We start from the raw sequence: 114,212 nt of genomic DNA on the forward strand, positions 1-114,212 counted from the left end.
GATACCCCACGCGCAACGCACTGCTCAGGGTCTTGGAGAAACTCGCGACATAGATCACCCGGTCATCATGGGGCAATGCCGCGAGCCGTATGCAACTGGCATGTTGCAGATCGCCGTAGACGTCTTCTTCAATGATCAGGAAGTTTTCGCGGTGCGCCAGTTCCAGCAAACGCTCGGCCACCTCGCGGCACAGACTAGTCCCGGTGGGGTTGTGATAAAGGCTGTGGATGAACAGGCATTTTGGCCGATGGTCTTGTAGTAACGCTTCCAGGGCCAGGAGGTCGGGGCCGCCTCGGGTACGCGGCACCTCCAGCAGTTGCACACCCTGGAACGCCAATTGTTGATAGAGGTTGCCGTACCCCGGGGTTTCGACCACCACGCAATCGCCGGCCTTGAGCAGCGTGCGTATCAGCAGGTCCTGGGCATGGCCAGCGCCCGCGGTAGTGAGGATGCAGTCCACGCTGGAGGGGATATGAATCTGAGTCAGGCGCTTGGCCAGTTGCTCGCGCAACGCGGGTAAACCTAAGGGCGTGCTGTAGTTGAACAGTGCTGCAGTGTCGGTGCGGGTAACTTCACGGATTGCGTAACTGATGTCATCGCTTTCGCGCCAGGCGTCTGGCAACCAGCCGCAGCCCAGTTTCAACTCGCCCAGCGGATTATCGGCAAAGGCCCCCCATTCGCGCTCCGCCCCTTCATACCAATTGCCTTCGTGGGAGACGGCTGGCTGGGCCACTACAAATCCCGAGCCTTGCCGGGGGGCCAGCACTCCCTGGGCGACCATCCGTTCGAATGCTTCGATCACGCTGGATTGGCTGAGCAGATTATCCCGAGCCAGTTGGCGGATGGAGGGCAAGCGTGTGCCGGGGCTTACCTCGTCCTTGCGAATCCATTGCGCCACTGCACTGACAATTTGCTGCACCACCGGTACAAGGGCTTGTCGATCAATCCTTAAATCCATGAGCCACTCACTTCAACTGTCTGTTATCAACCCGAAGAGTTAAGCACAGAAGCCGTTGACTGCCGGTCACACAAATTTATTAAAGTATTGATTTAATTGAGTTATTTACCTACTGACACATATTCGGTCGCGGCGTTTTGCCAGCTCTGGAAAAGCCCCACATCCCCCCAAGACGTTTTCGAATAGAGGGCGACGCGAGGTCCTAGATCGCCGTCGCGCCACCGTCCACCGCCAAGGCGTGCCCGGTGGTGAATGCGGCGCCATCGCTGCATAGGTAAAGCACGGCGCTGGCGATTTCTTCTACTTTGCCGATACGCCCAACCGGGTGCATGGCGGCGGCGAATTCAGCCTTGCGTGGGTCGGCCTCATAGGCACGGCGGAACATATCGGTGTCGATCACCGCCGGGCAAACGGCGTTAACGCGAACTTTCTTCTTGGCGTACTCAATGGCCGCCGATTTGGTCAGGCCGATCACTGCATGCTTGGAGGCCGCGTAGATGCTCATCTTCGGCGCCGCCCCCAGGCCCGCGACCGAAGCGGTGTTGACAATGGCCCCGCCGCCTTGGGCCAGCAACAGTGGCAATTGGTACTTCATGCACAGCCACACGCCTTTGACGTTGACGCCCATGATGGCGTCGAACTCATCCAGGCTGCCGTCCGCCAGCTTGCCCTTCTCGATCTCGATGCCGGCGTTATTAAAGGCGTAGTCCAAGCGGCCATAAGCGCTGATGGTCTGCGCCATCAATTGCTGCACATCCGCCTCCTGTGTGACGTTGCAGCGCACAAACAACGCCTCGCCACCGGCCTGATGGATCAGCGCGACAGTGCCCTCGCCGCCCTCCACATCCAGGTCGGCAACCACGACCTTCAAACCTTCGGCGGCGAACGCCAGCGCGGTGGCGCGGCCAATACCGGCGGCGGCGCCGGTCACCAGGGCGACTTGGCCGGAAAACGTCATGCTCATGGGGGAGTGTCCTATGGGAGAAATAGCCGTGGGCCGAGTCTAGCCAACACTGACACTGGCGCGTCAGCACTATCAAACGCCCGGTTAGGGCTGCATGAGTACCAGTGATAAGGACACCCTGCGCACTATCAACGCAGCCTATCGGCCAGCATTCGCGCCTTCAGCCGGCCTTGCCCCCGACCCGCTCAAGGTCTATCACTCATGCTCCACTTCTTAAGAGTCTCTGCCATGACTGCCCAGACCAACCGCCAATTCCTGCTCGCCAAACGCCCGGTCGGCGCGGCGACGCGGGAAACCTTCACGTACCAGGAAGTACCGGTGGGCACACCCCAGGACGGGCAAGTGCTGGTACGCAATGAATACTTGTCCCTCGACCCGGCCATGCGTGGCTGGATGAATGAAGGCAAGTCCTACATTCCGCCCGTCGGTATCGGCGAGGTGATGCGCGCGCTTGGCGTGGGCAAGGTGATTGCCTCGAACAACCCGAAATTCGCGGTCGGCGACTACGTGAATGGTGCCTTGGGCGTGCAGGATTATTTCCTCGGCGAGCCGCGCGGCTTCTACACCGTCAACCCAAAGCTCGCCCCTCTGCCCCGCTACCTTTCTGCACTGGGCATGACCGGCATGACCGCCTACTTCGCGCTCCTGGACACCGGCGCACCCAAGGAAGGTGAAACCGTGGTCATTTCCGGTGCAGCCGGCGCCGTGGGCAGTATTGCCGGGCAGATCGCCAAGCTGAAAGGTTGCCGCGTGGTCGGCATCGCCGGTGGCGCTGACAAGTGCAAGTTTCTGGTAGACGAATTGGGCTTTGATGCAGCCATCGACTACAAGAACGAAGACGTACCCGCCGCCCTCAAGCGCGAATGCCCGAAGGGCGTGGATGTGTATTTCGATAACGTCGGCGGCGACATTCTTGACGCAGTACTTAGCCGCCTGGCGCTGAAGGCGCGGGTGGTGATTTGCGGCGCCATCAGCCAATACAACAATAAGGAAGCTGTGAAAGGCCCGGCCAACTACCTGTCGCTGCTGGTCAATCGCGCGCGGATGGAAGGCTTTGTGGTGATGGATCACGCGGCGAATTTTGCCGCCGCCGGGCAGGAAATGGCCGGCTGGATGGCGCAGGGCAAGCTCAAGAGCAAAGAGGATATTGTCGAGGGCCTGGAGACGTTCCCGGAGACGTTGATGAAGTTATTCAACGGCGAGAACTTTGGGAAATTGGTGCTTAAGGTCAGCTGACACACTGCATAGCAAATGTGAGAAGGGGCTCGCTGCAGCAAGCCCCTTCCCCATTCGGATCAGGCGATCTCGGCAACGACCGCCGCCAACGCCTTGGCCGGATCCGCCGCTTGGCTGATCGGGCGACCGATCACCAGGTAGTCAGAACCTGCATCGAGTGCCTGACGCGGGGTCAGGATACGGCGCTGGTCATCCTGGGCGCTGCCCGCCGGGCGGATCCCCGGGGTCACCAATTGCAACGACGGATGGGCGGTCTTCAAGGCCTGGGCCTCCAGCGCCGAGCACACCAAGCCATCAAGGCCGGCTTTCTGGGCCAGGGCTGCCAGGCGCAGTACCTGCTCCTGAGGCTCGATGTCCAGGCCGATACCGGCCAGGTCTTCGCGCTCCATGCTGGTCAGCACGGTCACACCGATCAGCAGGGGTTTAGGGCCGCTGCGCTGTTCCAGCACTTCGCGGCAGGCGGTCATCATGCGCAGGCCGCCGGAGCAGTGCACGTTGACCATCCACACGCCCATTTCGGCGGCGGCCTTGACCGCCATGGCGGTGGTATTCGGGATATCGTGGAATTTCAGATCGAGGAACACTTCGAAGCCTTTGTCACGCAGGGTGCCGACGATTTCTGCGGCACAGCTGGTGAACAGTTCCTTGCCAACCTTGACCCTGCAAAGCTTGGGGTCCAACTGGTCAGCCAGCTTCAGTGCGGCGTCACGGGTGGGGTAATCCAGGGCGACGATGATAGGAGTCTGGCAGACGGACATTGGAATGGGCTCTCAGGCAAGTCGAAATCGGCGCGGATTGTAGCGCAAGCAGCGGCGTTGCGGGATCCGATGATCGGTAAATACTGACCAACCGGCATTTGGCGGGCCTTTCGGGCAAATATTTCAAAGCTGATACATTCACGACATGCCCCCAACACGCCCCACCGCTAGCCTCGCCCGCACGACCCAACGACCAGCACTTCCAGCCATGGGGCTGGGCGCCTATGCTGACCGCAACAACCAGGCAGATGATCGCACTATGCAGACCCCTTTTGTCCCAGTGAACGACGAACAAAAAGGCGCGGTGACCGCCGATGACAAGCGCTGGAATACCCGCGCGCTGATCGTCGACGACGATGTGCCGATTCGCGAACTGCTGATCGACTACCTGGCACGCTTCAATATCCTCGCCACCGGCGTCACCGACGGCGCCGCGATGCGCCTGGCCATGCAAGCCGAAACCTTCGACGTGGTGGTGCTCGACCTGATGCTGCCAGGTGAGGACGGCCTTTCGCTGTGCCGCTGGCTGCGCTCGGAGTCGGATATACCGATCCTGATGCTTACCGCCCGCTGCGAACCCACCGACCGCATTATCGGTCTGGAACTGGGCGCCGACGACTACATGTCCAAGCCTTTCGAGCCGCGCGAACTGGTGGCACGTATCCAGACTATCCTGCGCCGAGTGCGTGATGACCGCACCGAACAGCGCGCCAATATCCGTTTCGACAACTGGCGCCTCAATAGCGTGTTGCGCCAACTGGTAGCGGACGATGGCCTCGTGGTGCCGCTGTCCAACGCCGAGTTTCGTCTGTTGTGGGTGTTTATCGAGCGCCCGCGGCGGGTGTTGAGCCGTGAGCAATTGCTGGATGCCGCTCGTGGGCGATCCATCGAAGCGTTTGATCGCAGCATCGACTTGCTGGTGTCGCGCCTGCGTCAGAAACTGGGGGATGACCCCAAGGCACCACAGTTGATCAAAACTGTGCGGGGCGAAGGCTACCTGTTTGACGCGCGGGATATCGGTTGATGCGTGCCGCCTTCAATACGCTGTTTGGTCGGCTGTTCGGCGTGTTGCTGGTGGCGATTGTGCTGGCCCATGTGCTGGCGATCTGTTGGTTTCGTTATTACGGTCCTCCCCCGCCACCGCCTCAGGAAGCCTTTGTCGAACAGCCTGATGGCACTATGACGCAACGGCATAAGGAACATCGCCGCCCGTGGTTTGGCGGCCCGCTGGTCCCGCTGACGTTCCAGTTCATCTGCCTGATCATTGCCGCCTGGTACGGCGCCAAGCTGCTGAGCCGGCCGATCCAGCGTCTGAGCGAAGCGGCCGAGCGCCTGAGCCTGGACCTCGACAGCCCGCCGCTGGATGAGTCCGGTCCGCAGGAAGCGCGCAAAGCAGCATCGACCTTCAACCTGATGCAACGGCGTATCCGCGAACAGGTCAGCCAACGCGCACGTATGCTCGGCGCCGTCTCACATGACCTTCGCACTCCGCTGTCACGCCTCAAGCTACGCCTGGAACAGATCGACGACACGAAGTTGCAGGGCCAGATGCGCCAGGATCTGGACGACATGATCAACATGCTCGACGCCACCCTGAGCTACCTGCATGAACAACGCACCAGCGAAACACGGCATTGGCTGGATGTGCAGGCGTTGGTGGAATCACTGAGTGAAAACGCCCAGGACCAGGGCTCCGATGTGCAATTCGCCGGCACTTGCGTTCCGTTGCAGGTGCAACCGATGGCCCTGCGCTCCTGCTTGAACAACCTGATCGACAATGCCTTGCGCTATGCCGGCACGGTGCGTGTTGAACTTGAAGACAGCCGCGAAGCCCTGATCATCCGCGTGATCGACCACGGCCCTGGGATTGCCGCCGATATGCGCGAGGCGGTGTTTGAGCCCTTCTTCCGCCTGGAAGGTTCACGCAACCGCAATTCCGGTGGCGTAGGCCTGGGGATGACGATTTCCAAGGATGCCGCTGAGCGCCTGGGCGGCCGCCTGAGCCTGGAGGAGACCCCAGGCGGCGGTTTAACTGCAGTGATGTGGTTGCCCAGGGCTTAAAGAGGCTTGTCTTCGCGTCGCCCTTGAGCTTGTGTCGCGCTCCAATCCATCAACAGGCTGTAAGCCACGGCCAACAAGGTCGGGCCAATAAACAGGCCGATAAAACCAAATGCGATCAAGCCGCCGAACACCCCGAGCAACACGATCACCAACGGCAGATTGCCGCCACGGCTGATCAGGTACGGCTTGAGCACGTTGTCCACGCCGCTGATGATGAACGTACCCCACACGCCCAGGAACACCGCGTAGGTGTAATCGCCCTTCCAGGCCAGCCACGCCGTGGCCGGGATCCACACCAGCGGCGGGCCCATTGGGATCAGGCTGAGCAGGAAGGTCACGATCCCCAGCACCAGGGCGCCCGGCACGCCGGCAATCCAGAAACCGATCAGCGCCAGCAATGCCTGGGCAGCAGCGGTGCCGATCACACCGTTGACGACACGTTGCACGGTACCTGCAACCAATTCGATGTAATAACCGGCACGATCACCGATCAAGCGCTCCAACAGGCGATGCACGAACATCGCCAACCGTGGCCCATCGCGATAGAAAAAGAACACGAACACCAGGCTCAGTGTCAGCTCAAGGATACCGCCGCCGATCTGTGCACTGCGCGCCAGCAGCCAGTTCCCCACTTGGCCCAGGTACGGCTTGATGCTGACCATCAGCGCCGCACCCTGCTCGTCAATGCTGTTCCACATCCCGACCAATCGCTCACCCACAAAGGGAATTGAGCCCAGCCAGTTCGGTGCCTCGGGCAGCCCGTCTACCTGGATATCCTTGATCAACGCCACCGCATCGCGCACATGGTCCGCCAGGTTGAATCCCAGCCACACCAGCGGCACCGCCACCAACAGCATCCAGCCCAGCGTCAGGATGCCGGCAGCCAGGGATTCACGGCCACCCAACCATCGCGTCAGCAGCACCATCAGTGGCCAACTGGCGAACGCCAGAACGGCGCCCCAGAACAGCGCCGACCAGAACGGCGCCATCACCCAGAAACTGGCACCAAAGAGCACCAGCAGCAGGATTTGCACCAGCAGGCGATCGTTATTGAGCATGGGGTATCTCGGAAAAAGGCTGTAGGAAGAAAGCTTAGGCGAACGGCTCGGGTCCGTTCGCCTTATATGGGTCAGCGTATCAGATGCAGGTGCAAACCTTTGGTTTCAGCGGTTCCGGTTTCAAGGCGCGCAGCGCGCACGCCTTTTTCGACCAAAGCCTGGCGCCAGGCTTCGGCGTGGGTGCCGGTCAAGCTGACGCGCAGGGTGGTATCGAGGTTCAAGCCACGGGAGATAAGGGTCAACCAGGTGTCGTCAGGCTCGGCGCCCAGCGCTGGGAAATCCAGTTCGCCGGTGCTTTTCAATTCGCGCAAGAGGGTCGCGGAGGTGGGCAGCAGGTCACCCAGCGGTGCGCTGGCGTCCAGTTGTTCCACATGCAGATAGGCACGGCGGTTGCCTCGGGTGATGCCGTACAACGCCACCAAGGAATTGTCCTGCGGTGCGGCCAGACGCAACAGCAGGTATTCCTGCTGGCCATCGGCGCCGACCAGCTTGGCGTTGCCGAACACCTCATTGGCCCACAGGCTGCTCTCGCCGCAGTCGCGGGCCTTACACCAGAACAACAGCTGTGCACCCTTTGCCTGCAACGCTTCGCGGGTCGCGGTGAACGCGGCGCTGGAGCTGTGTTCAGCGGGCAGTTCATAGGTGATGGCTGTGGTTTGGCCCCGGGCGGTGGCCTGGCCTTCATAGCGCAGTTGGCCACTGATCTTGCGGATCGCACCCATGGGATAGATGCGTTCTTTTTCTTCGGCGGGACGGTAATCGACAATTTGTGTGTCGACCTGTCGGGCCACGGTGGGCAGGTCCTGGCTGCCCGGCAGGTCGGCGGCGAATACCATTGGGCTGAGCAGGCTCAGCCCCAGGATACGGATACATCCGTTACGCACGCTCATAAGCTCAAAAAGCCCTGGCCATTGGAGGTCGTAGCGGTGTTGAAAACATTCATGGTTGACTCCCTTTCAATCTGCCCAGCCTCGGCAGTTGACCGCCCCAAGTCAAGGCGCGGAGAAGAACCGATTGAAACAGTCTGCAACAAGGACTGCGCCGGGCTCATCATTCAGGTGCAAATGATGGCCACCTGGCAGCGTGGTTACCGCAAAGGGCAGCTGGGAAAGCAAGTCAGGATGTTTCGCCAACATACCGTCGGCGGCAACCACCAACTGCGTAGGGCAACCCACTCGCCGCACGAAGGCCATTGCCTGCTCATCGGTCAGACGCATCGGCGAAGCCAGGGTGAGACGACTGTCCGTACGCCAGGTGTAACCACCCGGAACCGGCATCAAACCGCGCTGGGCCAGTAGCTCTGCGGCTTCACGGCTGACGGCGACCAAGCCTTTCATGCGCGCTTCGACCGCTAGATCCAGGGTGCTGTAGACCGGTTTGCGCTTGCCCTGCAGGTTCAATTGCGCCTGCAATGCCATGCCCAAACGTTCCGCAGCGTTCTCACCACTGGCGGTGGGTGGGATCACGCCGTCGATCAAACCCAAGTGCGTTACCCGCTCCGGCAACGCGCCGGCCAGTACCAGGGAAACGATGGCTCCGAGGGAGTGGCCAAGTAATGCAAAACGTTTCCAACCCAGTTGCTCGGCGACTTGCAGTACATCGTGGACGTAATCCCACAAGGCATATCCGGCACCCGTAGGACGATGCGCGGAATGCCCATGGCCCGCCATGTCCAGGGCCACGATACGCAACCCTGAAAGCTTGGGCGCCAGACGCGCAAAGCTGTTGGCATTGTCCAGCCAGCCATGTAGGGCAATCACTGGCAAGCCATCCTCGGGGCCAAATAGATGGGCCGCCAATTCGATATGAGGCAGGCTCAGGCGCACTTCTTCGACCGGCGTGCTCATGCGCAACTGCGCTCACGGGCTTCCCAGCGAGTGAACAGGGTTTTGATCAAGGTCGCGGTGTCCTGAGGGCGTTCGAGTGGGAACATATGGCCACCGGGCATGGTGAGCATTTCACCCATGGGCAGACGGTCGACCCCGCTGGCGTGGTGACGCATCACTACCCGGCTCTGGCGGCCACGCACCACTGCCAGCGGCACCTTCAGTTGGCGCACCTGGCCGGGGCTGGTGTGGGGTACGCCACGGTAGATGCTGATTTCGGTGGCTGGGTCGAAGCGCAGGCGCAGGCGATCACCCGCCTGGTAAAGCCCGTGTTGCAAGTACGCGTCGAAACATTCCGGGTCGAAGCCACGGAACAGGGTCTTGCCAGCGAAGTAACTACGCGCGGCGTCGATGTCGCTGAACTCTTCACGACGGCCCAGCGTGCGGCCGGCCGGGGTCAGGCGATCGATAAAGCCGAAACGCTTGGCGGCGCGGATCACCCAGCGGTCCGCGCGGGTCAGCACTGGCGAATCGAGCATCACCACGCCGCGATAGAACTGTGGGCAACGCATGGCGGCGTGCAAATGCAACACACCGCCCAGAGAGTGGCCCACACCCCATACCGGCTCCGGCTGCTGCTCCAGATGGTGGATCAACTCGTCCACCAGATTCTGCCAGTTATCGTCCACCGGGAACCTGGGGTCGTGACCGTGCTGCGGCAGGTGAGCCACTGCGTACTCCGGCGCCAAGGCGGCAAACAGCTTGCCGTAGGTGGCCGAAGGGAAGCCATTGGCGTGAGTAAAAAACACATGCTGCGACATACCGGACCCATCTACAAAAACAGAAATTGATTGTCACCATGCCTGGGCAGTACAGCAATGACTGTAACTGCCAGGAATGATGACACTCACGCCACGCCTATCGTGCCGGCGGGTTCTCGCCCAGCGGAACCACGGCCATGGTCAGACGTGAAACGCAGCTGGCCTTGCCATCTTCCGTGGTCAGGCGGATATCCCACACCTGGGTGGTGCGCCCGATATGGATCGCCCTGGCCACCGCAGTCACTCGCCCACTGCGCACGCCACGCAGGTGATTGGCGTTGACCTCCAGGCCCACGCAATAGAACTTGCTGGCGTCGACGCACAGGTAAGCCGCCATAGAGCCAACGCTTTCGGCCAGCACCACCGAAGCGCCGCCGTGCAGCAGGCCGTAAGGTTGATGGGTGCGGTGATCAACCACCATGCTGGCGGTCAGGGATTCGTCGTCGAAGCTTTCAAAGCGAATATCCAGCAGTTCACCGATGGTGTTTTTCTGGATGGCGTTGAGTTGTTCGATATTCGGTTGGGTACGCCACAGGCTCATGCGGTTGTCCTTGTTGGTTTTATGATGACCCTAATCCTGCCACACAACCGCCTCGGAACGCTCGCTCCAGTCCTGAAACTGTGGACCGTAAGTCGATTCGATCACGTTGCGCTTGATCTTCAAGGTCGGGGTCAGAAAGCCGTTCTCCACTACCCAGTTGTCCTTGACCACCACCAAACGGCGCAAACGCTCATGTTTATCCAGCGTCTGGTTGACCTGCTCCAGCCAGCGTTCGAGGCTGGCGCCAAGCGCTTGCCGGTCCTGGTCCTGCGCTGACAGCACACACAAACCGATTGGCGCGCCAAGGCCATCGCCCACCACGCAGACTTGTTCGATGCGCGCGTGCTCCGCCAGACGGTTCTCAATCGGCGCCGGAGCCACGTATTTGCCCTTGCTGGTCTTGAAGATCTCCTTGAGGCGTCCGGTCAAGCGCAGGCGACCCTCAGCGTCCTGCTCACCTTTATCGCCCGTGCGCAGGAAGCCGTCCCCAGTAAGGGTTTCAGCGGTTTTTCCAGGATCCTTGAAATAGCCGAGCATGGTCGCGCCGCTGCGCACCTGCACCTCACCCGACGCATCGATGCGCACTTCCACACCGGGGCACGGCAGGCCGATCCAGCCGATTGTCTGCTGGCCGGGACGACACACATGGGAATAGCCGCAGCTCTCGGTCATGCCATACACCTCCAGCACATCCAGGCCCAGGCGTTGATACCATCGCAGCAACGCCTCGGGAACCGGCGCGGCACCGGACAACGCAATTCGCAGTGCATCCAATCCGAGGCCGGCGAGCACCTTGCGGCCTACGCGCTTGCCGATAAACGGCAGCCGCAGCAGGGTGTCCAGGCGTTTTTCAGGGATTTTGCTGTAAACACCCAGCTGGAATTTGGTCCAGATACGCGGCACACCAAACAGCGCTGTAGGCCTCGCCCTGCGCAAATCCGTCAGAAAGGTATCCAGGCTCTCGGCGAAAAATACCGTTTGCCCGGTGTAGATTGAGGCCATCTCTACAAACATCCGCTCAGCCACATGGCACAGCGGCAGGTACGACAGCAGCCGGTCGCCCTCCCCCAGGCCAAACAACTCAGTACCGTGTGTGGCGGCAAACCCCAGGGTGCCGAAGCTGTGCATCACGCCCTTGGGCAAGCCCGTGGTGCCAGACGTGTAGATGACAGTAGCCAGTTCAGAGGCAACGGGTGTGGGGCTGTCCTGGATCGGTGAGCAGGTTTGCAGGTCTGCCCACGTGAAGTCGAACTCGCCGGGTGGGCACAGCGGCAGGCTGATGGTCGCAACACCGTCCGGAACGCCGGGGGCCATGGTAGGCCAATCATCGAGCTTGCCGACAAACACCAGCGCCGCCTCGGAATGAGTGAGTACGTGACCAACGGAATCGGCGGTGAGATTGGGGTAAAGAGGGACCGAAACATGCCCCGCCATCCAGATTGCCAGATCAGCGATGATCCAGTGGGCGCAGTTTTTCGAGATCAGGGCAATGTGCGAGCCCTGAGGAAGCTCCCTGGCGCGCAGCCAGTGCGCAGCGCGACGAGCCTGTTGGCCAACGTCGCCCCAGGTGAGGGTCTGCACCTCGCCCCCGCCAACGGGTTGAACCAGATAAGCCTGGCGCGGGTGTCGCGCTTCACGTTCGAAGAAGAGCTGCAACGGCATACGAACAGCGACGGGCATGGGACGCGCTCCTTTGTGGTCCGACCATAGCCAACCAAGCACTTGCTTGGTTGACTGTATAGCACACACAAAGCAGCGGTATTGCCTACGGGTTCTTCACACTTACCAGACTCATCAGCCCGGCCAGCGGGAAGTCACCCTCCAATTCCGCCAGGCTGGCGGTGTACATCGGCTCTGGCTGGCGCTGATGGCCGTGCTGCAAAAAGCTGATCAAGCTGCCGACCAAGGGCTGATGACTGACCAGCAGCACATTGTCATCCGTGTCGAGCTTTTCCAGCACCTGCAGTGGGTTGCCCTCCGGTGTCAGCCAAGACACGGTGCGGACTTCTGGCTCGAACCCCAACACGTCGCGTACCAATTGCGCGGTTTGCTGCGCCCGCACATAGGGGCTGGCAATAATGGCGCTGAGCGGTTGGCCAATCAGATGCGCGGCACTGCGCAACACTTCGCCACGGCCATGCTCAGTAAGGTTACGTTCGGCGTCGGTGCGGGCATGCCCTTCTGCCTCGCCGTGGCGCAAAATCCACAGTTTCACAGTTTCGGCTCTTCATCGCGCACAGGGTGCGGCGCCGGCGGTACGCTGTGAGCGGCTTCGCCCTCGGGCGCGCGCGGGGTTGGCCAGTCGGCGAACGGCCAAGGCTTCTGCTCGCTATGGAAGCTGCCGAAACGGCCGATCTGCGCCAGGAACTGGCTGAGGCTGTCGCCAAAATTCATCAGGCCCAGGTTCGGCGCGCCGTAGATCAGTCGATAGATCAGTTGCACCACGACCAACGCGCCGAGAATGAATTGCGCCACTTGCCACACCAGGGCAAACACCAGCATCCACAGGATGCGCAGGACAATGGATTCGTACTTGGGGGCTGCTTTCGGATCGTTCATGACGCGTTCCTCAGTTGAAACCACTGGTGGAAATAAAGTCGACATCGGTTTTCGGCTCGGCGCGCATCAGCAACTCGATAACCTGGTTCAAAGTGCGCCCTTCAAACAGGATCGCGTGCAACCCCGCGACCAGCGGCATGTACACGCCCACTTCCTGGGCCTTGGCTTTCAGTACCTTGAGAGTGTTGACGCCTTCGGCCACTTCCCCCAGACGCGTCACCGCGTCTTCGAGGCTCAGCCCCTGGCCTAGGGCGAAACCCACCTGGTAGTTGCGACTTTTCGGCGACGAACACGTAACGATCAGGTCGCCGACGCCTGCAAGGCCGAGGAATGTCATCGGGTTGGCGCCTTGGTTCACCGCAAAGCGCGTCATTTCCGCCAGTGCGCGGGTGATCAGCATGCTCTTGGTGTTTTCGCCCATGCCCAGCGCCACTGCCATACCGGCGATGATGGCGTAGACGTTCTTGAGCGCACCGCCCAACTCGACGCCGAAACGATCACTACTGGCATACACGCGGAAAGTACGGCCATGCAGCACCGCCTGGACACGTTCGCACAGGGCTTCGTCTTCGCTGGCGACCACAGTGGCGGTCAGCGCGTGCTCGGCGACTTCCCGCGCGAGATTCGGCCCGGACAACACGCCAATACGCGCCTGGGGCGCGATTTCTTCAAGGATTTCGCTCATCAACTTGAAGGTTTGCGCCTCGATGCCCTTGGTCAGGCTGACCAGCATCTTGCCTGCCAGACGTTCGGCATGGGGCGCCAACACCGAGCGCAAGGCGCTGGAGGGCAGCGCGACAAAGCACAGATCGCAGTCCGTCAGGGTAGCCAACAGATCGGTGACCGGCTGGACCGCCGGATGAATCTTGATGCCTTTGAGGTAACGAGGGTTTTCCCGATGCACGCGGATGGCCTCGGCCTGCTCGGGATCGCGCATCCACTGACGCACCGCGTGACCGTTCTCGGCCAGCAGGTTAGCCACGGCGGTACCAAAACTCCCGCCTCCCAGGACCGCAATAGGGCGCTGCTCAGTCATATGCAATCCGTTAATCCATACCAGTGGCGATGGCGGCATTATACGGAGCGACCCGCTTGCGGCCAGCCCCCGTTTCAATTCGTGCGTCTGTGGGAAAATGCCCTACTCGTGTGACGTAATTGCAAAGGCACTGACTGGCAAATACCCCAGCCTCAGTTAACATGGGCGGCTATCCGTCATTATCAAGGCCGTGTCGTGTATTTGGGCCCTTCTTCCCATTCGTCTCTACTGCTATTGCTGTTGTGCAGTACATCAGTGCTGGCTGACGATCTGTTCCTCGACAGCCAGCCGCTGCCGCAGGTATTGACCGCCACACGCCTCAAGCAATCGGCCGCCGCCGTACCCGGCAGCATGACCGTGATCGATAGCGAGCTGATCAAAGCCAGCGGCGCACGGGACATCAGCGAACTGCTGCGCCTGGTGCCGGGAATGATGGTCGGCTACACCACCGGCAATCAGGCTGCAGTGAACTACCACGGCACCAGTGCCAACGATGCGCGGCGCATGCAGGTGTTGATCGACGGGCGTTCGGTATACCGCGCCGGCCTCGCCACGGTGGACTGGAGCGATATTCCTGTGGCCATGGAGGATATCGAGCGTATCGAAGTCTTCCGGGGCCCGAACACCGTCAGCTACGGCGCCAATGCGTTGATGGCGGTGGTCAATATCCTTACGCGGTCACCGGCTAACAGCCACGGCTCACGGGTAAAGGTGATTCGGGGCGAACGTGGGATCAACGACTTCTATGCCAGCCAGGGCGTGGGCTGGGAAACCGGTGATTTGCGCCTGTCCCTGTCCGGGCAGCAGGACGATGGCTTCGACAGCGATGCCGCCGGTGCTGATCGCCGCGACAGTCGCCGCCTCAACCGCTTCAGCCTGGCAATGAGCCAGACGTTGAACGCGCAGCAGAGCATCGACTGGCAACTGGATGCCAAGGAAGGCACCAATCAGCGTCCGTATACCTACACCCCAGTATTTGCCGGGATTACCGAAGGCGGTAACAACTCCGACGTCGCGGCCAAGGACTACGCCGGCTCCCTGCGCTGGAACATCGACTTAAATCCCGAGCACAGCCTGTATATCCAAGGCTCGGCCCAGCAATGGAATCGCCGGCAAATTTGGAAGGCCTGCGACGCCAAAGTCTCGTTCAGCCCCGAGCTGACCCAGTTGTGGCAATTGAACCCAAATTACGCCGAACTGCTGGCCCGGCACATGGACACCTACAGCCAAGGCACCGCACCGCCGGGCAGTGCCGCCGAGCAAGCCCTGGCCAATCAGGTGCTGGACCAATGGCGTAACGGCGCGAACCAGAGTGTGTGCGGTGACATCGACCAGAGCACTCGCGAAAGCCGTTACGACCTGGAGATTCAAGACACCCTCAGCCTGTCCGACAGCCTGCGCCTGGTCAGCGGCATGAACTACCGCTACGACCGCGCCGATTCCGACACCTACTTCAACGGCACCCTGGACGACACCACTTGGCGCCTGTTCGGCCAGTTGGAATGGCGCGCCAGCGAGCATTGGCTGCTCCAAGGCGGCGCCATGTTCGAAGACACACAACTGAGTGGCCACTCACTCACGCCAAGAGTGGCGGTCAACTATTTGATCAACCCGCGCCACGGCCTGCGCGCGGTGTATTCCGAAGCCATCCGTTCACCGGACATGTTCGAGAACAACGTCAACTGGAGCTATCGCGTCACCAACCTCAGCTCCCCGGCCTACGGGCAGAACTCCGGGCAGTACTTCGTGAAGACCCGGGGCCCGGGCAATTTGGACAAGGAACTGATGCGCTCGCGGGAACTGGGATACAACGGGTTCTTTGCCGATCTCGGGCTGACCATGGACGTGAAACTGTTCTATGACGAAATCACCGACATGATCAGCTCGCCCCTGCGCAACAACCAGTACATCGCCAGCAACGCCAACAGTTCGCGGTTTACCGGGGCCGAGTCGCAATTCGATTGGCGGGTGAGCAGCGCCGATCGCCTGCGGCTGACCTATGCTTACGTCGACGCCGCCACCAGCAACCCTCTGGACAAAGCCCAGACGGCGCGCAACAGTGGCTCCGCCGGCTGGTTGCGCGAATGGGGCCGCGGCTGGTCCAGCGCGCTGTTCTACTATGGCGATGACGCACTCAACCAATATCGCTTCGAACGGGTCGACCTGCGGGTGGCCAAGCGCATTGCCCTGGGCAACGCCAACGTGGAGCTGGCCGGCATGCTGCAAGAACGCCTCGATAACCAGCCCACCACTTGGGCCGACAACACTTACGACCATCGCCACGTCCTATACTTCAGCGCGGAGCTAGAGTTCTGACATGGGCGACTCGTCACGGATGACCCGCTTCTTTATCTATAAGTGCTGCCGACGCGCCGTGCTGCTGGCCTGCCTGTTGCTGGCCGCACCGGCGTGGAGCGCCGAAATCCTGCTGACCGCAGACGAAGACGGTGCAGGCGTGCAAGCCTTTGCCCGGGCCCTGGCCCAGCAACGCCCCGAAGACCACGTTACTTTCACCCCTCTCAAGGACTTGCCCGCGCCCAGCCGCTTGCCCTCCAGTACGCGCTTGATCCTGCTGGACCTGCCTGGCCTGGACTGGCGTCTGCAGGACCTACAAGGCCCGCCGACCCTGGTGATGCGCATCAGTCGGCTACAAGCCCACCAACGTCCGGAGGCCTCGCGGCACGCGCGGATCAGCCTGTTGTGGAGCGACCCACCGCTGGAACGCCAACTGCGCCTGATCACCAGCATCCTGCCCCAGGCGCAGCGCATCGGTGTGCTCTACAGCACCGAGAGCGAATTCCTGCTGCCCGAGCTACGCCGCTATGCAGAGGCGCTGGAGCTGGCCATCGAACCTCAGCGCTGGGACAACACAAACGACAGCCGCCCACTGCAAAACCTGTTCAGGAGCAGCCACGTACTGCTGGGCCTCGACGACCCGCAACTGTACAACCCAAAGACCGTGAAAAACCTGCTGTTGAGCAGCTACGCCCAGCAATTACCGCTGGTGGGCCCGAATGCCGGGTTTGTGCGCGCCGGCAGCCTGGCCAGCACCTACAGCGACCAGGCCGACTGGCTGGCGGTACTCGACCGCTTGCTGGACCAGCCGCCGGCCAGTTGGCCACGATCACTGTATCCAGAACATTTCAAAGTCTTGGGCAACCCGCAAGTCGCGCGCTCACTGGGCATTGAACAGGTGGACGAAGCCAGAGTCGCCGCCCGATTGGCAGAAGGAGAAAAACGCCCATGACCTTGCGTCGTCGTTGGGACATCAACACACGCACCCAGCTCATCACCCTGGGTCCGGCACTGTTGCTGACGTTGCTGCTGATCAGCTTTTTCACTTTCGTGCGTATCCAGGACCTGCGCCAGGAACTGGACCACACGGGCCAACTGATCGCCAACCAGCTCGCGCCCGCCACCGAATACGGCGTGATCTCAGGCAACAACGATGTGCTTGATAGCCTGCTGCGCGCGACATTGGCCACGCCCCATGTGCGCTTCCTGGAGATTCAGGACAGCAACGAAAACATTCTGGTGTACGTCGAGCAGCCGTCGGAGAAACACGACCGCTCGCTGTCGGTGAAAGTCTTCCAGGCGCCGATCCGCCTGCAACATATCCAGCTGGGCAACGACTTTTTCGAGGACAACCTCAACGAATCCAAGGCGCCGCGCGCGGATTACCTGGGACGGGTGATTGTCGGCATGTCCAATGACGCCTTCAGCCAGCGCCAACAGGAGATTCTGTTCAAGGCGGGCATCCTGGCGTTGTTCGCCCTGCTGTTTACCTTCTTGCTCGCCAGGCGCCTGGCCGCCAGCCTGTCGCAACCGATCAGCGCCATGGGTAATGCCGTCAAGGCGATCCAGCAAGGCGACTACAAGACGCCACTGCCGATTGTGGATGATTCAGAGCTGGGCGACCTTTCGAGGCACATCAACAATTTGGCCGAAGGCCTCAACCAGGCCAGTCGTGAACAGCAGCAGGCCATGGCGCAACTGATCCAGACCCGCGAAGAAGCCGAGCGTGCCAACAATGCGAAGTCAGACTTCCTGGCGATGATGAGCCACGAACTGCGCACGCCGATGAACGGCGTACTGGGCATGCTGCAACTGCTGGAAACCACCGAGATGACCGAGGAGCAGACTGAATACGCGGCGCTGGCCTCCGAGTCCACCGAGCATCTGCTCAAAGTGATCAACGATATCCTCGACTTCTCGCGCATCGAACGCGAGGCCCTGGAGCTGGAACATATTTCGTTCAACCTGGCCGACCTGATCAACAGTTGCGCCCAGGCCTTCCAGCACAGCGCGCAGCAGCGTGGGCTGGTGCTCAAGCTGCCGATCCCGCCGGGCATGGATGCACTCCGAGTGCGGGGGGATCCGACGCGGATCCGCCAGATTCTGGTGAACCTGATCGGCAATGCCTTGAAGTTCACCGAGCACGGCAGCGTCAGCGTCGAACCCCATTGGCAAACCCTCGACCATGAGCTTGTGTGGTTCACCTGCACCGTGCGTGACAGTGGCATCGGAATTTCCACGGAACGCCTGGAATTGATGTTCGATGCGTTCCAGCAGGCCGACAGTTCCATTTCAAGACGTTACGGCGGCACCGGGCTGGGACTTCCCATCGCCCGCACCCTGGCCGAGCGCATGGGCGGCACCCTCCGCGCTCAGAGCGAAGAAGGCCGTGGCTCGGTGTTTACCCTGGAAATTCCACTGGCGCTGGATCAACAAAGCCTGCCCGCGGTGGCCCAGAATGCTGAGGGCAAACACAGTGCTGGTGATGGCCGCCATGTGTTGCTGGTGGAGGACAATCCGGTCAACCGCACCGTGGTGGAAGCGATGCTGCGCAGCCTGGGGTTCGAAGTGAGCCTGGCCACTGACGGTGCCGAAGCGATCCGCAGTGCCGAGAGCCTAATTTTCACGGCGATCCTGATGGATTGCCGACTGCCGCTGATTGATGGCTACGAAGCCACCCGGCAGATTCGCCAGTTGCCAGGGTGTGCCGACCTGCCAATCATCGCTCTCACCGCCAACGCCTTGCAGGGCGACCGCGAAGCCTGCCTGGCGGCGGGCATGAACGATTACCTGGCCAAGCCGTTCAAACGTACGGATTTACAGCAAATCCTGCAGCGTTGGGTGCAATAGCGGTGCGCCATCAACCAAGTCCGACTGGCGTGAAAGACGAAAGTGCGGCAGTCTTAGGCACCCGAACGGGCCCCTCAAACGGGCCCGGTTTAAAATTTCAGTGAACAAGTGTACATTCAGTGCCTAACGCTGTGACTTTCACTACAACGCAATAGTCTATGTGTAGGCTGCCGACATGAGGCATGAACGCTTCATTCGGTTCGGGAAGATTTGCCCTACCCTGCCGCATGGGATTATTGAGGAGCTCGCATGACCAAACAAAACGCCTTTACTCGGGAAGACCTGCTGCGCTGCAGTCGCGGTGAGCTGTTCGGCCCAGGTAACGCGCAACTGCCCGCCCCGAACATGCTGATGGTGGATCGCATCACCCATATCAGTGAAGAGGGTGGCAAGTACGGCAAAGGTGAATTGGTCGCCGAGCTGGATATCACCCCGGACCTGTGGTTCTTCGCCTGCCATTTCGAAGGCGACCCTGTGATGCCAGGTTGCCTGGGCCTCGACGCCATGTGGCAACTGGTCGGCTTCTTCCTCGGCTGGCAGGGTTTGCCAGGCCGCGGCCGCGCCCTGGGTTCGGGCGAAGTGAAGTTCTTTGGCCAGGTCCTGCCGACCGCCAAGAAAGTCACCTACAACATTCAGATCAAGCGCGTCCTCAAGGGCAAGCTGAACCTGGCCATCGCCGATGGTTCGGTGAGCGTCGACGGTCGCGAGATCTATACTGCCGAAGGCCTTCGGGTCGGCGTATTCACTTCCACTGACAACTTTTAAGGGTTATCCGCATGCGCCGCGTCGTTATCACTGGTCTGGGCATCGTTTCTTGCCTGGGCAATGACAAAGAGACCGTCACCGCTAACCTGCGTGCAAGTCGCCCTGGCATCCGCTTCAACCCGGAATATGCCGAAATGGGTCTGCGTAGCCAGGTTTCCGGCTCCATCGACCTGCCCCTCGAAGAACTGATCGATCGCAAGATCTATCGCTTCGTTGGCCACGCTGCCGCCTACGCCTATCTGGCCATGAAAGATGCCATCGCCGACTCCGGCCTGAGCGAAGACCAGGTATCGAACGTACGCACCGGCCTGATCGCCGGTTCGGGCGGCGCATCCACCCTGAACCAGATGGAAGCGCTGGACATCCTGCGCGAGAAAGGCGTGAAGCGCGTTGGCCCGTACCGTGTAACGCGGACCATGGGCAGCACCGTTTCGGCCTGCCTGGCCACACCGTTCGCCATCAAGGGCGTGAACTACTCGATCTCCTCCGCCTGCGCCACCAGTGCTCACTGCATCGGTACTGCGGTAGAGCAGATCCAGCTGGGCAAGCAGGACATCGTGTTCGCCGGCGGCGGTGAAGAAGAACATTGGAGCCAGTCGTTCCTGTTCGACGCCATGGGCGCGCTGTCCACCCAGTACAACGAAACCCCGGAAAAGGCCTCCCGCGCCTACGACGCCAAGCGTGACGGCTTCGTCATCGCCGGCGGTGGCGGCATGGTGGTGGTCGAGGAGCTGGAACACGCTCTGGCCCGTGGTGCCAAGATCTACGCGGAAATCGTTGGCTACGGCGCGACGTCCGACGGCTACGACATGGTTGCCCCGAGCGGTGAAGGCGCTATCCGTTGCATGCAGATGGCCATGTCCACTGTAGATACCCCAATCGACTACCTGAACACCCACGGCACCTCGACTCCGGTCGGCGACGCCAAGGAAATGGAAGGTGTACGTGCGGTATTCGGCGACAAGGCTCCGGCCATCAGCTCCACCAAGAGCCTGTCGGGTCACTCCCTGGGCGCCGCTGGCGTTCACGAAGCGATCTACTGCCTGCTGATGATGGAAGGCAACTTCATGGCCGGTTCGGCCAACATCGACGAGATCGACCCGGTCGTCGCCGATATGCCGATCCTGACCAAGACCGTTGAAAACGCCAAGATCGACACAGTGATGAGCAACAGCTTCGGCTTCGGTGGCACTAACGCCACCTTGGTACTGAAGCGCTGGCAGGGTAAGTAAGACCTGTAGCTTGATCCACTGAAAAAGCCCCGACTGGTTCGGGGCTTTTTTATGGAAGACTGGAGTTGACCGGGTATACATCCGTTACCTGAACAACGGACATACACCCAACCTGCGCACTACACCGAAAACCGCGCCACCATCGAATTCAAATCCACCGCCAACCGCGACAACTCCTGACTCGCCGCACTGGTCTGATTAGCTCCGGCGGACGTCTGATGCGCCAGGTCGCGGATATTCATCAAGTTGCGATCCACCTCCCTCGCCACCGCCGCCTGCTGTTCAGACGCACTGGCAATCACCAGGTTGCGCTCATTGATCAGCGTGAACGCCGATGCAATTGCCTCCAGCGCCGTCCCCGCCGACTTGGCGATGTCCAAGGTGGAACGCGCCCGGGTGTTGCTCTGCTGCATTGAACTGACGGCTTGCTCCGTACCTTGCTGAATCCCACCGATCATCTGCTCGATTTCCTGCGTCGACTGCTGAGTGCGATGAGCCAACGCGCGCACCTCGTCGGCGACCACCGCAAAGCCGCGCCCCGCATCACCTGCCCGCGCAGCCTCAATGGCAGCATTCAGCGCCAACAGATTGGTCTGCTCGGCAATCGAACGAATCACATCCAGCACCTTGCTAATGCCATAGACCTTCTGAGCCAAGTCCTCGACCTGGGTCGCATTGGCGGTCACATCCGAGGCCAGTGCCTCAATCGACACTACCGTTTGATGCACCTGCTCACGCCCTTGCTGGGCGATACGGTCAGACTCGCGAGATGCCTGTGACGTGGCCACAGCATTGCTCGCCACCTCCTCCACCGCGGCCGTCATCTGGTTGACCGCCGTTGCGGCCTGTTCGATTTCCTGGCTTTGCTGGTGCAAACCACGGGTGGCATCCTCGGTAACGCAGCTGAGCTCCTCGGACGCCGACGCAAGTTGGCTCGAAGACTCCGAGATACGCCGGATGGTGTCACGCAAGGTGTCCTGCATACCCTTGAGCGCCCGCTGCAAACGCGCGGGTTCATCCTTGCCACTGAGGATGATTTCCCCAGTCAGATCGCCGCTGGCAACGTTCTGGGCAACTTTGAGCGACTGAGCCAGTGGCAACACGATACTGCGGGTCAGCCAGACCGCCAGGCCGATGGTGACCAGCGCGGCCAGGGCAACCATGGCGATCACCCAAGTTCGCGACTGGCTGAATACATGCTGTGCCTGCTTTGCCGCTTCGTTGGCACTGGCCTTGTTTAGATTAACCAGGGATCGCAAGGTCAGTGCCATTTCGTCAGCCAGCTGATTCATCTCACCGTTGACCACCTGAATCGCTTCCTCCAGCCGGTTAGCCTTGGACAGCGCCACCACCTGCTCCTGGCGCTGCAGGTAGCGCTGTTCCTCGACCTTGAGTCGATCAAACAACACACGCTCCTCGGGCAATACGATCAACGCTTCGTACAGCCCTTCGGCGTTATGCAGCGCGGCTTTGATCTCGGTGATTTTCTGCTCGTTCTGCGCCACGGCCTGGGGATCGCGGGTGACCAGCAAGCGCAAGGTCAGCGCGCGAATGCGCAACACGTCCTGGCTCATCTCCCCCACTGCCATCACGCTGGGCAGCCAGTTGTTTTCCACCTGATCCGACTGCTGGCGCATGTTGGCCATCTGCAGCAGCGCAAAGCCGCCCAGAGCAAACACCATCACCGCCAGCACGCCAAAGCCCAAACCGGCGCGCGGGGCAATATTCAAACTACGGATATTCATTGCCTGGATCCTTCCAAAAGCGCTGCATTCACCTGCAGCCGGTCTCCTGGAAGTTATCGGCGCTCTACTGTATTTGCGTAAGACGAAAACGCGATATCAACGTGCGCCACCATCGCGAGGTGGTTTAGGCAGAATGGCCAGGAAGTTATCCCGTGCAACCTTGTGGGCGACGTCTTCGGGCAATGCATCGAGGAAGGGATCAAAGCGGCGCATTTCCTTACCCAGCTTATTGAAACGCCCTACGACGTCCGAGCCCAGCATAAAACGCTCCGGGAAGCGCTCCACCAGCTTTACCCACTCCGGCCGAGGCTGACCCGCATCGTCCAGCAAATACGGCGTGAGCATGCTCCAGGACAGGTCGATATACAGATGGGGATAAGCCTCCAGCATCCGGCTTAACGTGGGCAGCAGGAAGTCCATCTGGACCTGATGACGGTGAATTTCCTTGCTGGTACCGGCATGGGCCCAGATAAAACGGGTGTGCGGGTGGTTGCGCAACGGCTCTTCGATCTCAGCCAAATACAGCGGGTTACGCTCGCGCTTGGAGGTGATGTTCGAGTGCAGCATTACCGGCAGGTCGTTTTCGGCGGCCAGGTGGTATATCCGCGTCATTGCCTCGTTATTGGCACGCGGGGTATCGCCTGAGGTAAGCGCGGTGAGGTCATCGTGACGGGTGAACACCTCTCCAATGCCCTGCCAGAGCCCTGGATTAAGGTCGAGCATGCGTTGGATATGGGCATCAGAGTTCTTGTCGTTGGGATTGAAGCCGCTTAGAAACGGATGAAAACGCTGGCGCTGTTCTGGGGTGAGCTTGTTCACGGCCGCAGCGACGATGACGTCAGTGGCGCTGTACCAATAGGCATCGGCGTCATCACCGGCGTAGTAGCGCGGGCGTTTGGGCTCGTCTTCGTGCCATTTCTTCGCAACGGGAATGCCGGAAATCATCACATGCTCGATGTGATTCTCGGCCATGGCCTTGAGCAATTTATCCATGCCGGCAGTTTCCTGGAAAAAATCCACGTAATGCAGGTGGGCGTCGCTGTAGGCATAGTCACGCGCCTGCACAGCGAGACTACCGGCGGCGAGCAATAGGGCAAGACTCAGGCGGATCCAGGGCACGGTACAACCTCAATGGGGGCCAATACGGGTAGACCTTGTGCCCTGTGCCGAGGTTCATCGTGGAAAAACGCGGAACACTGAAGTGCCAGCATGCTCTATAACTGCATGACCTTCATCCTGCCACCCTGTGAGGTTTGCCATGCCTGTTACCGTGAACACATTGAACGCTGAAAACTTCCGCCACAGCGTCAACATCAGCAACCACGAGCTGTTTACCGACCTGCCCAAGAGCCTGGGTGGCGACGACTCGGCGCCCTCCCCCCACGATTACTTCGATGCCGCACTGGCGTCGTGCAAGGCCTTGACCGTCAGGCTCTATGCCCAGAAGAAAGATATCCCGCTGACCGGCGTGACCGTGGAAGTCACCCACGACGCCGCCGAAGAGCCAAAAGGCAAATACACACTCAACGTCAAATTGACCCTCAAGGGCGTACTCACAGACGCGCAGCGCGATGAACTGCATCGCGTGGCGGACAAGTGCCCGGTGCACAAGCTGATGACCACTGCCGAAATCAATATCGAGACCCAGCTGTCCGAAGGCGCATTCAGCCAATAGCGGCAACCTCTCGTCGAGCGGGTTATGCTCAATTACACCTAACCCGCTCAGACTGGGACGCACCATGCCCCCCTCACCGTGATCCGCCCTCGCCCCGAAGACGTCGAAGGCCAGCCGATCCTGCGCCCCTTGCCCTCACGGGAATGCCGTAGCGTCGGGCCCTTTGTGTTCTTTGATCACATGTTGCCCACCCAGTACCCAGCGGGCAGCGGCATGAATATCCGTCAGCATCCGCATATCGGCCTATCCACTCTCACCTATCTGTTCGACGGTGCGCTGCAGCATAAGGACAGCTTGGGTTCTGACCAGGAGGTGCAAGCGGGTGATGTCAGCTGGATGACTGCCGGCAGCGCGATTGCCCATGTGGAGCGCACACCCGAAGCACTCAAGGCCAGTGGCTTCAGCCTGCATGGGTTGCAAGTGTGGCTTGCGTCACCCAAGGATCATGAAACCGGGCCCGGCCATTACAGCCACCACCCGGCGGCGAGCCTGCCGATCAGCGACAACTTGGGCGTGCAGATTCGCATGATCGCCGGCAATGGGTTTTGCCTGAAATCGCCAGTGCCAGTGCTGTCGCCCACGCTGTATGCCGAGGTGCGGATGCAGACGGCCACTACCCTGCTGATCCCTGACGAGCATGAGCAACGGGCGGTGTACGTGCTGGAGGGTGAAGCACATTTGGAGGGCGAGGCGCTTGAGGTGCAGAGTCTGGTGGTCTTGCCGGCAGGACAGGAGATGACGCTGTGCGCCGGGAGCGATTGCCACCTGGTGGTGTTTGGCGGTGCACCGCTGGATGGGCCACGGCGGATCAATTGGAATTTTGTCGCGAGCGATCCGTTGAAGATCGAGCAGGCCAGGCAGCGCTGGGCCGCTGGGGATTGGCCGACGGTGCCGGGTGAAACTGAAAGAATTGAGTTGCCTCTGAGATAGCTAACGGGGGCAAGTCGAATCTTCGCACCGCCCCTCCCACACTTGATCGGATTCACACGGTCAACATGTGGGAGGGACTTGCCCTCGATGAGGCCGGAACAAGCGCTTAAGCGTTAGCCCTTGAACACTTCATCCAACAAGTTATGCATCGACTGGAAGGCCCGTGCTGCGGTCTTCGCGTCGTACATCATCTTGCCCGGCACATTGGCCTCCGGGTCAGTGAAGGAATGCACCGCACCGCCGTAGCTCAGCAATTGCCAGTCCACGCCGGCCGCGTTCATTTCATCTTCGAACGCCGGCAGTTGCTCTTTTGGCACCAACGGGTCGGAAGCACCGTGCAGCACCAGCACCGAGCCCTTGATGTTCTTCGCGTCCGCCGGATTCGGCGTGTCGAGGGTGCCGTGGAAGGACACCGCAGCCTTCAACGGCGCGCCGGTACGTGCCAGCTCCAGGGAGCAGCAACCGCCAAAGCAGAAACCAAAGGTCGCCAGCTTCGAGGTATCCACTGCGGCTTCGGTCTGACCTTGCAACTGCTCAAAGGCCGCCTGCATGCGCTTGTTCAGCAACGGGCGATCATTTTTCAACGGCATCATCGCGGCACCGGCTTCGTCGCCATTCGACGGGCGCACACTTTGCCCGTACAAGTCGGCAATCAGCACCACATAACCTTTGCCGGCAACGGCCTTGGCGATTTCTTCGGCACCCGCACTCACACCCATCCAGTTCGGCGCCATCAACAAGCCCGGCAACGGACCCTGGTGGCTGGCATCGAATGCCAGGCGGCTCTCATAAGGCTGGCCATCAATCTGATAGACCACGGAACGCACAGTGACTTGGCTCATCATTTACTCCAGTTGAGGTGCAGTAGAACGAAAAAACCCGCCGAAGCGGGTTTTTCTACAACGGGGTCAAACCGACAGTTCAACCAACAGCTTGTTCAGGCGGCGCACATACGCGGCCGGATCCTTGAGGCTGTCGCCAGCGGCCAGGGCCGCCTGATCGAAGAGGATGTGCGACAGGTCGCCAAACCGCTCTTCGCTCTGCTCGCCGTCGAGTTTCTCGATCAGCGGGTGAGCCGGGTTGAACTCGAAGATCGGCTTGGAGTCCGGAACCTTCTGGCCGCTGGCTTCGAGAATCTGGCGCATCTGCATGCCCAGGTCCTGCTCGCCGATGGCCAGGATCGCCGGGGAGTCGGTCAGGCGGTGGGAAACCCGCACTTCACTGACCGCATCGCCGAGGGCCGTCTTGATCCGCTCAACCAGGCCTTCTTTGGCCTTGGCGACTTCTTCGGCTTCCTTCTTCTCTTCTTCGGAGTCAAGGTTACCCAAGTCCAGGTCACCACGGGCAACGTCGACAAAGGTCTTTCCGTCGAATTCGCTGAGGTAGCTCATCAGCCACTCATCGATACGGTCGGTCAGCAGCAGCACTTCGATGCCTTTCTTACGGAAGACTTCCAGGTGCGGGCTGTTCTTGACCTGAGCGTAGGTTTCGCCGGTCAGGTAGTAGATCTTGTCCTGACCTTCCTTGGCGCGTGCCAGGTACTCGGCCAGGGACACCACCTGCTCGCCATCTTCGCCCTGAGTCGAGGCAAAACGCAGCAGGCCGGCGATTTTTTCCTTGTTGGCGAAATCTTCCGCCGGGCCTTCTTTCATGACCTGACCGAAGTTTTTCCAGAAGCCTTTGTATTGCTCAGGCTCGTTCTTCGCCAGTTTTTCCAGCATGTCGAGGACGCGCTTGGTCAACGCCGACTTCATGGAGTCGATGATCGGGTCTTTCTGCAGGATTTCCCGCGACACGTTCAGCGACAGGTCATTGGAGTCGACCACGCCTTTGATGAAGCGCAGGTAAAGCGGCAGGAACGATTCCGCCTGGTCCATCACGAACACGCGCTGCACGTAGAGCTTCAGGCCTTTCGGCGCTTCACGCTGGTACAGGTCGAACGGAGCACGGGCCGGTACGTAGAGCAGCGAGCTGTATTCCAGCTTGCCTTCGACCTTATTGTGGCTCCAGCTCAGTGGGTTTTCGTAGTCGTGGGCGATGTGCTTGTAGAACTCCTGGTATTCCTCGTCCTTCACCTCAGTGCGAGGACGGGTCCACAGGGCGCTAGCGCGGTTGACCACTTCCCATTCCTGGGCAGGCGCTTCTTCGCCTTCGGCGGCAGCCTGCTCTTTCGGCAACTCGATTGGCAGAGCGATGTGGTCGGAGTATTTCTTGATGATATTGCGCAGGCGGTAGCCGTCAGCGAACTCATCTTCAGCGGATTTCAGGTGCAGCACGATGCGGGTGCCACGGTCGGCTTTATCGATGGTGGCGATTTCAAACTCGCCCTCACCTTTGGAGGACCAATGCACGCCTTGGCTGGCGTCAAGGCCGGCGCGGCGGCTGAACACTTCAACCTTGTCGGCAACGATGAAGGCCGAGTAGAAGCCCACACCGAATTGGCCGATCAGGTGCGAATCTTTCTTCTGGTCACCGGACAGGTTCTTCATGAAATCAGCGGTGCCGGATTTGGCGATGGTACCCAGGTGGGTGATCGCATCGTCACGGCTCATGCCGATACCGTTGTCTTCGAGGGTGACGGTCTTGGCGTCTTTATCGAAGCTCACACGGATTTTCAGTTCGGCGCCACCTTCCAGCAACTCAGGCTTGGACAGGGCTTCGAAACGTAATTTGTCGACAGCGTCAGAGGCGTTCGAGATCAATTCGCGAAGGAAAATTTCCTTGTTGGAATACAGCGAATGGATCATGAGGTGCAGCAGTTGCTTCACCTCGGTCTGGAAGCCCAGGGTTTCCTTTTGAGTTTCCACACTCATGGTCATCAAACTCCAATTGGATGGCAGTGGCCGTACCCTTGAGGGTTGGCGGCGGGTTGTCATCAAAGTTGGGGGCTAAGGCCAGGATTTCAAGGGCGAGTCGTTTCCTCAATTTTGAAATGCGCACGGGCGGTGGCAATAGGTTCTGCCGGGGTGCTCTGCCAGGCGGTAATTGCCACGTTCGCGACCCGTCGGCCCTGGCGCCAGACCTGGCATTTGGCATAAGTGTCGCGGAACTGGCCTGCACGCAGGTAATCCAGGGAGAAATCGATGATTTTCGGCAAGCCCGGCGCACCGGTAAATACCAGCAGGTGCAACGCTGCCGACAGCTCCATAAAGCCGGCAATCACCCCGCCGTGCAGCGCCGGCAATATGGGGTTACCAATGTTGTCTTTGTTGGCGGGCAGGCGAAACAGCAATTCATCGCCCAGGCGTGTGCATTCGATGCCGATCAGCTTGGCGTAAGGAATCAACGCCAGCAGCGCCTCATAGTTGCCGAGTTCGTGGGCCTGTTCCAGGCGCGTCTTGAATCGATGCGTCATGCCTGTTCTCCCTTGATTGTGCTGCTCAGTCCTTGGGCTCCCTTGAGCCGCTTGCCCATGCGCATGAACGTGCCCACCACATGGGCAATGGGCTGCTGCGGGTCATCCTGATAGGCAACGCCACGGGTAAAGATCACGTCAGTCGTCACCCGGTAACATTGGGCGAAGCCATAAACTGGCTTGTGGGGCTCGGCGGTGTGCATGTAGTCGACGCGCAGGTCGAGGGTCGGGCACACCTCGAACTCTGGCAATACACACAAGGTGGCCATGCCACAGGCGGTGTCCATCAGCGAAGTCAGCGCACCGCCATGGATCACCCCGGTGCGAGGGTCGCCGACGATGGAGGGGCCGTAGGGCAGGACCAAGGTCATACCTTCCAGGTTGGCGGCATGCACGGTAATCCCCAGCACCTGGCAATGGCGCAGGGCCGAAACAAAGCGCGTCGCACGCTCTAACAGTGGGTTTTCGGTCATTCGGTCTAGACTCTTATTAGCGTTAATCCGCGGAGTAGGCAGTGCGGTTGAAAGTTCCTTGGGGTGCGCTGTTTATATATCTGCGCAATAAAAGGAACTAATGCTGAACCCTCAGGCTCGAAAGGCCAGTAGATATCTTCAATAAGGAGAAACACCCAATGCGCAAGACTTTAGCTATTTCCATGATGCTCGCCGCTGCCCTCGGTCTCGCTGCCTGCGACAAAAAATCCGAAGACAAAGCCCAAGACGCTGCCGCGCACTCTGAGCAAGCTCAGAAAGATATGGCGAAGGCTCAGGATAAAGTGAACGACGCTGCGAAAGAAAACGCCGATGCTGCCAAAGCTCAGGCTGAATCGAACGAAGCCGCCGCAAAAGAAGCAGCACCTGCTACTCCAGCCACCGGTTCTTGAGACCGCGGTTTGAAATAGCTTCGCTGCGATAAAGAAAGCCCGCTCAAATAGCGGGCTTTTCTTTGCCTGTGGTTTTTAATTTGAAGCGTTAACTCGCTGAAGTGGACTAAGCCGACTCTTTGATCGCCTCAGGCACTGGCGTATCAGTCTGCGTATACACCATCACTTGCAGCACGTCGGAATGAAACTCTCGACGGTAAAGCACGACTACCACTCCCGCGCTCATCAACATGAATAACCATGGGCTGACAAACCACGCCAACATGGTCATGCCGAAGTAATAAGCGCGCAGACCAAAGTTAAACTGGTTGGCGGCCATGGATATTACCCTTGCCGCCCGCAAGGCAAACGCCTTGCGCTCTTGCTCGGACACATGCCGCTCACCAATCATCGGCGCAGACCCCACCAACACCGCCGCAAAGTTGTACTGGCGCATACACCAGCTGAACGTGAAGAAGGCGTAGACGAACACCAATGCCAGGCACAACAACTTGATCTCCGACATGCCCTGGGACGCCTGCTGCACCATAGGAATGTCCGCTAGCAAGGACACGGCCCGCTCAGAGGCGCCAAGCACGGTGAGAATACCAGCGAGGATAATCAGGGTACTGGAGGCAAAGAACGAAGCATTGCGCTCCAGGTTGCCGATCACGCTGGCGTCGGCAATGCGGTTGTCGCGCAGCAGCATGCGACGCATCCAGTCTTCACGATACAAATGCAACACACTGGCCAGGCACGCAGTGTCCCGGGCTTTCCAGGTCGCATAACGGGTGTAGCCGCCCCAACACAGAACGAACCAGAGGGCGGCAAGCAGGTGGATTTGATTGGTTTCGACGAACGACATGCGGGTCCTATATCAAAAAATGGTTTTGCAAACGCGGTCAACATGGCGCAGAGGGTTTGCTCCCGATTGCTTGCTGACAGCCACTGCACCTGTTGAATGGCACAGTGCCGTCTGAGGCAAGCCCCCTCCTACATCGACCGCGCTCCAACTTTAGAAGGTCGTACTCTACCAAGCATAAAAAATGCCCCGTATTGATTGATACGGGGCATTTCTGTGCAGCCTTGAAGCGGTGTTACGCGATCGCTTCGCTACGCTTGCCAAGCATACGATCAACCACCACAGCCACGACCAAGGTCATTACCGACGGCACCAACCACGCAAGGCCCTGCTCGCTCAGCGGCAGATGCGCCAGTTGCGACGGCAGCCAGTCGGCGAAGCCCGCGCCCTTCAGCGCATCAATGCAGCCAAAGATGAACGACACCAGCATCACCGGGCCAACGATCCGGCCCTGTTCCTGCCAGAAGTCTTTGCAGAAGCTCAGGGCCACCAGCACGATGCACGGCGGGTAGATCGCGGTAAGCACCGGGATCGAAAAGGCAATCAGCTTAGTCAGGCCCAGGTTGGACACGAACAACGAGAACAGCGCCAGGATCACTACCAGGGTCTTGTAGGACAGCGGCAGGATTTTGCTGAAGTACTCGGCGCAAGCGCAGGTCAGGCCAACCGCGGTAACCAGGCATGCCAAGGAAATCAATACCGCCAGGAAACCACTGCCCAGGGAGCCGAAGGTGTGTTGCACGTACGCGTGCAGTACAGCTGCGCCATTAGCCGCACCAGCGGCCACTTCATGACTTCCCGCACCAAGGCGGAACAGGCTGACGTACACCAGCGCAAGACCAACGCCAGCAATCAGGCCAGCGATGATCGCGTAGCGGGTGATCAGCTTGGGCGAATCAACACCACGGGAGCGGATAGCGTTGACGATCACAATGCCGAATACCAGAGCACCAAGGGTGTCCATGGTCAGATAACCATTGATAAAACCTTGGGAGAACGGTGCAGCGACGTATTCCGGAGTGGCGACACCCACCTCACCGGCCGGCAAGGCAAACGCAGCGATGCCGAGGATGGCTAACGCGATGATCTTCAACGGCGCAAGGAAACGACCGACAGTGTCCAGCAGGCGCCCTGGGTACAGGGACACAAAGAACACCACCAGGAAGTAAACGGAGCTATAGAGGAACAGCGCCAACGGGCTTTCACCGGTGAGCGGCGCCAAGCCGACTTCAAAAGACACCGTCGCGGTACGCGGGGTAGCGAACAGCGGCCCTACCGCCAGATACGCAGCCGCCGCAAGCAGGCCACCGGCGATCTTGCCGATCGGGCTGCTCAACGCATCCATACCACCGCCGACCTTGGCGAGGGCAATCACGGTGACCACTGGCAAACCCACTGCGGTGATCAGGAAGCCCAACGCCGCCATCCAGACGTGAGGTCCGGACTGCAAGCCAACGATAGGCGGGAAGATGATGTTACCGGCGCCCACGAACAGGGCAAAGGTCATGAAGCCCAACGCCAGGATATCCTGGCTTTTCAACACTTTCATTTCGGGAAATACCACACTACTGAATCGGAATTTAGAGAGGGATTCCCTGTGGATGAGGGAAATACTGCCGGCCCTGATGGGGCCGACCGGTCTAGCGCGCGGCTTCCTTTTGGGAGGCCAGCGCATAAAGAGGCGGGTAGGTTACAGAATCAGGCTGACAAACGCACTGTTGCGGGGCGAACTGTCCGATAAGCGACATATTGATGTCGCGTTTTCATACTTATGTTGGCAATACAAACAAATGTGTGAGGGCTAGTTGAATCGTCGCACGGCCCCTTACATAGGATCGGGTACATCCAAACGCACAAAGGCCACCCGAAGGTGGCCTTTGCTGGTAAAGCGTCAGCTAAGCGCGAAGCTTACTTGACAGCCCAACCGGTCAGCTCGGACAAAGCCTTGCCGATGTCTGCCAGCGAACGCACGGTTTTAACGCCTGCGTCTTCCAGGGCAGCAAACTTCTCGTCTGCAGTGCCTTTGCCGCCAGAGATGATTGCGCCAGCATGGCCCATGCGCTTGCCCGCAGGGGCAGTCACACCAGCGATGTAGGAAACAACCGGCTTGGTCACGTGTGCCTTGATGTAGGCAGCCGCTTCTTCTTCAGCCGAACCGCCGATCTCACCGATCATCACGATCGCTTCGGTCTTCGGGTCTTCCTGGAACAGCTTCAGGATGTCGATGAAGTTCGAACCTGGGATCGGGTCACCGCCGATGCCGACGCAAGTCGACTGACCGAAACCGGCGTCAGTAGTTTGCTTGACAGCTTCGTAGGTCAGGGTGCCGGAACGGGAAACGATACCGACTTTACCTGGCAAGTGAATGTGACCTGGCATGATGCCGATCTTGCATTCGCCTGGGGTGATCACGCCTGGGCAGTTAGGGCCGATCAGGACAACGCCCAGTTCGTCGCACTTAACTTTAGCGTCCAGCATGTCCAGGGTAGGAATGCCTTCGGTGATGCAGACGATCAGCTTGATGCCGCCGAATGCTGCTTCCAGGATGGAGTCCTTGCAGAAAGGAGCTGGAACGTAGATCACGCTGGCGGTGGCGCCAGTGGCAGCTACAGCATCTTTCACTGTGTTGAACACTGGCAGACCCAGGTGCTCGGTGCCGCCTTTACCAGGAGTTACGCCGCCAACCATCTTGGTGCCGTATTCGATGGCTTGCTGGGTGTGGAAACTACCTTGCGAACCGGTAATACCCTGGCAGATAACTTTGGTGTCTTTATTGATCAGGACGCTCATTATTTGCCCTCCGCAGCTTTAACAACTTGTTGAGCAGCGTCGGTCAGGCTGGTAGCCGCGATGATGTTCAAACCGCTTTCTGCCAGTACTTTAGCGCCCAGTTCAGCGTTGTTACCTTCAAGGCGAACAACAACCGGGATTTTAACGCCAACTTCTTTCACTGCACCGATGATGCCTTCGGCAATCATGTCGCAACGAACGATGCCGCCGAAGATGTTGACCAGCACTGCTGCGACGTTGGAGTCGGACAGGATGATCTTGAAGGCTTCGGTAACGCGTTCTTTGGTAGCACCGCCGCCTACGTCGAGGAAGTTGGCTGGTTTGCCGCCATGCAGGTTGACGATGTCCATGGTACCCATGGCCAGGCCAGCACCGTTGACCATGCAACCGATGTTACCTTCCAGGGCTACGTAGTTCAGTTCGAACTTGGCAGCGTGCGCTTCGCGCGGATCGTCTTGCGACGGATCGTGGAAAGTCTTCAGCTTAGGCTGACGGTACATGGCGTTGGCGTCGATGTTGATCTTGGCATCGAGGCAGTGCAGATCGCCATCAGCCTTGATCACCAGCGGGTTCACTTCCAGCAGAGCCAGATCGTGATCCTGGAACAGTTTGGCCAGACCTACGAAGATCTTGGCGAACTGGGCAACTTGCTTGCCTTCCAGACCCAACTGGAAAGCCAGCTCACGACCCTGGAACGGCTGAGCGCCAACCAGTGGATCGATAGTGGCTTTCAGAATTTTTTCTGGGGTTTCTTCGGCGATCTTCTCAATGTCCACGCCACCTTCGGTGGAAGCCATGAACACGATGCGACGGCTCGAACGGTCAACGACAGCGCCCAGGTACAGCTCTTTAGCGATATCAGTGCACGATTCAACCAGGATCTTGGTGACTGGCTGGCCATTGGCATCAGTCTGGTAAGTCACCAGACGCTTGCCCAGCCATTGCTGTGCGAAGGCCTTGGCGTCTTCTTTGCTGCGAACCAGCTTAACGCCGCCCGCTTTACCGCGACCACCAGCGTGGACCTGGGCTTTGACAACCCACTCGGTACCACCGATTTTGTCGCAGGCTTCTGCTGCTGCTTCCGGGGTGTCTACTGCGTAGCCCTTGGATACTGGCAGGCCGTATTCAGCGAACAGCTGCTTACCCTGATACTCGTGAAGATTCATGCTTTTTACCGTCTTCGTTAGGTACTGCGCATTCGGCGCTGCGCTCATTATGAGTGCCGCGCCACCTGTGACTGCTGCTTGCGCAACTTGCTGGGCTTTAAGGCCCGTAAAGCTGCGCAAGACTGCGTCCAGCGGATATTCCGCGGTGAGTCTTGCGCGCAAGGCTCACGACGGGCAACTCCGCCGTGGTTTCTTATTATCTCGCTTAGCGCTTCTTGCGGTTGGCGACGTGGATGGCGCCGCCATTCACAGCCAACGCTGCTTCGTGCAACGCTTCGGACAGGGTTGGATGGGAGAAAACCATCATGCCCAGGTCCTCGGCACTGGTGCCGAATTCCATACCGATTGCGCCTTGCTGAACCAGTTCTGCAGCGCTCGGGCCAATCACGTGGACGCCCAATACGCGGTCAGTCTTGGCATCAGCGATGACTTTGACAAAACCACCGGTGTCGTTGGCTGCCATGGCACGGCCAGAAGCAGCAAACGGGAAGGTGCCGACGTTAACTTCAACGCCTTCAGCTTTCAACTGCTGTTCGTTTTTGCCGACCCATGCAATTTCCGGGTGGGTGTAGATAACCGATGGGATCAGGTCGTAGTTCATCTGGGTTTTGTGGCCCTTGATGCGCTCGACAACCATGATGCCTTCTTCGGAAGCTTTGTGCGCGAGCATCATGCCGCGAACCACGTCGCCAATGGCGTAGACGCCAGGAACGGTGGTAGCGCAGTGATCGTCAACGTGGATGAAGCCACGCTCATCGATGTTCACACCACTGTCGGAAGCCAGCAGGTCGGTGGTCACTGGACGGCGACCTACGGCTACGATCAGCTTGTCGAAAGTGATGGTCTGCTCGCCGTCTTTGTCGGTGTAGGTCACAACGACTTCTTCGCCGTTGACCTTCGAACCGGTAACACGTGCGCCCAGCTTGATATCCAGACCTTGTTTGGTCAGGGTTTTCAGCGCTTCTTTGGACACAGCGGTGTCGGCAGCCAGCAGGAACGTGTCCAGGGCTTCCAGTACAGTCACTTCAGAACCCAGGCGGGACCAGACCGAACCCAGTTCCAGGCCGATCACGCCAGCGCCGATCACGCCCAGACGCTTTGGAACTGCTTGGAATTCCAGGGCGCCGGTCGAATCAACGATTACGTTCTGGTCAACTGGAGCTGGTGGAATGTCGATAGGACGCGAACCCGGAGCCAGAATCACGTTCTCGGCTTCGATGACTTCAACCGAGCCGTCTGGCTTGGTGATTTCAACTTTCTTGCCGGCCAACAGTTTGCCGTGGCCTTGCAGGGAAGTGACGCCGTTAGCCTTGAACAGGGTTGCAACGCCGGAAGTCAGGCCCTTAACAATATTGGCTTTACGGCCGACCATTGCTGGCACGTCCATGGTCACGCCAGCATGGTTGATGCCGTGGATCGCGAAGCCGTCTTGGGCTTCGTGGAATTTCCAGGAGCTGTCCAGCAGCGCCTTGGAAGGAATGCAACCAACGTTCAGGCAAGTACCGCCCAGTGCCAGTTTGCCTTCCTTGTCGGTGTATTTTTCGATGCAAGCAGTCGAGAGGCCCAGTTGTGCGGCCTTGATGGCGGCAACATAGCCTCCAGGACCTGCACCAATCACTACAACGTCAAATTTCTGCGACATGAAAATAGTTCCTCTATTTAGCAGCAAGCTTTCAAGCCACACGCTCCAGGTCAAGCCGCCCTATTTGGCGGCTTGCCCGGAGCCTGCAGCTGCTTCTATCAGATATCCAGCAGCAGACGAGCCGGGTCTTCCAGCAGGTTCTTGATGGTCACCAGGAAAGTCACGGCTTCTTTACCATCGATCAGGCGGTGATCGTAAGACAGTGCCAGGTACATCATTGGGCGGATCACGACTTGGCCGTTGATCGCCATCGGACGCTGGATGATGTTGTGCATGCCCAGGATCGCGGCTTGTGGCGGGTTGACGATCGGGGTCGACATCATCGAACCGAAGGTACCACCGTTGGTGATGGTGAAGGTACCACCGGTCATCTCGTCGATGGTCAGCTTGCCGTCACGGGCTTTCTTGCCGAAGCCGGCGATGCCGCCTTCGATTTCAGCCAGGCTCATCAGCTCGGCGTTACGCAGGACCGGAACCACCAGGCCACGGTCGCTGGACACGGCAACGCCGACGTCTGCATAGCCGTGGTAAACGATATCGCCGCCGTCGATGGAAGCGTTGACTGCCGGGAAGCGTTTCAGCGCTTCGGTGGCCGCTTTCACGAAGAACGACATGAAGCCCAGGCGCACGCCGTTGTGGGACTTCTCGAACAGATCCTTGTACTTCGAACGCAGGGCCATGACTTCGGTCATGTCGACTTCGTTGAAAGTAGTCAGCATCGCCATGTTCGACTGTGCTTCAACCAGGCGCTTGGCCACGGTGGCACGAACGCGGGTCATCGGCACACGCTTCTCGGTGCGATCGCCAGCAGCGAACACAGGAGCAGCGGCAGCCGGGGCAGCAGCCTTGGCAGGCGCAGCAGCAGGAGCGTTTTTCTTGGCTTCAACAGCAGCAACCACATCTTCCTTGGTCACACGGCCGTCTTTACCGGTGCCTTTGATGGAAGCCAGGTTGATACCGTTTTCTTCAGCCAGCTGACGCGCAGCCGGGGCAGCGATTGGATCTTCACCACCCGCAGCCGGAGCGGCAGCAGGTGCCGAGGCAGCGGCCGGTGCAGCAGCGGCAGCAGGAGCAGCGGCAGCGCTGCCTTCTTCGATCGAGCCCAGTACCTGGTTCGACAGAACGGTAGCGCCCTCTTCGGCAACGATTGCGCCCAGTACGCCGTCAGCTTCGGCCAACACTTCCAGAACGACTTTGTCGGTCTCGATGTCGACGATCAGGTCGTCACGCTTTACAGCGTCGCCTGGTTTCTTGTGCCAAGTGGCAACGGTGCCATCGGCAACCGATTCCGGGAATGACGGGGCTTTGATTTCGATAGCCATTATCTGTGGGTCCTTAAAATTCGGTTTCAGTCAGCGCGAAGGCGTTAAACAGTGAAAGCATCTTGCAGCAGTTTTTCCTGCTGCTCGGCGTGCATCGACGCATAACCACAAGCAGGTGCAGCAGAAGCATCACGACCGGCGTACTCCAGGCCCAAGGCCTTGTTGTGGTTGCCGATACTGCGACGCAGGTGATGCTGGCTGCTGTACCAAGCGCCCTGGTTCATCGGTTCTTCCTGACACCACACAACATTAGTGAGGTTGGTGTAAGGCGCGATGATCTCCATGAGGTCATCTTCCGGGAACGGGTAAAGCTGTTCGATACGTACGATGGCGATGTCTTCGCGGCCCTCGGCACGACGTTTTTCCAGCAGGTCGTAGTAGACCTTGCCGCTGCACAGGATCAGGCGAGTGACCTTGGCCGCGTCCAGCGTATCGATCTCTGGAATCACGGTCTGGAACGAACCATCCGCCAGATCTTCCAGGGTAGAGATGGCCAATTTGTGACGCAGCAGCGATTTCGGGGTCAGCACTACCAGAGGTTTGCGCAGCGGGCGGATCACCTGACGACGCAGCAAGTGGTAGATCTGCGCCGGAGTAGTCGGCACGCACACCTGGATGTTGTGCTCGGCGCACAGCTGCAGGTAACGCTCCAGACGGGCCGAGGAGTGCTCCGGACCCTGACCTTCATAACCGTGTGGCAGCAGCATGGTCAGACCGCACAGACGGCCCCACTTGTGCTCGCCGCTGGTGATGAACTGGTCGATAACCACCTGGGCACCGTTGGCGAAGTCGCCGAACTGGGCTTCCCAGATCACCAGCGCCTGCGGCGTGGTGGTCGAGTAACCGTATTCGAACGCCAGTACGGCTTCTTCGGACAGGAACGAATCGTACAGGTCGAAACGCGGCTGGCCTTCGTACAGGTTCTGCAACGGGATGTAGGTGCCCGCGTCTTTCTGGTTGTGCAATACCGCATGACGGTGCGAGAACGTACCACGGCCGATGTCCTGGCCGGTCATGCGGATCGGGTGACCTTCAAACGCCAGGGTCGCGTACGCCATGGTTTCGGCATAGCCCCAGTTGATCGGCAGGCCGCCGGCTTGCATCTTCTGACGGTCTTCGTAGATCTTCGCAACCTGACGCTGCACCACGAAACCATCCGGGATTTCCAGCAGCTTGGCGGACAGTTCCTGCAGGGTCTTCAGATCGAACGAGGTGTCGTGACGCGCCGTCCAGGTGTGACCCAGGTACGGACGCCAGTCAACGAACAGCTCTTTGTTCGGCTCTTTGACCAGGCTTTTTACTACGTGCAGACCATTGTCCAGCGCGTTGCGGTATTCATCGATCTTCGCCTGAACACGCGCATCATCAACAATACCGGCCTTCGTCAGGCTTTCGGCATACAGCTCACGTGTGGTGCGCTGCTTGGTGATCTGCTGGTACATCAACGGCTGGGTGCCGCTTGGTTCGTCAGCTTCGTTGTGACCGCGACGGCGGTAGCAAACCAGGTCGATCACCACGTCACGCTTGAACTGCATGCGATAGTCGACGGCCAGTTGGGTCACGAACAGCACAGCTTCCGGATCATCACCATTCACATGGAGGATCGGCGCCTGAATCATCTTGGCAACGTCGGTGGCGTACTCGGTGGAGCGCGCATCCAGTGGGTTGCTGATGGTGAAGCCAACCTGGTTGTTGATGACGATGTGAACGGTACCGCCGGTCTTGAAGCCGCGAGTCTGCGACATCTGGAACGTTTCCAGTACCACGCCTTGACCGGCGAATGCCGCGTCACCGTGGATGGAAATCGGCAGAACCTTTTCACCGGTGGTGTCGTTACGACGATCCTGACGAGCACGGACCGAACCCTCGACCACTGGAGAAACGATTTCCAGGTGGGATGGGTTGAAGGCCATGGCCAGGTGAACTTCGCCGCCTGTGGTCATGACGTTGGAAGAGAAGCCCTGGTGATATTTAACGTCACCGGAACCCAGCTCGACCTTCTTCTTGCCTTCGAACTCGTCGAACAGTTCACGCGGGTTCTTGCCGAAGGTGTTGACCAACACGTTCAGGCGACCACGGTGAGCCATGCCGATCACTATTTCCTTGGTACCGTAGGAACCGGAACGCTGGATCAGCTCGTCGAGCATCGGGATCAGGCTTTCGCCGCCTTCCAGGCCAAAACGCTTGGTGCCTGGGTATTTGGTGCCCAGGTATTTTTCCAAACCTTCAGCTGCGGTCACGCGCTCAAGCAGGTGGCTGCGAACGTCGGCGGACAGCACCGGACGGCCACGCACACCTTCCAGGCGATGCTGGAACCAGTGGCGTTGCTCTGAATCGGTGATGTGCGTGAACTCAGCGCCGATGGTGCGGCAATATGTCTGCTGCAACGCTTCGTGAATTTCGCGTAGGCTCGCTTCCTCTTTGCCGATGAACAGGTCGCCGGCACGGAAGGTCGTATCAAGATCGGCATTGGTCAAGCCGTAATGATTGATCGACAGGTCAGCAGGTGCAGGACGCTGCCAGAGCCCCAGCGGGTCAAGCTGGGCCGCCTGGTGGCCACGCATCCGGTAGGCCTGGATCAGTCGCAGTACTTCAACTTGCTTCTTCTCATGCTCACTGCTCACGCTACCGGCGGAAACCGGTTGGGCGCGGCGCTGGTTCTTTGCCAGCAGCACAAACTGATCGCGAATCGTTGCGTGCGATACATCGGTGGCAGCGTTGCCGTCTGAAGACAACGTCTGAAATTTGGTGCGCCATTCTTCTGGCACAGCGTTAGGGTCGTGCAGGTAGAGCTCATAAAGCTCTTCCACATAGGCAGCGTTACCACCTGAAAGATAGCCGCTGTTCCACATGCGCTGCATCACGCTTTCTTGCATGCTTGGTCACCCTCGATTTGGGGACACCACCGGCGGAAACACCGAGTTTGCTTGCAAAAGGCCAAGTGCAGCGACCAAAACAAGCCACTTAGGATCACGCTGATAGTTCGGGTACCAACCCGAATGCCCCTGCTTGTCTCATTTCTTCAAAATAAGAGCCGCGGCTTTGTAAGTCGCTGCTCAAGTTAAAACTACGGCGCCGGTTGAAGCCTGCGCCGCAGCATTTACGGGCACAACGGTCCTGCTTTGTTACAACGTCAGTTACACGCCGCTTTGGAGCAGCATGTTACGGATGTGACCAATGGCCTTAGTCGGGTTCAGGCCTTTGGGACATACGTTGACGCAGTTCATGATCCCGCGGCAGCGGAATACGCTGAACGGGTCATCCAGCGAAGCCAGACGCTCGGATGTCTTGGTGTCACGGCTGTCTGCCAGGAAGCGATACGCTTGCAGCAGGGCAGCTGGACCCAGGAACTTGTCCGGGTTCCACCAGAAGGACGGGCACGAGGTCGAGCAGCAAGCGCACAGGATGCACTCGTACAGACCGTCGAGCTTTTCACGCTCTTCAGGGGACTGCAGACGCTCGATGGCCGGAGCCGGCGTGTCGTTCTGCAGGAACGGCTTAACTTTCTCGTATTGCTTGTAGAAGATGCTCATATCGACGACCAGGTCACGGATAACCGGCAAACCTGGTAGAGGACGAACGATCAGCTTGTTGCCTTTAACAACGGCGGACAGCGGCGTGATGCACGCCAGGCCGTTTTTGCCGTTGATGTTCATGCCGTCGGAACCGCAAACACCTTCACGGCAAGAGCGACGATAGGAGAAACCCTCGTCCTGCTCTTTGATCAGTGCCAATACATCCAGCACCATCAGGTCTTTACCACCGGTATCGACCTGGAACTCCTGCATGAACGGCGCAGCGTCCTGATCAGGGTTGTAGCGGTAAACACTGACTTTCAACATGGCAGCCACCCTTAGTAAGTCCGAATCTTCGGTTCAAACGTCGGAACCGTCTTCGGCGAGAAGTTCACGGCACGCTTGGTTACGCGCTTGTCACCCGGGAAGTACAGGGTGTGGCACAACCAGTTTTCGTCATCGCGGTCTTCAAAGTCTTCACGAGCGTGAGCACCACGGGATTCTTTACGAACCTCGGCGGCGATCGCAGTCGCTTCAGCCACTTCCAGCAGGTTTTGCAGTTCAAGGGCTTCGATACGAGCGGTGTTGAACGCCTGGCTCTTATCGTTGATCTTGACGTTGGCGATGCGCTTGCGCAGATCGGCCAGCTGGGCAATACCCTTCTGCATGTATTCGCCGGTACGGAATACGCCGAAGTAGTTCTGCATGCAGCTTTGCAGCTCACGACGCAGAGTTGCCACGTCTTCGCCATCAGTGCGCTCGTTCAGAGCGTTCAGGCGGGCCAAGGCAGCCTCGATGTTAGCGTCGGTAGCGTCATCGTATTCGATGCCGTCGGTCAGCGCTTTTTCCAGGTGCAGGCCGGCCGCGCGACCGAATACCACCAGGTCGAGCAGCGAGTTGCCGCCCAGACGGTTGGCACCGTGTACCGATACGCAAGCCACTTCGCCTACTGCGAACAGACCGTGGATGATCTCGTCAACGCCGTCGGCGTTCTGGGTGATCGCCTGGCCATGAATGTTGGTCGGAACACCGCCCATCATGTAGTGGCAGGTTGGAACAACCGGAACCGGAGCAACCACTGGGTCAACGTGGGCAAAGGTCTTGGACAGTTCACAGATACCTGGCAGGCGGCTGTGCAGTACTTCTTCACCCAGGTGATCGAGCTTCAGCAGAACGTGGTCGCCATTCGGGCCACAGCCGTTACCGGCGATGATCTCTTTAACCATGGAGCGGGCTACAACGTCACGACCCGCGAGGTCTTTCGCGTTCGGAGCATAACGCTCCATGAAACGCTCGCCGTGCTTGTTGATCAGGTAACCACCTTCACCACGGCAACCTTCAGTCACCAGTACACCGGCGCCGGCGATGCCGGTCGGGTGGAACTGCCACATTTCGATGTCTTGCACCGGCACGCCAGCACGCAGTGCCATGCCAACGCCGTCACCGGTGTTGATCAGGGCATTAGTGGTCGACGCGTAGATACGGCCTGCACCGCCAGTTGCCAGAACAGTAGCCTTGGCACGGATGTAGGTGGTTTCACCGGTCTCGATGCAGATGGCGATAACACCAACAAATGCACCGTCGGCGTTCTTCACCAGGTCAACCGCGTAGTACTCGTTCAGGAACGTGGTGCCAGCTTTCAGGTTGCCCTGATAAAGGGTGTGCAGCAGCGCATGACCGGTACGGTCGGACGCAGCGCAAGTACGGGCAGCTTGGCCACCTTTACCGTAATCCTTCGACTGACCGCCGAATGGACGCTGGTAGATACGACCTTGCTCGGTACGGGAGAACGGCAGGCCCATGTGGTCCAGCTCGAACACCGCTGCCGGACCTTCCTGGCACATGTATTCGATAGCGTCCTGGTCACCGATGTAGTCGGAACCCTTGACGGTATCGTACATGTGCCAGCGCCAGTCATCGTTTGGATCGGCGGAAGCGATGGCGCAGGTGATGCCACCCTGGGCCGATACGGTGTGGGAGCGGGTCGGGAACACCTTGGTGATCACGGCAGTCTTGTGACCACCCTGGGCCAGCTGCAGCGCTGCGCGCATGCCAGCACCGCCGCCACCAATAATGATGGCGTCGAAGGAAATAGTTGGAATGTTAGCCATGAATCAGATACCCCAAAGAATCTGCACACCCCAGACGAAGTAAGCGAACATCGCAATGCCGCATACTGCCTGGAAGAGGAAACGGACTGCGGTTGCGGACTTGCCCAGCGCCATAGGCGTCAAGTAGTCAGTCGCAATGGTCCACATGCCAACCCAGGCGTGAGCGCCCAGGGCTACAAGGGCCAGCAGGCTGAAGATTCGCATCGCATTGTGGGAAAACAGGCCGTGCCATTGCTCATAGCCGATGCCCGGATTTGCGACGAGGTATCCGATCAGGAAAATGAAATAAGCCGCGAGAACGACCGCAGACACACGCTGTGCCATCCAGTCATAGAGGCCTGAACGCGAAAGGTTCGTAACGCTGGTTACCATATCCAAACTCCTGCCAGAACGATCAGCACCACGGAAATGGCGATGATGATTTTCGAGCCCAGGCGGCCGCCTTCCAGCGTCTCACCGATACCCGCATCCATGATCAAGTGGCGCACACCGGCTACCAGGTGATAAAGCAGAGCGGACAGGAGGCCCCATGCTACGAACTTGGCCAGCGGGCTGGTCAAGCATGCCTTCACCTCGGCGTAACCTTCCTCGGAACCCAGGGATTTGCTCAATGCATAAAGCATGATGCCCAAGCCCAGGAACAGGATGATGCCGGAAACACGGTGCAGGAACGACGTAACGCCGGTGATGGGGAGTTTGATGGTCCTTAGGTCTAGGTTTACAGGTCGTTGGCTATTCACGGCTTTTTTTCACACTGAAGAGCCCCTAACAATCAGGGCAAAGTTGTTGGGGAGTGCACTGGTCAGGTAAGCACCACCCAGGGAGTGCGACCCCCAATGAAAGCAAGCCCAAAAGCCCTTGGCGGTCGGTGGCCGAGTATAGACAGTTAGGTTACTAATGACAACGCGCGCTCCTCACCCTAATAGCGGATTGCGCTGGCGAGATAAAAGGCGTAAACGGCAGTCAATTTCGAGGAAAAAGTACGGTTAAAGCCTTCTGGAGCAAGACTTTAGGCAAATTGACATCTGAATTTATCTCACTATAGTGGTGCGGGCCCTGCGTGGGGGGTCTGTCTGATGATTTGAAGCATAAATAGGAGGCCACATGGCTGACAAAAAAGCGCAGTTGATCATCGAGGGCGCAGCCCCCGTCGAGCTGCCCATTTTAACCGGCACCGTTGGTCCCGATGTTATCGACGTACGGGGCCTGACGGCCACGGGCCGTTTCACTTTCGACCCAGGCTTCATGTCGACCGCCTCTTGCGAGTCGAAGATCACCTATATCGACGGCGACAATGGCATTCTGCTGCATCGGGGCTACCCGATCGAGCAACTGGCTGAAAAGTCGGACTACCTGGAAACCTGCTACCTGCTGCTAAATGGCGAACTGCCAACAGCCGAGCAAAAAGCCCAGTTCGTCAGCACTGTAAAGAACCACACCATGGTTCACGAGCAGTTGAAGACCTTCTTCAACGGCTTCCGTCGCGACGCCCATCCGATGGCCGTCATGTGCGGTGTGGTTGGCGCCCTGTCAGCCTTCTATCACGACTCCCTCGACATCAATAACCCGCAGCATCGCGAAATCTCCGCGATCCGCCTGGTTGCCAAGATGCCGACTCTGGCCGCAATGGTTTACAAGTACTCCATGGGTCAACCCATGATGTACCCGCGCAACGACCTGACGTACGCGGAAAACTTCCTGCACATGATGTTCAACACCCCGTGCGAGATCAAACCGATCAGCCCGGTACTCGCCAAGGCCATGGACCGGATCTTCATCCTCCACGCCGACCACGAGCAAAACGCCTCGACGTCCACCGTACGCCTGGCAGGCTCTTCGGGTGCCAACCCGTTCGCCTGTATCGCCGCCGGTATCGCCGCACTGTGGGGCCCTGCCCACGGCGGTGCGAACGAAGCCGTATTGACCATGCTCGATGAAATCGGCGATGTGTCCAACATCGACAAGTTCATCGCCAAGGCCAAAGACAAGAACGATCCGTTCAAGTTGATGGGCTTCGGTCACCGGGTCTACAAGAACCGCGACCCGCGCGCGACCGTGATGAAGCAGACCTGCGACGAAGTATTGAAGGAACTGGGCATCAAGAACGATCCGCAACTCGAACTGGCCATGCGCCTGGAAGAGATCGCCCTGACCGACCCATACTTCATCGAACGCTCGCTGTACCCGAACGTCGACTTCTACTCGGGGATCATCCTCAAGGCGATCGGCATTCCAACCAGCATGTTCACCGTAATCTTCGCCCTGGCCCGCACCGTGGGCTGGATCTCCCACTGGAAAGAAATGCTCTCCAGCCCGTACAAGATTGGCCGTCCGCGCCAGCTGTACACCGGCTACGAGTCGCGTGACATCTCCAAGCTGGAAGATCGCAAGTAAGCACCTTTTAGCAGCACCGAAAACGGCCTCCCTCAGTGGAGGCCGTTTTTATTTGTGTCGACTGATCTACCACCATCAGGGGCAAGCCACCTCCCACATTGAAGTGCATTCCAAATGATGCACTCGGTTAACTGCAGGAGGAGGCTTGCCCCCGATGGCATTGGCACAAGCACCTCATAACCTCCAGACAAAAAAATGCCCCGGCCTTTCGACCGGGGCATTTCCTTATCCAGCTTCAACCTTAGTGGTTAACCGCCCCACTCGCCCCCAGGCCAGTCTGCGAACGCACAAACTGCGGGAAGTACAGCGCACGCTCTTTCTCTGCCGCCGCCGACTTGTCGGTGATGGAGAAGAACCAGATACCCACAAACGCGATGATCATCGAGAACAGCGCTGGGTATTCGTACGGGAAGATGGCTTTTTCATGATGCAGGATTGAGACCCAGATGGTCGGACCCAGCACCATCAGGCCAACGGCGCTGATCAAGCCCAACCAGCCACCGATCATGGCGCCACGGGTGGTGAGGTTTTTCCAGTACATGGAAAGCAGCAACACCGGGAAGTTACAGCTGGCCGCAATCGAGAACGCCAGGCCGACCATGAACGCAATGTTCTGGCTTTCGAACAGGATGCCCAGGCCGATCGCCAACACTGCGAGGGCGATGGTGGTGATCTTCGACACGCGAATCTCATCCTTTTCGTTGGCCTTGCCTTTCTTGATCACGCTGGCGTACAGGTCATGGGACACCGCCGAAGCACCGGCCAGGGTCAAGCCGGCCACTACCGCGAGGATGGTGGCGAAGGCCACGGCCGAGATAAAGCCCAGGAAGATACTGCCGCCCACCGCGTTAGCCAGGTGCACCGCCGCCATGTTGTTACCGCCCAACAGAGCGCCTGCAGCATCCTTGAACGCCGGGTTGGTGCTGACCAGCAGGATCGCGCCGAAGCCGATGATAAAGGTCAGGATATAGAAGTAGCCGATGAAGCCAGTGGCATACAGCACGCTCTTACGCGCTTCCTTGGCGTCGCTTACGGTGAAGAAGCGCATCAGGATGTGCGGCAGGCCGGCGGTACCGAACATCAGTGCCAAGCCAAGGGAGAACGCGGAGATCGGGTCCTTCACCAGGCCGCCGGGGCTCATGATCGCTTCACCTTTAGGGTGAACCTTGATTGCCTCGGAGAACAGCATGTTGAAGTCGAAGTTGACGTGCTTCATCACCATCAGCGCCATGAACGAGGCACCGGACAGCAGCAGCACTGCCTTGATGATCTGTACCCAAGTCGTCGCCAACATGCCGCCAAACAGCACGTACATGCACATCAGGATACCGACCAGGATCACTGCTACGTGGTAGTCCAGACCGAACAGCAGTTGGATCAGCTTGCCCGCACCCACCATCTGAGCGATCAGGTAAAACGCCACCACCACCAGGGAGCCACAGGCCGACAGGCTGCGGATCTGGGTTTGGCCGAGGCGGTAGGACGCTACGTCAGCAAAGGTGTACTTGCCCAGGTTACGCAGGCGCTCGGCGATCAGGAACAGAATGATCGGCCAGCCCACCAGGAAGCCGATCGAGTAGATCAGGCCATCGTAGCCAGAGGTGAACACCAGCGCGGAAATACCCAGGAAGGACGCGGCCGACATATAGTCGCCGGCAATCGCCAAGCCATTCTGGAAACCGGTGATCTTGCCGCCGGCCGCGTAATAGTCGGCCGCCGAGTTGTTACGCTTGGACGCCCAGTAGGTGATGCACAACGTCGCGCCGACAAAGGCCACGAACATCAGGATCGCTGCGATATTCAGCGGTTGTTTGTGCACCTCACCGGTCAATGCATCCGCCGCCCACACAGCGGGCGCGAAGACCGAAGCGCCGAATACAGCCAATAGACGACGGATCATTGCGCAGCCTCCTTGAGAATCGCATTGTTCAGGTCGTCGAATTCGCCGTTGGCGCGTCGTACGTAGATGCCGGTGAGGACAAAGGCCGAGACAATCAGCCCGACCCCAATAGGGATACCCCACGTAATAGATGAACCAGGGCTCAGTTTGGCCCCTAGCACTTGTGGCCCGTAGGCGATCAACAGGATGAATCCGGAGTAAAGCCCTAGCATGATCGCCGAGAGAATCCAGGCGAACCTTTCCCTTTTTCTCACCAGCTCCTTGAAACGAGGGCTGTTTTGAATCGAGAGGTAAATGCTGTCGTTCATTGTTTTTATCCTCGCAGCACAGCTTTTTTATTATTGGAACATAGCCACTGTATGCGGCTGCGGAACAGGTTCCAGACGACCTTAGTATTAGAGGAAGTGTAGCGAGGGATTGGGAGGGCAAAGAAACATTTGCGGATGACGAAAATAATGTGGGAGAGGGCTCGCTCCCGATCGCGGCGAGCCAGTCAGATCATTGACGACTGACACACCGCAATCGGGAGCAAGCCCCCTCCCACAGGGGTTGTATCAAGGCATTGGGGGGTTATTTACCGGTCCACTCGGCTACACGCTCAGGGTGCTTGGCGACCCAGTCCTTGGCCGCTGCATCAGGCTTGGCACCTTCTTGGATAGCCAACATGACTTCGCCGATTTCGTCCTTGGAGGCCCACTGGAATTTCTTCAGGAAGGCCGCGACTTCCGGCGCTTTCTTCTCCAGGCCCTTGCTACCGATGCTGTTGACGGTTTCAGCAGCACCATAAATCCCTTTTGGATCTTCCAGGAAACGCAGTTTCCACTTGGCGAACATCCAGTGCGGCACCCAACCGGTGACCGCAATGGATTCCTGTTTGTCTTCGGCACGGGTCAGTTCGGCGATCATTGCTGCGCCCGAGCTGGCCTGCAGTTTGTAGTCCAGACCGTAGGCCTTGATCGCTTCGTCGGTCTTGAGCATCACGCCTGAACCGGCGTCGATACCAACGATTTTGTTCTTGAAGGTGGTGTCGGTCTTGAGGTCTTCGATGGACTTGGCCTTGACGTACTCCGGCACGATCAGGCCGATTTTCGCATCCTTGAAGTTGGGGCCGTAATCGACCACCTTGTCCTTGTTCTTGGTCCAGTATTCACCGTGAGTCACGGGCAGCCAGGCGGAAAGCATGGCATCGAGTTTGCCGGTCGCCACGCCCTGCCACATGATGCCGGTGGCAACCGCCTGCAGTTTCACGTCATAACCGAGCTTTTGTTTGATCACTTCTGCCGCCACGTGGGTGGTGGCAACGCTGTCCGACCAACCATCAACGTAGCCGATGCTCAGGGTTTTGCTGTCGGCGCTGGCCAGTGTGGAGCTCATCGCAACTACCAGAGTGGCAGCTGCGCCCAAGAGTCGTCGCATCTTCATCGTACTTCCCCGAAAGTGCTGCGCCCGACGGATGCCGAGCGACGTCAACCTGTTGTTATGTAGTGCACCGCGCCCCGTTCACGCGCATCGATCCGGTGGCTGCGACATCAGTTGAGTACTGACACCCTGATCATCAACCCGCAGAAGCCGTCGACCTGCTCTGTCAGCGACCTTATGCAAGCAAGAAACGACATCACATCGCCAGCAGGACGTTTCCTGGAACATGGCGTCAATATTCCGCCCGAACTTTGCATGTCAAAATTATGCAGCCCCACTGGGAGAGGGCAAATCCGGGTAAGATGCGCGCCTTTGCTCCCCCAGATAAGCCGACCATGCCCGCGAACGCCCGCTTCCCTGCCCTGCCCTATTTCTTCGCCCTGATCCTCGGCCTGCTGGCCCTGGTCGGCTATTGGTATGGCCTCGGCCGTCCGGTGGTGTTGCCGGATGTCGCCAGTGCCAGCCATAAACTGCAATGCGCGTCCTACACGCCGTTCGACAAAGACCAATCCCCGTTCGACCAGCCGTTCAAACTACGCCCCGAGCGGATGGACGCCGACCTGGCCCTACTGGCCACCCGATTCGAATGCATCCGCACTTACTCCATGACCGGCCTGGAAGCCCTGCCAGGCATGGCGCGCAAACATGGCCTCAAGGTGATGGCCGGCGCTTGGGTCAGCAGTGATCCGGTGGCCACCGAAAAAGAAATCGACGAGTTGATCGCAGCGGCAAACGCCAACCCGGACGTGGTGACCTCGGTGATCGTCGGCAACGAAGCGCTGTTGCGCAAGGAAGTCACCGCCGCGCAGTTGGTGAAGCTGATCCAGACAGTCAAAAGCCAGATCAAACAACCGGTGACTTACGCCGATGTCTGGGAGTTCTGGCTGCAACACCCGGAAATCGCCCCGGCGGTGGATTTCCTGACCATTCACCTACTGCCCTACTGGGAAGATGATCCTTCGAGCATCGACCAGGCCCTCAAGCACGTGGGCGATGTGCGTCAGACCTTCGGCAACAAGTTCGCGCCCAAGGACGTGCTGATCGGCGAAACCGGCTGGCCCAGCGAGGGTCGCCAGCGTGAAACAGCCGTGCCGAGCCGAGTCAATGAAGCCAAGTTCATGCGTGGTTTTGTGGCGATGGCCGAAGCCAATGGCTGGCGCTACAACCTGATCGAAGCGTTTGACCAGCCGTGGAAACGTGCCAGCGAAGGTGCGGTAGGCGGCTACTGGGGCTTGTTCGATGCTGATCGCCAGGAAAAGGGCATCCTCGCCGGCCCGGTGACTAACGTGCCGTACTGGCCGCTGTGGTTGGGGGTGGGTGGTGTCATCCTGCTCGGGACGTTGGTGCTCGGTGGTCGCGTTCGCAGCAGTCGCGCCGCCATGGCCCTGCCGCTGCTCGGCGCAGTGGCGGCCTGCTCTATCGGAACCTGGGCCGAACTGACCCGCGTGACTGCGCGATTTAATGATGAGTGGGTGTGGGCGGCGTTGTTGATGACGCTCAACTTGCTGGTATTGGCTCATGCAGCACTGGCATTGAGCACTCGGGAAGGTTGGCGCGAGCGGGCCTTCAATTGGCTGGAACAGCGTGCGGGCTGGCTGGTGGCAATCGCCGGCTTTGCCGGTGCGGTGATGATGCTGGCGCTGGTGTTTGACCCACGCTACCGCAGTTTCCCGAGTGCGGCGCTGCTACTGCCGGCGTTGGTGTATCTGGTTCGTCCGGTGACCGGGCCACGCCGGGAGATTGCACTCTTGACCTTTATCATCGGTGCCGGCATTGCGCCGCAACTATACCGTGAAGGCTTGCTGAACCAGCAGGCGTGGGGTTGGGCGGTGGTCAGTGGGTTGATGGTTGTGGCTTTGTGGCGGTGCTTGCGGATGCGCAAGGCGTAACACCGCTATCGGGGGCAAGCCCCCTCCCACATGAGAACGCATTCCAAAGGTGGGAGGGGGTTTGCCCTCGATTGGCCTTATCAGGCGCCCCGCGGCTGCCTGACCAACCGCAACCCCGCAATCACCAGTGCAAACACCGCAAACGTGGTGTTGTACAACGCCAGGGCCGGGAACCCGAACACCAGCCCCAGCACTGCCAATCCCCAGCCCACGCGACCCGGCACGAAAAACGCCAGCACCGAGGTCACCAGTGCGGCCCAGCCCAGCACCTTAAAGTGAATCATCAAGCCCAGGTTCGAACGCACCTGGCATTCCCAGCGGCTGGCCTCGTCGGCACAGATGCCGACCCACTGGCCATCTTCCATAAAGCCGTAACGTGCGCCGTAACTGGCAGCCAGCCATAACGGCAGGGCAATAAGCAGCAGAATCAAGGGCAAGCGGCGGGACATGGAGGACTCCGATAGGCAAAAACGGCGCTCAGCTTAATGCGCCAGCGGTCGTTAGCAAGGTGCATACACACAATTAGTGTTCACTAATGCATGGCAAAGTGTATCGTCTCGCTACTATTACCCCGATTCCGACGTTATTTTCCGACTTTTCGTGCCGAGAGCTGGCACTTCGGTGGCAACGCGGTGGTCATAGCCTGCGAACTTCATTAAGCACGTTTCCTCTTAGGGATTAAGTCATGCTCCGTTCCTTGCGCTGTGCTGCCTTACTGGGCAGCCTTTTTTTGAGTGCGTCAGCACTGGCGGTCGATATCGACCAAGCCAGCTATGGCTACCCTTTGACCAACCCGTTCGAAGCGACCATCGCCACCACTCCGCCTGACCTTCGGCCGACATTGCCGAGTGATAGCGAAATCAACCAGTCCGACTACACCCTGAACATGCGCCCAGAGCGCGAGTTCAGCCTGCCGGACAACTTCTGGGCGGTGAAGAAGCTCACCTACCGCATCGCCAAGCAAGACCGCGCCGCGCCGCTGATCTTCCTGATCGCGGGCACCGGTGCGCGGTTCGATAGCAGCATCAACGAATACCTGAAAAAACTGTATTACCAAGCCGGCTATCACGTAGTGCAACTGTCGTCGCCTACCAGCTTTGACTTCATCAGTGCCGCCTCGCGCTTCGCCACCCCGGGGATCACCCAGGAAGACGCCGAAGACATGTACCGCGTGATGCAAGCCGTGCGTGCGCAAAACGCCTCGCTGCCAGTGACCGACTTCTACCTCACCGGCTACAGTCTCGGCGCCCTGGATGCAGCGTTCGTCAGCAAACTGGACGAGACCCGCCGCAGCTTTAACTTCAAGAAAGTGCTGCTGCTCAACCCGCCGGTCAACCTCTATACCTCGATCACTAACCTCGACAAGCTGGTACAGACCGAGGTCAAGGGCATCAACAACACCACCACCTTCTATGAACTGGTGCTGAACAAGCTGACTCGCTACTTCCAGCAAAAGGGCTATATCGACCTCAACGACGCCCTGCTCTACGACTTCCAGCAATCCAAGCAGCACTTGACCAACGAACAGATGGCCATGCTGATTGGCACGTCGTTCCGCTTTTCGGCGGCCGACATTGCCTTTACCTCGGACCTGATCAACCGCCGCGGCCTGATCATCCCACCGAAGTACCCGATCACCGAAGGCACCAGCCTTACGCCGTTCCTCAAGCGTGCACTGCAATGCGATTTCGACTGCTACCTCACCGAACAGGTAATCCCGATGTGGCGCGCCCGTTCCGATGGCGGCAGCCTGTTGCAACTGGTTGACCAGGTCAGCCTGTACGCCCTCAAGGACTACCTGCACGCCAGCCCGAAAATCGCCGTCATGCACAACGCCGACGACGTAATCCTCGGCCCGGGCGACCTTGGTTTCCTGCGTAAAACCTTCGGCGATCGCTTGACCGTCTACCCACTGGGCGGCCACTGCGGCAACCTCAATTACCGCGTCAACGCCGACGCCATGCTGGAGTTCTTCCGTGGCTAAATATCTTCTGCTGCTCGCCGCCCTGATGTGCGCGGGCGTAGCCAATGCCGACAACAGCAAGGCTCACGCGCCGGTCGTGGTGGATTCCGACGGTTTCAAAGAGCCGTTAAGCAAACTTAAATTCAACCCGGGTCTGGACCAGCGCGAGTTTGAACGCTCGTCCGTCAACGCCCTCAACGTGTATGACCCGCTCGAATCGTGGAACCGCCGCGTGTACCACTTCAACTACCGCTTCGACCAATGGGTGTTCCTGCCCGTGGTCGACGGCTACAAATACGTGACCCCGAGCTTCCTGCGCACCGGCGTGAGCAACTTCTTCAACAACCTGGGCGACGTGCCCAACCTGTTGAACAGCTTGCTCCAACTCAAAGGGCACCGCTCCCTGGAAACCACTGGCCGCCTGCTGCTCAACACCACCGTCGGCATCGCCGGCCTGTGGGACCCGGCCACCGCCATGGGCCTACCGCGCCAGAGCGAAGACTTCGGCCAGACCCTGGGCTTCTACGGCGTCCCCGGCGGGGCGTATTTGGTACTGCCGATCTTCGGCCCATCGAACTTGCGCGACACCGGCGGCTTGCTGGTGGACTACACCGCGGAATCGCAGATCAACTTCCTGAACGTCTCGGAAGTCAGCTCCAACCACCCGGAAATCTGGGCCCTGCGCGCGGTGGACAAGCGTTATCAGACCAGCTTCCGTTATGGTCAGATGAACTCGCCGTTCGAGTATGAGAAGGTGCGGTATATCTACACGGAATCGCGCAAGTTGCAGATTGCCGAGTAATCACCTCTAGCTTAATTAAAAGGCCATCCAGGCAATCTGGATGGCCTTTTTTTTCGCACAACAGACTCAAGCAACCTCCCACAGAGCACGCACACTTTGCCCGGGAACTATCCCTGGGGAAAAACTCAATACTAAGAGTGTGCCTCTCAGGTTCAGTTAACGCCTGAAGCAGCAGACGCCCCCAACCAAAGAACATCCCATCAGACGCTTTATTTTAAAGGCCGACACAGATGCTGTTATCCAGCGCTTCAGTAACACACTCAAACGTGGACAAGGTTCTGACGACTACCTCCACACATCAGAACGAAGTAAAGCACGCGCCGCCGACCCAAAATACCGGCCGGGACGAGGGTGACTATCGTAGCCATCACGACTTCTACGAGGATCCGCTTTTTGCTTCGGTTTTCGGCACTAGCACCAAGCCTTCTGTGCTCACTAAAACCCAACTCCAAGCGTTTTTCCTCAAAGTCGGCGGCGTTCCCCAGTATGAGTTGCATAAACTCACGCCCTACGACCGCGCGAACATCGCAGCCAATGCTCTTCGGGTACTTAAATACATTGATAGCACCCCACATGCCTTTTCGACGCCCAACAACGACCGCATAGACACTGGCTTTAAGAGTCCATCAGCGCACAACGCTTCAACTCCGAACAACGGCAAGATGCACCTTTGGAACTCCGAAGCGAGCATGCTTGTACGCTTCACGGAAGAAGGCTATCCAGGGCTGCAACCCGGTCCGAGATAAGCGGCACCACGATCAGACCGAACGCCCTTATAGCGCCCTGAACACAGATGCGTGACTGCGAACTTCACGCCTGACGTTTAGTGCGCTGCCATACCTTGCGAACCAGCGACACCATCATCAACACCAGCGCACCGGCGATAATCCCCGCCACCGCATTCAGCAAGGTCGGCATCAACCAAGCGATTGCGCCGGCGCTCTGACTCACCGATTCGATCCAGTGATGCACCACCGGTACGCCGTGGGTGAGGATGCCGCCACCGACCATAAACATCGCAGCCGTGCCGATCACCGACAGGCTTTTCATCATGTATGGCGCCGCACTCAGGATCCCACCACCGATGCTGCGCGCTACCTGACCGGGCTTCTGGGCGAGCCACAGACCCAAGTCGTCCAGCTTGACGATACCGGCCACCAGCCCATAGACGCCGATGGTCATGACAATGGCGATGCCCGACAGCACGATCACCTGCTGGGTCAACTGCGCGTCAGCCACAATACCGAGGGTAATGGCGATGATTTCGGCGGAGAGGATGAAGTCGGTGCGGATCGCGCCTTTGATCTTGTCTTTTTCGAACGCCACCAGATCGGTCGCCGGGTCCGCTACGGCGTCGGCCAACTGCGCGTGCTCGGCCTGGTCTTCAGCTTTGCTGTGAAGGAATTTGTGCGCGACTTTCTCGAAGCCTTCAAAACACAGGTAGGCGCCGCCGAGCATCAACAGCGGCGTCACCGCCCACGGCGCAAAGGCGCTGATCAACAGTGCAGTGGGCACCAGGATCAGTTTATTGACGAACGAGCCCTTAGCCACCGCCCACACCACGGGAATTTCACGCTCGGCGCGCACACCGGAAACCTGCTGGGCGTTGAGCGCCAGGTCGTCACCCAGCACGCCGGAGGTCTTCTTCGCGGCCATTTTTGTCATCAAGGCAACGTCATCGAGTACCGCGGCGATGTCATCAATCAACACCAACAAGCTGCTTCCTGCCATGAATCGCACTTCCGTAAGGGGGGATGGCGCGAGCATAACGCGGCGCAAGGCGTTGCGGGCACATTGTTGAGGCCCGCAGATAGCCGGTGCTACCATGCGCAACCGCCGGTATTGGCAAGGAAACTCCTGGTTTATGAGCACCATTCGCGAGCGCAACAAAGAAAAAATCCTGCGGGCGGCAAGCGAGGAGTTTGCCGACAAGGGCTTCGCCGCGACCAAAACCAGCGACATTGCCGCCAAGGCCGGCCTGCCCAAGCCCAACGTCTATTACTACTTCAAGTCCAAGGACAACCTCTACCGCGAGGTACTCGAAAGCATTATCGAGCCGATCCTGGCCGCTTCCACGCCGTTCAATCCGGACGGCGCCCCCAAAGAAGTGTTGAGCAACTACATCCGCTCGAAAATCCGCATCTCCCGCGACTTGCCGTTTGCCTCCAAGGTGTTCGCCAGCGAAATCATGCACGGCGCCCCGCACCTGAGCAGCGATCAGGTCGAACAGCTCAACGCCCAGGCCAAGCACAATATCCAATGCATCCAGAGCTGGGTGGATCGTGGGTTGATTGCGGCGATCGACCCGAATCACCTGATGTTCAGCATCTGGGCGGCGACGCAGACCTATGCGGATTTCGACTGGCAGATTTCGGCGGTGACCGGCAAGGCCAAGCTCGATGAAGCGGATTACGAAGCGGCGGCGCAGACCATTATTCGGTTGGTGCTCAAGGGTTGTGAACCCGACTGATACACCGAGGTGTGGGTGCCAATCGGGGGCAAGCCCCCTCCCACATGGTGAACTGCGAACGCGGTCAAAATTGTGCGAGGGGGCTTGCTCCCGATGGGGCCCTGACAGTCACCGACGATTAGGCTGACACCCCAGCATCCGCCCACAACCCCACCCCCTCGATCGCCGTGATCGCACACTGCTCATCAATATCCGACGTATCCCCGCTGATACCGATTGCCCCCAGTACCGCCCCGTCCTGATCCCGAATCAACACGCCTCCCGGTGCCGGCACGACGCTGCCCTGCCCCAGGCTATTCAACGCCGCAATAAACGCCGGTCGTTGCTGCGCATCCAGTGCCAGCAAGCGCGAGCCCTTGCCCAACGCAATCGCCCCCCAGGCCTTGCCGATGGCGATTTGCGGGCGCAGCAGGCTGGCGCCGTCTTCGCGCTGCAGGGTGATCAAGTGGCCGCCGCTGTCGAGGACCGCAATGGTCAGCGGTGCCGCTGAAATCGTGCGGCCTGCAGTGAGGGCCTGGCTGGCCAGTTGGGTGGCAATCTTCAAGGTTAAAGCGCTCATGGTGCCGTCCTTCTTTTGTTATTGGGAAAGCGGTGGAGGTCTGTTTGATCAGATGCTCGATCAAACAAATAGAACACAATGACATTTGTTTTTGTATACAATATTTTCACACAAAGGCTCCATACTTCGAAAAAAGCCGTTCCGACGAACGCAAAGACCAATCAATAAAATGGATTGACCTGCGCATCCCGCCGTGAATACACTTTGAACAGACACCACTTGTATACAATTACAAAACGCAAGAGGCACCAAAACATGAGCAAAATGAGAGCAATCGAAGCCGCCGTCCTCGTCATGCGCCGTGAAGGCGTGGACACCGCCTTCGGCATCCCAGGCGCCGCGATCAACCCGCTGTACTCAGCCTTGCAGAAGGTGGGTGGCATCGATCACGTCCTTGCTCGCCACGTTGAAGGCGCCTCGCACATGGCCGAGGGTTACACCCGCACCAAGGCCGGGAATATCGGCGTGTGTATCGGCACCTCGGGCCCGGCGGGCACCGACATGGTCACCGGCCTCTACAGCGCCTCGGCCGACTCGATCCCGATCCTGTGCATCACCGGCCAAGCCCCTCGTGCACGGATGCACAAGGAAGACTTCCAGGCCGTGGACATCACCAGCATCGTCAAGCCGGTGACCAAGTGGGCGACCACCGTCCTGGAACCGGGTCAGGTGCCCTACGCGTTCCAGAAAGCTTTCTATGAAATGCGCTCAGGCCGACCAGGCCCAGTGCTGATCGACCTGCCATTCGACGTGCAGATGGCCGAAATCGAATTCGACATCGACGCCTATCAGCCACTGCCCCTGGCCAAACCACTGGCAACACGCATCCAGGTCGAAAAAGCCCTGGCCCTGCTCGACGCGGCCGAACGTCCGTTGCTGGTCAGCGGGGGTGGCGTGATCAACGCCGATGCCAGCGAGCTGCTGGTGGAATTCGCTGAACTCACCGGTATCCCGGTGATTCCAACCCTGATGGGCTGGGGCACCATCGCCGATGATCACCCGCTGATGGTGGGTATGGTCGGCCTGCAAACCTCCCACCGTTATGGCAACGCGACCATGCTCAAGTCGGACGTGGTGCTGGGCATCGGCAACCGCTGGGCCAACCGCCACACCGGTTCGGTAGAGGTCTACACCGAGGGCCGCAAGTTCATCCACGTCGACATTGAGCCGACCCAGATTGGTCGTGTTTTCACGCCGGACCTGGGCATCGTTTCCGACGCCGGTGCGGCGCTGACAATGTTTATCGAAGTGGCCCGCGAGTGGAAAGCCGCCGGCAAGCTCAAGGACCGCAGTGCCTGGCTGCATGACTGCCAGCAGCGCAAAGCCACCCTGCACCGCAAGACTCACTTCGACAACGTGCCGGTCAAGCCGCAGCGCGTGTACGAAGAGATGAACCAGGTGTTTGGCAAAGACACCTGCTACGTCAGCACCATCGGCCTGTCGCAGATTGCCGGCGCGCAGTTCCTGCACGTCTACAAGCCACGCCACTGGATCAACTGCGGCCAGGCTGGCCCGCTGGGCTGGACCATTCCCGCCGCACTCGGCGTGGTCAAGGCCGACCCAAGCCGCAAGGTGGTGGCGTTATCCGGCGACTATGACTTCCAGTTCATGATCGAAGAACTGGCCGTGGGCGCGCAGTTCAAGCTGCCGTACATCCATGTAGTGGTGAACAATTCCTACCTGGGTTTGATCCGTCAGGCACAACGTGGCTTTGAAATGGACTACTGCGTGCAGCTGTCTTTCGACAACCTCAACGCCCCGGAACTCAATGGATATGGCGTGGACCACGTCGCCGTCGCCGAAGGCCTGGGTTGCAAGGCCCTGCGTGTATTCGAGCCAGGCCAGATCCAGCCGGCGCTGCGCAAGGCCCAGGAGATGATCGAAGAGTTCAAGGTGCCAGTGATCGTCGAAATCATTCTGGAGCGCGTGACCAATATTTCCATGGGCACCGAGATCAACGCCGTCAACGAATTCGAAGACTTGGCCCTGGTCGGCAACGATGCACCGACTGCCATTTCCCTGCTTGACTAAGGAGAACCTTATGCCGCGTTTCGCCGCCAACCTGTCCATGCTGTTTACCGAACAGGATTTCCTTGCCCGTTTCAAAGCGGCCGCCGATGCCGGTTTCGAAGGTGTCGAGTACCTGTTCCCGTATGAATTCAGCTCGGCTGACATCAAGGCACACCTCGACGCCAACGGCCTGACCCAGGTGCTGTTCAACCTGCCAGCCGGTGACTGGGCCAAAGGCGAACGCGGCCTGGCGTGCCATCCGGACCGGGTCGAGGAATTCCGCGCCGGGGTCAAGCTGGCCATCGCTTACGCCCAAGTGCTGGGCAATACCCAGATCAACTGCCTGGCGGGCATTCGGCCACAAGGCGTTGACGACGACATCCTGGAAAGAACCTTCGTCGCCAACCTCAAGTACGCCGCCGACAAGCTGCAAGCAGCGGGCATCAAGCTGGTGATGGAGATGATCAATACCCGCGACATCCCCGGCTTCTACCTGAACACCACAGCGCAAGCCCTGTCGATCCGCGAGCAGGTGGGCAGTGCCAACCTGTTCCTGCAGTACGACATCTACCACATGCAAATCATGGAAGGCGACCTTGCCCGGACCATGGCCACGCACCTGGATGAGATCAACCACATCCAGCTGGCGGACAACCCTGGGCGCAATGAGCCGGGCACGGGCGAGATCAACTATCGCTTCCTGTTCGAGCATCTGGATCGGATTGGCTACTCGGGTTGGGTCGGCTGTGAGTACAAGCCGTTGACCACCACCGAAGCGGGCCTGGGTTGGCTTAAAACCCATAACGCCATCTGACAGACACCACACAAAACCCTGTGGGAGGGGGCTTGCCCCCGATAGCGGCGGGTCAGTCAGCAATGTTTTGCCTGACACACCGCCATCGGGGGCAAGCCCCCTCCCACATAAGAAGAGGATTTCACCATGGCTAAAATCGGATTTATCGGCACCGGCATCATGGGCCAACCCATGGCCGCGAACCTGCAGAAAGCAGGTCACCAACTGTTTCTTTCCGAGCACCACGGCAAGGCGCCGGCCGAGCTGATCAACGCTGGCGCAGTGGCCCTGGCCAATCCGCAGCAAGTCGCCCAGGAAGCCGAATTCATCATCGTCATGGTGCCCGACACCCCGCAGGTCGATGACGTGCTGTTCCGCGCCGACGGCGTCGCCGCTGGCTTGTCGCCGAACAAGGTTGTGATCGACATGAGTTCGATCTCGCCCACTGCCACCAAGGCATTCGCAGCGAAAATCAACGAGACCGGTGCACAGTACCTCGATGCACCGGTGTCCGGCGGTGAGGTCGGCGCCAAGGCCGGCACCCTGAGCATCATGGTCGGCGGCGAGCCCCAGACCTTCGAACGTGCCCAGCCCCTGTTCCAGAGCATGGGCAAGAACATCACGCTGGTCGGCGGCAATGGCGATGGCCAGACGGCCAAAGTGGCCAATCAGATCATCGTTGCGCTGAACATCCAGGCGGTGGCCGAAGCGCTGCTGTTTGCCTCGAAAAACGGCGCCGACCCGGCCAAGGTGCGTGAAGCGCTGATGGGTGGGTTTGCCTCGTCGAAGATTCTGGAAGTGCACGGCGAACGCATGATCAAGGGCACCTTCGATCCTGGCTTCCGCATCAACCTGCACCAGAAAGACCTGAACCTGGCCCTGGCCGGAGCCAAGGAGTTGGGGATCAACCTGCCGAACACTGCCGGTACCCAGCAGGTGTTCAGTACGTGCACGGCAATTGGTGGCGGCAACTGGGATCACTCGGCGCTGATCAAGGGGCTGGAGCATATGGCGAATTTCTCGATTCGCGATAAGTAACCCGCCAGTGGAAACACCTTGAATGTGGGAGGGGCTTGCCCCTGAGGACAGTGTTTCAGCCCAGTCATCTACGTCTGACACACCGCTATCGGGGGCAAGCCCCCTCCCACACTTGATCGCATTCCAAATCTGAAATTGCTGCACCTCTAATAACAAAAATCCCCGGGAGCCCGCTTATGTCGGTCGATCCGCAACACCTGCTTCGCGAGCTGTTTGCCACAGCCATCGACGCCGCCCACCCCCGGCAAGTCCTTGAACCCTTTCTGCCCGCCGACCGCACCGGCCGCGTGATCGTGATCGGCGCCGGCAAAGCCGCCGCCGCCATGGCACTCGTCGTCGAGAACTGCTGGCACGGCGAGGTCACTGGCCTGGTGGTCACCCGCTACGGCCATGGCGCACCGTGCAAAAAAATCGAAGTGGTTGAAGCCGCCCACCCCGTCCCAGATGCTGCCGGCCTGGCCGTGGCCAAGCGCGTGCTGGAGTTGATCAGCAACCTCGGCGAAGAAGACCGCGTGATCTTCCTGCTCTCTGGCGGCGGCTCTGCATTACTGGCCCTGCCCGCCGAAGGCATCACCCTGGCGGACAAACAAACCATCAATAAGGCGTTGCTTAAATCCGGCGCGACCATTGGCGAGATGAACTGCGTGCGCAAGCACCTCTCAGCAATCAAAGGCGGTCGGTTGGCCAAGGCCGCATGGCCGGCAACGGTGTACACCTACGCCATCTCCGACGTGCCGGGCGACCAGGCCACGGTGATTGCCTCCGGCCCTACCGTCGGCGACCCGAGCACCTCGCAACAAGCCCTGGCGATTCTCAAGCGTTACGGGATCGACGCACCCGCCTCCGTGCGCAGCTGGCTGCAAAACCCGGCCTCGGAAACCGTCAAACCCGGCGATCCGATCCTCGCCCGCAGCCACTTCCAATTGATCGCCCGCCCCCAGCAATCCCTGGAAGCCGTGGCCGTAAAAGTACGCCAGGCCGGTTTCAGCCCGCTGATCCTCGGTGATCTGGAAGGTGAAGCGCGGGACGTGGCCAAAGTGCACGCGGGCATTGCCCGGCAGATCGTGCAGCACGGCCAACCGTTGGCAGCGCCGTGCGTGATCCTGTCCGGCGGTGAAACTACCGTCACAGTGCGCGGCAATGGCCGGGGCGGGCGCAATGCGGAATTTCTGCTGAGCCTGACCGACAGCCTCAAAGGCCTGCCCGGCGTGTACGCACTGGCCGGCGACACCGACGGCATCGACGGTTCGGAAGACAACGCCGGCGCAATCATGACGCCTTGCAGCTACCGCCGCGCCGAAGCCTTGGGCCTGAGCGCCAGCGATGAGTTGGATAACAACAACGGCTACGGCTATTTCGCGGCGCTCGACGACTTGATCGTCACCGAGCCAACCCGCACCAACGTCAACGACTTCCGCGCCATTCTGATCCTTGAGAGCACTGCCCATGACGCCTGACAAGAAGGTCAAGATCCTCGCCACCCTGGGCCCGGCCACCGACGGGATCGATGACATCCTCGAACTGGTAGAAGCCGGGGTGAATATCTTCCGCCTCAACTTCAGCCACGGTGACCACGCCGATCACGCCCAGCGCTACCAATGGATTCGCCAGGTGGAGCGCCAGCTCAACTACCCGCTGGGCATCCTGATGGACCTGCAAGGGCCGAAGCTGCGAGTCGGGCGTTTCGCCGAAGGCAAGGTGCAATTGGTGCGCGGCCAGGCCCTGCGCCTGGACCTGGATGAGACCCCGGGCGACCAACGCCGGGTCAACCTGCCCCACCCGGAAATCATTGCAGCGCTGGAGCCGGGCATGGACCTGCTGCTGGACGACGGCAAGCTGCGCCTGCGGGTGATCACCAAGCACACCGATGCCATTGATACCACCGTGCTCAATGGCGGTGAGCTTTCCGACCGCAAGGGCGTGAACGTGCCACAAGCGCTGTTGGAACTGAGCCCTCTGACCGCCAAGGACCGCCGCGACCTGAGCTTCGGCCTGGAGCTGGGCGTGGACTGGGTGGCGTTGTCGTTCGTGCAACGCCCGGAAGACATCCGCGAAGCCCGCGAGCTGATCGGTGACAAAGCCTTCCTGATGGCCAAGATCGAGAAGCCGTCTGCCGTCCAGCGCCTGCGGGAAATCGCCGAACTGAGCGACGCGATCATGGTGGCCAGAGGCGACCTGGGTGTGGAAGTACCGGCCGAGAGCGTGCCGCAGATCCAGAAGGACATCATCAGCACCTGCCGTCAGTTGGGTAAACCGGTGGTGGTCGCCACGCAGATGCTCGAATCCATGCGTTTCTCACCGGCGCCCACCCGTGCCGAAGTCACCGATGTGGCCAACGCCGTGGCCGAGGGCGCGGATGCGGTGATGCTGTCGGCAGAAACCGCATCGGGCGAGTACCCGCTGGAAGCCGTGCAGATGATGAGCAAGATCATCCGCCAAGTGGAAAACGGTCCGGATTACCAGGCGCAACTGGACGTCAGCCGGCCCAAAGCCGATGCCACCGTGTCGGACGCCATCAGCTGCGCGATCCGTCGTATCAGCAGCATCCTGCCGGTGGCGGTGCTGGTGAACTACAGCGAATCCGGCAGCTCCAGCCTGCGCGCTGCACGGGAACGGCCCGTGGCGCCGATTCTTAACCTCACGCCGAACCTGTCCACGGCGCGACGGCTGAGCGTGGCGTGGGGCGTGCACTCGGTGGTCAATGATCGGCTGCGCCAGGTGGATGAGGTGTGTTCCACGGCACTGGAGATTGCCCAGGCTCAGGGTATGGCGCAGCGCGGGGATACGTTGGTGATTACGGCGGGGGTGCCGTTCGGGCAGCTGGGGTCGACCAACTCTTTGCGTATAGAGACGCTGATCTAGCGCCTGTAGAGGCCCCATCGGGGGCAAGCCCCCTCCCACACTTGATTGGATTCACATCGTTAGATGTGTGAATGCAGTCCAATGTGGGAGGGGGGCTGGCCCTCGATGGGGACAACTCAGTCTCACTGAATCCCCATCATGCACAACCAGACCTGCCCCGACTGGGCCGAAGCGCTGCTCAACGGCTTCAGCCAAATCTTCCTGCAACGCCAGCCGCTGTGCGGCTTGCTGTGCCTACTGGCCATCCTGATCGGCGCTCCGGCCTTGCTCGGCGGTGCACTGCTGGGTGGCGTGGCCGGGTTGCTCACGGCCCAGCGCCGGGGTTATCCCAAAGCTGAACGCCAAGCTGGCTTATATAGCTACAACGGCGTGTTGCTGGGCTTGTTGATCAGCGAGCATTTCGCGTGGTCTGCCTTGTTGCCGCCGCTGATCCTGGCGTGTGGCGGCCTGAGTGCGATTCTCACGCGGCAATGGCTCAAGCACGCGACGCAACCGGATGACTTGCCTGCCTACACCGCGCCGTTTGTCATGCTGGGTTGGCTGCTGCTGGGCACTGCGGCGCCAAACACCTTCGCCCTGGGCGCGCCGGACGCCCTGGCTTTGTTCAGCGCGCCCTTCACTGGCCTGGCGCAAATCATGCTGCTGGATCAGCCCGTGGCCGGCGTCTTGATTGCCCTTGGCCTGTGGCTCGCCAACCGACGCGCGGCCATCTGGGCCTTGATCGGCGCCAGCGCCGGCGTGCTGATCGGCGTCATGCTGGAGGACAGCACCGGCGCCCTCCTCGGCCTGCACAGCTACAACCCGGCCCTCGCGGCCCTGGCCCTGAGCCAAGCGCGTCGCCAAGCCTGGCTGCCGCTGCTCGGCATCCTGCTGGCGATCCTTCTGACACCGGGCTTTGCCGCCCTGCACCTGCCCGCGCTCACCGCGCCGTTTATCCTCGCCTGCTGGCTGGTACGCGCCGGTCGCCGAATCGTGCAGAAACCGCGCATGGACAGCCCCTTCGAATCCCCCTAGGCTTGCTCGATCTTCGATTCGGGCGGGACTTATGGACAGCAACAACGACTGGCGCCAGCGGCTCTACGTCATGGTTTTTCAGAGCGACACCGTCGCCGGGCGGCGCTTTGACGGCATCTTGTTGCTGATCATCCTCGCCAGCCTGGTGATCGTGATGCTCGACAGCATCGACCAGATCCACCAGAACTACGCCAATGTGCTGGCGTATATCGAGTGGGGCTTCACCGTCATCTTCCTGATCGAGTACGGGCTGCGCCTGTACTGCTCGCCCAAGCCGTTGCGCTATGCCTTCAGTTTTTACGGGCTGGTGGATTTGCTCGCCATCGTGCCCGGCATCCTTGCGCTGTATTACAGCGATGCGCAGTACCTGCTGATCATCCGCATCATCCGCATGCTGCGGATTTTCCGCGTGCTCAAGCTCAGCCCGTACCTCAAGCAAGCCAACTACCTGATGGCGGCGTTGCGCGGCAGCAAGCAGAAGATCGTGGTGTTCCTGGTGAGCGTATGCACCCTGGTGACGGTGTTCGGCACCTTGATGTACGTGATCGAAGGCCCGGAACACGGGTTTACCAGCATTCCCAAAGGCATCTATTGGGCGATCGTCACCCTGACCACCGTGGGCTTTGGCGATATCGTTCCGAAGACGCCGCTGGGCCAAGTGATTTCGTCACTGGTGATGATCACCGGTTACTCGATCATCGCAGTGCCCACGGGCATTTTTACCGCCGAGCTGGCCAGTGCCATGCGCGGTGAACAGCTGCAAACCGACTGCCCGGTGTGCAAGAAAAACAGCCACGAGCCCAATGCGGCGTTCTGCTCGCGCTGCGGCAGTAATCTTTTCAAGAAAGTGGAATAAGCAAAGTTCTTTTTAATCTTTAAGCGACTATGGCACCCCGGCTATAGTCGCTGGCAAATGGCCTTACCCCTTCTCCCGAACAACAAGGAATGAGCAGTGAAAAAACTCGTTAGCGCCTCTCTCCTGGCCGCCGGTCTTGCCCTGGCGGGCGCCGTGCACGCCGCACCGGTCACACTGCTCAACGTCTCCTATGACGTAATGCGCGATTTCTACAAGGACTACAACGCCGCGTTCCAGAAGCATTGGGAAGCCGAGCACCCGAACGACAAGCTGACCCTGCAAATGTCCTTCGGCGGTTCCAGCAAACAAGCGCGTTCGGTGATCGACGGTCTGCCCGCTGACGTGATCACCATGAACATGGCCACCGACATCAACGCCCTTGCCGACAACGGCAAACTGGTGCCAGACAACTGGGTCACGCGCCTGCCCAACAACAGCGCGCCGTTCACCTCCGCCACCGTGTTTATCGTGCGCAAGGGCAACCCCAAGGCGCTGAAAGACTGGCCGGACCTGCTCAAGGATGGCGTGCAAGTGATCGTGCCTAACCCGAAAACCTCGGGTAACGGCCGCTACACCTACCTGTCGGCCTGGGGTTATGTGCTCAAGAACGGCGGCGATGAAGAAAAGGCCAAGACCTTCGTCGGCAAGCTGTTCAAGCAAGCGCCTGTGCTCGACACCGGTGGCCGTGCAGCGACCACCACGTTCATGACCAACCAGATCGGCGACGTGCTGGTGACCTTTGAGAACGAAGCCGAAATGATCGCCCGTGAATTCGGCCGTGATCAGTTTGAAGTGATCTACCCAAGCGTTTCCGCTGAAGCCGAACCGCCGGTGTCAGTGGTCGACAAAGTGGTCGAGAAGAAAGGCACCCGTGTGGCCGCCGAAGACTACCTGAAGTACCTGTGGTCGCCGGAAGGCCAGGAAATCGCCGCCAACAACTACCTGCGCCCGCGTGATCCAAAAGTCCTGGCCAAGTACACCGACCGCTTCCCGAAAGTCGACTTCCTGTCGGTGGAGAAGACCTTTGGTGACTGGCGCACCGTACAGAAGACCCACTTCAATGACGGTGGCATCTTCGACCAGATCTACTCCGGTCAATAACTAAGAAACGCGGTAAAAAATGTGGGAGGGGGCTTGCTCCCGATAGCAGCGTGTCAGCCACTACACCCAGTGACTGACACTCCGCCATCGGGGGCAAGCCCCCTCCCACATTTGGCTTTCTGTATGGCCGTTGCATCGGTAGTGTCACACCACCTTAGTTGTTTCTGAATGTATCATCAGCCAGCATAAGTGATATCACCACGAGCGCCCTACTCGTGCGTACGCCTTGGCTTTACTCTCGCTCGCCATCTTCCTCCGCTTTTATGAGAACACCATGAACGCTACTCCCCACACTACAAGCACCATGACCCGCGGGATGGTGATGCTGTTTGCGTTCTGCTGCGGCGCCATCGTTGCCAACATTTACTACGCGCAACCGATCATTGAACTGATCGCCCCGGACATCGGCCTTACGCCGGCCATGGCCAGCCTGATCGTGTCCCTGACGCAAATCGGTTATGCCCTGGGACTCTTCTTCCTGGTGCCGTTGGGCGACCTGCTGGAAAACCGCAAGCTGATGATCCTCACCACCGTGGTGGCCATCGCCAGCCTGCTGGGCGCAGCGTTCACCGCACAGCCGAACCTGTTCTTGCTGGTGTCGCTGCTGATCGGATTCAGTTCAGTATCGGTGCAGATCCTGATCCCGCTGGCCGCGCACCTGGCGCCTGCCGAGTCCCGTGGCCGTGTGGTCGGTAGCATCATGGGCGGTTTGTTGCTGGGCATCCTGCTGGCACGGCCTGTCTCCAGCGTGGTGGCGGACCACTTCGGCTGGCGTGCGATGTTCATGGCGGCGGCGGGGTTGATGGCGTTTATCAGCGTGGTGCTGATGCTGACCATCCCCAAGCGCCAACCCGACCACAGCGCCACATATGGCCAATTGCTGGGCTCGCTGGGCACCTTGTTGCGTCGCCAGCCCGTGCTGCGCCAGCGCGCGTTTTACCAAGGCTGCATGTTTGCCACCTTCAGCCTGTTCTGGACCGCCGCGCCACTGGAGCTGGCGCGTAATCACGGCCTGAGCCAGAGCGAAATCGCCCTGTTCGCCCTGGTCGGTGCCTTGGGCGCCATCGCCGCGCCCATCGCCGGGCGCCTGGCGGATGCCGGTCACACTCACCGCGCTTCGTTGCTGGCGATGCTGTTCGCCGCGCTGAGCTTCCTGCCGGCGTTCGTGCATCCGCTGTACAGCGTGATCGGCCTGGCGGTAACCGGTGTGGTCCTGGACTTCTGCGTGCAGATGAACATGGTCCTGGGCCAACGCGCCATCTACGCCCTCGACGCCAACAGCCGCAGCCGTTTGAACGCGCTGTACATGACCAGCATCTTCATCGGCGGCGCCTTTGGCTCAGCGATTGCCAGCAGCGTGTATGAACACGGCGGCTGGCTCGGGGTGATGCTGGTCGGCAGCGCATTCCCGCTGGTGGCGTTGTTGCGGTTCCTGAGTGCGTCCCGGCGGGTGGCGGTCGCAACCGCTTAAGAGCGCACCAACTTCTCCAGAGCCGCGTCCGCCAGAAATGACGAGCGGCTTTTGACCTTGTGCTCACGCACATAACGGTCGATTCGCTGGATGACATAACCGGGCAAGGTCGCATTGACCTTCTCGGTCTTGCCCAGATAAGGCGAGATCTCCAACGCCAGTATCCCCCAGCCCATCCCCGCATAGTCCTCATGAGCGCGATGGTTCGCGACTGACGTTGGCATCGGAATCGTCCCGCCCTCTGCAGCGATCTCCTGCAGCAGGATGTGCGCGACTTACACGGCAGCGTTGCAAGCCTCTTCAAAGCTGTACCCGGCGGTGACAGCGCCTGGAATATCGGGGATTTGAATTCCGGTGGAGGTAAAGTCATCGCTCCATTCGATAAAAATATGATGTCTGCCCGTGACACGATCCAGTACCCATCCAGCCTCTTGCAGCTCCTTGATCAATCACCTGCTTTGCACTCCAGCCTCCTTGGCTTGGCCTGAACAAAAACAACCCTAGAGTTTTCTTTGCTCAAGCACAGAACCTCTCAGCCTGACTGGCGGTGGTTTTACCGAATGTTGAGCGCTGCCGAGTGAAACCTCGGAATCCGCCCGTTGAGCGACGGCCAGTAACCGAATGACCCCGCGCCCGCCAGCAAGGCAGGCTGGCGACGGAGCAGCGCAAGGATGGTTTGGGACGCAATGATCAACGCCAGCCGCTGGCCAGGACATTGATGAGCGCCGAAACCAAAGCTGAAGCTGCGCCGCTGCGGGCGTTCAAGCACAAAACTATCGGGCATCGGGTTTGCCGCAGGGTCACGATTGGCGGACGCCAGCACCACCAGGAGGGTATCCCCGGCCTCCAGCACGCGGTTACCGATGACACACCGGTCGGCAACAAACCGCCGAGTGTTCTGCACTGGGGAATCGAAGCGCGCCACTTCTTCAACCAGCGCCATGACCTGGGCGGGCGCGTGCTGAACCTGCTCCAGCAGATCAGGCTGCCGGACGAGCATCACCAATGTGTTACCTATCAGGCCGGCCGTGGCTTCGCAGGTCTGTGACAGCAGCCCGATCAGGTTCGCGGTCAACACGTCAGTGTCCATCCAGTCGCCTGTGCGGATGTGCGTCATCAACGCCGAAGCTTCAAGTACGTTGCCGAACATTTGCGTCAACTGCGACGCTCCGATGTCGGCGTTATGCCGTTGGGCCTCGTTGCTCAGCGGCGAGAGGCAGGCGACGAAATCCCGTGTCAGCTCGGCAACTGCTGCTGTCTGCCCAGTTGGAAAACCCAGCAACGCCGCAACCGCCGAGACCGGCAAGGTGAACATCAACGCCTCCAGGTTATCCACGCGGTCGATAAGGCTGCCGACCACCTCCGCGACGGTCCCGACGCCTACGCCAGCCAATGCCGGTTCGACTGCTGCTCGCGGGCATCGATGGGCCGTCCCTTCATTCATCCGCATCAAGCGGGCAAATACCTGGCCTGCAGCGCCTTGCGCAATCGCAGCAGGCACCGGCTCGTGATGCGGGCGTACTCGACAATCCGGGTGAGCCAGAACAGCCGCAACCACCTCGGCAGTACTGGCGACCCACAGCCCAAGTTCGGCGTCGAACAGCAACCCGCCAGTACGTCTCAGGCGTGAGTAATAGTCATAAGGGTCAGCGTGGGTAGCGGCTTCAAGCGGTGTCATTCAGGACGTCCTGTTCACGAAGAACCGCTACTATCAGCCACCTCACCCGGTAACGATTCGCTCAGGAACGAAATATGAATGGCCAGGACGACGACGCCGCACTCTCACAGGTCGCCGGCGCAATTGCAGAACCTGCGCGCACGAAAATGCTCTGCGCGCTGATGGATGGGCATGCGCGTACCAGCACCGAAATGGCGGTGATTGCCGAGGTCAGCACCTCAACCGCCAGCGCGCACTTGGCCCGGCTCAAGGACGACGGCTTGATCACGCTGCACACGCAGGGTCGTCACCGGTACTACAGCCTCGCCGGTCCGTCGGTGGCTCAGGCGATTGAAGGGTTGATGGTGATCAGCCGCAACAGCGCCAAGGCGTTTGTGCCGAGCACGCCCACGCGTCTGCAGTTTGCGCGCACCTGCTACGACCACATGGCGGGTACGTTGGCGGTCACGTTGCACGACCATTTCATTGAGGCCGGCTGGTTGACTGGGAACGACAGCTACCAACTCAGCGCACGCGGCGACAAGGCGATGGTTGAACTTGGGATCGATGTGGCGGCGCTGCGCACGCAACGACGGCGATTCGCCTGCGCCTGCCTGGACTGGAGCATGCGCCGCCCGCACCTGGCGGGTGCTTTGGGCGCGGCGCTTTTGCAAAACGCTGTTCGCCGTGAATGGGTAACACAGGACCTGGATAGCCGCGCACTGAGTGTGACGCCAAAGGGCCGCAAAGCGCTCAAGGCCCGATTTGGAACAACGATCTGCGAGCCATGAAGATCACCAGCCAAACTCGCCGATGCGGAGCAGGATCAGGCGCATACCGAATGCCCAGCATCCAGGCAGTGCAGCAGGCGCTCGACCGTGTGCTCCAAGGGGCCGGAGTTATCCAGCACAAACAACCCTGAACCACTGCCGGCGATCAGCTCTTGAGTAAACCGCGCATTGCGCGCCAAGCGCTCCTCGATGTCGGCCGGCAACTCTCGTCCCCGCGCGATCAAGCGCTGGCGTAACACGCCTTGATCCACGGTCAGCAATAGCACCAGCATCTGCGGATAACGCGCGCGGGCCTGCGCCAGGTGTGCACGCGAGCCGTTGACCAGAACGTCATCCCCCGCCGCCAGCCAATCGTCGATTTCCCGTGGAATGCCATAGGACAAGCCGTTGGCCTGCCAACTGAGGGCAAACGCCCCCTCGGTACGCATCACCGCAAACTGCTCCGCGCTCACACCGTGCGCCGCCTCGCCCACGGCTTCCGCCGAACGGGTGATGACGCGCCGCACGATGCGGCAGCCGCGCTCGGCCAACTGCGGACGGGCGGCATCCAGCAGGCTGTCCTTGCCCGAACCCGATGGCCCGATGAGATAGATCAACCTGCCCGCCATCAACACACCCTCTTCGCTTGTCGCCAGACTTATGCACCACAGGAAGCCCTTCGCGGCGCCTGGCTTGCATCAGCTCGGCCCGCTGGCCCGTACAAATGCCGCCTGCAACAGGCTGGGCGGATAGCGATCACTGAAAAGTATATCCAGCAATCCTTCGGCAGCCAGGCCGGCGGCGGCCACATTACCCGAGTGCGACCCGCCGCGCATCAGGTTCGGCGCCACCACAAAGACGAGTGATGCCTCCCCGAACAATCCTACAGCCAGCACTACGGTGCTTATCTACGGTACAGGCTCCTATCCCTTCTCCCCTCAACGGAGACGAAACAGTGCCCGACTCAATCGCAGCGCAAGTACGTGAAACCGCTCAAACAGAACAGTCAAAAGAAGACATATTCTTTAGCCTTCTTTCCGGACTGGCAGGCCTTCACCCCATCATCACAACCATAGGCGCCGCCAGAAGTTATATGAAGGTCTGCGAAAAAAGCGGGTTGAAACTCAACCCGTACTTTGTCAAAAACGGCAATTGCGGACCCTCGCCCAAAACCCAAAAGATGCTTTCACACCGCAAATACAAAAGCTTGGGTGTTGGCGCAACCGGGGTGGGAGTGGCGGCGATAAGCCCGGCGATCTCGCCTATTCCCGCGCCCTTCTATGCAGCCAGGCATGCGTCTGCCACGACCTCTACGGCGATACATCTGCGTCGGCTGTCAAAAATGCTGGCGGCTTATCAACCCTTCGCCGCTGGTGATGAACAAGTCAGTGATGCGATTAAATGGCTGCAACTGGCCATCGAGGTAAAGTTCAAGAAGCTCGCATTTCGAGGCACAGAAATGGCCATCTCGACCACCTCGACCTTGCTTTCATTTACCGGCATCGGCCTGGTCGGGAAAATCCCGCTCATCATGGTCAGCTTCCAACTTGAACTGGCCAGGCTGATGGTCAGCGACCGTTACGCCGCCCTGTGCAAGGTGGCGGCGATGGAGTTGCAGTGGGCGGCCTTTCTTGAACAGAACCCCAACGTCGGCGATATGCCGCAAGCCAGCCTCGCCGGCTTATCCCGAGCAGATCAGATCAAGCAGCTTGAACAAAGAAAGATGATGCTCGGCGCCGCAATCACCACTCAAGTGCGAGATCGTGCACTCGATGCCCGAACCGGCAATACCGGCTTGGGCCCTGCCACGATGATCATCAAGGAGATCATGGCTAAGCACACGTTTCAGGGGCAGTTCTTCGCGGGCCATGACTACTTGACCATGATCCATGAACCGGCGGGCTGGAATGCCATTGCGGCGAAACTGATGAACATATGAGAAGCGGCACGGTACCGGCGCCTCCGTGGCCTGAGGGCTGAGGAGATCCACTGTGGGAGGGGGCTTGCCCCCGATGGCGATGCCACACTCAGCTAATCAGCGACTGACCTGGCGCTATCGGGAGCAAGTCCCCTCCCGTATTTGAACTTCAGTGCCTGGAAGGATGGAATTCACAGGCGTGAAAAAGGCGACCCGAAGGTCGCCTTTTGTCATTGCGCGTACTGCTTGCTCAACCCCGGCGGCACACCTTGCACGTTGGTGTCTTCCCACGGCCCATTGGGGCTGATGGAGCGGCTCCAGCCGTTGCTCCAGCGGTAGTAGGTGCGCTGGCGGTAGAACGTGTCCGGTTGGTCATCAAGCACGTACACCTGCATCTTGCCGTCCCAATGGCTGGCGGCGCCCGGTGGTGGGGCGAAGGTCGGCGATTTAGTGGGCACAGGCTTCGGTGGTGGGGTGACCGGGCCGGAAGGCTTGGTGCTCGGCTGAGTCGAGGGGCCGGACGGCGGGATAGTCGGGCCGGTCGGGCCAGGTGGTGGCCGATGGACCGCACAGGCGCTCAGGCCCAGTACCAGGCTGAGCAAGGTGATGCGTGCGAATGCGGTCGTCATAGGCGTTTCCTCAAAATTACTTGTCCGGACTGTCGATGGTCAGCTGTTGCAGCGCAGTGGTGCTGCTGGCCAGGGGTTGGCTGCGGCCGATCCACTCGCCAGTGGTTGGTTGACCGGCCCGGGATATGCGCGCAACCAGTTGGACTTCGGGGAAGTTGGACAGTTTCAATTGCGGCATCATTGCATCGGCGTCACCTAGTTCGACGGTAACAGGCAATTCGGCGACGGTGACGCGTTTGACCGCCAGAGGTGCCGGCGGGCCACTGACGGCGCGGGCGAAGATGAACACGCTGTCGGTTGGCAAGGCCTTGGCCTTCACGTCGGCGGACAGGTCCACACGTACCTTCATCACAGCCTTTTGGGCGACGCTGCCCCCGCTCTCCTTCAGACTTTGCGCGGCCCGGTCGATGCCGCCTTGCAGGGCAGCACGGGAATTATCTTCCGGTGGCAGTTGGGCCAACAGACGGGTCCAGTAGTCGATGGCCTCTTGATAACGCTTGCCTTCAAATGCCGCAATGCCCAGCAAGCCCAGGCTGGTGACTTCCTTCGGGTCCAGCTTCAAGGCTTCATCGGTGAGCGCCTGCACCTTGGGCGACCACTGTTTGTTGTCGGCAAAGTACTGCGCCTGGGCCCACTGCCCCAGCAGCTCCGGCTGGCGCCCGGCCAGGGCCACGGTGCGCTCGAACACTTTCGCGGCGTCTGCGGAGCGGTCTTGGGCCATATAGGCGCGACCGAGGAAGTACAGGCCTTCGGCCGAATCCGGTTGGGCCGCAGCCGCGCGTTCCAGGCGGTGGGTCATGTCTTCCATGGACACCGGTGGCTGTGAGAATTCGCGGGTCAGCTCGACCTTGTCGCTGGCACCAAAGTGCATGTACAGGCCCAAGCCAAGGACGGGGACGAGGACGGCGGCGAGCAATGGCAGCGGTTTGCCCAGGCGCGATTCGCGGGTTTTTTCCACACCCTCGGTATCCGCCAGCAGTTCGCGGGCGGCTTCGGCGCGACCGGTGTCGAGTTGCGCGGCGTTGAGCACGCCTTCGTCCTGCTGCACTTGCAACTCGGCGACGCGTTCTTGATACAGCGCCACGTTCAGCGCGGTGCGATCCTCTTCGCGCTGGGCACGGCGGCCGCGCAACACAGGGATCAACAGGAAACTCAGGGCAATCAGAAGCAGCAAGCCGGCTGCGAGCCAGAAATCAATCATCAGTCTTGGTGTCCAGCAATTGGTCGAGGCGTTTACGCTCTTCGGGGGACAGCGCGTCGGAACCATCGGTCGGCGCTGCGCGGCGACGGCGCACGATCACCGCCATCACCACCACGCCGGCCAATAACAGCCCTGCAGGGCCGAACCAGAGCAGCGCGGTCTTGCCGGTGAGGGCCGGTTTGTAGCGCACGAAATCACCATAGCGATCGACCATGAAGTCGATGATCTGCTGGTTGTCCTTGCCCTCTCCCAGCATGCGGAAGATCTCTTTGCGCAGGTCGGCGGCGATGGGAGCGTTGGAGTCGGCGATGTCCTGGTTCTGACACTTGGGGCAGCGCAGTTCCTTGGTCAATTCACGGAAACGCTCGCGGTCACCGTCCTTGGCGAATTCGTACGTGTCGATGGCGGCGTGGGCCACACCCGCCAAACCCAGTGCCAGCACGGCAGCGACTAACAGACGCTTCATGGCTTGGCCTCATCGACCAGCGCCTGGTACTTGGCAGCCAGTTGCTCGCGCCAGACCACCTCGTCGATCACACCGACGTATTTGTCGCGGATCACACCCTTGGCATCAATGAAGAAGGTTTCCGGGGCGCCGTAAACGCCGAGGTTGAGACCGAGATTGCCGTCTTCATCACGGATGTCCAGTTGGTACGGGTTATGGAACTCGGCCAGCCACTTCAAGGCCGCCGCATTGTCGTCCTTATAGTTGATGCCGTAGATCACCACGCCCTTCTCAGCCAACTTGTTCAGCACCGGGTGTTCGACGCGGCAGGAAATGCACCATGTGCCCCATACGTTGACCAGTGCCGGTTTGCCCAGCAAGTCGGCACGGGTCAGCGTCTTGTCTCCTTGCACGTTCGACAGCGAGAACTCGGGGAAAGGCTTGCCGATCATCGCCGAAGGCAACTCTGCCGGATCCAGGTAGAGGCCGCGATACAGGAACACCGCCACCACCAGGAACAACGCCAGCGGCAACACCATCAACCAACGCTTCATACCGCCGCTCCTTGCATACCCAAGGCTTCACGCACTCGGCTCTTGACCTTGACCCGATAACGCCGGTCCAGCGCGGCCAGCAAACCACCAAACCCTGTGAGTAAACCGCCGAACCAGATCCAACGCACAAACGGTTTCACATGCACGCGCACTGCCCAGGCGCCCTCGCCCAACGGTTCGCCCAGTGCCACATAGAGGTCACGGGTGAAACCCGCGTCGATACCGGCTTCGGTCATCATCGAGCTCTGCACGGTGTACAGGCGTTTTTCGGGGTGCAATACGGCGATTTCCTTACCGTTGCGGATTACCCGCACGGTGCCTTTGTCCGACGTGAAATTCGGCCCTTTAAAGTGCTTGGCGCCCTCGAAGATGAACTGGTACCCAGCAAGGTCCATGGACTCGCCCGGCGCCAGACGCAGATCGCGCTCGGCGCTGTTCTGGCTGGACAGCACCACGCCCAGCGCACACACGGCGATGCCGATGTGGGCGATCTGCATGCCCCAGTAGCTGCGGGTCAGCGTCGGCAGGCCTTTGACCAGGCCTTTGTGGCGGGTCTTGTCGAAGATGTCGCGCACACCGGCCAGCAACACCCAGGCGGCGAGCAGGAAGGTGGCGAGCACCGCCCAGTTGAAGTCGCCATAGGCAATCCCGGCGACCACGGCCAGGGCCACGCTGCCGAGCAGCACCGGCATCAACATGCCGACCAGCCATTTGACCGGGGTGTCCTTCCAGCGCACCAGCATGCCGACCGCCATCACCACCATCAACAGCCCCATCAACGGGATGAACAACGCGTTGAAGTACGGCGGGCCGACGGACAGTTTGGCGCCGCTCAGGGCATCCAACACCAGCGGGTACAGAGTGCCGAGCAGGATCATCGACGCGGCCACCACCAGCACCAGGTTATTGCCCAGCAGCAGGGTTTCCCGCGACCACAGATTGAAGCCGACCTGGCTTTTGACCACCGGCGCGCGCAGGGCGAACAGGGTCAGGGAGCCGCCAACCACAAACAGCAGGAAGATCAGGATGAACACGCCGCGCTCCGGGTCGGACGCAAAGGCGTGCACCGAGGTCAGCACACCCGAACGCACTAGGAATGTGCCCAGCAGGCTGAGGGAAAATGCCGCGATGGCCAGCAACACGGTCCAGCTCTTGAACACGCCGCGCTTTTCGGTGACGGCCAACGAGTGAATCAGTGCGGTACCCACCAGCCATGGCATGAACGAGGCGTTTTCCACCGGGTCCCAGAACCACCACCCGCCCCAGCCGAGTTCGTAGTAGGCCCACCATGAGCCAAGGGTGATGCCGATACCCAGGAACGCCCAGGCGACGATGGTCCATGGCCGCGACCAGCGCGCCCACGCGGCATCCAAACGCCCGCCAAGCAAGGCGGCGATGGCGAAGGCGAAGGCCACGGAGAAACCGACGTAACCCATGTAGAGCATCGGCGGGTGCACGATCAGGCCAATGTCTTGCAGCAAGGGGTTGAGGTCATGCCCATCCGATGGAATCTGCGGCAGGATGCGGCTGAAAGGGTTGGAGGTCATGATCAGGAACAGCAAAAAACCAATGCTGATCATGCCCATCACCGCCAGCACCCGCGCCAGCATCACTTGCGGCAATTGGCGCGAGAACACCGATACAGCGAAGGTCCAGCCGCCGAGGATCAACGCCCAAAGCAGCAACGAACCTTCGTGGGCGCCCCACACGGCGCTGAACTTGTAGTACCAAGGCAGCGCGGTGTTGGAGTTATTGGCGACATAGGCGACGGAAAAGTCGTCGGTCATAAAGGCGTAGGTCAGGCAGCCAAACGCGAACAGCAGAAAGGCAAACTGCCCCCAGGCGGCCGGCTGCGCCAGGCTCATCCATAGGCGGTCGCCGCGCCAGGCACCGAGCAACGGCACCACGGCCTGCACGATGGCGAAGCACAAGGCGAGGATCATCGCCAATTGGCCCAACTCGGGAATAAACAGTGCGGACGTCATCACTTAGCCCTCCTTCGCTGGGGTTGGTGCCGATTGGCCGCTTTCGTTCAACGCCTTGGTGACTTCCGGCGGCATGTATTTTTCGTCGTGCTTGGCCAGCACTTCATCGGCCACCACCACGCCGTCAGCGTTGAGTTTGCCCAGGGCAACGATGCCCTGGCCTTCGCGGAACAGGTCCGGGAGGATGCCACGGTAGGTGATGGTCACAGCCTTATTGAAGTCGGTAACCACGAAGGTCACGTCGAGGGAATCGCCGGAACGTTTCAACGAGCCCTTCTCCACCATGCCACCGGCGCGGATGCGGGTATCAACCGGTGCTTCGCCATTGGCGATCTGGGTCGGGGTGTAGAACAGGTTGATGTTCTGTTGCAGCGCGCTCAAGGCCAGGGCCACGGCAATGCCGACGCCGGCCATGATGGCGAGGATGATCATCAGACGTTTTCTACGCAGCGGATTCACTTTTCGGTCTCCCGGCGCAGACGACGCGCCTCTTGTTGCAGGTAACGCTTGCGGGCCAGGATCGGCGCGGCGACGTTGAGGGCCAGCACCGCCAGGCAGATGCCATAGGCCGTCCAGACATAGAGGCCGTGGTGGCCCATGGCGAGAAAATCACTGAAAGAAGCAAAACTCATCCGCGCGCCCCCAGGCTGCTTTGCACTTCGGCCTTGACCCAACTGGCGCGGGCTTCACGCTTGAGCACTTCGAGGCGCATGCGCATCAGCAGCACGGCACCGAAGAAACAGTAGAAGCCCAGCACCATCAACAGCAGCGGTGCCCACATTTCCACGGGCATCGCCGGTTTTTCGGTGAGGGTGAAGGTGGCGCCCTGGTGCAGGGTGTTCCACCACTCCACCGAGTATTTGATGATCGGGATGTTGATCACGCCGACAATCGCCAGCACCGCGCAGGCCTTGGCGGCGCTGTCACGATTGCTGATCGCGTTGCCCAACGCAATCAGACCGAAGTACAGAAACAGCAGGATCAACATGGACGTTAGTCGCGCATCCCACACCCACCACGAGCCCCAGGTGGGTTTGCCCCAGATCGCGCCGGTGACCAGCGCCACGGCGGTCATCCACGCACCGATGGGCGCGGCGCATTGCAGGGCGACGTCCGCGAGTTTCATCTTCCAGACCAGGCCGACGACACCGCATACCGCCAGCATCACGTAGCAGGACTGGGCCAGCATCGCGGCAGGTACGTGGATATAGATGATGCGAAAGCTGTTGCCTTGCTGGTAGTCCGGCGGCGCGAAGGCCAGGCCCCAGACCAGGCCGATGCCGATCAGCAACACGGCGGCGATGCTGAACCAAGGCAGCAGTTTGCCACTGATGCCGTAGAACCATTTGGGCGAGCCGAGCTTGTGAAACCAGGTCCAGTTCATTGCTGTTTCTCACGGTTGCTTCTCGTCATTGCGAGAGGCGTAGGGTCTTTCTTATGTTGAAGAGCTGACAATGTCGCTGGGTCAGACCTCATTATTCGCCGACGCTGATCTTCAGGCCGGCGGCTATTGCAAAGGGTGTCAGGGTTACCGCCAGGGCGGTCAGGCTACCAAGCCACAGGAGGTAACCGGTCGCCGGCATGCCCATGAGCGCGGCCTGCAAAGCGCCGCTGCCAAGGATCAGTACCGGGATATACAACGGCAGAATCAACAGGGCCAGTAGCAGGCCACCACGCTTCAAACCGACGGTCAACGCTGCGCCCACGGCCCCCAACAGGCTGAGCACTGGCGTGCCGAGTAACAAGGACAAAAGCAACACCGGCAGGCATTCGACGGGCAAGCCCAGCATCATCGCCAACAGCGGCGAGAGCAAGACTAGCGCGAGGCCGGAAAAAGCCCAGTGTGCCAGCACCTTGGCCAGTACCAGAAGTGGCAGAGGGTGCGACGAAAGGACCCACTGTTCCAGGGAACCGTCTTCGAAATCACTGCGAAACAGCCCGTCCAGCGAGAGCAGGACAGACAAAAGGGCCGCGACCCACACCAGCCCCGGCGACAAGGTTTGCAACAGTTTAGTCTCGGGGCCGACCGCCAGCGGGAACAGCGCAATCACGATGGCAAAGAACACCAGCGGGTTGGCCAATTCAGCCGGGCGACGGCACAACAGCCGTGCTTCGCGGGCGACCAGCAGGGCGAAGACACTCATGCCGACCACCGGCCCAGATCAAGGTCGCGGTAACCGGCGGGCATGCGCGCCAGGGTGTGGTGGGTGGTGAGCAAGACGGTTCCGCCCTGCTCGCAATGCAGCGCCAGGTGCTCTTCCAACTGGGCGACGCCTTGTTTGTCGAGGGCGGTGAAGGGTTCGTCGAGAATCCACAGTGGCGGGCCCGGCAGGTACAGGCGCGCCAGGGCCACGCGGCGCTGTTGGCCGGCGGACAGGGTGTGACAGGGAACGTCTTCGAAACCCTTGAGGCCCACAGCGGCCAGGGCCTGCCAGATGGCATCGCGGGAAGCAGGATGGTGCAGGGCGCTGAGCCAGCTGAGGTTTTCTTCGGCAGTGAGCACGTCCTTGATGCCGGCCGCGTGGCCGATCCAGATCAAGTTGCGTGCAAGCTCGGTGCGCTGTTCGTTGAGGGGCTTGCCGTTAAGCCGCACTTCACCGGCCGTGGGTTGCATCAACCCGGCCAGCAGGCGCAGCAAACTGGTTTTGCCGCTGCCGTTGGGACCGCTGATCTGCACCATATCGCCACCCGCCACACGCAGGTCGAGGTGCTCGAACAGCAGGCGCAAGTCGCGTTCACAGGAGAGCGCTACGGCTTCAAGAAGAGGGCTGGTCAAGAGATCGCGGGCCTTTACGGTTCAAGTCGGCGGTGCAGCGGCCGTTATAGAAAGAAGCACAATAACGGCTTTGGCGACCGATTTTAGAGAGCTGGATCAAATAGTTGTGAGGTTTTTAGCGCTCTCTTTGCAGACGGGCGGCATTATACATGCGATGCCCTACGCTAAAGAGGGCAATTTCCCCAGAGACGATGCGCACGATGACCGGCGAGATCAACCTTCCTACGCTTCCTCCCACCCCGGCAGCCGGGCAAAGCTCCGCGCCTGCGCCTGGAGCACTGCTGAAACTGCTGGAGCCGCAAATTGGGCTGATCGACCCTGGGAAAACCGCGAATGCCGAAGTCATCGCCCTTAAACAAGGTGGTGAAGCCTTTCAGTTGCTGCTCAAGCTGACCTTGGACGGCGGCCGCCAGACGCTGGTGCAGGCCAGCAGCGTGCAGCCCTTGCCCTTAGGCAGCAATGTGGCGGTGAGCCAGACGCCAGCGGGCAATCTGACCCTCAGCCTGCAACAGGCTTTGAGTGCCAACGTCGCCGCCCTCACCCGCATCGATACCGCCAAAGTCCCGGAAGGTACGTTGTTGCAAGCCAAGGTACTGACCACTCAGATGCTGCCACAGGGCACGGCGCAACCGGCGATCTATCGTTCGTTGGTGACGGTGCTGAATAACGCCCTGGCCGGCGCGACACTGACGGTGGAAAGCCCACAGCCGTTGCGCGTAGGCAGCCTGCTCAGCGCCGTGGTGCAGAACGCGCAGACCTTGAATTTCGTGCCGCTGAGCGGGCTCAAGGATCAATTGGCGGTCACCCAACAATTGTCGACCCAGCAAAGTCGCCAGGGCTCCCTGGATGCGGTGTTCACCGCCCTGCAAAACCTGCCCCGTGGCGACAGTACTTCCGCCGATCTGCGCGCCGCCGCCGACCGTTTGCTCGCGGCGTTGCCTGATCTGGCACAGGTCAGTAACCCCAAAGTCCTGGCTCAAGTGATTCAGAACAGCGGCGCCTTTCTGGAGGCCAAATTACTCGCAGGACAGAATCCACAAATACCACCACTGGACATGAAGGGCGCACTGCTGCGCCTTGTCGCGGACCTATTGCCCGCCCTGCCCGCCAGTACCAACCTCAACGCCATTCTTGCGGCCAACACGCTGGCCCAGGTATTGCCCAATTTTGTGCGCAGCCCACTGAACACGCTGGGCCAAGTCAGCGCGCGGCAGGCACCGGTCAGCTTTCCACTGCCCGAGCGGCTGATGGCGAAGCTTGAAGGCGAAGGCGACCTGGAAAACCTGCTGCGTTTGGCAGCCGGGGCCATTTCCAGGTTACAGAGCCACCAACTGTCGAGTCTGGAACAGACCGGCACCACCGCCGATGGCCGCCTGCAAACCACCTGGCAGTTGGAAATTCCTATGCGCACGCTGCAGGACATCGTGCCGTTGCAGGTCAAGTTCCAGCGCGAAGAACCGGCGCCAGACAAAGACCAGCCCGAACGCAAAGACCGCAAAGACCCCAAGCAAATGCTATGGCGCGTCGAGCTGGCATTCGATATGGAGCCGCTGGGGCCATTGCAGGTCCAGGCGCAACTGACTCAGGGCAAACTGTCGAGCCAACTGTGGGCAACTCGCCCGTTCACCGCCAGCCTGATCGAAAGCCATTTGGGCAACTTGCGCGAGCGGCTGGTGACTTCGGGGATCAACGTCGGCGACCTCGATTGCCATCTGGGTACGCCACCACGCGGGCCGAAAACCGGACTGGAGCAACGCTGGGTGGATGAAACCGCATGAAGAACTCCAACCCACCGCGCCAGGCGATTGCCCTCAAGTACGACGGCCAGCAAGCGCCGACCCTGACCGCCAAGGGCGACGATGCCCTGGCCGAAGCCATCCTCAAGTTGGCGCGGGAAAATGAAGTGCCGATCTATGAAAACGCCGAGCTGGTAAAGCTGCTGGCGCGCATGGAACTGGGCGACAGCATTCCGGAGGAGTTGTACCGCACCATCGCGGAGATCATTGCGTTTGCCTGGACCTTGAAGGGCAAGTTCCCGGTGGGCTATGACCCGGATGCGCGGCCTGTGGAGCGGGACGTCACGGAGCGTGGCGACGACTACTGAATAGCCACAGGCACACAAAGGTCCAAATGTGAGAGGGGGCTTGCCCCCGATGGCAGAGTGTCAGTCACCTGATGTGTGGCTGAAGCACCGCTATCGGGGGCAAGCCCCCTCTCCCATTTGGACTTGTGTTCAGTTCAGGACTTCGCTCAGCGGGATGAAATTAACCCGATCACCGAGTGCCAGCGTCGTCCCTTCCAACACCTCCACAAACCCCTCCGCCCACGCCGCGCTGCGCAGCACGCCAGAGCTTTGGTTACGGTAGATGATCGCCTTGCCCTGCTCGATGCGCCCGCGCAGATACTCGCGACGATTGCCCGGTTTCGGCCAGACGAATCCCACCGGGACTTCGAACCGCAACGGCTCCACGTCGGCCACACCTTGGCGACGCAGAATGTAGGGGCGCGCCAACAGTGCGAAAGTCACCAGGGTCGAGGCCGGATTACCCGGCAGGCCGATCACCGGCACGCCACGGAAATGCCCGACCGTCAGTGGCTTGCCAGGTTTGATCGCGAGCTTCCACAGGGCCAGTTCGCCTTCTTCACGCAGGGCGATGCCAAGGAAGTCCGCTTCACCTACCGACACGCCACCGGTGGACAGGATCAGGTCGACACTGCCCAGGCCCGCCAATCGCGTGCGGGTCTGTTCCAAGTCATCCGGCAGGATCCCGGCGTCGATCACTTCACAGCCCATGCGTGAAAGCCAACTGCACAGCACGCGACGATTGCTGTTGTAGATCTGGCCGGCCCCCAGCGGCAAGCCGGGTTCGATCAACTCGTCGCCGGTGGACAGCACGGCCACGCGCGGGCAGCGCACTACATTCAGACGATCACAGCCGAGGGACGCAGCCAGGCCCAGCTCAATCGGGCCCAAGCGCGTCCCGGCTGACAAAACGAGTTCACCGACCGTGGTTTCCTGGCCTTGAGGGCGGATGTTCTGGTCGGCGTGCAGGGGCTCGGTAAAGCTCACGCGCTCATCGGCGTGAACCACGGCATTTTCCTGCATCTCCACGCAATCGGCGCCTTGCGGCACCGGTGCGCCGGTGAAGATGCGCGCGCAAGTGCCCGCGGCCAGAGGTTCAGGCGCCTGACCGGCAAAGATGCGCTGGCTCACCACCAGCGGCTCACCGGTCCAGTCCGCCAGGCGCAGCGCGTAACCGTCCATGGCACTGTTCGGCCACGGCGGCAGGTCGAGGGTGGAGACCAGATCCTGCGCCAATACCCGGCCATCACACTCGGCCAGGGGCAAGGCGTGCGGCTCGCGGATCGGCGCAGCTTCGGCCAGCGCCAACAGGTGCTGCAGCGCCTCTTCCACGGGCATCAGCGCGCCGGTCTTGCCAGGCTTACCCACGGGATTCACAAGGCGCGGCCTGTTTCAGGTGCGGGACGAAGTTGCAGGGGCGATGGCGGTTGTCCAACTGCTCGGCAAGAATGCCGTCCCAACCCGTGCGCACCGCATTGGTGGAACCCGGCAGGCAGCACACCAGGGTGCCATTGGCCAAGCCGGCCAGGGCACGGGATTGCACGGTGGAGGTGCCGATGTCGGCCACGGATATCTGGCGGAACAGTTCGCCAAAGCCGTCGACCTGCTTGTCGAGCAGGCAGCTCACGGCTTCGGGAGTGCTGTCACGGCCGGTGAAACCGGTGCCGCCGGTGATCAGCACCACTTGCACCACGTCTTCGGCAATCCAATGGGCAACCTGGGCGCGGATCTTGTAGAGATCGTCCTTGAGCAGTACGCGCTCGGCCAGGTTGTGCCCGGCGGCGGTGAGGCGGTCGACGAAAACCTGGCCCGAGGTGTCGGTGTCCAGGGTGCGGGTGTCGCTGACGGTCAATACAGCGATATTCAGGGGTACGAAGGGCGCATCAGCCTTAGCTTTCATGGCACGGTCCGGTTGTCGGAGGAACAGCCCGGTGTTATATCACAGGCCCCTATTTACCTGCCGCAGCGGAACCTTTATGTCGTTAGATTCTTCGCCCCTTCCCTGCTCGATTTTGCTGTTATCCGGCGGGCGCGGCCAGCGCATGGGCGGCCAGGACAAAGGTCTGTTGGCATGGCGCGGCCAGCCATTGATCGCCCATCTACAGCGCTTGGTGCGAGCGTTGACGGATGACCTGATCATCTCGTGCAATCGCAACCAGGACCTCTACGCGCCCTATGCCGACACGCTGGTGAGCGACGACAGCCCGGACTTTCCGGGCCCGCTCGCCGGTATCCGCGCCGGGCTGGCCGCAGCGCGCCATGAGCACCTGCTGATATTGCCGTGCGACGTGCCGGCTATCGACGCGATCCTACTGACCGACCTGCTTAAGACCGCGCGGCAAAACCCATTGGTGCCCGTGATGGTGCGCCACGGCGAATTCTGGGAACCCTTGATCTGCATCATCCCTACACACCTCAAAACCGAGGTAGAACAGGCCTGGCAAGCCGGTGAGCGAAGCCCGCGCAAGATATTCCTGCGATTGGGCGGCGTGGGGCTGGAGTGCCCGGCGGATGACCCACGGCTGGCCAACCTTAATACGCCGGAGCTGTTACAGCCGAGCTCTGACGTGTCAGAATGAACTTTCGCACAAGGAACTTTGGCGACGCCTTACGCGTCTCAAGGTCAGCAATTAAAAAGTATTCTCTCGGAGACAAACCCATGACTCAACGGACCATCGCCGCTCTCATGCTTGCACTGGGCATCGCCACCCTCGCCGGTTGCGCCTCGCCGACAGTGATCACCCTGAATGACGGTCGCGAAATCCAGGCCGTCGACACCCCTAAATTCGATAAGGATTCGGGCTTCTACGAGTTCGAACAACTGGACGGCAAGCAGACCCGTATCAATAAAGATCAGGTCCGCACCGTTAAAGACCTGTAAGTCTTAGCGTTTGCCTACAAGGCCCGCCTCGCGCGGGCCTTGTCGTTTCCGGGGGTTACCAATCGAGGGTGATCTGGCTGCGAAAACGACGCTCTTCGCCGGTGACCGGGTCGATAAACCGTACGCCCTGGGCCAGCAGCTTGAGCGGGTTGGCGTAATCGTCGACGGCATCCTTGAGCACGTCCGGGTAGAACGGGTCATTGCAGATGCTCGCTCCCAGCGCGGTCATGTGCACGCGCAGTTGGTGCTTCTTACCGGTCACGGGAAACAGGGCGTAGCGCCATAGATCACCATTTTTTTCCCGCACCTCCACCGCCGTTTCGGTGTTGCTGGCGCCCTCGCCTTCCTGCATGCGGAAGAAGGGTTCGCCGTCCACAAGGCGACTTTTGTGCACCAACGGGAACGTCAAACCAGGTAAGGCCGGGGCAATGGCTTCGTAGAATTTATCGATCTGGCGCTTGGGGAACAATTGCTGATAGGCCGAGCGGCTGGCGGGTTTGGCCGAGAACAGCACCAGCCCGGCGGTGTGCCGGTCGATACGGTGCAGGGGTACCAGCGACGGATTATCCAGGCGGCGAATCAGGCGGCGCAGCAGGGTTTGCTCGACGTACTCTCCGGCCGGGGTCACGGGCAGGAAATGCGGTTTATCCGCGACCACCAAGTGCTCGTCGGCGTACAGGATAGTTTCCTGCACCGGAATCACCTTTTCGTTCGGCACTTCACGGAAGTAGTAAATGCACAGACCTTCCTTGTAGGCGAGGTCCAGCTTGATGGGGCTGCCGTTGATATCCAATACCCGTCCGCGGGCGATGCGGTCCAGCCAGTGCTCACGGCTGATCGCCGGGAAGTGCTCGCACAGGCAATCGAGCACGGTCGCCCAAGGGCCTGGCGGCAAGTAGAGAGTGCTGGCTTGGTGTTGGGACGCGGAAAAACCGGAAGTGGACATGCCGATGCTCGAAGCCTTGAAAAAACCGATGGGCATTATCCCGCACGACGCGGGATTGAGCCTAGGGCGGATCTCAGGCTTTGGCTAATTGCGTGCGCAGGATCGGCGACGCACTGGCCGCTTCGGTGAATTCCTTGAGCCAACGCAGCACATCCACCGCTTCCCAGCGACCGGGATCGTACAAGGCGTAGAGCAAGCCCTGATAACCCACCACATCCAGTTGCTTGTGGTAACCGGCGCGCTGGAACAACGCTTCGATCTCCGCGAAGCAGGTATTGAAATGCACTTTGTTAAAGGGCGTCTTGCCTTCCGTGACCAAGCCATCGAGGCGCAGCTCGTTCACCGCGTCGCGCACGACGTCGGCGGACATGCGATTGACGCTGCTTTTCAGTTGTTCAACATTCACCACGGGCGTTCCCTCTATTCAATCGCTGTACAAACATACAGTAACGTAATAATTGGAAACCCGCCATCGCATAAACGTCAACGCAGGAAGGCAACGACCTGTTCAGCGTCAAAGGGCCAGTCCAATTCGGCGCCGGTATCTACCCGTCGAAGCACCGGAATCCGCAGCCCATAGACGTCGGTGAGATCTTGGGGATCGGTGATGTCAACCAGCTCCACCAACAGCCCGTGTTCGACGAGCGGCATGATTTCGGCTTCGGCAATCTCACAAAGATGGCAACCCAGGGTGCCGAACAACTGGCATTCAGGAAGCATGGCGAAAGGACCTGATCAGAAAACAGATCAACATTCTAGGCTTGCGTAAGACCCGTGGCGAGCCGATAAACCCTGACACAGATCAGCATGACGTATAACTGATTCAGCGATTCTCGCGGCTTTTTGCCCGCTCACCCTGCAACGGAGATGCTCGTGTTCGCCAACCTGCTGATCATTTTGGCCTCATCCCTTGTGGTGATTGCGCTGTTTCGCCGACTGCAACTGCCGCCCGTGCTGGGCTACCTGTGTGTGGGCCTCGCCGTGGGACCTACGGCGCTGGACTGGGTGAATGACAGCGAAGAGCTGCCCGACCTCGCCGAGCTTGGCGTGGTGTTCCTGTTGTTTTCCCTGGGCCTGGAGTTCTCCCTGACAAAGATGCTCGCCCTGCGCCGCGTGGTCTTTGGCCTGGGTAGTTTGCAGGTGCTGGGGTGCAGTGCGCTGCTTGGAGGCTTGTTGATGGGCTTTGGTGTGGCGCCCGGCATCGCGTTGCTGCTGGGTGCGGGCTTGGCATTGTCATCCACGGCCATCGTCAGCAAAGAGCTGACCAGCCTCGGAGAAATCTTCAGCAGCCATGGCCAGAACGCGATTGGCGTGCTGCTGTTCCAGGACGTGGTAGCCGTGTTGCTACTGACCTTGGTGCCCGTGTTTGCCGGCAGCAGCGATCAAGCCTGGTACTGGGCGCTGCCGCTGACCCTGGGTAAAACCGTGTTGCTGTTTGTTGGCCTGCTGCTGGCCAGTCGCTGGTTGTTGCCGCGCCTGTTCCATGAAGTCGCCGCGTCCCACTCGGCGGAGCTGTTTGTGTTGCTTGCACTGGTGATCGTGTTGCTGACCGCCTGGCTCACCCATTTGCTGGGTCTGTCGCCGGCCCTCGGCGCCTTCCTGGCCGGCATGCTGCTGGGCGAAAGCCATTACCGCCATCAGATCGAAGCGGATATCCGACCGTTTCGCGACATCCTGCTGGGGCTGTTTTTCGTCAGTATCGGCATGTTGATCGACCTGCAATTGTTCATCAGCCACAGTCTGCTGATCCTCGGCCTGACCCTCGCGCTGATGCTGATCAAGGGGTGCGTGGTAGCGGTGCTGGTCAAGCTGCGGGGCAGCGACAGCGAAACCGCCTGGCGCAGCGGCTTGGCCCTCGCCCAGGGCGGTGAGTTCTGTTTTGCGTTGATGGCGCAAATGCAGCAAAGCCGGCTGATCCCGGATGAATTCAATGGCTTGCTGCTCGCCGCCACGTTCTGCTCGATGCTGCTGACGCCACTGCTGTTGCGCGCCGCCCCGGCGATTGCCCTGCGCCTGCACCGCAAACCCAACCAGCAAGTGCAACTGGAGGAAATCACCGCGCTCAATGCCGAGTTACGCGGCCATGCAGTGATCTGTGGCTACGGCCGTGTCGGGCAGTCCATCGGGCGCTTTCTGCGACGGGAACAACAAGCTTTTATCGCCCTGGATGACGACCCGGAACGGGTACAGGAAGCCGCCACCGAGGACAGCAGCGTGCATTACGGCGACTGCCGTCGCGGCGCCCTGCTCAGTGCGGTGGGCCTGGAACGCGCGCGGTTGGTGGTCATTGCCGTGGACAACAGCGATGTCGCCCTGGTGGTGTTGAAAGAGGCGCGCCGTATCAACCCCGAGGTGCCGATTCTGGTGCGCACTCGCGATGACAGCCAGTGGGCCGATCTGAAAGCTGCGGGCGCCAGCGAAGTGGTGCCCGAACTATTGGAGTCGAGCCTGATGCTCGCCTCCCACGCCTTGATCCTGCTGGGCCTTCCGGACCACCAGGTACAGGCGCGGGTCGATGAAGTGCGACACAACCGCTATCGCCTGCTGCACGGCTCTTTCACGCCGCCGAACAGCGACGATCAATCCTGACTGACCGCGCCGATCTTGTGGATCGACAGGTCCGCACCGTAGTACTCCTGCTCCTGACTCAGGCGCAGGCCACCGACGCGTTTGATCACCCCATACACCAACAGGCCGCCGCCGAACGCGACTGCCACGCCGAGGCCGGTGCCGATCAACTGGCTGACCAGGCTCACGCCACCCAGGCCGCCCAGCGCGGTCTGGCCAAAGATGCCGCAGGCAACCCCACCCCACACACCGCACAGGCCATGCAATGGCCACACGCCCAGCACGTCATCGATTTTCCAGCGATCCTGGGCGGCGATAAAGCACCAGACAAACAGCCCACCGGCGACCACACCGGTCACCAGCGCGCCTACCGGATGCATCAGGTCGGAACCGGCGCAGATCGCCACCAGCCCGGCGAGCGGGCCGTTATGCAGGAAGCCTGGGTCATTACGGCCGATCACCAGCGCAGCAACGGTGCCGCCGACCATCGCCATCAACGAGTTGACCGCCACCAGGCCACTGACGCCGTTGAGGGTTTGCGCGCTCATCACGTTAAAGCCGAACCAGCCGACGATGAGAATCCAAGAACCCAGCGCCAGAAATGGAATGCTCGATGGCGCAAAGGCGACCAAGCGTCCTTCCCGATAACGTCCGTTACGCGGGCCCAACAGCAACACCGCCGCCAGCGCCAGCCAGCCGCCCATGGCGTGCACCACGACAGAACCGGCGAAGTCATGAAAGCTGGCGCCAAAGGTGGCGAGCAACCAGGCTTGCAGGCCGAAATTGCCATTCCAGACCATGCCTTCGAAAAACGGGTAGATAAACGCCACGATCAACGCGGTAGCGCACAACTGCGGAGCAAACTTCGCACGCTCGGCAATGCCGCCGGAGATGATCGCGGGGATCGCTGCCGCAAACGTCAGCAGGAAGAAGAATTTCACCAGGCCATAGCCATGGTCCGCGCTGATCACTGCCGCCGGTTGCATGAAGCTCACGCCGTAGGAGATCCAATAGCCTATAAAGAAATAGGCCAAAGTAGAGATGGCGAAGTCGCTGAGGATCTTCGACAGCGCGTTGACCTGATTTTTTTGGCGAACGGTGCCGACTTCCAGGAATGCGAAGCCGGCGTGCATCGCCAGTACCATGACCGCGCCGATCAGGATAAACAGGGTGTTTGAACTGTGGACCAGAGTGTCCACCGCACTTTGCAAATTTTCCATGAAGGTTGGCAGGCCTGCATTAAAGGCAAAAAGCACCAAAGCGGTTCAAGCCACGGTTGCGCGCACTAAATTGGCACCGCCGGTACCGCCCCTCTTCACAGGGCGTGAACCGCTTTAGCGCAGCGATCAACACAACAGGCTGTTGCCGACAGGGTTTTTCCGCGAGTTTCAGTTATTTAAGGTAAGGTTTTTGATGGCTTGAGGCCTTACCGCCCAGATTCAGCGCAGGCACCCGTGCATGCGCACCAAGGCAAAGCAAAAGCTGTACCACGCAATTGCAGTGAACCTTCACCGACGCCGGTGACTCGAAACCACACGTACCGATCAGCCAATCACGGAGATAACCATGGCCAGAAAAACAGCACAGACAGCCCAAGAGATACTGATGGCGGATTTTCAAACCCTGGTCAGTGATACCGAAAAGCTACTGGATGACACCGCGATCCTGGCGGGTGATCAGGCGGACGAACTGCGCAGCAAGATTCATGAAAGCTTGCTCAAGGCCCGTGAAACCCTGCAACTGACCGAAGACTCCCTGCGCGAGCGCGGCCAAGCTGCGGTCACCGCTACTGAAGACTACGTACAGGCCAACCCCTGGCAGTCGGTGGGTATTGCCGCTGGCGTGGGCTTTCTGATCGGCCTATTGGCTACAAGGCGCTAACATTATGTCTATCGGCGAAAGCGGCTCGGCCACGGGCGCAAGTTCTACCTCAAGACGCCTGGGCGCGGCCGTTCTAGGCTTGCTGCACAGCCACGTCGAACTGTTCGGCATCGAATTGCAGGAGCAGAAAGCACGCACCGTCAGCCTGCTGCTGTTTGCCGGCTTGGCCTTGGTGTTTGCCCTGTTGTTGCTGGTCGGGTTGTCGACGCTGGTGATGATCCTGGTCTGGGACACCGGCTACCGTCTCACCGGGATCATCTGCCTCTGCTTGTTCTACAGCCTGGCCGCCGCGTTCTGCGGGGTGCGCTTGAAAGCAGCAGTTTTCGATGAGTCCACGCCCTTCCACGCCACGCTTGAAGAGCTGGCCAATGATCGGGAGCGCCTGCTGCCATGAGCATGACTGAGATCCCGCACAACACATCCCGTCGAGAAATGCGCAAGGCACTGATTCGCCTGCGCATGGAAATGCACCGCCAGGAAATCCGTCATGAGTCCCAACAATTGATGGCTCCGCTGCACAAAGTGCGCGACATGCGCCACAACTGGCAGGACAGCCTGGGCATCAAGCACGCGCCGCTGTGGGGCGTGGCGGCAGTGACGCTGATGGGCTTCTTTACCGGGAAGGGTGCCAAGGGCGGCAGTATCAGCAGCGTGACCCGGCTGGTGCGGCTGGGCGCAGGTTTGATCCCGCTGATCAAATTAGCGATGGCAGGTACTTCCCGAAAAGGATGAGCCCTGCTGGCTGCATTCTTGCAAACAGAATCGGCCCGGCCTTCGTCATTGAAGGCCGGGCCTCTTTTTTCGCTACCTCTCATAAGGAGGTCCTGTGATTGACGGGCAACCGCTCGCCTGCTTCCAGCCGTTTATTGACACTGCCACCGGACGCATTGCCGGCGTCGAGGCCTTGGGTCGCCTGCGCCAGGCTGACGGCAGCTTGCAGTCTGTGGGCCCGTTGTTCGCGGACCCGCGCACGCCAGGCACGACGTTGCGACGCCTCGACCGTCAGATCCGCGACAATGCCTTAAGCCGCCTGCATGAAGCCCCCGACGATTGGTTTCTGAGCCTGAACATCTCGCCCCGCTGGATCAACCGGTTGCGTCCGGGCCAGGCCCTGCCGAGCTTGAAACAAATCCACGCCCACGGCGTTGACCCGCAGCGCATTGTGTTCGAGATCACCGAACTGGGTGGCGATATCCAGCGCCTGGCCGATGTGGTCGCGCGTTATCGCGAGGCCGGTGCGCGTATTGCCATTGATGACTTCGGTGCCGGCTATTCCCAGCTTGACCGGGTGCTGGCGTTGCAGCCGGATATCCTCAAGTTGGACATGCGCCTTTTCCAGGAAGCCGCCAAGGGCGGGCCAAGCAGTGACGTCGTGCGGGCGCTGGCGCAGATGGCGGAAAAAACCGGCTGTTGGATCATTGCCGAAGGCGTGGAAACTGAAGCACAACTGAGCTTTGCCCTGGAATGCGGCTCGCGCTATGTACAGGGCTATCTGTTCGCGCAGGCACAGCTGGATTGGTTTACCACCGACGCCTTCGTGCCACGCTTTGCCCAACTGCGCGCAGCGTACGTCCAGCAGAAGCTGGCAGAGCGTGGACGCATCATGGACCTGCGCCAACAGTTGGCCGAGCTGATGAAAATCCTCCAAAGCTGGGCCCTGGGCCAGGCACCGCTTAGCCAGTTACCACAATTGCAGGATTTCCCATGGCTGCTGCGCTTTTATCAGTGCGACCGACATGGCACGCAACTCACGCCGAACTTCGAATGGCGCCAGGACGCCTGGCAGGCCGACACCCGTTACCTGGGCCACAACTGGTCATGGCGCCCGTATTTCTATCACCTGCTGGCCGAAGGTTGGGACGAGCGGCGCCTGACCTTGTCGTCGACGTATCGCGACGCCACCACCAACCAGTATTGCCTCACTGCCGGACAATTCTTCGATAACGGTCAGCGCTTGCTGTTAATTGATATCGACGCCGCCGGGTTGTAGATTTTCGCTTGCCCCGCCAAGGTGGAACCGGGAAGCTGGGAGGGTCATTCACCGCACGGAGAGTACCCGCCTTGGATTGGCCTACCCTGCTTACCCGCGAACGGCTTGGAAAGCCCCTGCACAGCCCGGAAGAACTCGGCCGCAGCCCTTTTCACAAAGACCATGACCGCATTATTTTCTCCGGCGCATTTCGCCGCCTGGGCCGCAAGACCCAGGTGCACCCGGTGTCCAGCAACGACCATATCCACACCCGCCTGACCCACTCCCTGGAGGTCAGTTGCGTGGGCCGCTCACTCGGCATGCGCGTCGGTGAAACCCTGCGCAGTGCACTGCCCGACTGGTGCGAACCGAGTGATCTGGGCATGGTGGTGCAATCAGCCTGCCTGGCCCATGACATTGGCAACCCGCCGTTCGGGCATTCGGGCGAAGACGCCATCCGGCACTGGTTCCAACAGGCCGCCGGGCGTGGCTGGCTGGACGACATGAGCAGCGCCGAGCGCAACGACTTCCTCAATTTCGAAGGCAATGCCCAAGGCTTTCGGGTACTGACCCAGCTCGAATACCATCAGTTCGACGGCGGTACACGACTGACCTACGCGACCCTGGGCACCTACCTGAAATACCCCTGGACCGCTCGCCACGCCGACGCCCTGGGCTACAAGAAACACAAGTTCGGCTGCTACCAGAGCGAACTGCCGATCCTCGAACAGATCGCCCACAAGCTCGGTCTGCCGCAACTGGAAGAACAACGCTGGGCCCGTCACCCATTGGTCTATCTGATGGAAGCCGCAGATGACATCTGCTATGCCCTGATCGACCTGGAAGACGGCCTGGAAATGGACTTGCTGGAATACGCCGAAGTCGAGTCGCTGCTGCTCGACCTGGTAGGCGACGACCTGCCGCAGACCTATCGGCAATTGGGATCTCAGGACTCGCGCAGACGCAAGCTGGCGATCCTGCGCGGCAAAGCCATTGAGCATTTGACCAACGCGGCGGCGCGAGCCTTCGTCGAACAGCAGGATGCCTTGCTGGCCGGCACCCTGCCCGGCGACTTGGTGGAGCATATGCACGGGCCGGCCAAACGCTGCGTACTGGATGCCAAAGACATGGCACGCAAGAAAATCTTCCAGGACAAACGCAAGACCTTGCATGAAATTGGCGCCTATACCACGTTGGAAATACTGCTGAACGCTTTTTGCGGCGCGGCATTGGAGCAGCATGGCGGACGAACGCCCTCCTTCAAGAACCGGCGTATTCTCGACCTGCTGGGTAACAATGCACCGAACCCGGCTTGGCCGTTGCACGCCTCGTTCCTGCGCATGATCGACTTTATCGCTGGCATGACCGACAGCTATGCCACCGAGATGGCGCGGGAAATGACCGGGCGTTCGAGCCCTCAGTAACGTCATTTATCAAGTTGCCTGTTCCCTGAAGAGAATCGCCCTACGACGGGAACAGAGCGGCCTGATCGAATTCGCACAAACTCCCGAGGAATAATCGCTCACGCTCCGGGCAAATCTGGCGAACAGTTCCTACATGCCCTCCATCGACGCTTCACTCACCGTGTGCCCTCTATGCCCAATTACCCCCTTCGAATCCTGTTGGTGGAGGACCATCCCTTTCAACTGCTCGCCACCCAGTGCCTGCTCAAGAGCTTTGGTTTTGAGCAACTGACCCCGGCGGAAAACGCCGGACAGGCAATCCGTTTGATGACGCAGGCCCAAACGCCCTTCGACATCCTCCTGTGCGACCAGTGTCTGCCCGACCTGCCCGGGCTCGAGTTGATTGAAATCGCCAGTCGCCAATGCTTTATAAAGGCCGCCATCTTGCTCAGCGGGCTTCCCGAGGCAGAACTGTCAGCGCTGCATAACCAAGCCCTTGAACGTGACCTGCCATTGCTCGGCTATTTGCAAAAGCCGTTGAATAAAGATGAACTTGCAGGCTTGATCCATATATTACTCACGCTATAAGTGTAGGAACTTAAACAAACTAGGCCGTCGAAAAGTTTACGTATAAGTGTCGCAAACTCCTTGCAATCACACGCTAACCCATCCCCTTGGGAAACCCTGGCTGCTCGTATCGCGACGCCTTCACGCCCGGTAGGGCTTTACCTTTTTTAATGTAGGAACTTTCCTGTTTTATACCTGCACCCCCTCAAGTTCATGCTTACCCCTCACCTTCTGAGCTAATGTGCCCGCTTTATTTGCACTTGCATGGAATATGATCATGAACACAGTTTTTATTATTGATGACCACCCCGTTATAAGACTGGCCATACGCATGTTGTTGGAGCACGAGGAAAACTTCAAAGTAGTCGGCGAAACGGATAATGGATGCGACGCGATACAAATGGTCCGCGAATGCATGCCGGACCTGATCATCCTGGACATCAGCATTCCCAAACTCGATGGACTCGAAGTGCTTTGCCGATTCAACGCCATGAGCGCTTCGATGAAAACCCTGGTTTTAACGGCTCAATCCCCCACTCTCTTTGCCACACGCTGCATGCGTTCGGGGGCCGATGGTTATGTATGCAAGGAAGGCGACCTGAGTGAACTGATGAGCGCCATCCGTGCCGTACTGTCCGGCTACAACTATTTCCCCAGCCAGGCCTTGAACGCCAACGATGAGAGCTGCAAGGAACTTGAACTGTTCAAGGCCGTTAATGATAGAGAGTTGATGGTATTGCAACTTTTTGCACAAGGCCGAACCAACAAGGAAATCGCAAAAGGCATGTTCCTGAGTAACAAAACCGTAAGCACATATAAAAAGAGGCTGATGCAAAAACTTCAAGCCAAGTCCTTGGTAGAACTTATCGAGTTGGCAAAACGAAACGCGCTAGTGTGAGAAACCGGATGCCCAGGCGTATAAAGGACTATTTGATTATATTGAGTGCCGGCTTGTGCTTCAGCACCGCTGTGCCTGCGACACCTCCAGCGAGCACGGAACATTTCAACCTATTGAGTCGAGCAAGCTCCGTACAGCTGGAAACCCACTTGGACAAGGGCCAGCGCCAATGGCTCCAGAACAAACGCGAACTGGTGCTGGGCACTGCGTTCCCTGACTACCCACCTTTTGACCTCACCTCCAGCGGGCGCGACTATGAGGGACTCACCGCTGATTACGCTGGCTTGCTGGCCATGGCACTGGCCTTGCCGGTGAAAGTGATGCGCTACCCCTCCCGAGAAGCCGCCATTCGTGCCCTCGAAGCAGGGGATATCGACTTACTGGGCTCTTCCAACAGCTTTGAAGCGGCAAAACCTAACCTGATCCTGTCGGAACCCTATGCCGTGGATCGACCCGTCCTGGTGACCCGCGAAGGCGAAACCCGCAGTCTGAGCGAGGGGTTGGCCGGGATGCGCCTGGCACTGGTCTACCACTATCTACCACTGGCGGAGGTGGAAAAGCTGTACCCCAAAGCCGTCATCCGCGCCTACCCCTCTTACCAAAACGCTTTGAATGCAGTGGCTTTCGACCAGGCTGACGTCTTTCTCGGCGATACCATTTCCACCCACTACATGATCAACAAGGGCTACCTGAAAAACATCCGCATGGCCAACTTCGGCAAACATGAAGCCTATGGGTTCAGCTTCGCAATGCTCCAGGACCAGCAAACACTGTTGAGCATCGTCGACGCGGCACTGAGGGCCGTGCCGACCACCGAACGGGAGGCGATCGCCAAGCGCTGGAGTGCCGGCAGTGACATTCTGCTGACCGACCAAAAGTTGCAATTGACCCTGCGCGAAGAACGTTGGCTAAAGGATAACCCGGTGGTCAAGGTGATCGTGAACCCCACCTTTGCGCCGCTGACGTTCTTCGACAACGATGGCAACTTTCGCGGAATCACCGCTGACCTCCTGGAACTGATTCGCCTGCGCACCGGGTTGCGCTTCGACATCCAGCGCGCGCGTGATGTGGACACGATGATCGAACAGGTCGAGGCCGGCAAAGCAGACATCATTGGCGCTATCGCCCCCAGCGTCGAGCGGGAAGCCCAACTGAACTTCAGTCGCCCCTACCTGGAAAACTCCTACGTAATGTTGACGCGTAAGGACGGCCAGGCACCTACAAGCCTGGAGGAAATGTCGGGCAAACGACTGGCGATCACTCAAGGCAGCCCACTGAAGAAACTCCTGATTGAGCAGTTCCCAAAGATTCAGTTAGTAGAAACGGGGGACACGTTCAAATCAGCCGAACTCCTCGTACAGGGCAATGTTGAGGGGGCCGTGAATACTCTGGTAGTCGCCAACTACTTCCTGACCTCGCAGATGTTCCAAGACAAGATTCAAATCAGCTTCAGCATTGGCACAATGCCCGCCACCTTTGGATTGGCAACATCACGCAGCGCCACCGAACTCAGTTCGATCCTCGACAAGGCCTTGCTCAGCGTCGCCCCTGACGAGTTGGGTGTGATCAATAGCCGTTGGCGCGGCTATTCCGCAGCCTCCGACAGCTACTGGCGTGACTATCACCAACTGATTGCGCGCATCATCATCGGCACCGGGTTGTTGTTGCTGATTTCACTGAGTTGGAACGCTTACATGCGCCGCCAAATCAGGCACCGGAAAATGGCCGAGCGCGCCCTCAATGACCAGTTCGAGTTCATGCGCGCACTGGTCAATGAAACCCCGCATCCGATCTACGTGCGTGATAACAAGGGACTGTTGCAGACCTGCAACGATAGTTACCTGCAGGTCTTTGACGTCAAGCGCGAAGACGTGATCGGTAAAAGCGCAGTTCAGATCAGTACAGCTCTCGCGGCGGAAGCGGCGCAATATCATGCCGACTATCAACGTGTGGTGGCCGAAGGCAGGCCAATGATCGTGGACCGCACCCTGCATATTCGTGGACAGAAACTGACGATCTACCACTGGATCCTTCCCTACCGCGATTCCGTCGGTGAAGTTCAGGGCATCATCGGTGGCTGGATCGACATCAGCGAGCGACGTCAGCTGTTCGACGAACTTCGCACCGCCAAGGAGCGAGCCGACGAAGCCAATCGTGCCAAAAGCACGTTCCTCGCCACCATGAGCCATGAAATCCGTACGCCTATGAACGCGGTGATTGGCATGCTGGAGCTGACCCTCAAGCGGGCAGACCAGGGCCACCTTGATCGGCCGGCCATCGAAGTGGCCTACAACTCGGCCAAGGATCTGCTGGAGCTAATCGGCGACATCCTGGACATCGCACGTATTGAGTCCGGTCGCCTCAGCCTGGCGCCCGAACGCGTCAACCTGAGGGAGGTGATCGAATCGGTAGTGCGTGTATTCGACGGCCTGGCACGCCAGAAGAGCCTTAGCCTGTTGCTCGAATTCACGCCAGACCTTGAAGACACCGAAGTCCTGATTGACCCCCTGCGCTTCAAGCAGGTGCTGTCCAACTTGATCAGCAATGCGATCAAATTCACTGAACGTGGCCAAGTAAAAATCAAGGTGCATGTATCCAACACTGAATTGGCGCAGCAGATCGAGATGAAGCTGGTGGTGGAAGACACCGGCATCGGCATCAGCCGGGACGATCAAACGCGTCTGTTCGAACCCTTTGCCCAGGCGGACAATTCGGGACATCTGGCCAGGAGCGGTGCGGGCCTGGGGCTGGTGATCTGTCGCAGCCTGTGCGCGATGATGGGTGGGCAACTAAGCCTGAGCAGCGTGCCTATGGTCGGCACGCAGGTGCATGTGAGCCTGAAGATGAATCGCCTGCAGGCACTGCCGGTAGTCGACGAACTCAAGCCAACAACACCTGCCAGCGTGTCTGTGCTCAATGTACTGGTGGTTGATGATCACCCGGCGAATCGCCTGTTGATGTGCCAGCAACTCGGCTACCTGGGCCACCAGTTCACCGCTGCCCAGAACGGCGCGGCGGGCTTCCAGGCTTGGCGCCAGGAGCACTTCGACTTGGTAATCGCCGACTGCAATATGCCGATCATGAATGGTTACGAGCTGAGCTGCTCAATCCGTGAATACGAGCAACGCGAGAATCTAACCCCTTGTGTGGTACTGGGCTTTACCGCCAATGCCCAGCCAGAAGAGAAAAAACGCTGCGCACAGGCGGGCATGAATGACTGCCTGTTCAAACCTATCAATCTCACGGCGCTGGAGCAGCAACTGGCGAAAATCAGTCCTCAACCCACCGGCCTGATCCAGGACATTGGCAACTTCGAGGCCCTTACCGGTGGCGATCCGCAGATGAGTCGTCTGCTGCTGGAGGAGTTGCTGAGCAGCAGTCGTGAGGATCGCCAGGAACTTGTCGCACTGATGGTTGCGCAGGCATCGCCCCAGGACATCATCGAACAGGCTCACAAGATCAAGGGCGCGGCCAGAATTGTCCAGGCCAGTACGCTGGCCTCGCGGTGCGAAGCCCTCGAACAGGCCTGTGCCCGTGGTGATGACAGGCCCTTGATCGAAATAGGCGTGAAGTCATTGGAAAAGCTGATGTTGGAACTCGAAAGGATGCTGCAAGAGCGGCTTCAAAGACTGGATGGCCAATAAGGGGCGGGTTGCGCCCCTCACTTGATCAGCAGTCGGTCAAGCGGAGGAAAATTGCCGCCAACTGTTCGATTCCGGCCTGATCCTGAGGGGTAAAGCGGGCCAACGACGGGCTATCGAGGTCGAGGACGCCGATCAACTTACCGTCCTTGAGCAGTGGCACGACCAGCTCACTGTTAGACGCGCTGTCACAGGCGATATGTCCTGGGAATGCATGCACATCCTCTACTCGCTGGGTCTGCTGCGACGCTGCAGCAGCGCCGCAGACCCCTCGGCCAAACGGAATACGCACACAGGCGATCTGCCCCTGGAAGGGGCCAAGCACCAGTTCTTCATTGCGATTGAGGTAAAAGCCGGCCCAATTCAAGTCATCCAGTTGGCTAAAGAGGAAAGCGGAAAACTGCGCGCTGTTGGCGATGAAATCGCGCTCATCAGCCAGCAGCGACTCCAATTGGGCACACAGTAGGGCGTAGCCACCGAGACCAGTGCCGGCTTGTTGTAAATCGATCATGGTTGACGCTCCAGTAATTTGAGACCCACCCAGTAACGGGCAAATTGATACGCGCAGCGGCCGTTGCGGTTACCGCGCCCGGTCGCCCAGCGCACCGCGAGAATGTCGAGGGCTTCGTCGCGCTGCCATTGCAAACCGGCCTTGCTCGCTAGCTCACCGATCCAGTGCTCGACCACATCCAGGAAATGCTCTTGGGTGAACGGGTAGAAGGACAGCCACAAGCCAAAACGGTCTGACAAGGCAATCTTGTCTTCCACGGCCTCGCTGGGGTGCAGTTCCCCATCCACCCTCTTCCAGTTGTCGTTGTCACTCTGATTTTCCGGCACAAGGTGACGGCGGTTGGACGTCGCGTACAGCAGCACGTTTTCAGGCGCCTGTTCCAGGGAACCATCCAGCACGCTCTTGAGCACACGGTAGTCGCCCTCGCCGGCTTCGAACGAAAGGTCATCACAAAACAGGATGAAACGCTGCGGCAGCTTGAGCAGTTGCTCAACCACACGGGGCAAATCCGCCAGGTGGTCACGCTCGATTTCGATCAGGCGCAAACCGGCCTTCGCGTGATGAGCGAGCAACGCGCGCACCATGGACGATTTACCGGTGCCGCGCGAGCCCCACAGCAACGCATGATTGGCAGGCAGTCCATCAAGAAACTGCTGGGTGTTACGCGCCAATGTTTCACGCTGCTTGTCTACACCGATCAGGTCGGAAAGACGCATGTCCAGGCTTACGTCCAGTGGCAACAGAAAACCGCTTCGGCCTTCGCGCTGCCAGCGGGCGGCCAGACAGTGGCTCCAGTCGATGGCTTGGCGTGGCGCGGGCAACAAGGGCTCCAGGCGAGCGAGCACTGCATCGGCTCGCTCCAGAAAGGCATTCAATCGAGAATCCACGATTATTCCTCTGGCAAGTTCTTGTAAAAGATGGCGTATTGGCAACCCTGCGACAGACCGCTTGGGGCTGCGTAAAAAACGGTTCATGCCGGGCAAGCCTCAGCCTGTGGATGTTCAGCTATGCTTGCCGGGCGAAGGGAAACGTGAAGTGGTTCAACACTCGATGGATATCAAGTTCGCCCACCGCTTGTCTTATAAACAAGCCAGATTGACTGTGTTGGTCGGTTTCGTCTTGGGAACCTTGCTCAGCCTGATCCAAATCGGCATTGATTATGCCAGCGAAGACGCATCCATCAACCGTGAAATACGCTCACTGATCGAAATCAGCCATAACCCAGCATCACGTATTGCTTACAACATCGATGCTGAATTGGCCCAGGAACTGACCCTCGGACTGTTGCACTCCCCTGCCATCATTCGTGCGCAGTTGATCGACAACAATGGCGTGGTGCTCGCCGATGTCGACCGGCCTCGTAGAGAAAGCACCTACCGGCCTATCAGTGACTTCATGTTTGGCGCCAACCGCCAGTTCGAAGACCAACTGTTCCTGAGCCATATGCCCAACGACCCACTGGGTGTACTGCGTCTGGATGTAGACACCTACGCCTTCGGCAGCCGGTTCCTACACCGCGCCGAGATCACCCTGCTCAACGGATTCGTACGCAGCCTATTACTGACCGGGATTTTGCTGGGTCTGTTCTACGTGATGCTGACCCAGCCGCTGGTGCGCATCATTCGTGAGTTGAGCACTCGCAAGCAGGCCCACCTGGACTGTCCGCCGGGGCATGAGAATGACGAAATCGGCGTACTGGTGAACGTCGCCAACCAGCAATTTGAAAATATGGAAACCGAAATCCAGCAGCGCCGCCACGCCGAAGACCGACTGACGGAATACCTGGGGCAACTGGAAGATATCGTCTCCGCCCGCACACTTGAACTCAAGGCTAGCAACCAGCGACTGACCCAGTCCAACGATGAGCTCGAAACGGCGAAGATGAATGCAATAGGCATGGCTCAGGCTCGGGCAGCCTTCCTGGCGAACATGAGCCACGAAATCCGCACCCCGCTCAACGGCCTGCTGGGCATGATCGCGCTGTCGCTGGACAGCGCGTTGAATGCTGAGCAGCGCCAGCAACTGTCTATCGCCCATGACTCCGGCAAAGTGCTGGTGGAGTTGCTCAACGACATTCTCGACCTGTCCAAATTCGACGCTGGTCAGTTGGAGCTGGAGCGCATCCCGTTCGACCTTGGTGCACTGATTGAAGATACCGCCAACCTCTTGTCGCAGAATGCCGCACCGAGCGTGGAACTGACGTGTTTGATCGACCCGCAGTTCCCGGCCCAAGTGCTAGGTGACCCGACCCGTGTACGTCAGATCGTCAGCAACTTACTGTCCAACGCTCTGAAGTTCACGCGCTTCGGTCGAGTTGATGTGCGCCTGCGCACTTACGACGGCGGCGTGAGCATTGAGGTCTGCGATACCGGCATCGGCATTGCGCAGGAAGCGCAAGTGAAAATATTCCAGCCGTTCACCCAGGCCGGCGCCGGGATCACTCGTCAGTTTGGCGGGACAGGGCTGGGTCTGGCGTTGACTCACAATCTGTGTGAAGCCATGAAGGGACGGTTGAGTATCAGTTCAGAGGTAGGCTTTGGCAGCCAGTTCTGTGCGCAACTGCCATTACCTACCCACTTGCCCGCCGTGCAGCCACCGCCTCTCACAGGCAAGGTCGTTGCCATCACCAACATCGGCGGTGGCCTGACCGAGTTGCTCACGACCCTGCTGCCCAGTTGGGGCCTTACCCCCCAATGTTTCACCATGGATGACGACTTGAGCGGGCAAACGCCTGACTTGCTGATTAGCGACTGCCCTGAGTGTCTGTTCCGTATACGACCGGGCATTACCGCGCCCATCCTGCTGGTGACGGCCTATGGCAATTTCATGCCCAGCGAAGAGGTCGCGGCGTTGGCGCCTTTGCACCAGCAAGCACGCCCCTTGAGCCGCAACGCGCTGTACCAGATTCTTCAGCGCAATTTACGCACCGACATGCACCTGGTTCTTGACCCCATCCAACTGGATGCCGCCCCACTCGCGCATCGCGGCTGCATACTCCTGGTGGAGGACAATCCGGTAAACCAACTGGTGGCCAAGGGCATGCTCAGCAAGCTGGGCTGCGAAGTGATAGTGGCCGCCCACGGTGGTGAAGCACTAAAGTTTCTTGAAGAACAACGCTTCGATATGGTGCTGATGGACTGCAACATGCCGGTGATGGATGGCTACGAGGCCAGCCGGCAGATTCGCCGCAGCGGGCGCTGGCCAGACCTGCCGATTGTCGCGCTGACTGCCAACGCCATGCCCGAAGAACGAGAGCGCTGCCGTGCGGCGGGGATGAATGACTATCTGGCTAAACCGTTCCGCCGCGAAGAACTCAATGCGCTGCTGGACCTGTGGGTGCCTCGGACGACAGCGCTCTGATCTGCGCCAATAACTGATCCAGGCCATCGCGCAAGGTGTCTGCCTGATTCAGATCAACCCCGCTGTCGCACAACAGCCGAGTCTTCAGAACGAGAGCCTGATCACGCAGTTCCACGCCGGTGTCACTCAAGCTCAGATGCACCTCCCGTTCATCCTGGGCACTGCGCCGGCGCCGCACCAGTGAAATCTGCTCCAGCCGTTTGAGCAAGGGGGTCAGCGTGCCCGAGTCGAGCATCAGGCGTTCGCCCAGAGCTTTGACCGTCGGCTGCTCAGGGGCTGCGTCGTGCCATTCCCATAACACCAGCATCGCCAGGTATTGCGGATAAGTCAGGCCCAACTGGTCGAGCATCGGCTTATAAGCGCGGGTCACGGCCCGTGAGGCGGCGTAGAGTTTGAAACACAGCTGGTTATCCAGTGCCAGGGACACGGCGGGCAAGTCGGTCATTTGAGCAGAGCTTCGATCTCTTGGGTAAGGTCTTTTGGCTTGGTGGTAGGGCCGAAGCGCTTGACCACCTGGCCGTCACGGCCGATGAGGAACTTGGTGAAGTTCCACTTGATGCCCTTGGACCCCAACAGGCCCGGCGCCTGTTTTTTCAATTGCACGAACAGTGGATGGGCATCGCTGCCATTGACGTCGATCTTCTTGAACAACGGAAAGCTGACACCGAAATTCAGCTCACAGAACGTTGAGATAGCGCCTTCGTCACCGGGCTCCTGCTTGCCGAACTGATTGCAGGGAAAGCCCAGCACCACCAGGCCCTGGTCTTTGTACTGTTGCCAGAGCTGTTCCAGCCCCTTGTACTGAGGGGTGAAGCCGCACTTGCTGGCAGTGTTGACCACCAGCACGGCCTTGCCGGCGAAATCGGCCAAGGTCTTTTGCTCACCCTTGATGGTGGTGCAAGGGATGCTCAGCAGGTCGTTGCTCATGGCAGTGCCTCGATAAAAGCGGAAAGAAGTAGAAACATAGTAGGCAATTTAATTGTGTGCAATTGAATTGATCAAACTGATGATCCGTTATGGGCGCACGTGGTGAGGGAGGATGCTCCCTCACCACGCAGGCTTAACGCGGGACCAGGTCCAGGCACACCGAATTGATGCAATAACGCAGGCCGGTCGGCGGCGGCCCATCCGGGAACACATGGCCCAGGTGCGCGTCACACTTTGCGCAGGTTACCTCGGTACGGATCATGCCGTGGCTGACATCACGAATCTCGATCATCGCGCTGTCGGCAATCGGCGCGTAAAAGCTGGGCCAGCCGCAGCCGGAGTCGAATTTGGTGGTGGAATCGAACAGCGGCTCATTGCAGCAGATGCAGTGGTAAACGCCGTCGGTCTTGGTGCCGTTGTACTTGCCGCTGAAAGGCCGTTCGGTGCCTTTCAGCCGGCACACGTTGTACTGCTCCGGATCGAGCATGGCCTTCCACTCTTCAACGGTTTTCTGCAACTTTTCCATCGGTACACCTCGGCAACTGAAAAAGCCTGATCTGTGTCTTTTCCATGGATCAGGCGGCACGTATGATTGCGCCTCTTCAAAACGCCAGTCTGGCACCCGCGCTATCGGCATTCAAACGTATTTATGGGTGCGGGCCTCGCAGGATTCGCAGTACGGTAGTGCACACACCGTCTGGATCGTTCATTTTCAGGATCACATCGCCATGCAGGTCAGCAAATCGAACAAGCTCGCCAACGTCTGCTACGACATTCGCGGCCCAGTGCTCAAGCACGCCAAACGCCTGGAAGAGGAAGGTCATCGCATCCTCAAGCTGAACATTGGCAATCCGGCGCCTTTTGGTTTCGAAGCACCGGACGAAATCCTCCAGGACGTTATCCGCAACCTGCCTACCGCTCAGGGCTACAGCGACTCCAAAGGCCTGTTCAGCGCGCGTAAAGCGGTGATGCAGTACTACCAGCAGAAGCAGGTGGAAGGCGTCGGCATTGAAGACATCTACCTGGGCAATGGCGTGTCCGAACTGATCGTGATGTCCATGCAGGCCCTGCTGAACAATGGCGACGAAGTGCTGGTACCGGCACCGGACTATCCACTGTGGACCGCAGCCGTGACACTGGCCGGCGGCCACCCGGTGCACTACCTGTGCGACGAAGGCGCCGACTGGTTCCCGGACCTGGCTGACATCAAGGCCAAGATCACTCCGAACACAAAGGCACTGGTGATCATCAACCCGAACAACCCCACCGGCGCGGTGTATTCCAAGGAAGTGCTGCTGGGCATGCTGGAACTGGCACGCCAGCACAACCTGGTGGTATTTTCCGACGAGATCTACGACAAGATCCTCTACGACGACGCCGTGCACGTATGCACCGCCTCCCTGGCACCGGACCTGTTGTGCCTGACCTTCAACGGCCTGTCCAAGTCCTACCGCGTGGCGGGTTTCCGCTCCGGCTGGATCGCCATCTCCGGTCCCAAGCACAACGCCCAGAGCTACATCGAAGGCATCGACATGCTGGCCAACATGCGCCTGTGTGCCAACGTACCGAGCCAGCATGCGATCCAGACCGCTCTGGGCGGCTACCAAAGCATTAATGACCTGGTACTGCCCCAGGGCCGCCTGCTGGAACAACGCAACCGCACGTGGGAGCTGCTCAATGCGATCCCCGGTGTGAGCTGCGTGAAACCCATGGGTGCGCTGTACGCTTTTCCACGGATAGACCCGAAGGTATGCCCGATCCTCAACGACGAAAAGTTCGTGCTCGACTTGTTGCTGTCGGAAAAGCTGTTGGTGGTTCAGGGCACCGCGTTCAACTGGCCGTGGCCGGATCACTTCCGCGTGGTGACCTTGCCGCGCGTAGATGACTTGGACATGGCGATTGGCCGTATTGGCAATTTCCTCAAGACCTATCGCCAGTAGTAGCATGGCGCTGTACGACCGACATTCGGTCGTACGGCGATTATCTGGCAACACTTCTCTGATCTCGCCCTTTTTCTGTATGGCACTTGCCTCTCTCAAGCCACGTGCCCCCTATAATTGCAGGGTTGTGAGGCAAAAAGTGGGGCATCTCTGGTGACATTCCTAGTCGGAAAATCCCTTCAAAGCTCTACATTCAGGCTGTAGGACACAGTTTGAAATAGTCGCTCGGTTGAATCACCCCATGCCGCACCTTATATACCCCGCAGTACGCGACATATTAAGCATGAGGAGAACTCTACAACCATGATGCGCATCCTGCTGTTCTTGGCCACTAACCTGGCGGTCGTGCTGATTGCCAGCATCACCCTGAGCCTTTTCGGCTTCAACGGGTTCATGGCGGCCAACGGGGTTGATCTGAACCTCAATCAGCTGCTGATTTTCTGTGCGGTCTTTGGTTTTGCCGGCTCGCTGTTCTCGCTGTTCATCTCCAAGTGGATGGCGAAGATGAGCACCAGCACCCAAGTCATCACCCAACCACGCACTCGCCATGAACAATGGCTGATGCAAACCGTGGAGCAGTTGTCTCAAGAAGCAGGTATCAAAATGCCCGAAGTCGGGATTTTCCCTGCTTATGAGGCCAATGCCTTTGCGACGGGCTGGAATAAGAACGACGCGCTCGTGGCCGTCAGTCAGGGCTTGCTCGAACGCTTCTCACCCGATGAAGTAAAGGCAGTACTCGCGCACGAAATTGGTCACGTAGCCAACGGCGACATGATTACCCTTGCGCTGGTACAGGGTGTGGTCAACACCTTCGTGATGTTCTTTGCGCGGATTATCGGTAACTTTGTGGACAAAGTAATCTTCAAGAACGAAGGCGGTCGCGGTATCGCCTACTTCGTGGCGACCATCTTTGCCGAAGTGGTGCTGGGCTTCCTGGCCAGTGCGATCGTGATGTGGTTCTCACGCAAACGAGAGTTCCGCGCAGACGAAGCCGGGGCGCGCCTGGCAGGCACCAATGCAATGATCAGCGCGCTGCAACGCTTGCGTTCCGAACAGGGCCTGCCAGTGCATATGCCTGACAGCCTGACCGCCTTTGGCATCAACGGCGGCATCAAACAGGGTTTGGCTCGTATGTTCATGAGCCACCCACCACTGGAAGAGCGTATTGACGCGCTTCGTCGTCGGGGCTGATACCTGGTAATGCAAAAAAAGGGGCGATCAGATCGCCCCTTTTTTTGTGGACACAGTTTTATGCCCGCGCGACTCTGTAGACCCGCTCGTCCAAGCCCGTGACGCCGTCCTGCACGAACTTCCAGCTCTCACCCAGAATGTCTTGCTTCTCGATCACCTGCAGGCTCCAGTGTGCTCCCAACAGCACCTTTACCTCTTCATCCGTCACCGCAAACGGTGGGCCTGCCTTTTGCGTCTGGTCGTAGTCGAGGGTGATCAGCAAACCCTGGCAGCCTGGACGTACCATGTTGTTCAACTGCTCGGTGTATTGCGAACGCATCAACGGCGGCAAGGCGATCAGAGCGGCACGGTCATAGACCGCAGTGCAATCAGCCAGAACCTCAGCGTCGAGAGCGAAGAAATCGCCGCACCACACTTCGATCAAATCAGCCTGATACACCGTGAACACACCGCGCTGAGTGATTCGCGGCGTCAGGCTCTGCTCGCTGAAGAAGGCTTCAACCGCCTGTTCTGATAGCTCAACGCCGAGTACCCGATGACCCTGGGTGGCCAGCCACATCAGGTCCAGGCTTTTGCCACACAGCGGCACCAGTACCTTGGCGCCCTCCGCGAGCGCCAACGAAGGCCAATGCCGTTGCAAATAAGGATTAACCTCAGGCAAATGAAAGCCGAGCTGGTTTCTCGCCCAGCGCTCCTGCCAAAACTTGGGCTCCATGGAATCACCTCCGATAATTCGATCAAAACGCGCTAAAACTTATATTAGATTTAGATCAATGATCTGATTGAAGATGGCTACATGTTAACGCTCAGGACTCTTCTTATGTTCCCCAGCCTGTTTATCTCCCACGGTTCGCCCATGCTTGCCCTTCAACCCGGCGCCAGCGGACCGGCTTTGCAACGCCTGGCTGCCGAAATGCCGCGCCCTAAGGCGATAGTGGTGGTATCGGCACATTGGGAAAGCCACGATTTACTGGTCAGCGGCAGCGCCGCACCCGAAACCTGGCACGACTTCGGCGGCTTCCCCCGCGAGCTGTTTGCCGTGCAATACCCCGCACCGGGCAACCCACAGTTGGCGGGAGAGATTGTCGGGCTGCTGCGCGCCGACGGACTGAATGCACGCATCGACGACCAGCGCCCCTTCGACCATGGCACCTGGGTGCCTCTGTCGCTGATGTACCCCGCGGCGGATATCCCAGTCGTGCAGGTATCCTTGCCCAGCCGCATGGGCCCTGCCCTGCAGACGCGAGTCGGGCATGCATTGACCAGTTTGCGCGAGGAAGGCGTACTGCTGATCGGTTCCGGCAGCATCACGCATAATCTGGGCGAACTGGACTGGCACGCAGGGCCTGAAAGCATCGAACCTTGGGCGCGGGGCTTCCGGGATTGGGTGGTGGATAAGCTCGCTGCCAACGATGAAGCCGCGTTGCACGACTATCGGCGCCAAGCGCCCCACGCCGTGCGCAGCCACCCAAGCGATGAACATCTGTTACCGCTGTACTTTGCGCGTGGGGCTGGGGGGGACTTCAGCATCGCGCACCAAGGCTTCACCATGGGCGCCTTGGGCATGGACATTTATCGCTTCGGCTAACTCTTTATTGTTAAAACGGCGAGGCAAAAAAAATCCCCGAACCAGTCGGGGATTTTTTATGTGTGATCAATCAGCCCAAGGGCGGATCAATCTTCGCGGTAGCGACGCAGCTTCAACTGCTTACCGGCAACGCGAGTGTCTTTCAGCTTGGTCAGCAGCTTCTCCAGACCGTCTTCCGGCAGCTCCACCAGGGAGAAACTGTCACGGACCTGGATACGGCCGATTGCTTCACGTGCCAGGCCACCCTCATTCAGGATAGCGCCCAGCAGGTTCTTGGCAGCGATACCATCACGCGCGCCCAGCGCGGTACGGCAACGAGCACGACCTTCAGCCAATGGAACCGGAGCACGACGCTCACGATCACCACGGTCTGGACGGTCGCCGGTACGCTCTGGACGATCACCGCGTGGCGCGTTGTTCGGTACCAGTGGGCGCTCTTTCTCGATAGCTGCCAGGGTCAGGGCCTGACCGTTTGTAGCCTTGCGCAGCAGGGCAGCAGCCAGGGCACGTGGAGTGCAACCGATATCGGCGGTCAGGCGGTCCAGCAGGTCGCCGTGAGTCGATTCAGCGTCAGCCACCAGAGGCGACAGGCTGTTGGTCAGTTTCTTGATGCGGGCATCGAGAACGGCCTGGGCATCCGGCAGGCGGACTTCGGCAACTTTCTGACCGGTTACGCGCTCGATCACTTGCAGCATGCGGCGCTCACGTGGAGTCACCAGCAGCAGTGCACGACCTTCGCGACCGGCACGGCCTGTACGGCCGATACGGTGAACGTAGGATTCTGGATCGTAAGGCATGTCAACGTTGAACACGTGGGTGATACGCGGAACGTCGAGACCACGAGCCGCTACGTCGGTCGCAACAACGATGTCCAGACGGCCATCCTTGAGGGAGTCGATCACGCGCTCACGTTGGTTCTGGGCAATGTCACCGTTCAGCGCAGCGGCTTTATAGCCTTTGGCTTCCAGGGCACTGGCCAAGTCCAGGGTCGCTTGCTTGGTGCGCACGAACATGATCAAGGCGTCGAAGTCTTCGACTTCCAGCAGGCTCAATACAGCCGAGGTCTTCTGGTCAGCGTGAACCAACAGGTGAGCCTGTTCGATCGCGGTAACGGTCTGAGTCTTGGTCTGGATCTTCACGTGTTGCGGATCGCGCAGATGGCGCTCGGCAATGGCACGGATCGACTGTGGCAGGGTGGCCGAGAACAGTACGGTCTGACGGGTCGGTGGCAGTGCCTTGAAGATGACTTCCAGGTCATCCATGAAGCCCAGCTTCAACATTTCGTCAGCTTCGTCGAGAACCAGGTGGTTCACGGTCGACAGTACTTTTTCGTCGCGACGCAGGTGGTCGCACAGACGGCCTGGGGTAGCCACGACGATCTGAGCGCCATTACGGATGGCTTTCAGTTGCGGGCCCATCGGCGCGCCGCCGTAAACGGCAACAACGGTAACGCCCGGCATTTGCTTGGCGTAGGTTTCAAAAGCGGTTGCTACTTGCAGCGCCAACTCACGGGTTGGCGCCAGGATCAGGGCTTGCGGCTCGCGCTTGGCAGGATCGATGCAGTGCAGGATAGGCAGGGCGAACGCGGCGGTTTTACCGGTACCGGTTTGCGCCTGGCCAATCATGTCTTGGCCGGCCATGATGATCGGGATCGATTGCTGCTGAATCGCCGAAGGTTCTTCGTAGCCGGTCGCAATGACGGCAGCAAGAATGTTCGGGTTAAGATTAAAAGCGGCGAAGCCGCCGGTTTCCTGGGTCATGGGTCTGCCTCTAAGTGCATCCGCAAAGACCCATGCTCCAAAGCTGCGCATGCCGTGTTGAGACTCAAGAGTCGCCCTGGCTGCTTTGTCGGCGGGGATTTGCGAAAACGAATGAATGAAAAAGATTCGTTAAGGAAGAGTCCGCTGTGCGGACATGCAGCCGAAGCTGACTTCGGGGAATTGCGCTACCTAAACGCGGCCCGGTTAAAGGCCGGCGCGCACTATACCGGAAATACTTGAAAAAGGGAGCTTTTTTTATCGCAAAGCACCGATAAACCGTGCTGCGTCACAGTCTTTGCAGATAACTCTGCCAGGGTCTATTTTTCAAAGGCCCGGCCCTGTTGGTCATAAGGCTTAAACGATTCACCCTTAGACCAAGACCTTTGGTCTGAAACCCTTCTCTCCACCCGAGGGCACACGCAATGAATCACGCCAGCAGCAGCCGCGTCAGCCGTGAACTCCAGGGCCATGTCCTGCTGTTGGGCCTGGACCGGGTGGCCAAGCGCAACGCCTTCGACCTGGATTTGCTCAATGAGCTGAGCTTGGCTTATGGCGAATTTGATCGAAACGATGACGCACGAGTGGCCGTAGTATTTGCCCATGGCGACCACTTCACCGCCGGCTTGGACCTGGCCAATGTCAGCGGGGTAATGGCGGGCGGCTGGCAACCGCCGCTGGGAGGCTGTGATCCCTGGGGCGTTTTCGCAGGCCCCAGGGTCAGTAAACCGGTGATCGTCGCCGCCCAGGGCTACTGCCTCACCATTGGTATCGAGTTGATGCTCGCGGCAAATATCAACCTGTGTGCGAGTAATACCCGCTTTGCGCAGATGGAAGTACAGCGCGGGATCTTTCCGTTTGGCGGTGCGACATTGCGCTTTCATCAGATCGCCGGCTGGGGCAACGCCATGCGCTGGCTGCTGACCGGCGACGAGTTCGACGCCCATGAAGCCCTGCGCCTGGGTTTGGTGCAGGAAGTAATGGCCAGTGAAGACCTGCTGCCCCGCGCCATCGAACTGGCCAGTCGCATCGCGCGCCAGGCGCCGCTTGGCGTCCAGGCCACCTTGATGTCGGCCCGCCTGGCGCGTGTGGAAGGCGAAACCGTTGCGGCCGCTGCGCTGCCGCCGATGGTGGATAAATTGCTGAACAGCGAGGATGCCAAGGAAGGCCTGCGCGCGATGGTCGAGAAGCGGCCGGGGGTATTCAAGGGCATTTGAGTCGCCTATACCGACGCCATCGGGGCAAGCTCCCTCCCACATTTGAAATGAGTTCCAAGTGTGGGACGTGCGGTGCGACGATTCGACTCGCCCCCGATGGCGTCGGTACAGGCGACTACGTAGCCGGCCGAATCGCCTTGATCAAGGGCTGCAACGAATACCCCAGACGCGGCGCCAACAACTCAGCCCGAGTAGAAAGGGCGTCAAGATCCAGCTCCTGATCCAGCTCCGAAGGTACCAGCAAAATCACATTGCCCTCCTTCACCGGCAGTTCCCAGTAGTGCCGGTGATACAACCCACGCAACAACGCCGCGCCCAGCGGTTTGCCGTCGTCAGTCGCCCACTGATTGATCACCAGCCAGCCGCCGGGGTTGAGTTTCTTCTGGCAGTTTTCCAGGAAGGTCCACGCCAGGTGCCCAACGCCGGGGCCGACATCGGTATAGAGGTCGACGAAAATCAAGTCCGCCGATTCAGCGGTCTCCAGCAACTCCAGGGCGTCGCCGATGCGGATGTACAGGCGCGGATCATCGTCCAGCCCCAGGTACTCAATGGCCAGGCGCGGCACATCGGGGCGCAGCTCGATGGCTTCGACGTCTTCCAGCGGGAGGAACTTGAGGCACGCCTGGGTCAACGTACCGGCGCCCAGACCGAGGAACAAGGCGCTCTCCGGCTGTTCATGGCACAACGCGCCGATCAGCATCGCGCGGGTGTAGTCGTACTCCAGCCAGCTCGGATCTGCAGTGAACACGCAGCTTTGCTCAATGGCGTCGCCGAATTCGAGAAACCGGTAATCGGCCACTTCGAGCACACGGATCATGCCGAAGTCATCATGAACTTCGGCGAGCAGGCGCTCGACACGCTCCTCTGTCATCACTACTCCTAACGGGTTTGCTGTACGGCAAAGGCGCGATTGTCGGCCAACCGGCAGCAGCAGGTCACGCACTAATTGCTGATAACATTGGCGCCCGACCGTCAATCAGCCAATCGAGTTCATGATGAGCCAACCCTGGAGCCCCGACAGCTGGCGCGCCCTGCCGATCCAGCAACAACCCCAGTACCCGGACGCTGCACACCTGTTGCGGGTGGAGCAGAGTCTGGCCAGCTACCCGCCGCTGGTGTTTGCCGGGGAAGCCCGCGAGTTGCGCCGCCAGTTTGCCGAAGTGACCCAGGGTCGCGCCTTCCTGTTACAAGGCGGCGACTGCGCCGAGAGTTTCGTCGAGTTTTCCGCCGCGAAAATCCGCGACACCTTCAAGGTGTTGTTGCAGATGGCGATTGTGATGACCTTCGCCGCCGGCTGCCCAGTGGTGAAAGTCGGGCGCATGGCCGGCCAGTTCGCCAAGCCGCGCTCGGCCAACGATGAGACCATCGACGGCATCACCCTGCCCGCCTACCGTGGCGATATCGTCAACGGCATCGGCTTCGACGAAAAAAGCCGTGTACCCGATCCGGACCGCCTGCTGCAGTCGTATCACCAATCCACCGCTACCCTCAACCTGCTGCGCGCCTTCGCCCAGGGCGGTTTCGCCGACCTGCATCAGGTGCACCAGTGGAACCTGGACTTTATCGCCAACTCCGCCCTGGCCGAGAAGTACAGCCAACTGGCAAACCGCATCGACGAGACCCTGGCCTTTATGCGCGCCTGCGGCATGGACAGCTCGCCGCAGTTGCGCGAAACGAGCTTTTTCACCGCCCATGAAGCGCTGCTGCTCAACTACGAACAAGCCTTCGTGCGTCGCGACAGTCTGACCAACGACTATTACGACTGCTCGGCCCACATGCTGTGGATCGGCGACCGCACCCGTCAGTTGGATGGCGCTCACGTCGAATTCCTGCGCGGGGTGAACAACCCGATCGGCGTCAAGGTCGGCCCGAGCATGAACCCGGAGGATCTTATCCGCCTGATCGACATCCTCAATCCGAACAACGATCCGGGCCGCCTGAACCTGATCGCGCGCATGGGCGCAGGCAAGGTCGGCGACCATCTACCCAACCTGATCCGCGCCGTGCAGCGCGAGGGCAAGCAGGTACTGTGGAGCTCGGACCCGATGCACGGGAACACCATCAAGGCCAGCAGCGGCTACAAGACCCGCGACTTTGCGCAGATCCTCGGCGAAGTGAAGGAGTTCTTCCAGGTGCACCAGGCCGAGGGCAGCTATGCCGGCGGGATTCATATCGAGATGACCGGGCAGAACGTCACAGAGTGCATCGGCGGCGCGCGCCCGATCACCGAAGATGGCTTGTCGGACCGCTACCACACCCATTGCGACCCTAGGATGAATGCCGATCAGTCGCTGGAGTTGGCGTTCCTGATTGCCGAAACGCTGAAGCAAGTCAAACGCTGAAATTTTAGTTGGCAGAATTGACGCCATCGGGAGCAAGCCCCCTCCCACAGGGAAACGCATTCCAAATGTGGGAGGGCGCTTGCTCCCGATGGCGCCCTAGAAACCAGCGCCGCCATTGAGCATCGCAAGCCGCAACCGAGCGGCGCTCGGGCGCTGGCAATTGAGCTGTACCTGTTCCAGCCCCAACCAATCGGCCATCTGCCGCAGGTTCAGCGCAAGCGCAAGCATCCCTTCATCATCCAACCCCGGCTCTTCCTCGTGCACCGCATGCACCGCCAAACGCCCGTTGGCGCGCTCCGCTCGCAGGTCCACCCGCGCGGCAATACGTTCGTTGTGCATAAACGGCAGCACGTAATAGCCATACACCCGTTTATCTTGCGGGGTGTAGATCTCAAGCCGGTAACGGAAATCGAACAGGCGCTCTGTGCGGCTGCGCTCCCAAATCAGCGAATCGAACGGCGACAGCAGCGCACTCACCGATACTTTGCGCGGCACTTTCGGTTCTGGCAGGCAGTAAGCCAGTTGCTTCCAGCCTTGCACCTCGCACACCAGCAATTGCCCCTCTTCGACCAGTTCGGCCAGACGCTTGCGACTATCGGCGGGATCGAGGCGGAAGTAATCACGCAGGTCTTTTTCGGTGCCCACCCCCAAGGCGGTGGCGCTGTGCAACAACAAGCCGCGCTGGGCCTCGGCTTCAGTCAACGGGGCTTGCTTAAGGATATCGCCAGGGATAACGCGCTCGGGCAAGTCGTAAAGGCGCTCGAAACCACGACGACCGGCAACGGTCACCAGGCCGGCGGCGAACAACCATTCAAGCGCGTGCTTTTCATTACTCCAGTCCCACCAGGGACCTGCGCGCTCTTCGCGGGTGGACAGGCTACCGGCACCGAGGGCGCCTTGCTGTTCGACGGTCTTCAGCACACGCTGAATGATGGACTGCTGCTCCCTTCCGAAACGCGCCATCTGCGAATAAATGCCTTGCCCCTGCTGCGCCCGCGCCATGCGCCAACCCATCAAGGGGTACATCGCCATGGGCAACAGCGAGGCTTCATGCCCCCAATATTCGAAGAGCGAACGCCGCCGGCCCTGGCTCCAAGCGGCCTGCTCAAGCAGTAAAGGAGAATAGCGACC

109 protein-coding genes and 2 pseudogenes (2 of these 111 only partly in view) are annotated in these 114,212 nt (G+C 59.7%); 47 read left to right on the plus strand and 64 right to left on the minus strand.

Going from position 1 to position 114,212, the window contains the following annotated elements; genetic code table 11:
* A protein-coding gene (locus AB4N82_RS01110) for an aminotransferase-like domain-containing protein (RefSeq protein ID WP_122755825.1) crosses the window boundary here: on the minus strand, positions 1–958 show its 5' portion. Its footprint begins 455 nt before the window's first position; the window shows 958 of its 1,413 coding nt (coding positions 1–958); its start codon is at positions 956–958; the stop codon falls past the left edge of the window.
* Between the two features lie 202 nt (positions 959–1,160).
* Positions 1,161–1,922 (minus strand): SDR family oxidoreductase, encoded by a 762-nt coding sequence (locus tag AB4N82_RS01115; RefSeq protein ID WP_122765357.1) that lies wholly within the window; start codon positions 1,920–1,922, stop codon positions 1,161–1,163.
* Between the two features lie 228 nt (positions 1,923–2,150).
* On the opposite strand from AB4N82_RS01115, the gene AB4N82_RS01120 reads away from it, so the two are divergent.
* The gene (locus AB4N82_RS01120) at positions 2,151–3,158 is read left to right on the plus strand and encodes an NADP-dependent oxidoreductase (protein WP_122765356.1); all 1,008 of its coding nucleotides are present in this window, start codon (positions 2,151–2,153) and stop codon (positions 3,156–3,158) included.
* A 59-nt stretch (positions 3,159–3,217) separates the two neighbouring features.
* Here the strand turns inward: AB4N82_RS01120 and pyrF are convergent, their stop codons facing one another.
* On the minus strand, positions 3,218–3,916 hold the full coding sequence (gene pyrF / locus AB4N82_RS01125) for an orotidine-5'-phosphate decarboxylase (protein ID WP_017734306.1): 699 nt from the start codon (positions 3,914–3,916) through the stop codon (positions 3,218–3,220).
* 259 nt (positions 3,917–4,175) lie between these two features.
* Between pyrF and AB4N82_RS01130 the strand changes: the two genes are divergently transcribed.
* Both AB4N82_RS01130 and AB4N82_RS01135 read left to right on the plus strand, forming a co-directional pair.
* A complete protein-coding gene (locus AB4N82_RS01130; RefSeq protein ID WP_095184333.1) occupies positions 4,176–4,940 on the plus strand; it encodes a response regulator in 765 nt (254 codons plus the stop codon).
* A complete protein-coding gene (locus AB4N82_RS01135) occupies positions 4,940–5,977 on the plus strand; it encodes a sensor histidine kinase (RefSeq protein WP_095184269.1) in 1,038 nt (345 codons plus the stop codon). The genes AB4N82_RS01130 and AB4N82_RS01135 overlap by 1 nt, the downstream gene beginning before the upstream one ends.
* Here AB4N82_RS01135 and AB4N82_RS01140 read toward each other — a convergent pair.
* The 9 genes from AB4N82_RS01140 to AB4N82_RS01180 form a co-directional block, all read right to left on the minus strand.
* On the minus strand, positions 5,974–7,035 hold the full coding sequence (locus AB4N82_RS01140) for an AI-2E family transporter (protein WP_032889210.1): 1,062 nt from the start codon (positions 7,033–7,035) through the stop codon (positions 5,974–5,976). The genes AB4N82_RS01135 and AB4N82_RS01140 overlap by 4 nt on opposite strands.
* A 71-nt stretch (positions 7,036–7,106) precedes the next feature.
* Positions 7,107–7,925: a DUF4892 domain-containing protein gene (locus tag AB4N82_RS01145; protein ID WP_122765355.1), complete on the minus strand. Its 819-nt coding sequence runs from the start codon at positions 7,923–7,925 to the stop codon at positions 7,107–7,109.
* Between the two features lie 102 nt (positions 7,926–8,027).
* The gene (locus AB4N82_RS01150) at positions 8,028–8,882 is read right to left on the minus strand and encodes an alpha/beta hydrolase (protein WP_032889206.1); all 855 of its coding nucleotides are present in this window, start codon (positions 8,880–8,882) and stop codon (positions 8,028–8,030) included.
* Positions 8,879–9,682 carry an alpha/beta fold hydrolase gene (locus AB4N82_RS01155; protein WP_122680086.1) on the minus strand — a complete coding sequence of 268 codons (804 nt, stop codon included), beginning with the start codon at positions 9,680–9,682 and terminating at the stop codon, positions 8,879–8,881. Before AB4N82_RS01155 ends, AB4N82_RS01150 begins: the two co-directional genes overlap by 4 nt.
* 97 nt (positions 9,683–9,779) lie before the next feature.
* Complete coding sequence (locus tag AB4N82_RS01160) at positions 9,780–10,223, minus strand: hotdog fold thioesterase (protein WP_032889200.1); 444 nt, start codon at positions 10,221–10,223, stop codon at positions 9,780–9,782.
* A gap of 30 nt (positions 10,224–10,253) precedes the next feature.
* On the minus strand, positions 10,254–11,903 hold the full coding sequence (locus AB4N82_RS01165) for an AMP-binding protein (RefSeq protein WP_122765354.1): 1,650 nt from the start codon (positions 11,901–11,903) through the stop codon (positions 10,254–10,256).
* Between the two features lie 85 nt (positions 11,904–11,988).
* Positions 11,989–12,438 (minus strand): phosphohistidine phosphatase SixA, encoded by a 450-nt coding sequence (gene sixA, locus AB4N82_RS01170; protein ID WP_122765353.1) that lies wholly within the window; start codon positions 12,436–12,438, stop codon positions 11,989–11,991.
* Entirely contained in the window at positions 12,435–12,782 is a 348-nt protein-coding gene (locus AB4N82_RS01175; RefSeq protein WP_029292722.1) for a DUF4389 domain-containing protein, read from the minus strand. The genes sixA and AB4N82_RS01175 overlap by 4 nt, the downstream gene beginning before the upstream one ends.
* 10 nt (positions 12,783–12,792) lie before the next feature.
* Positions 12,793–13,818: an NAD(P)H-dependent glycerol-3-phosphate dehydrogenase gene (locus tag AB4N82_RS01180; RefSeq protein ID WP_122752722.1), complete on the minus strand. Its 1,026-nt coding sequence runs from the start codon at positions 13,816–13,818 to the stop codon at positions 12,793–12,795.
* A gap of 195 nt (positions 13,819–14,013) precedes the next feature.
* Between AB4N82_RS01180 and AB4N82_RS01185 the strand changes: the two genes are divergently transcribed.
* From AB4N82_RS01185 to fabB, 5 genes are all read left to right on the plus strand, one after another.
* The gene (locus AB4N82_RS01185; protein WP_095184264.1) at positions 14,014–16,134 is read left to right on the plus strand and encodes a TonB-dependent receptor plug domain-containing protein; all 2,121 of its coding nucleotides are present in this window, start codon (positions 14,014–14,016) and stop codon (positions 16,132–16,134) included.
* 1 nt (position 16,135) lies between these two features.
* Positions 16,136–17,065, plus strand: coding sequence for an ABC transporter substrate-binding protein (locus tag AB4N82_RS01190; protein ID WP_122755819.1), 930 nt, complete (start codon positions 16,136–16,138; stop codon positions 17,063–17,065).
* The gene (locus AB4N82_RS01195) at positions 17,062–18,963 is read left to right on the plus strand and encodes an ATP-binding protein (protein WP_122765352.1); all 1,902 of its coding nucleotides are present in this window, start codon (positions 17,062–17,064) and stop codon (positions 18,961–18,963) included. Before AB4N82_RS01190 ends, AB4N82_RS01195 begins: the two co-directional genes overlap by 4 nt.
* A 249-nt stretch (positions 18,964–19,212) precedes the next feature.
* The gene (gene fabA / locus AB4N82_RS01200) at positions 19,213–19,728 is read left to right on the plus strand and encodes a 3-hydroxyacyl-[acyl-carrier-protein] dehydratase FabA (protein WP_010211704.1); all 516 of its coding nucleotides are present in this window, start codon (positions 19,213–19,215) and stop codon (positions 19,726–19,728) included.
* 11 nt (positions 19,729–19,739) lie between these two features.
* Complete coding sequence (gene fabB / locus AB4N82_RS01205; protein WP_012723103.1) at positions 19,740–20,960, plus strand: beta-ketoacyl-ACP synthase I; 1,221 nt, start codon at positions 19,740–19,742, stop codon at positions 20,958–20,960.
* Between the two features lie 119 nt (positions 20,961–21,079).
* Here fabB and AB4N82_RS01210 read toward each other — a convergent pair whose 3' ends face one another.
* The gene (locus AB4N82_RS01210) at positions 21,080–22,705 is read right to left on the minus strand and encodes a methyl-accepting chemotaxis protein (RefSeq protein WP_099601489.1); all 1,626 of its coding nucleotides are present in this window, start codon (positions 22,703–22,705) and stop codon (positions 21,080–21,082) included.
* Between the two features lie 96 nt (positions 22,706–22,801).
* Positions 22,802–23,824 carry an amidohydrolase family protein gene (locus AB4N82_RS01215; RefSeq protein WP_122765351.1) on the minus strand — a complete coding sequence of 341 codons (1,023 nt, stop codon included), beginning with the start codon at positions 23,822–23,824 and terminating at the stop codon, positions 22,802–22,804.
* 139 nt (positions 23,825–23,963) lie between these two features.
* Between AB4N82_RS01215 and AB4N82_RS01220 the strand changes: the two genes are divergently transcribed.
* Both AB4N82_RS01220 and AB4N82_RS01225 read left to right on the plus strand, forming a co-directional pair.
* Complete coding sequence (locus AB4N82_RS01220) at positions 23,964–24,380, plus strand: OsmC family protein (protein WP_122765350.1); 417 nt, start codon at positions 23,964–23,966, stop codon at positions 24,378–24,380.
* Between the two features lie 78 nt (positions 24,381–24,458).
* Positions 24,459–25,310 (plus strand): pirin family protein, encoded by an 852-nt coding sequence (locus AB4N82_RS01225; RefSeq protein ID WP_460104202.1) that lies wholly within the window; start codon positions 24,459–24,461, stop codon positions 25,308–25,310.
* A gap of 113 nt (positions 25,311–25,423) precedes the next feature.
* On the opposite strand, the gene AB4N82_RS01230 is transcribed toward AB4N82_RS01225, so the two are convergent.
* From AB4N82_RS01230 to AB4N82_RS01245, 4 genes are all read right to left on the minus strand, one after another.
* Positions 25,424–26,152, minus strand: a complete 729-nt coding sequence (locus AB4N82_RS01230) for a dienelactone hydrolase family protein (protein ID WP_122680094.1) — start codon at positions 26,150–26,152, stop codon at positions 25,424–25,426.
* A 66-nt stretch (positions 26,153–26,218) separates the two neighbouring features.
* Entirely contained in the window at positions 26,219–28,123 is a 1,905-nt protein-coding gene (htpG, locus tag AB4N82_RS01235; RefSeq protein WP_032889307.1) for a molecular chaperone HtpG, read from the minus strand.
* Between the two features lie 89 nt (positions 28,124–28,212).
* The gene (locus tag AB4N82_RS01240; RefSeq protein WP_122680095.1) at positions 28,213–28,665 is read right to left on the minus strand and encodes a PaaI family thioesterase; all 453 of its coding nucleotides are present in this window, start codon (positions 28,663–28,665) and stop codon (positions 28,213–28,215) included.
* Positions 28,662–29,138, minus strand: coding sequence for a PaaI family thioesterase (locus AB4N82_RS01245; protein WP_099601485.1), 477 nt, complete (start codon positions 29,136–29,138; stop codon positions 28,662–28,664). Before AB4N82_RS01245 ends, AB4N82_RS01240 begins: the two co-directional genes overlap by 4 nt.
* A 158-nt stretch (positions 29,139–29,296) precedes the next feature.
* Here AB4N82_RS01245 and AB4N82_RS01250 point away from each other — a divergent pair, with 158 nt between their 5' ends.
* Positions 29,297–29,548, plus strand: coding sequence for a hypothetical protein (locus AB4N82_RS01250; protein ID WP_010211724.1), 252 nt, complete (start codon positions 29,297–29,299; stop codon positions 29,546–29,548).
* Positions 29,549–29,654: 106 nt separating this feature from the next.
* Here the strand turns inward: AB4N82_RS01250 and AB4N82_RS01255 are convergent, their stop codons facing one another.
* From AB4N82_RS01255 to sdhC, 11 genes are all read right to left on the minus strand, one after another.
* On the minus strand, positions 29,655–30,392 hold the full coding sequence (locus tag AB4N82_RS01255) for a DUF599 domain-containing protein (protein WP_032889167.1): 738 nt from the start codon (positions 30,390–30,392) through the stop codon (positions 29,655–29,657).
* Between the two features lie 232 nt (positions 30,393–30,624).
* A complete protein-coding gene (gene brnQ / locus AB4N82_RS01260; protein WP_032889165.1) occupies positions 30,625–31,938 on the minus strand; it encodes a branched-chain amino acid transport system II carrier protein in 1,314 nt (437 codons plus the stop codon).
* Between the two features lie 359 nt (positions 31,939–32,297).
* Positions 32,298–33,179: a succinate--CoA ligase subunit alpha gene (gene sucD, locus AB4N82_RS01265; RefSeq protein ID WP_003210566.1), complete on the minus strand. Its 882-nt coding sequence runs from the start codon at positions 33,177–33,179 to the stop codon at positions 32,298–32,300.
* Positions 33,179–34,345 (minus strand): ADP-forming succinate--CoA ligase subunit beta, encoded by a 1,167-nt coding sequence (sucC, locus tag AB4N82_RS01270; RefSeq protein WP_003210567.1) that lies wholly within the window; start codon positions 34,343–34,345, stop codon positions 33,179–33,181. The genes sucD and sucC overlap by 1 nt, the downstream gene beginning before the upstream one ends.
* A 205-nt stretch (positions 34,346–34,550) precedes the next feature.
* Positions 34,551–35,987 carry a dihydrolipoyl dehydrogenase gene (lpdA, locus tag AB4N82_RS01275; RefSeq protein WP_122765348.1) on the minus strand — a complete coding sequence of 479 codons (1,437 nt, stop codon included), beginning with the start codon at positions 35,985–35,987 and terminating at the stop codon, positions 34,551–34,553.
* A gap of 98 nt (positions 35,988–36,085) precedes the next feature.
* Positions 36,086–37,309, minus strand: a complete 1,224-nt coding sequence (gene odhB, locus AB4N82_RS01280) for a 2-oxoglutarate dehydrogenase complex dihydrolipoyllysine-residue succinyltransferase (protein ID WP_032889161.1) — start codon at positions 37,307–37,309, stop codon at positions 36,086–36,088.
* A 44-nt stretch (positions 37,310–37,353) separates the two neighbouring features.
* Complete coding sequence (locus AB4N82_RS01285; RefSeq protein ID WP_032889159.1) at positions 37,354–40,185, minus strand: 2-oxoglutarate dehydrogenase E1 component; 2,832 nt, start codon at positions 40,183–40,185, stop codon at positions 37,354–37,356.
* Positions 40,186–40,446: 261 nt separating this feature from the next.
* Complete coding sequence (locus tag AB4N82_RS01290; protein ID WP_003172807.1) at positions 40,447–41,151, minus strand: succinate dehydrogenase iron-sulfur subunit; 705 nt, start codon at positions 41,149–41,151, stop codon at positions 40,447–40,449.
* Positions 41,152–41,162: 11 nt separating this feature from the next.
* On the minus strand, positions 41,163–42,935 hold the full coding sequence (gene sdhA / locus AB4N82_RS01295) for a succinate dehydrogenase flavoprotein subunit (RefSeq protein WP_032889157.1): 1,773 nt from the start codon (positions 42,933–42,935) through the stop codon (positions 41,163–41,165).
* A gap of 3 nt (positions 42,936–42,938) precedes the next feature.
* Entirely contained in the window at positions 42,939–43,307 is a 369-nt protein-coding gene (gene sdhD, locus AB4N82_RS01300; RefSeq protein ID WP_032889156.1) for a succinate dehydrogenase, hydrophobic membrane anchor protein, read from the minus strand.
* Complete coding sequence (gene sdhC, locus AB4N82_RS01305) at positions 43,301–43,675, minus strand: succinate dehydrogenase, cytochrome b556 subunit (protein WP_016979564.1); 375 nt, start codon at positions 43,673–43,675, stop codon at positions 43,301–43,303. The genes sdhD and sdhC overlap by 7 nt, the downstream gene beginning before the upstream one ends.
* Before the next feature lie 364 nt (positions 43,676–44,039).
* On the opposite strand from sdhC, the gene gltA reads away from it, so the two are divergent.
* On the plus strand, positions 44,040–45,329 hold the full coding sequence (gene gltA, locus AB4N82_RS01310; RefSeq protein WP_032889154.1) for a citrate synthase: 1,290 nt from the start codon (positions 44,040–44,042) through the stop codon (positions 45,327–45,329).
* Between the two features lie 241 nt (positions 45,330–45,570).
* Here the strand turns inward: gltA and AB4N82_RS01315 are convergent, their stop codons facing one another.
* The 3 genes from AB4N82_RS01315 to AB4N82_RS01325 form a co-directional block, all read right to left on the minus strand.
* Positions 45,571–47,229 carry a cation acetate symporter gene (locus tag AB4N82_RS01315; RefSeq protein ID WP_095184254.1) on the minus strand — a complete coding sequence of 553 codons (1,659 nt, stop codon included), beginning with the start codon at positions 47,227–47,229 and terminating at the stop codon, positions 45,571–45,573.
* Positions 47,226–47,537, minus strand: a complete 312-nt coding sequence (locus AB4N82_RS01320; RefSeq protein ID WP_027607054.1) for a DUF485 domain-containing protein — start codon at positions 47,535–47,537, stop codon at positions 47,226–47,228. Before AB4N82_RS01320 ends, AB4N82_RS01315 begins: the two co-directional genes overlap by 4 nt.
* 262 nt (positions 47,538–47,799) lie before the next feature.
* Entirely contained in the window at positions 47,800–48,651 is an 852-nt protein-coding gene (locus tag AB4N82_RS01325; RefSeq protein ID WP_032889150.1) for a glycine betaine ABC transporter substrate-binding protein, read from the minus strand.
* A 332-nt stretch (positions 48,652–48,983) separates the two neighbouring features.
* Here AB4N82_RS01325 and AB4N82_RS01330 point away from each other — a divergent pair, with 332 nt between their 5' ends.
* Complete coding sequence (locus AB4N82_RS01330) at positions 48,984–50,537, plus strand: glycoside hydrolase family 17 protein (RefSeq protein WP_122752715.1); 1,554 nt, start codon at positions 48,984–48,986, stop codon at positions 50,535–50,537.
* A gap of 80 nt (positions 50,538–50,617) precedes the next feature.
* Here the strand turns inward: AB4N82_RS01330 and AB4N82_RS01335 are convergent, their stop codons facing one another.
* Positions 50,618–50,986, minus strand: a complete 369-nt coding sequence (locus AB4N82_RS01335) for a hypothetical protein (protein ID WP_032889146.1) — start codon at positions 50,984–50,986, stop codon at positions 50,618–50,620.
* A gap of 236 nt (positions 50,987–51,222) precedes the next feature.
* Between AB4N82_RS01335 and AB4N82_RS01340 the strand changes: the two genes are divergently transcribed.
* The 3 genes from AB4N82_RS01340 to AB4N82_RS01350 all read left to right on the plus strand — a co-directional run bounded on the left by AB4N82_RS01340 (position 51,223) and on the right by AB4N82_RS01350 (position 54,048).
* Complete coding sequence (locus AB4N82_RS01340) at positions 51,223–52,521, plus strand: serine/threonine protein kinase (RefSeq protein WP_032889143.1); 1,299 nt, start codon at positions 51,223–51,225, stop codon at positions 52,519–52,521.
* Positions 52,514–53,302, plus strand: a complete 789-nt coding sequence (locus tag AB4N82_RS01345; RefSeq protein WP_032889141.1) for an MlaA family lipoprotein — start codon at positions 52,514–52,516, stop codon at positions 53,300–53,302. Before AB4N82_RS01340 ends, AB4N82_RS01345 begins: the two co-directional genes overlap by 8 nt.
* A gap of 230 nt (positions 53,303–53,532) precedes the next feature.
* Complete coding sequence (locus AB4N82_RS01350) at positions 53,533–54,048, plus strand: hypothetical protein (RefSeq protein WP_163034876.1); 516 nt, start codon at positions 53,533–53,535, stop codon at positions 54,046–54,048.
* Between the two features lie 64 nt (positions 54,049–54,112).
* On the opposite strand, the gene AB4N82_RS01355 is transcribed toward AB4N82_RS01350, so the two are convergent.
* A complete protein-coding gene (locus tag AB4N82_RS01355) occupies positions 54,113–55,033 on the minus strand; it encodes a DUF808 domain-containing protein (protein ID WP_099601481.1) in 921 nt (306 codons plus the stop codon).
* A 133-nt stretch (positions 55,034–55,166) separates the two neighbouring features.
* Here AB4N82_RS01355 and AB4N82_RS01360 point away from each other — a divergent pair, with 133 nt between their 5' ends.
* Positions 55,167–55,772 (plus strand): TetR family transcriptional regulator C-terminal domain-containing protein, encoded by a 606-nt coding sequence (locus AB4N82_RS01360; RefSeq protein ID WP_122765346.1) that lies wholly within the window; start codon positions 55,167–55,169, stop codon positions 55,770–55,772.
* Positions 55,773–55,890: 118 nt separating this feature from the next.
* On the opposite strand, the gene AB4N82_RS01365 is transcribed toward AB4N82_RS01360, so the two are convergent.
* Entirely contained in the window at positions 55,891–56,331 is a 441-nt protein-coding gene (locus tag AB4N82_RS01365; protein ID WP_095184250.1) for a GlcG/HbpS family heme-binding protein, read from the minus strand.
* A gap of 255 nt (positions 56,332–56,586) precedes the next feature.
* Here AB4N82_RS01365 and gcl point away from each other — a divergent pair, with 255 nt between their 5' ends.
* The 9 genes from gcl to AB4N82_RS01410 all read left to right on the plus strand — a co-directional run bounded on the left by gcl (position 56,587) and on the right by AB4N82_RS01410 (position 67,476).
* On the plus strand, positions 56,587–58,362 hold the full coding sequence (gcl, locus tag AB4N82_RS01370; RefSeq protein WP_032889133.1) for a glyoxylate carboligase: 1,776 nt from the start codon (positions 56,587–56,589) through the stop codon (positions 58,360–58,362).
* A 10-nt stretch (positions 58,363–58,372) separates the two neighbouring features.
* A complete protein-coding gene (gene hyi / locus AB4N82_RS01375) occupies positions 58,373–59,155 on the plus strand; it encodes a hydroxypyruvate isomerase (protein ID WP_122752712.1) in 783 nt (260 codons plus the stop codon).
* A 126-nt stretch (positions 59,156–59,281) separates the two neighbouring features.
* Positions 59,282–60,172 (plus strand): 2-hydroxy-3-oxopropionate reductase, encoded by an 891-nt coding sequence (locus AB4N82_RS01380; RefSeq protein ID WP_122765345.1) that lies wholly within the window; start codon positions 59,282–59,284, stop codon positions 60,170–60,172.
* Between the two features lie 176 nt (positions 60,173–60,348).
* A complete protein-coding gene (locus AB4N82_RS01385) occupies positions 60,349–61,629 on the plus strand; it encodes a glycerate kinase type-2 family protein (RefSeq protein WP_122752710.1) in 1,281 nt (426 codons plus the stop codon).
* Entirely contained in the window at positions 61,619–63,034 is a 1,416-nt protein-coding gene (gene pyk, locus AB4N82_RS01390) for a pyruvate kinase (protein WP_032889126.1), read from the plus strand. The genes AB4N82_RS01385 and pyk overlap by 11 nt, the downstream gene beginning before the upstream one ends.
* A gap of 138 nt (positions 63,035–63,172) precedes the next feature.
* A complete protein-coding gene (locus AB4N82_RS01395; RefSeq protein WP_122765344.1) occupies positions 63,173–64,048 on the plus strand; it encodes an urea transporter in 876 nt (291 codons plus the stop codon).
* A 31-nt stretch (positions 64,049–64,079) separates the two neighbouring features.
* On the plus strand, positions 64,080–64,904 hold the full coding sequence (locus AB4N82_RS01400; RefSeq protein WP_032889122.1) for an ion transporter: 825 nt from the start codon (positions 64,080–64,082) through the stop codon (positions 64,902–64,904).
* 96 nt (positions 64,905–65,000) lie between these two features.
* Positions 65,001–66,005 carry a sulfate ABC transporter substrate-binding protein gene (locus AB4N82_RS01405; protein ID WP_032889121.1) on the plus strand — a complete coding sequence of 335 codons (1,005 nt, stop codon included), beginning with the start codon at positions 65,001–65,003 and terminating at the stop codon, positions 66,003–66,005.
* Between the two features lie 274 nt (positions 66,006–66,279).
* Positions 66,280–67,476: an MFS transporter gene (locus AB4N82_RS01410; RefSeq protein WP_081797774.1), complete on the plus strand. Its 1,197-nt coding sequence runs from the start codon at positions 66,280–66,282 to the stop codon at positions 67,474–67,476.
* On the opposite strand, the pseudogene AB4N82_RS01415 reads toward AB4N82_RS01410, so the two are convergent.
* Positions 67,473–67,892 (minus strand): annotated as a pseudogene (locus AB4N82_RS01415) (type II toxin-antitoxin system HicB family antitoxin). The gene AB4N82_RS01410 and the pseudogene AB4N82_RS01415 sit on opposite strands and share 4 nt — an antisense overlap.
* Before the next feature lie 137 nt (positions 67,893–68,029).
* Positions 68,030–69,154, minus strand: a complete 1,125-nt coding sequence (locus AB4N82_RS01420; RefSeq protein WP_122765343.1) for a cytochrome P450 — start codon at positions 69,152–69,154, stop codon at positions 68,030–68,032.
* A gap of 74 nt (positions 69,155–69,228) precedes the next feature.
* On the opposite strand from AB4N82_RS01420, the gene AB4N82_RS01425 reads away from it, so the two are divergent.
* Positions 69,229–69,924 carry an ArsR/SmtB family transcription factor gene (locus AB4N82_RS01425; RefSeq protein ID WP_122765342.1) on the plus strand — a complete coding sequence of 232 codons (696 nt, stop codon included), beginning with the start codon at positions 69,229–69,231 and terminating at the stop codon, positions 69,922–69,924.
* A gap of 35 nt (positions 69,925–69,959) precedes the next feature.
* On the opposite strand, the gene phnN is transcribed toward AB4N82_RS01425, so the two are convergent.
* Together phnN and AB4N82_RS01435 are read right to left on the minus strand one after the other, a co-directional pair.
* Complete coding sequence (phnN, locus tag AB4N82_RS01430) at positions 69,960–70,532, minus strand: phosphonate metabolism protein/1,5-bisphosphokinase (PRPP-forming) PhnN (RefSeq protein ID WP_122765341.1); 573 nt, start codon at positions 70,530–70,532, stop codon at positions 69,960–69,962.
* Positions 70,532–70,763: pseudogene (locus tag AB4N82_RS01435) on the minus strand (alpha-D-ribose 1-methylphosphonate 5-triphosphate diphosphatase); the annotation flags it as partial. The pseudogene AB4N82_RS01435 and the gene phnN, both read right to left, overlap by 1 nt.
* 95 nt (positions 70,764–70,858) lie before the next feature.
* Here AB4N82_RS01435 and AB4N82_RS01440 point away from each other — a divergent pair.
* Positions 70,859–71,842 (plus strand): hypothetical protein, encoded by a 984-nt coding sequence (locus AB4N82_RS01440; RefSeq protein ID WP_206073118.1) that lies wholly within the window; start codon positions 70,859–70,861, stop codon positions 71,840–71,842.
* Positions 71,843–72,051: 209 nt separating this feature from the next.
* On the opposite strand, the gene AB4N82_RS01445 is transcribed toward AB4N82_RS01440, so the two are convergent.
* From AB4N82_RS01445 to ccmA, 10 genes are all read right to left on the minus strand, one after another.
* Positions 72,052–72,450 (minus strand): hypothetical protein, encoded by a 399-nt coding sequence (locus AB4N82_RS01445; protein ID WP_032889109.1) that lies wholly within the window; start codon positions 72,448–72,450, stop codon positions 72,052–72,054.
* A 16-nt stretch (positions 72,451–72,466) separates the two neighbouring features.
* On the minus strand, positions 72,467–73,651 hold the full coding sequence (gene ccmI / locus AB4N82_RS01450) for a c-type cytochrome biogenesis protein CcmI (RefSeq protein WP_460104224.1): 1,185 nt from the start codon (positions 73,649–73,651) through the stop codon (positions 72,467–72,469).
* Positions 73,644–74,117: a cytochrome c-type biogenesis protein gene (locus AB4N82_RS01455; protein WP_032889105.1), complete on the minus strand. Its 474-nt coding sequence runs from the start codon at positions 74,115–74,117 to the stop codon at positions 73,644–73,646. Before AB4N82_RS01455 ends, ccmI begins: the two co-directional genes overlap by 8 nt.
* Positions 74,114–74,650 (minus strand): DsbE family thiol:disulfide interchange protein, encoded by a 537-nt coding sequence (locus AB4N82_RS01460; RefSeq protein ID WP_032889103.1) that lies wholly within the window; start codon positions 74,648–74,650, stop codon positions 74,114–74,116. The genes AB4N82_RS01455 and AB4N82_RS01460 overlap by 4 nt, the downstream gene beginning before the upstream one ends.
* Positions 74,647–76,635 (minus strand): heme lyase CcmF/NrfE family subunit, encoded by a 1,989-nt coding sequence (locus AB4N82_RS01465; protein ID WP_122765339.1) that lies wholly within the window; start codon positions 76,633–76,635, stop codon positions 74,647–74,649. Before AB4N82_RS01465 ends, AB4N82_RS01460 begins: the two co-directional genes overlap by 4 nt.
* A 3-nt stretch (positions 76,636–76,638) precedes the next feature.
* Positions 76,639–77,094 carry a cytochrome c maturation protein CcmE gene (ccmE, locus tag AB4N82_RS01470; protein ID WP_122765338.1) on the minus strand — a complete coding sequence of 152 codons (456 nt, stop codon included), beginning with the start codon at positions 77,092–77,094 and terminating at the stop codon, positions 76,639–76,641.
* Positions 77,091–77,267, minus strand: coding sequence for a heme exporter protein CcmD (gene ccmD, locus AB4N82_RS01475; RefSeq protein ID WP_003172771.1), 177 nt, complete (start codon positions 77,265–77,267; stop codon positions 77,091–77,093). The genes ccmE and ccmD overlap by 4 nt, the downstream gene beginning before the upstream one ends.
* Positions 77,264–78,019 carry a heme ABC transporter permease gene (locus tag AB4N82_RS01480; protein ID WP_032889098.1) on the minus strand — a complete coding sequence of 252 codons (756 nt, stop codon included), beginning with the start codon at positions 78,017–78,019 and terminating at the stop codon, positions 77,264–77,266. The genes ccmD and AB4N82_RS01480 overlap by 4 nt, the downstream gene beginning before the upstream one ends.
* Positions 78,020–78,110: 91 nt before the next feature.
* A complete protein-coding gene (ccmB, locus tag AB4N82_RS01485; protein WP_003189951.1) occupies positions 78,111–78,779 on the minus strand; it encodes a heme exporter protein CcmB in 669 nt (222 codons plus the stop codon).
* A complete protein-coding gene (gene ccmA / locus AB4N82_RS01490; protein ID WP_122765337.1) occupies positions 78,776–79,411 on the minus strand; it encodes a cytochrome c biogenesis heme-transporting ATPase CcmA in 636 nt (211 codons plus the stop codon). Before ccmA ends, ccmB begins: the two co-directional genes overlap by 4 nt.
* Before the next feature lie 200 nt (positions 79,412–79,611).
* Between ccmA and fliK the strand changes: the two genes are divergently transcribed.
* Together fliK and AB4N82_RS01500 are read left to right on the plus strand one after the other, a co-directional pair.
* Positions 79,612–81,189, plus strand: coding sequence for a flagellar hook-length control protein FliK (gene fliK, locus AB4N82_RS01495; RefSeq protein ID WP_122765384.1), 1,578 nt, complete (start codon positions 79,612–79,614; stop codon positions 81,187–81,189).
* Positions 81,186–81,515, plus strand: a complete 330-nt coding sequence (locus tag AB4N82_RS01500) for an EscU/YscU/HrcU family type III secretion system export apparatus switch protein (protein ID WP_032889094.1) — start codon at positions 81,186–81,188, stop codon at positions 81,513–81,515. Before fliK ends, AB4N82_RS01500 begins: the two co-directional genes overlap by 4 nt.
* A gap of 129 nt (positions 81,516–81,644) precedes the next feature.
* Here AB4N82_RS01500 and AB4N82_RS01505 read toward each other — a convergent pair whose 3' ends face one another.
* Together AB4N82_RS01505 and moaB are read right to left on the minus strand one after the other, a co-directional pair.
* Positions 81,645–82,871, minus strand: coding sequence for a molybdopterin molybdotransferase MoeA (locus tag AB4N82_RS01505; protein ID WP_122765336.1), 1,227 nt, complete (start codon positions 82,869–82,871; stop codon positions 81,645–81,647).
* The gene (gene moaB, locus AB4N82_RS01510; RefSeq protein ID WP_032889090.1) at positions 82,855–83,394 is read right to left on the minus strand and encodes a molybdenum cofactor biosynthesis protein B; all 540 of its coding nucleotides are present in this window, start codon (positions 83,392–83,394) and stop codon (positions 82,855–82,857) included. Before moaB ends, AB4N82_RS01505 begins: the two co-directional genes overlap by 17 nt.
* A gap of 76 nt (positions 83,395–83,470) precedes the next feature.
* Here moaB and mobA point away from each other — a divergent pair, with 76 nt between their 5' ends.
* Both mobA and AB4N82_RS01520 read left to right on the plus strand, forming a co-directional pair.
* The gene (gene mobA / locus AB4N82_RS01515) at positions 83,471–84,073 is read left to right on the plus strand and encodes a molybdenum cofactor guanylyltransferase MobA (protein WP_122765335.1); all 603 of its coding nucleotides are present in this window, start codon (positions 83,471–83,473) and stop codon (positions 84,071–84,073) included.
* Between the two features lie 80 nt (positions 84,074–84,153).
* Entirely contained in the window at positions 84,154–84,375 is a 222-nt protein-coding gene (locus AB4N82_RS01520) for a YgdI/YgdR family lipoprotein (RefSeq protein WP_032889086.1), read from the plus strand.
* Positions 84,376–84,430: 55 nt separating this feature from the next.
* Here the strand turns inward: AB4N82_RS01520 and AB4N82_RS01525 are convergent, their stop codons facing one another.
* From AB4N82_RS01525 to AB4N82_RS01535, 3 genes are all read right to left on the minus strand, one after another.
* On the minus strand, positions 84,431–85,321 hold the full coding sequence (locus tag AB4N82_RS01525) for a pseudouridine synthase (RefSeq protein WP_122765383.1): 891 nt from the start codon (positions 85,319–85,321) through the stop codon (positions 84,431–84,433).
* Positions 85,322–85,394: 73 nt separating this feature from the next.
* Positions 85,395–85,730, minus strand: coding sequence for a hypothetical protein (locus tag AB4N82_RS01530; protein WP_032889084.1), 336 nt, complete (start codon positions 85,728–85,730; stop codon positions 85,395–85,397).
* 74 nt (positions 85,731–85,804) lie between these two features.
* On the minus strand, positions 85,805–86,041 hold the full coding sequence (locus AB4N82_RS01535) for a glutaredoxin family protein (protein ID WP_032889083.1): 237 nt from the start codon (positions 86,039–86,041) through the stop codon (positions 85,805–85,807).
* Between the two features lie 147 nt (positions 86,042–86,188).
* On the opposite strand from AB4N82_RS01535, the gene AB4N82_RS01540 reads away from it, so the two are divergent.
* Complete coding sequence (locus AB4N82_RS01540) at positions 86,189–87,910, plus strand: cation:proton antiporter (RefSeq protein WP_122765334.1); 1,722 nt, start codon at positions 86,189–86,191, stop codon at positions 87,908–87,910.
* Here AB4N82_RS01540 and AB4N82_RS01545 read toward each other — a convergent pair.
* Complete coding sequence (locus tag AB4N82_RS01545; RefSeq protein WP_032889301.1) at positions 87,901–89,109, minus strand: ammonium transporter; 1,209 nt, start codon at positions 89,107–89,109, stop codon at positions 87,901–87,903. The genes AB4N82_RS01540 and AB4N82_RS01545 overlap by 10 nt on opposite strands.
* Before the next feature lie 346 nt (positions 89,110–89,455).
* Here AB4N82_RS01545 and AB4N82_RS01550 point away from each other — a divergent pair, with 346 nt between their 5' ends.
* The 8 genes from AB4N82_RS01550 (at position 89,456) to AB4N82_RS01585 (ending at position 98,251) form a co-directional block, all read left to right on the plus strand.
* Positions 89,456–89,770 carry an ElaB/YgaM/YqjD family protein gene (locus tag AB4N82_RS01550; RefSeq protein ID WP_032889079.1) on the plus strand — a complete coding sequence of 105 codons (315 nt, stop codon included), beginning with the start codon at positions 89,456–89,458 and terminating at the stop codon, positions 89,768–89,770.
* 4 nt (positions 89,771–89,774) lie between these two features.
* Complete coding sequence (locus AB4N82_RS01555; protein WP_032889077.1) at positions 89,775–90,164, plus strand: phage holin family protein; 390 nt, start codon at positions 89,775–89,777, stop codon at positions 90,162–90,164.
* Positions 90,161–90,502, plus strand: a complete 342-nt coding sequence (locus tag AB4N82_RS01560) for a hypothetical protein (RefSeq protein ID WP_032889075.1) — start codon at positions 90,161–90,163, stop codon at positions 90,500–90,502. The genes AB4N82_RS01555 and AB4N82_RS01560 overlap by 4 nt, the downstream gene beginning before the upstream one ends.
* A gap of 94 nt (positions 90,503–90,596) precedes the next feature.
* Positions 90,597–91,760, plus strand: coding sequence for an EAL domain-containing protein (locus AB4N82_RS01565; protein ID WP_122765333.1), 1,164 nt, complete (start codon positions 90,597–90,599; stop codon positions 91,758–91,760).
* A gap of 71 nt (positions 91,761–91,831) precedes the next feature.
* Positions 91,832–93,163 (plus strand): deoxyguanosinetriphosphate triphosphohydrolase, encoded by a 1,332-nt coding sequence (locus AB4N82_RS01570; protein ID WP_095184233.1) that lies wholly within the window; start codon positions 91,832–91,834, stop codon positions 93,161–93,163.
* A 171-nt stretch (positions 93,164–93,334) separates the two neighbouring features.
* A complete protein-coding gene (locus AB4N82_RS01575; RefSeq protein ID WP_122765332.1) occupies positions 93,335–93,730 on the plus strand; it encodes a response regulator in 396 nt (131 codons plus the stop codon).
* A 256-nt stretch (positions 93,731–93,986) separates the two neighbouring features.
* A complete protein-coding gene (locus tag AB4N82_RS01580) occupies positions 93,987–94,607 on the plus strand; it encodes a response regulator transcription factor (protein ID WP_032889068.1) in 621 nt (206 codons plus the stop codon).
* Positions 94,608–94,615: 8 nt separating this feature from the next.
* Positions 94,616–98,251, plus strand: a complete 3,636-nt coding sequence (locus AB4N82_RS01585) for a transporter substrate-binding domain-containing protein (RefSeq protein ID WP_122765331.1) — start codon at positions 94,616–94,618, stop codon at positions 98,249–98,251.
* Positions 98,252–98,276: 25 nt separating this feature from the next.
* On the opposite strand, the gene AB4N82_RS01590 is transcribed toward AB4N82_RS01585, so the two are convergent.
* The gene (locus tag AB4N82_RS01590; protein ID WP_032889067.1) at positions 98,277–98,759 is read right to left on the minus strand and encodes a GAF domain-containing protein; all 483 of its coding nucleotides are present in this window, start codon (positions 98,757–98,759) and stop codon (positions 98,277–98,279) included.
* Positions 98,756–99,646 carry an ATP-binding protein gene (locus AB4N82_RS01595; RefSeq protein ID WP_032889064.1) on the minus strand — a complete coding sequence of 297 codons (891 nt, stop codon included), beginning with the start codon at positions 99,644–99,646 and terminating at the stop codon, positions 98,756–98,758. Before AB4N82_RS01595 ends, AB4N82_RS01590 begins: the two co-directional genes overlap by 4 nt.
* 163 nt (positions 99,647–99,809) lie before the next feature.
* Here AB4N82_RS01595 and AB4N82_RS01600 point away from each other — a divergent pair, with 163 nt between their 5' ends.
* A complete protein-coding gene (locus AB4N82_RS01600) occupies positions 99,810–102,119 on the plus strand; it encodes a hybrid sensor histidine kinase/response regulator (protein WP_122765382.1) in 2,310 nt (769 codons plus the stop codon).
* Here the strand turns inward: AB4N82_RS01600 and AB4N82_RS01605 are convergent.
* The 3 genes from AB4N82_RS01605 to msrB form a co-directional block, all read right to left on the minus strand.
* A complete protein-coding gene (locus AB4N82_RS01605; RefSeq protein WP_099601466.1) occupies positions 102,073–102,564 on the minus strand; it encodes a MarR family winged helix-turn-helix transcriptional regulator in 492 nt (163 codons plus the stop codon). The two genes, AB4N82_RS01600 and AB4N82_RS01605, sit on opposite strands and share 47 nt — an antisense overlap.
* Entirely contained in the window at positions 102,561–103,046 is a 486-nt protein-coding gene (locus AB4N82_RS01610; protein WP_032889060.1) for a glutathione peroxidase, read from the minus strand. The genes AB4N82_RS01605 and AB4N82_RS01610 overlap by 4 nt, the downstream gene beginning before the upstream one ends.
* A 133-nt stretch (positions 103,047–103,179) precedes the next feature.
* Entirely contained in the window at positions 103,180–103,572 is a 393-nt protein-coding gene (msrB, locus tag AB4N82_RS01615; RefSeq protein WP_032889057.1) for a peptide-methionine (R)-S-oxide reductase MsrB, read from the minus strand.
* Positions 103,573–103,774: 202 nt separating this feature from the next.
* On the opposite strand from msrB, the gene AB4N82_RS01620 reads away from it, so the two are divergent.
* Both AB4N82_RS01620 and htpX read left to right on the plus strand, forming a co-directional pair.
* Positions 103,775–104,986: a pyridoxal phosphate-dependent aminotransferase gene (locus AB4N82_RS01620; RefSeq protein ID WP_032889055.1), complete on the plus strand. Its 1,212-nt coding sequence runs from the start codon at positions 103,775–103,777 to the stop codon at positions 104,984–104,986.
* Between the two features lie 303 nt (positions 104,987–105,289).
* Entirely contained in the window at positions 105,290–106,177 is an 888-nt protein-coding gene (gene htpX, locus AB4N82_RS01625; RefSeq protein ID WP_032889053.1) for a protease HtpX, read from the plus strand.
* A 58-nt stretch (positions 106,178–106,235) separates the two neighbouring features.
* Here the strand turns inward: htpX and AB4N82_RS01630 are convergent, their stop codons facing one another.
* Positions 106,236–106,892 (minus strand): thiopurine S-methyltransferase, encoded by a 657-nt coding sequence (locus tag AB4N82_RS01630; RefSeq protein WP_032889050.1) that lies wholly within the window; start codon positions 106,890–106,892, stop codon positions 106,236–106,238.
* Between the two features lie 105 nt (positions 106,893–106,997).
* On the opposite strand from AB4N82_RS01630, the gene AB4N82_RS01635 reads away from it, so the two are divergent.
* Positions 106,998–107,765 (plus strand): DODA-type extradiol aromatic ring-opening family dioxygenase, encoded by a 768-nt coding sequence (locus AB4N82_RS01635; protein WP_032889047.1) that lies wholly within the window; start codon positions 106,998–107,000, stop codon positions 107,763–107,765.
* Between the two features lie 86 nt (positions 107,766–107,851).
* Here AB4N82_RS01635 and AB4N82_RS01640 read toward each other — a convergent pair whose 3' ends face one another.
* A complete protein-coding gene (locus AB4N82_RS01640; protein ID WP_027606997.1) occupies positions 107,852–109,525 on the minus strand; it encodes a DEAD/DEAH box helicase in 1,674 nt (557 codons plus the stop codon).
* Between the two features lie 422 nt (positions 109,526–109,947).
* Between AB4N82_RS01640 and AB4N82_RS01645 the strand changes: the two genes are divergently transcribed.
* Entirely contained in the window at positions 109,948–110,739 is a 792-nt protein-coding gene (locus tag AB4N82_RS01645) for a crotonase/enoyl-CoA hydratase family protein (protein WP_122765329.1), read from the plus strand.
* A 115-nt stretch (positions 110,740–110,854) separates the two neighbouring features.
* On the opposite strand, the gene AB4N82_RS01650 is transcribed toward AB4N82_RS01645, so the two are convergent.
* Positions 110,855–111,610 carry a spermidine synthase gene (locus AB4N82_RS01650; RefSeq protein WP_032889040.1) on the minus strand — a complete coding sequence of 252 codons (756 nt, stop codon included), beginning with the start codon at positions 111,608–111,610 and terminating at the stop codon, positions 110,855–110,857.
* A gap of 124 nt (positions 111,611–111,734) precedes the next feature.
* Here AB4N82_RS01650 and AB4N82_RS01655 point away from each other — a divergent pair, with 124 nt between their 5' ends.
* Positions 111,735–113,081, plus strand: a complete 1,347-nt coding sequence (locus AB4N82_RS01655; RefSeq protein ID WP_032889037.1) for a class II 3-deoxy-7-phosphoheptulonate synthase — start codon at positions 111,735–111,737, stop codon at positions 113,079–113,081.
* A 96-nt stretch (positions 113,082–113,177) separates the two neighbouring features.
* Here the strand turns inward: AB4N82_RS01655 and AB4N82_RS01660 are convergent, their stop codons facing one another.
* A protein-coding gene (locus tag AB4N82_RS01660) for a winged helix-turn-helix domain-containing protein (RefSeq protein WP_122764967.1) crosses the window boundary here: on the minus strand, positions 113,178–114,212 show its 3' portion. The gene runs 198 nt beyond the window's last position; only the last 1,035 of its 1,233 coding nucleotides appear in the window; its start codon lies off the right edge, out of view; it ends in the stop codon at positions 113,178–113,180.

This window comes from Pseudomonas sp. H1_D04, assembly GCF_054683855.1.

Bases quoted from the DNA above. Each gene is read 5' to 3' on its own strand.
- AB4N82_RS01220 (WP_122765350.1), top strand. From the start codon at position 23,964: ATGCCTGTTACCGTGAACACATTGAACGCTGAAAACTTCCGCCACAGC.
- AB4N82_RS01240 (WP_122680095.1), bottom strand. From the start codon at position 28,665: ATGACGCATCGATTCAAGACGCGCCTGGAACAGGCCCACGAACTCGGC.
- AB4N82_RS01180 (WP_122752722.1), bottom strand. From the start codon at position 13,818: ATGACTGAGCAGCGCCCTATTGCGGTCCTGGGAGGCGGGAGTTTTGGT.
- AB4N82_RS01210 (WP_099601489.1), bottom strand. From the start codon at position 22,705: ATGAATATCCGTAGTTTGAATATTGCCCCGCGCGCCGGTTTGGGCTTT.
- moaB (WP_032889090.1), bottom strand. From the start codon at position 83,394: ATGAAAGCTAAGGCTGATGCGCCCTTCGTACCCCTGAATATCGCTGTA.
- phnN (WP_122765341.1), bottom strand. From the start codon at position 70,532: ATGGCGGGCAGGTTGATCTATCTCATCGGGCCATCGGGTTCGGGCAAG.
- sdhD (WP_032889156.1), bottom strand. From the start codon at position 43,307: ATGGTAACCAGCGTTACGAACCTTTCGCGTTCAGGCCTCTATGACTGG.
- htpG (WP_032889307.1), bottom strand. From the start codon at position 28,123: ATGAGTGTGGAAACTCAAAAGGAAACCCTGGGCTTCCAGACCGAGGTG.
- AB4N82_RS01395 (WP_122765344.1), top strand. From the start codon at position 63,173: ATGCACAACCAGACCTGCCCCGACTGGGCCGAAGCGCTGCTCAACGGC.
- AB4N82_RS01585 (WP_122765331.1), top strand. From the start codon at position 94,616: ATGCCCAGGCGTATAAAGGACTATTTGATTATATTGAGTGCCGGCTTG.
- AB4N82_RS01645 (WP_122765329.1), top strand. From the start codon at position 109,948: ATGAATCACGCCAGCAGCAGCCGCGTCAGCCGTGAACTCCAGGGCCAT.
- ccmI (WP_460104224.1), bottom strand. From the start codon at position 73,651: ATGATTGATTTCTGGCTCGCAGCCGGCTTGCTGCTTCTGATTGCCCTG.
- AB4N82_RS01190 (WP_122755819.1), top strand. From the start codon at position 16,136: ATGGGCGACTCGTCACGGATGACCCGCTTCTTTATCTATAAGTGCTGC.
- brnQ (WP_032889165.1), bottom strand. From the start codon at position 31,938: ATGAAAGTGTTGAAAAGCCAGGATATCCTGGCGTTGGGCTTCATGACC.
- AB4N82_RS01355 (WP_099601481.1), bottom strand. From the start codon at position 55,033: ATGGCAGGAAGCAGCTTGTTGGTGTTGATTGATGACATCGCCGCGGTA.
- pyk (WP_032889126.1), top strand. From the start codon at position 61,619: ATGACGCCTGACAAGAAGGTCAAGATCCTCGCCACCCTGGGCCCGGCC.
- AB4N82_RS01460 (WP_032889103.1), bottom strand. From the start codon at position 74,650: ATGAAGCGTTGGTTGATGGTGTTGCCGCTGGCGTTGTTCCTGGTGGTG.
- ccmD (WP_003172771.1), bottom strand. From the start codon at position 77,267: ATGAGTTTTGCTTCTTTCAGTGATTTTCTCGCCATGGGCCACCACGGC.
- AB4N82_RS01420 (WP_122765343.1), bottom strand. From the start codon at position 69,154: ATGACACCGCTTGAAGCCGCTACCCACGCTGACCCTTATGACTATTAC.
- htpX (WP_032889053.1), top strand. From the start codon at position 105,290: ATGATGCGCATCCTGCTGTTCTTGGCCACTAACCTGGCGGTCGTGCTG.
- fabA (WP_010211704.1), top strand. From the start codon at position 19,213: ATGACCAAACAAAACGCCTTTACTCGGGAAGACCTGCTGCGCTGCAGT.
- AB4N82_RS01155 (WP_122680086.1), bottom strand. From the start codon at position 9,682: ATGTCGCAGCATGTGTTTTTTACTCACGCCAATGGCTTCCCTTCGGCC.
- AB4N82_RS01120 (WP_122765356.1), top strand. From the start codon at position 2,151: ATGACTGCCCAGACCAACCGCCAATTCCTGCTCGCCAAACGCCCGGTC.
- AB4N82_RS01325 (WP_032889150.1), bottom strand. From the start codon at position 48,651: ATGAAGATGCGACGACTCTTGGGCGCAGCTGCCACTCTGGTAGTTGCG.
- AB4N82_RS01620 (WP_032889055.1), top strand. From the start codon at position 103,775: ATGCAGGTCAGCAAATCGAACAAGCTCGCCAACGTCTGCTACGACATT.
- AB4N82_RS01330 (WP_122752715.1), top strand. From the start codon at position 48,984: ATGCCCGCGAACGCCCGCTTCCCTGCCCTGCCCTATTTCTTCGCCCTG.
- AB4N82_RS01465 (WP_122765339.1), bottom strand. From the start codon at position 76,635: ATGACGTCCGCACTGTTTATTCCCGAGTTGGGCCAATTGGCGATGATC.
- AB4N82_RS01640 (WP_027606997.1), bottom strand. From the start codon at position 109,525: ATGACCCAGGAAACCGGCGGCTTCGCCGCTTTTAATCTTAACCCGAAC.
- AB4N82_RS01145 (WP_122765355.1), bottom strand. From the start codon at position 7,925: ATGAGCGTGCGTAACGGATGTATCCGTATCCTGGGGCTGAGCCTGCTC.
- AB4N82_RS01590 (WP_032889067.1), bottom strand. From the start codon at position 98,759: ATGATCGATTTACAACAAGCCGGCACTGGTCTCGGTGGCTACGCCCTA.
- sdhA (WP_032889157.1), bottom strand. From the start codon at position 42,935: ATGGCTAACATTCCAACTATTTCCTTCGACGCCATCATTATTGGTGGC.
- AB4N82_RS01350 (WP_163034876.1), top strand. From the start codon at position 53,533: ATGCTGTTATCCAGCGCTTCAGTAACACACTCAAACGTGGACAAGGTT.
- fliK (WP_122765384.1), top strand. From the start codon at position 79,612: ATGACCGGCGAGATCAACCTTCCTACGCTTCCTCCCACCCCGGCAGCC.
- AB4N82_RS01320 (WP_027607054.1), bottom strand. From the start codon at position 47,537: ATGAACGACAGCATTTACCTCTCGATTCAAAACAGCCCTCGTTTCAAG.
- AB4N82_RS01380 (WP_122765345.1), top strand. From the start codon at position 59,282: ATGGCTAAAATCGGATTTATCGGCACCGGCATCATGGGCCAACCCATG.
- AB4N82_RS01115 (WP_122765357.1), bottom strand. From the start codon at position 1,922: ATGAGCATGACGTTTTCCGGCCAAGTCGCCCTGGTGACCGGCGCCGCC.
- AB4N82_RS01480 (WP_032889098.1), bottom strand. From the start codon at position 78,019: ATGAACTGGACCTGGTTTCACAAGCTCGGCTCGCCCAAATGGTTCTAC.
- AB4N82_RS01315 (WP_095184254.1), bottom strand. From the start codon at position 47,229: ATGATCCGTCGTCTATTGGCTGTATTCGGCGCTTCGGTCTTCGCGCCC.
- AB4N82_RS01545 (WP_032889301.1), bottom strand. From the start codon at position 89,109: ATGGAAAATTTGCAAAGTGCGGTGGACACTCTGGTCCACAGTTCAAAC.
- AB4N82_RS01600 (WP_122765382.1), top strand. From the start codon at position 99,810: ATGGATATCAAGTTCGCCCACCGCTTGTCTTATAAACAAGCCAGATTG.
- AB4N82_RS01580 (WP_032889068.1), top strand. From the start codon at position 93,987: ATGAACACAGTTTTTATTATTGATGACCACCCCGTTATAAGACTGGCC.
- AB4N82_RS01540 (WP_122765334.1), top strand. From the start codon at position 86,189: ATGCTCGTGTTCGCCAACCTGCTGATCATTTTGGCCTCATCCCTTGTG.
- gltA (WP_032889154.1), top strand. From the start codon at position 44,040: ATGGCTGACAAAAAAGCGCAGTTGATCATCGAGGGCGCAGCCCCCGTC.
- AB4N82_RS01400 (WP_032889122.1), top strand. From the start codon at position 64,080: ATGGACAGCAACAACGACTGGCGCCAGCGGCTCTACGTCATGGTTTTT.
- fabB (WP_012723103.1), top strand. From the start codon at position 19,740: ATGCGCCGCGTCGTTATCACTGGTCTGGGCATCGTTTCTTGCCTGGGC.
- AB4N82_RS01575 (WP_122765332.1), top strand. From the start codon at position 93,335: ATGCCCAATTACCCCCTTCGAATCCTGTTGGTGGAGGACCATCCCTTT.
- AB4N82_RS01520 (WP_032889086.1), top strand. From the start codon at position 84,154: ATGACTCAACGGACCATCGCCGCTCTCATGCTTGCACTGGGCATCGCC.
- AB4N82_RS01410 (WP_081797774.1), top strand. From the start codon at position 66,280: ATGAACGCTACTCCCCACACTACAAGCACCATGACCCGCGGGATGGTG.
- sucD (WP_003210566.1), bottom strand. From the start codon at position 33,179: ATGAGCGTCCTGATCAATAAAGACACCAAAGTTATCTGCCAGGGTATT.
- AB4N82_RS01290 (WP_003172807.1), bottom strand. From the start codon at position 41,151: ATGTTGAAAGTCAGTGTTTACCGCTACAACCCTGATCAGGACGCTGCG.
- AB4N82_RS01135 (WP_095184269.1), top strand. From the start codon at position 4,940: ATGCGTGCCGCCTTCAATACGCTGTTTGGTCGGCTGTTCGGCGTGTTG.
- AB4N82_RS01550 (WP_032889079.1), top strand. From the start codon at position 89,456: ATGGCCAGAAAAACAGCACAGACAGCCCAAGAGATACTGATGGCGGAT.
- AB4N82_RS01165 (WP_122765354.1), bottom strand. From the start codon at position 11,903: ATGCCCGTCGCTGTTCGTATGCCGTTGCAGCTCTTCTTCGAACGTGAA.
- AB4N82_RS01610 (WP_032889060.1), bottom strand. From the start codon at position 103,046: ATGAGCAACGACCTGCTGAGCATCCCTTGCACCACCATCAAGGGTGAG.
- AB4N82_RS01455 (WP_032889105.1), bottom strand. From the start codon at position 74,117: ATGAAGCGTCTGTTAGTCGCTGCCGTGCTGGCACTGGGTTTGGCGGGT.
- AB4N82_RS01160 (WP_032889200.1), bottom strand. From the start codon at position 10,223: ATGAGCCTGTGGCGTACCCAACCGAATATCGAACAACTCAACGCCATC.
- AB4N82_RS01650 (WP_032889040.1), bottom strand. From the start codon at position 111,610: ATGACAGAGGAGCGTGTCGAGCGCCTGCTCGCCGAAGTTCATGATGAC.
- AB4N82_RS01630 (WP_032889050.1), bottom strand. From the start codon at position 106,892: ATGGAGCCCAAGTTTTGGCAGGAGCGCTGGGCGAGAAACCAGCTCGGC.
- AB4N82_RS01230 (WP_122680094.1), bottom strand. From the start codon at position 26,152: ATGAGCCAAGTCACTGTGCGTTCCGTGGTCTATCAGATTGATGGCCAG.
- odhB (WP_032889161.1), bottom strand. From the start codon at position 37,309: ATGGCTATCGAAATCAAAGCCCCGTCATTCCCGGAATCGGTTGCCGAT.
- gcl (WP_032889133.1), top strand. From the start codon at position 56,587: ATGAGCAAAATGAGAGCAATCGAAGCCGCCGTCCTCGTCATGCGCCGT.
- AB4N82_RS01560 (WP_032889075.1), top strand. From the start codon at position 90,161: ATGAGCATGACTGAGATCCCGCACAACACATCCCGTCGAGAAATGCGC.
- AB4N82_RS01150 (WP_032889206.1), bottom strand. From the start codon at position 8,882: ATGAGCACGCCGGTCGAAGAAGTGCGCCTGAGCCTGCCTCATATCGAA.
- ccmB (WP_003189951.1), bottom strand. From the start codon at position 78,779: ATGAGTGTCTTCGCCCTGCTGGTCGCCCGCGAAGCACGGCTGTTGTGC.
- AB4N82_RS01245 (WP_099601485.1), bottom strand. From the start codon at position 29,138: ATGACCGAAAACCCACTGTTAGAGCGTGCGACGCGCTTTGTTTCGGCC.
- AB4N82_RS01360 (WP_122765346.1), top strand. From the start codon at position 55,167: ATGAGCACCATTCGCGAGCGCAACAAAGAAAAAATCCTGCGGGCGGCA.
- AB4N82_RS01340 (WP_032889143.1), top strand. From the start codon at position 51,223: ATGCTCCGTTCCTTGCGCTGTGCTGCCTTACTGGGCAGCCTTTTTTTG.
- lpdA (WP_122765348.1), bottom strand. From the start codon at position 35,987: ATGTCGCAGAAATTTGACGTTGTAGTGATTGGTGCAGGTCCTGGAGGC.
- AB4N82_RS01635 (WP_032889047.1), top strand. From the start codon at position 106,998: ATGTTCCCCAGCCTGTTTATCTCCCACGGTTCGCCCATGCTTGCCCTT.
- AB4N82_RS01535 (WP_032889083.1), bottom strand. From the start codon at position 86,041: ATGCTTCCTGAATGCCAGTTGTTCGGCACCCTGGGTTGCCATCTTTGT.
- AB4N82_RS01385 (WP_122752710.1), top strand. From the start codon at position 60,349: ATGTCGGTCGATCCGCAACACCTGCTTCGCGAGCTGTTTGCCACAGCC.
- AB4N82_RS01195 (WP_122765352.1), top strand. From the start codon at position 17,062: ATGACCTTGCGTCGTCGTTGGGACATCAACACACGCACCCAGCTCATC.
- AB4N82_RS01140 (WP_032889210.1), bottom strand. From the start codon at position 7,035: ATGCTCAATAACGATCGCCTGCTGGTGCAAATCCTGCTGCTGGTGCTC.
- AB4N82_RS01365 (WP_095184250.1), bottom strand. From the start codon at position 56,331: ATGAGCGCTTTAACCTTGAAGATTGCCACCCAACTGGCCAGCCAGGCC.
- AB4N82_RS01255 (WP_032889167.1), bottom strand. From the start codon at position 30,392: ATGTCGTTCGTCGAAACCAATCAAATCCACCTGCTTGCCGCCCTCTGG.
- AB4N82_RS01655 (WP_032889037.1), top strand. From the start codon at position 111,735: ATGAGCCAACCCTGGAGCCCCGACAGCTGGCGCGCCCTGCCGATCCAG.
- AB4N82_RS01250 (WP_010211724.1), top strand. From the start codon at position 29,297: ATGCGCAAGACTTTAGCTATTTCCATGATGCTCGCCGCTGCCCTCGGT.
- sucC (WP_003210567.1), bottom strand. From the start codon at position 34,345: ATGAATCTTCACGAGTATCAGGGTAAGCAGCTGTTCGCTGAATACGGC.
- AB4N82_RS01335 (WP_032889146.1), bottom strand. From the start codon at position 50,986: ATGTCCCGCCGCTTGCCCTTGATTCTGCTGCTTATTGCCCTGCCGTTA.
- pyrF (WP_017734306.1), bottom strand. From the start codon at position 3,916: ATGTCCGTCTGCCAGACTCCTATCATCGTCGCCCTGGATTACCCCACC.
- AB4N82_RS01605 (WP_099601466.1), bottom strand. From the start codon at position 102,564: ATGACCGACTTGCCCGCCGTGTCCCTGGCACTGGATAACCAGCTGTGT.
- msrB (WP_032889057.1), bottom strand. From the start codon at position 103,572: ATGGAAAAGTTGCAGAAAACCGTTGAAGAGTGGAAGGCCATGCTCGAT.
- AB4N82_RS01500 (WP_032889094.1), top strand. From the start codon at position 81,186: ATGAAGAACTCCAACCCACCGCGCCAGGCGATTGCCCTCAAGTACGAC.
- AB4N82_RS01130 (WP_095184333.1), top strand. From the start codon at position 4,176: ATGCAGACCCCTTTTGTCCCAGTGAACGACGAACAAAAAGGCGCGGTG.
- AB4N82_RS01425 (WP_122765342.1), top strand. From the start codon at position 69,229: ATGAATGGCCAGGACGACGACGCCGCACTCTCACAGGTCGCCGGCGCA.
- AB4N82_RS01555 (WP_032889077.1), top strand. From the start codon at position 89,775: ATGTCTATCGGCGAAAGCGGCTCGGCCACGGGCGCAAGTTCTACCTCA.
- AB4N82_RS01445 (WP_032889109.1), bottom strand. From the start codon at position 72,450: ATGACGACCGCATTCGCACGCATCACCTTGCTCAGCCTGGTACTGGGC.
- AB4N82_RS01285 (WP_032889159.1), bottom strand. From the start codon at position 40,185: ATGCAAGAAAGCGTGATGCAGCGCATGTGGAACAGCGGCTATCTTTCA.
- hyi (WP_122752712.1), top strand. From the start codon at position 58,373: ATGCCGCGTTTCGCCGCCAACCTGTCCATGCTGTTTACCGAACAGGAT.
- AB4N82_RS01175 (WP_029292722.1), bottom strand. From the start codon at position 12,782: ATGAACGATCCGAAAGCAGCCCCCAAGTACGAATCCATTGTCCTGCGC.
- AB4N82_RS01525 (WP_122765383.1), bottom strand. From the start codon at position 85,321: ATGTCCACTTCCGGTTTTTCCGCGTCCCAACACCAAGCCAGCACTCTC.
- mobA (WP_122765335.1), top strand. From the start codon at position 83,471: ATGTCGTTAGATTCTTCGCCCCTTCCCTGCTCGATTTTGCTGTTATCC.